The sequence below is a fragment of the Nocardia arizonensis genome (assembly GCF_001310275.1).
GTDB lineage: Bacteria > Actinomycetota > Actinomycetes > Mycobacteriales > Mycobacteriaceae > Nocardia > Nocardia arizonensis.
Map to the genome: position 1 here is coordinate 1 of NZ_LGYZ01000110.1, position 115,343 is coordinate 115,343.

The 115,343-nt window shown below is 68.7% G+C and carries 73 protein-coding genes (1 of these 73 running past the window's edge); 19 read left to right on the top strand and 54 right to left on the bottom strand.

Features of this window, described 5'->3' with window-relative positions; genetic code table 11:
- From APZ21_RS25480 to APZ21_RS34405, 8 genes are all read right to left on the bottom strand, one after another.
- Positions 1-9,842, bottom strand: a 9,842-nt coding sequence (locus APZ21_RS25480) for a WXG100-like domain-containing protein (protein WP_156371328.1), incomplete at its 3' end; no start/stop codon positions are given.
- An 11-nt stretch (positions 9,843-9,853) separates the two neighbouring features.
- Positions 9,854-10,321, bottom strand: a complete 468-nt coding sequence (locus tag APZ21_RS25485; protein WP_054815818.1) for a YbaB/EbfC family nucleoid-associated protein — start codon at positions 10,319-10,321, stop codon at positions 9,854-9,856.
- A 414-nt stretch (positions 10,322-10,735) separates the two neighbouring features.
- Positions 10,736-11,008, bottom strand: a complete 273-nt coding sequence (locus APZ21_RS25490) for a toxin-antitoxin system YwqK family antitoxin (RefSeq protein ID WP_054815819.1) — start codon at positions 11,006-11,008, stop codon at positions 10,736-10,738.
- Between the two features lie 37 nt (positions 11,009-11,045).
- Complete coding sequence (locus tag APZ21_RS25495; protein ID WP_054815820.1) at positions 11,046-11,369, bottom strand: hypothetical protein; 324 nt, start codon at positions 11,367-11,369, stop codon at positions 11,046-11,048.
- Between the two features lie 165 nt (positions 11,370-11,534).
- Entirely contained in the window at positions 11,535-12,482 is a 948-nt protein-coding gene (locus APZ21_RS25500; RefSeq protein ID WP_054815821.1) for a toxin-antitoxin system YwqK family antitoxin, read from the bottom strand.
- A 5-nt stretch (positions 12,483-12,487) separates the two neighbouring features.
- Positions 12,488-13,141: a toxin-antitoxin system YwqK family antitoxin gene (locus APZ21_RS25505; protein ID WP_054815822.1), complete on the bottom strand. Its 654-nt coding sequence runs from the start codon at positions 13,139-13,141 to the stop codon at positions 12,488-12,490.
- Between the two features lie 45 nt (positions 13,142-13,186).
- The gene (locus APZ21_RS25510) at positions 13,187-13,984 is read right to left on the bottom strand and encodes an ESX secretion-associated protein EspG (RefSeq protein WP_054815823.1); all 798 of its coding nucleotides are present in this window, start codon (positions 13,982-13,984) and stop codon (positions 13,187-13,189) included.
- On the bottom strand, positions 13,981-15,876 hold the full coding sequence (locus APZ21_RS34405) for a hypothetical protein (protein WP_156371330.1): 1,896 nt from the start codon (positions 15,874-15,876) through the stop codon (positions 13,981-13,983). The genes APZ21_RS25510 and APZ21_RS34405 overlap by 4 nt, the downstream gene beginning before the upstream one ends.
- Before the next feature lie 314 nt (positions 15,877-16,190).
- Between APZ21_RS34405 and dtd the strand changes: the two genes are divergently transcribed.
- On the top strand, positions 16,191-16,622 hold the full coding sequence (gene dtd, locus APZ21_RS25520; RefSeq protein WP_054815825.1) for a D-aminoacyl-tRNA deacylase: 432 nt from the start codon (positions 16,191-16,193) through the stop codon (positions 16,620-16,622).
- A 141-nt stretch (positions 16,623-16,763) separates the two neighbouring features.
- Positions 16,764-18,269, top strand: a complete 1,506-nt coding sequence (locus APZ21_RS25525) for a hypothetical protein (protein WP_054815826.1) — start codon at positions 16,764-16,766, stop codon at positions 18,267-18,269.
- Between the two features lie 60 nt (positions 18,270-18,329).
- On the opposite strand, the gene map is transcribed toward APZ21_RS25525, so the two are convergent.
- The 10 genes from map to APZ21_RS25575 all read right to left on the bottom strand — a co-directional run bounded on the left by map (position 18,330) and on the right by APZ21_RS25575 (position 25,471).
- Positions 18,330-19,133, bottom strand: coding sequence for a type I methionyl aminopeptidase (gene map, locus APZ21_RS25530; RefSeq protein ID WP_054815827.1), 804 nt, complete (start codon positions 19,131-19,133; stop codon positions 18,330-18,332).
- Between the two features lie 29 nt (positions 19,134-19,162).
- Positions 19,163-19,708, bottom strand: a complete 546-nt coding sequence (locus APZ21_RS25535) for an adenylate kinase (RefSeq protein ID WP_054815828.1) — start codon at positions 19,706-19,708, stop codon at positions 19,163-19,165.
- Positions 19,705-21,027, bottom strand: a complete 1,323-nt coding sequence (gene secY, locus APZ21_RS25540) for a preprotein translocase subunit SecY (RefSeq protein ID WP_054815829.1) — start codon at positions 21,025-21,027, stop codon at positions 19,705-19,707. The genes APZ21_RS25535 and secY overlap by 4 nt, the downstream gene beginning before the upstream one ends.
- 166 nt (positions 21,028-21,193) lie before the next feature.
- Positions 21,194-21,637 (bottom strand): 50S ribosomal protein L15, encoded by a 444-nt coding sequence (gene rplO, locus APZ21_RS25545; RefSeq protein ID WP_054815830.1) that lies wholly within the window; start codon positions 21,635-21,637, stop codon positions 21,194-21,196.
- The gene (gene rpmD, locus APZ21_RS25550) at positions 21,634-21,831 is read right to left on the bottom strand and encodes a 50S ribosomal protein L30 (RefSeq protein ID WP_054815831.1); all 198 of its coding nucleotides are present in this window, start codon (positions 21,829-21,831) and stop codon (positions 21,634-21,636) included. Before rpmD ends, rplO begins: the two co-directional genes overlap by 4 nt.
- Positions 21,831-22,493: a 30S ribosomal protein S5 gene (rpsE, locus tag APZ21_RS25555; RefSeq protein WP_054815832.1), complete on the bottom strand. Its 663-nt coding sequence runs from the start codon at positions 22,491-22,493 to the stop codon at positions 21,831-21,833. Before rpsE ends, rpmD begins: the two co-directional genes overlap by 1 nt.
- Before the next feature lie 70 nt (positions 22,494-22,563).
- Complete coding sequence (gene rplR / locus APZ21_RS25560) at positions 22,564-22,971, bottom strand: 50S ribosomal protein L18 (protein ID WP_054815883.1); 408 nt, start codon at positions 22,969-22,971, stop codon at positions 22,564-22,566.
- A gap of 2 nt (positions 22,972-22,973) precedes the next feature.
- Entirely contained in the window at positions 22,974-23,513 is a 540-nt protein-coding gene (gene rplF / locus APZ21_RS25565; protein ID WP_054815833.1) for a 50S ribosomal protein L6, read from the bottom strand.
- Positions 23,514-23,528: 15 nt separating this feature from the next.
- A complete protein-coding gene (gene rpsH / locus APZ21_RS25570; protein ID WP_054815834.1) occupies positions 23,529-23,927 on the bottom strand; it encodes a 30S ribosomal protein S8 in 399 nt (132 codons plus the stop codon).
- A 281-nt stretch (positions 23,928-24,208) separates the two neighbouring features.
- A complete protein-coding gene (locus APZ21_RS25575; RefSeq protein ID WP_054815884.1) occupies positions 24,209-25,471 on the bottom strand; it encodes a metal-dependent hydrolase family protein in 1,263 nt (420 codons plus the stop codon).
- A gap of 154 nt (positions 25,472-25,625) precedes the next feature.
- Here APZ21_RS25575 and APZ21_RS25580 point away from each other — a divergent pair, with 154 nt between their 5' ends.
- The 3 genes from APZ21_RS25580 to APZ21_RS25590 all read left to right on the top strand — a co-directional run bounded on the left by APZ21_RS25580 (position 25,626) and on the right by APZ21_RS25590 (position 28,965).
- Positions 25,626-26,279, top strand: coding sequence for a Uma2 family endonuclease (locus tag APZ21_RS25580; protein WP_054815835.1), 654 nt, complete (start codon positions 25,626-25,628; stop codon positions 26,277-26,279).
- 158 nt (positions 26,280-26,437) lie between these two features.
- Positions 26,438-26,668: a hypothetical protein gene (locus APZ21_RS25585; protein WP_054815836.1), complete on the top strand. Its 231-nt coding sequence runs from the start codon at positions 26,438-26,440 to the stop codon at positions 26,666-26,668.
- Between the two features lie 167 nt (positions 26,669-26,835).
- On the top strand, positions 26,836-28,965 hold the full coding sequence (locus tag APZ21_RS25590; protein WP_082393449.1) for a GmrSD restriction endonuclease domain-containing protein: 2,130 nt from the start codon (positions 26,836-26,838) through the stop codon (positions 28,963-28,965).
- A gap of 104 nt (positions 28,966-29,069) precedes the next feature.
- Here the strand turns inward: APZ21_RS25590 and APZ21_RS25595 are convergent, their stop codons facing one another.
- The 4 genes from APZ21_RS25595 to rplN are packed head-to-tail and all read right to left on the bottom strand — an operon-like array spanning position 29,070 to position 30,513.
- Positions 29,070-29,255 (bottom strand): type Z 30S ribosomal protein S14, encoded by a 186-nt coding sequence (locus APZ21_RS25595; protein WP_014981705.1) that lies wholly within the window; start codon positions 29,253-29,255, stop codon positions 29,070-29,072.
- A gap of 4 nt (positions 29,256-29,259) precedes the next feature.
- Positions 29,260-29,823, bottom strand: a complete 564-nt coding sequence (gene rplE / locus APZ21_RS25600; RefSeq protein WP_054815837.1) for a 50S ribosomal protein L5 — start codon at positions 29,821-29,823, stop codon at positions 29,260-29,262.
- A gap of 2 nt (positions 29,824-29,825) precedes the next feature.
- The gene (gene rplX / locus APZ21_RS25605; protein ID WP_054815838.1) at positions 29,826-30,143 is read right to left on the bottom strand and encodes a 50S ribosomal protein L24; all 318 of its coding nucleotides are present in this window, start codon (positions 30,141-30,143) and stop codon (positions 29,826-29,828) included.
- Position 30,144: 1 nt separating this feature from the next.
- The gene (gene rplN / locus APZ21_RS25610; protein ID WP_054815839.1) at positions 30,145-30,513 is read right to left on the bottom strand and encodes a 50S ribosomal protein L14; all 369 of its coding nucleotides are present in this window, start codon (positions 30,511-30,513) and stop codon (positions 30,145-30,147) included.
- Positions 30,514-30,785: 272 nt separating this feature from the next.
- Here rplN and APZ21_RS25615 point away from each other — a divergent pair, with 272 nt between their 5' ends.
- Positions 30,786-32,831 (top strand): M13 family metallopeptidase, encoded by a 2,046-nt coding sequence (locus APZ21_RS25615; RefSeq protein WP_307587289.1) that lies wholly within the window; start codon positions 30,786-30,788, stop codon positions 32,829-32,831.
- A gap of 69 nt (positions 32,832-32,900) precedes the next feature.
- Complete coding sequence (locus tag APZ21_RS25620) at positions 32,901-33,833, top strand: ABC transporter substrate-binding protein (RefSeq protein ID WP_054815840.1); 933 nt, start codon at positions 32,901-32,903, stop codon at positions 33,831-33,833.
- Between the two features lie 97 nt (positions 33,834-33,930).
- Here the strand turns inward: APZ21_RS25620 and APZ21_RS25625 are convergent, their stop codons facing one another.
- Positions 33,931-35,721 (bottom strand): MFS transporter, encoded by a 1,791-nt coding sequence (locus tag APZ21_RS25625; RefSeq protein WP_082393450.1) that lies wholly within the window; start codon positions 35,719-35,721, stop codon positions 33,931-33,933.
- Between the two features lie 144 nt (positions 35,722-35,865).
- Here APZ21_RS25625 and APZ21_RS25630 point away from each other — a divergent pair, with 144 nt between their 5' ends.
- On the top strand, positions 35,866-36,849 hold the full coding sequence (locus APZ21_RS25630; RefSeq protein WP_054815842.1) for an ABC transporter substrate-binding protein: 984 nt from the start codon (positions 35,866-35,868) through the stop codon (positions 36,847-36,849).
- 13 nt (positions 36,850-36,862) lie between these two features.
- A complete protein-coding gene (locus APZ21_RS25635; protein WP_082393451.1) occupies positions 36,863-38,239 on the top strand; it encodes a SagB family peptide dehydrogenase in 1,377 nt (458 codons plus the stop codon).
- Here the strand turns inward: APZ21_RS25635 and APZ21_RS25640 are convergent.
- From APZ21_RS25640 to APZ21_RS25675, 8 genes are all read right to left on the bottom strand, one after another.
- Positions 38,217-41,708, bottom strand: coding sequence for a non-ribosomal peptide synthetase (locus APZ21_RS25640; protein ID WP_054815843.1), 3,492 nt, complete (start codon positions 41,706-41,708; stop codon positions 38,217-38,219). The two genes, APZ21_RS25635 and APZ21_RS25640, sit on opposite strands and share 23 nt — an antisense overlap.
- Before the next feature lie 39 nt (positions 41,709-41,747).
- The gene (nbtC, locus tag APZ21_RS25645) at positions 41,748-46,058 is read right to left on the bottom strand and encodes a nocobactin polyketide synthase NbtC (protein ID WP_054815844.1); all 4,311 of its coding nucleotides are present in this window, start codon (positions 46,056-46,058) and stop codon (positions 41,748-41,750) included.
- Entirely contained in the window at positions 46,036-47,379 is a 1,344-nt protein-coding gene (locus APZ21_RS25650; RefSeq protein WP_054815845.1) for a beta-ketoacyl [acyl carrier protein] synthase domain-containing protein, read from the bottom strand. The genes nbtC and APZ21_RS25650 overlap by 23 nt, the downstream gene beginning before the upstream one ends.
- Entirely contained in the window at positions 47,376-48,128 is a 753-nt protein-coding gene (locus APZ21_RS25655; RefSeq protein ID WP_054815846.1) for a thioesterase II family protein, read from the bottom strand. The genes APZ21_RS25650 and APZ21_RS25655 overlap by 4 nt, the downstream gene beginning before the upstream one ends.
- Positions 48,129-48,263: 135 nt before the next feature.
- Positions 48,264-52,838: a non-ribosomal peptide synthetase gene (locus APZ21_RS25660; RefSeq protein WP_054815847.1), complete on the bottom strand. Its 4,575-nt coding sequence runs from the start codon at positions 52,836-52,838 to the stop codon at positions 48,264-48,266.
- 75 nt (positions 52,839-52,913) lie between these two features.
- Complete coding sequence (locus tag APZ21_RS25665; protein ID WP_054815848.1) at positions 52,914-57,974, bottom strand: non-ribosomal peptide synthetase; 5,061 nt, start codon at positions 57,972-57,974, stop codon at positions 52,914-52,916.
- 81 nt (positions 57,975-58,055) lie between these two features.
- Complete coding sequence (locus APZ21_RS25670) at positions 58,056-58,991, bottom strand: methionyl-tRNA formyltransferase (protein ID WP_054815849.1); 936 nt, start codon at positions 58,989-58,991, stop codon at positions 58,056-58,058.
- Between the two features lie 73 nt (positions 58,992-59,064).
- Positions 59,065-60,351, bottom strand: a complete 1,287-nt coding sequence (locus tag APZ21_RS25675) for a SidA/IucD/PvdA family monooxygenase (protein ID WP_054815850.1) — start codon at positions 60,349-60,351, stop codon at positions 59,065-59,067.
- Between the two features lie 153 nt (positions 60,352-60,504).
- Here APZ21_RS25675 and APZ21_RS25680 point away from each other — a divergent pair, with 153 nt between their 5' ends.
- From APZ21_RS25680 to APZ21_RS25690, 3 genes are all read left to right on the top strand, one after another.
- Positions 60,505-60,972 carry an MTB12 C-terminal domain-containing protein gene (locus APZ21_RS25680; protein WP_054815851.1) on the top strand — a complete coding sequence of 156 codons (468 nt, stop codon included), beginning with the start codon at positions 60,505-60,507 and terminating at the stop codon, positions 60,970-60,972.
- Positions 60,973-61,076: 104 nt separating this feature from the next.
- A complete protein-coding gene (locus tag APZ21_RS25685) occupies positions 61,077-61,784 on the top strand; it encodes a siderophore-interacting protein (RefSeq protein WP_054815852.1) in 708 nt (235 codons plus the stop codon).
- 44 nt (positions 61,785-61,828) lie between these two features.
- Entirely contained in the window at positions 61,829-62,758 is a 930-nt protein-coding gene (locus tag APZ21_RS25690) for an RluA family pseudouridine synthase (RefSeq protein WP_054815853.1), read from the top strand.
- 9 nt (positions 62,759-62,767) lie between these two features.
- Here APZ21_RS25690 and APZ21_RS25695 read toward each other — a convergent pair whose 3' ends face one another.
- On the bottom strand, positions 62,768-63,166 hold the full coding sequence (locus APZ21_RS25695; protein WP_054815854.1) for a hypothetical protein: 399 nt from the start codon (positions 63,164-63,166) through the stop codon (positions 62,768-62,770).
- A 179-nt stretch (positions 63,167-63,345) separates the two neighbouring features.
- Between APZ21_RS25695 and APZ21_RS25700 the strand changes: the two genes are divergently transcribed.
- Together APZ21_RS25700 and APZ21_RS25705 are read left to right on the top strand one after the other, a co-directional pair.
- A complete protein-coding gene (locus tag APZ21_RS25700; protein ID WP_239476809.1) occupies positions 63,346-64,089 on the top strand; it encodes a CPBP family intramembrane glutamic endopeptidase in 744 nt (247 codons plus the stop codon).
- A gap of 349 nt (positions 64,090-64,438) precedes the next feature.
- Positions 64,439-66,880, top strand: a complete 2,442-nt coding sequence (locus APZ21_RS25705) for a hypothetical protein (RefSeq protein ID WP_054815855.1) — start codon at positions 64,439-64,441, stop codon at positions 66,878-66,880.
- Between the two features lie 60 nt (positions 66,881-66,940).
- On the opposite strand, the gene APZ21_RS25710 is transcribed toward APZ21_RS25705, so the two are convergent.
- The 12 genes from APZ21_RS25710 to rpsJ all read right to left on the bottom strand — a co-directional run bounded on the left by APZ21_RS25710 (position 66,941) and on the right by rpsJ (position 73,410).
- The gene (locus APZ21_RS25710) at positions 66,941-67,744 is read right to left on the bottom strand and encodes a phosphatase (RefSeq protein ID WP_204249157.1); all 804 of its coding nucleotides are present in this window, start codon (positions 67,742-67,744) and stop codon (positions 66,941-66,943) included.
- Between the two features lie 233 nt (positions 67,745-67,977).
- Positions 67,978-68,370, bottom strand: coding sequence for a 30S ribosomal protein S17 (gene rpsQ, locus APZ21_RS25715; protein WP_371852302.1), 393 nt, complete (start codon positions 68,368-68,370; stop codon positions 67,978-67,980).
- Positions 68,321-68,560: a 50S ribosomal protein L29 gene (gene rpmC / locus APZ21_RS25720; protein ID WP_054815857.1), complete on the bottom strand. Its 240-nt coding sequence runs from the start codon at positions 68,558-68,560 to the stop codon at positions 68,321-68,323. The genes rpsQ and rpmC overlap by 50 nt, the downstream gene beginning before the upstream one ends.
- Positions 68,560-68,976, bottom strand: a complete 417-nt coding sequence (rplP, locus tag APZ21_RS25725; RefSeq protein WP_054815858.1) for a 50S ribosomal protein L16 — start codon at positions 68,974-68,976, stop codon at positions 68,560-68,562. Before rplP ends, rpmC begins: the two co-directional genes overlap by 1 nt.
- 4 nt (positions 68,977-68,980) lie before the next feature.
- Positions 68,981-69,799 (bottom strand): 30S ribosomal protein S3, encoded by an 819-nt coding sequence (rpsC, locus tag APZ21_RS25730; RefSeq protein ID WP_054815859.1) that lies wholly within the window; start codon positions 69,797-69,799, stop codon positions 68,981-68,983.
- A complete protein-coding gene (gene rplV / locus APZ21_RS25735; RefSeq protein WP_054815860.1) occupies positions 69,800-70,225 on the bottom strand; it encodes a 50S ribosomal protein L22 in 426 nt (141 codons plus the stop codon). It lies immediately after the preceding gene.
- Positions 70,222-70,503: a 30S ribosomal protein S19 gene (gene rpsS, locus APZ21_RS25740; RefSeq protein WP_054815861.1), complete on the bottom strand. Its 282-nt coding sequence runs from the start codon at positions 70,501-70,503 to the stop codon at positions 70,222-70,224. Before rpsS ends, rplV begins: the two co-directional genes overlap by 4 nt.
- 15 nt (positions 70,504-70,518) lie before the next feature.
- Complete coding sequence (gene rplB, locus APZ21_RS25745; protein WP_054815862.1) at positions 70,519-71,355, bottom strand: 50S ribosomal protein L2; 837 nt, start codon at positions 71,353-71,355, stop codon at positions 70,519-70,521.
- Positions 71,356-71,388: 33 nt separating this feature from the next.
- A complete protein-coding gene (rplW, locus tag APZ21_RS25750) occupies positions 71,389-71,694 on the bottom strand; it encodes a 50S ribosomal protein L23 (protein ID WP_040686547.1) in 306 nt (101 codons plus the stop codon).
- Positions 71,691-72,413 (bottom strand): 50S ribosomal protein L4, encoded by a 723-nt coding sequence (gene rplD / locus APZ21_RS25755; RefSeq protein WP_156371331.1) that lies wholly within the window; start codon positions 72,411-72,413, stop codon positions 71,691-71,693. Before rplD ends, rplW begins: the two co-directional genes overlap by 4 nt.
- The gene (gene rplC / locus APZ21_RS25760; protein WP_054815863.1) at positions 72,410-73,087 is read right to left on the bottom strand and encodes a 50S ribosomal protein L3; all 678 of its coding nucleotides are present in this window, start codon (positions 73,085-73,087) and stop codon (positions 72,410-72,412) included. The genes rplD and rplC overlap by 4 nt, the downstream gene beginning before the upstream one ends.
- Positions 73,088-73,104: 17 nt before the next feature.
- A complete protein-coding gene (rpsJ, locus tag APZ21_RS25765; RefSeq protein WP_003938093.1) occupies positions 73,105-73,410 on the bottom strand; it encodes a 30S ribosomal protein S10 in 306 nt (101 codons plus the stop codon).
- Positions 73,411-73,849: 439 nt separating this feature from the next.
- Between rpsJ and APZ21_RS25770 the strand changes: the two genes are divergently transcribed.
- Positions 73,850-74,326, top strand: coding sequence for a hotdog fold domain-containing protein (locus APZ21_RS25770; RefSeq protein ID WP_054815864.1), 477 nt, complete (start codon positions 73,850-73,852; stop codon positions 74,324-74,326).
- Positions 74,327-74,409: 83 nt separating this feature from the next.
- Positions 74,410-75,606, top strand: a complete 1,197-nt coding sequence (locus APZ21_RS25775) for a lycopene cyclase family protein (protein ID WP_054815865.1) — start codon at positions 74,410-74,412, stop codon at positions 75,604-75,606.
- 24 nt (positions 75,607-75,630) lie between these two features.
- On the opposite strand, the gene APZ21_RS25780 is transcribed toward APZ21_RS25775, so the two are convergent.
- The 4 genes from APZ21_RS25780 to APZ21_RS25795 all read right to left on the bottom strand — a co-directional run bounded on the left by APZ21_RS25780 (position 75,631) and on the right by APZ21_RS25795 (position 78,990).
- The gene (locus APZ21_RS25780) at positions 75,631-76,221 is read right to left on the bottom strand and encodes a Uma2 family endonuclease (protein ID WP_054815866.1); all 591 of its coding nucleotides are present in this window, start codon (positions 76,219-76,221) and stop codon (positions 75,631-75,633) included.
- A gap of 92 nt (positions 76,222-76,313) precedes the next feature.
- Positions 76,314-77,183, bottom strand: a complete 870-nt coding sequence (locus tag APZ21_RS25785) for an ABC transporter permease (protein ID WP_054815867.1) — start codon at positions 77,181-77,183, stop codon at positions 76,314-76,316.
- Complete coding sequence (locus tag APZ21_RS25790) at positions 77,180-78,010, bottom strand: ABC transporter permease (protein ID WP_054815868.1); 831 nt, start codon at positions 78,008-78,010, stop codon at positions 77,180-77,182. Before APZ21_RS25790 ends, APZ21_RS25785 begins: the two co-directional genes overlap by 4 nt.
- The gene (locus tag APZ21_RS25795; protein WP_054815869.1) at positions 78,007-78,990 is read right to left on the bottom strand and encodes a daunorubicin/doxorubicin resistance ABC transporter ATP-binding protein DrrA; all 984 of its coding nucleotides are present in this window, start codon (positions 78,988-78,990) and stop codon (positions 78,007-78,009) included. Before APZ21_RS25795 ends, APZ21_RS25790 begins: the two co-directional genes overlap by 4 nt.
- Before the next feature lie 371 nt (positions 78,991-79,361).
- Here APZ21_RS25795 and APZ21_RS25800 point away from each other — a divergent pair, with 371 nt between their 5' ends.
- Positions 79,362-80,888: an aldehyde dehydrogenase family protein gene (locus APZ21_RS25800; protein ID WP_082393457.1), complete on the top strand. Its 1,527-nt coding sequence runs from the start codon at positions 79,362-79,364 to the stop codon at positions 80,886-80,888.
- Between the two features lie 19 nt (positions 80,889-80,907).
- On the opposite strand, the gene APZ21_RS25805 is transcribed toward APZ21_RS25800, so the two are convergent.
- On the bottom strand, positions 80,908-82,140 hold the full coding sequence (locus APZ21_RS25805) for a TetR/AcrR family transcriptional regulator (protein WP_054815870.1): 1,233 nt from the start codon (positions 82,138-82,140) through the stop codon (positions 80,908-80,910).
- 184 nt (positions 82,141-82,324) lie between these two features.
- Here APZ21_RS25805 and APZ21_RS25810 point away from each other — a divergent pair, with 184 nt between their 5' ends.
- The gene (locus APZ21_RS25810) at positions 82,325-83,125 is read left to right on the top strand and encodes an enoyl-CoA hydratase-related protein (protein ID WP_054815891.1); all 801 of its coding nucleotides are present in this window, start codon (positions 82,325-82,327) and stop codon (positions 83,123-83,125) included.
- A 52-nt stretch (positions 83,126-83,177) separates the two neighbouring features.
- A complete protein-coding gene (locus APZ21_RS25815; RefSeq protein WP_054815871.1) occupies positions 83,178-84,203 on the top strand; it encodes an SDR family oxidoreductase in 1,026 nt (341 codons plus the stop codon).
- Positions 84,204-84,209: 6 nt separating this feature from the next.
- On the opposite strand, the gene APZ21_RS25820 is transcribed toward APZ21_RS25815, so the two are convergent.
- The 5 genes from APZ21_RS25820 to APZ21_RS25840 form a co-directional block, all read right to left on the bottom strand.
- Positions 84,210-85,445: an Nramp family divalent metal transporter gene (locus APZ21_RS25820; protein ID WP_054815872.1), complete on the bottom strand. Its 1,236-nt coding sequence runs from the start codon at positions 85,443-85,445 to the stop codon at positions 84,210-84,212.
- A 127-nt stretch (positions 85,446-85,572) separates the two neighbouring features.
- A complete protein-coding gene (locus APZ21_RS25825) occupies positions 85,573-86,595 on the bottom strand; it encodes an alpha/beta hydrolase (RefSeq protein ID WP_054815873.1) in 1,023 nt (340 codons plus the stop codon).
- A gap of 235 nt (positions 86,596-86,830) precedes the next feature.
- Positions 86,831-103,558 (bottom strand): amino acid adenylation domain-containing protein, encoded by a 16,728-nt coding sequence (locus APZ21_RS25830; RefSeq protein WP_420845278.1) that lies wholly within the window; start codon positions 103,556-103,558, stop codon positions 86,831-86,833.
- Between the two features lie 311 nt (positions 103,559-103,869).
- Entirely contained in the window at positions 103,870-111,153 is a 7,284-nt protein-coding gene (locus APZ21_RS25835; protein ID WP_054815875.1) for a non-ribosomal peptide synthetase, read from the bottom strand.
- Positions 111,154-111,356: 203 nt separating this feature from the next.
- Positions 111,357-115,343, bottom strand: partial view of a non-ribosomal peptide synthetase gene (locus APZ21_RS25840; RefSeq protein WP_082393453.1) — the 3' portion only. The gene runs 9,108 nt beyond the window's last position; only the last 3,987 of its 13,095 coding nucleotides appear in the window; its start codon lies off the right edge, out of view; it ends in the stop codon at positions 111,357-111,359.

The window sequence follows — 115,343 nt, forward strand, 5'->3', positions numbered from 1 at the left end:
ACAGCCTCGGAATCGACACGATCCGACCTCGTCGCCGACTCCCCAACGCCCCCACCCGCACGATCGAGAAGCTCACCGAACCGCGCATCGACATCCGCACGCGCCGCATCGAACTCCGCTTGTGCACGCAAATACGACTCGTGCGCAGCCGCATCCGCCGCAGCCTCTTCCTCGGACAACAACCCGCGGCGCGCCTCACCCAACTCCGCACGCGCAGCATCGAACTCCGCCTGCGCACGCCGATACGACTCCAACGCAGCAGCATCCGCCGCAGCCTCGGAATCGACACCATCCGGCCGCGTCACACTCGAATCATTATGCGGACGCGATGCGCCAGGATCGCCGTCCGAGGGCAACCGCCGATCACCGCCTGGACCATCGAGATCCGGTGTCGGGCCGTCGGGGTGTTCGCGGGCGGGTGGACCGCTCGGGGGCAGGTCGGCGACCGGGCGGTAGAGCTCCTCGGTGAGGGATCGGAGTTGGCGGATCTGTTCGGCGCGGGTGCGGATCTCCTCGCGCATCCGGGCGACCTCGGCCTCGAGTTCGGCGGGGCTCAGGCCCTCGTGCTTCTCGATCTTGCCGTCGCGATAAGCCTCGTAGATCTTGCGGAAGGTGGCGTCATCGGCGGTGGACAGGTCGACGCCGACCAGGCGTGCCCAGTCGCGGTTGGCGCGGGGGCGGGGTCCGTTCGGCTCGGTGGGTTCGCCTTGGCCGTAGGCGCGTGCGGCGTTATCGGCGACCCGCGAGGCGAATTCGCGCGGGTCGATACCCGGCATGATCTCGCCGATGACCTCGCGCAGTCCGTGTACCGCGTCGAGGTCGTAGACGTGCGGTTCGCCGGTGGTGCGCGGATCGGCCGAGTGATCGCCCTTCGGCACCCCCGAATACGGGTCGATGCCAAGCAGCGTGTCGGCGTAGTCGGTGAGTGCCCGCAGCACCAGATCGTGCTGACCCCGGCGCTGCAATCGCATGATCCGATTGCGCAGTTCGCGCGGGTCGATGCCGTGGTCGGCGTGCGTGTACTCGTGCCGACCGTGGGGGCCCTTCTTCTGGATCTTCGGGCGCAGCGAGTCGGGATTGTCAGGACTGAGCGCGCGGATCAGCGCATCCTGCGCGGCCCTGACCCGCGCCGAGTCGATGAGCTCGAGCTGGCGCGAATATCCTTCGGTCTTCTTCCCGTTGTGCCGCGGACCGTCGAGCAGATCCTCGAACTGCTGCTCGCGCAACGCCCTTCGCTGATTCGGGTCGGCGAGCGCCGCGGCGAGCCTGCGCGGAGTGAGTTCGGCCTCGGTGAGTCCGAGCCGGGCGGCGAGTTGACCGCGCGCGTCGCCGATGAGATGGAACGACTCGATATCGGACATGGTGCGCGCGTAGTCGGCGAGCGCTTCCACCTGCGCGGCCCGCACCGCGTTGTCCAGATGCAGATCGGCGATGGTCCCGGCGATATTGTCCGGGTGAAGTTGGGTGGGGGTGAGCCCCAATTCCTGGACCAGGTCGCGGATCTCGCGCACGATCTCACCGCGATCACGCGGCGGCGGCGGTGTCTCGGGCGGGGCCTGCACAGGATGCCATTGCCCGTCCTCGCCGCGCACCAGCGTCACATCGAGATCGGCGCCGTCGATGGTCGCGCGGACGTGCCGCACCTCGGGCGTGGCGACCGGGTCGAGATGCACCTGACCCGACCCGTCGGTGCGGGTGGTGCGGTAGTCGAGTTGCAGGGTGCGGTCGCGCAGTCCCCTGGCCAGATCCTCGTTGCCGTCCAGCGCGCGCGCCAGCGCCTCGGACCGGTCCAACGGCCCGTCGGTCACGATCAGCCGGTCCGGGCCGCCGTGCGGATCGGGCACGCGGGCAACCTGGTCACCGTAGGTGCGCCCGACCGGCGCGCCCTCGTCGCCGCGCAGGATCGGTTCGGCGGCGGAGATGAAGTCGGCGAGGTTCTGGGCGCGCCTGGCCGCGGCGTCGCGCAGTTCGGCGAGGGTGCGGTCGAGGTGCTCGCCGGTCAGATCCGACAGGTCGCGGCCGAACATCGCCGCCCAGCCGGACAGTTCGTCGCGCAGTTGGTCGCGGCGCAGTGCGTGTTCGAAGAAGGCGCGCGGCCCCTGGTCGCGACCGAGTTCGGCGGAGTCGGCGATATCGCCCCATTCGGGCAGGCGGTCCGCGCCGTTGCCGACGCGTTCGTAGTCGCGCAGCACCGTGTTGCCGTCGAAGGCGACGATGAGGTCGCGCAGGAATCGGCCCATCGGGTTGTCGTCGAGAAAGCTGACCTCGCGCGAGAACGGCACCGGCCGAGGTTCGCTCGTGTCGCCCCAGTGGCCGCGACGGGTGTTCGGCTCGTCACCGTAGTCCTCGAAATCGTCGCCGTAGTCGTCGTTGTCGAGATCGGTGTCGTCGCGGCGTCGAGGCGTGTCCGATCCCAGTTCCCCGCGCGGCGGCGTGTGATCACCGTCCGGCAGGGTCCGCCCGTCCGGTGTCGCCGCGGGCTGATCCGAGTCCTGGACACGTCCGTAGGGCCGGGTCTGCTCCTCGTTCGCGCGCCGCGCCGCGTCCGCCAGACCTTCGATGGCGCCGACCTCGCGCAGCACCCGGTAGCTCTGCTCATCGATGGCCCGGCGCAGCGCCTGGGGACTCTCGTCATCGAGGTCGAAGCCCATCCGGTTCGCCATATCGGTCAGCGATTCGCCCTCCGGCGCCGCTTCGTCCGGCTCCGGCGGCGGCGCGGCCTCCTGCGGCGCGGTGGTCTCCAGGTCGCGCGCGTGATCGAAGTCGACGAGGTTGTGGATCTCGAGATCGTTGATCAGCTCTTGGCGCACGCGCGGATCGGTGGTTCGGTCGAGCGTTTCCAGCAGGATGGACCTGGCCTCGTCCGCGGACATCCGCCCGGCCTCGAGCTCGGTGACAACGTTCTCGCGCAACAGGTTCGGATCGGCCTCGGTGATCCACGGCCGGTATTCCGTCCCGTCCGGGAAATTCACCGGATGGTGCTCGCCCGCCACGCCCTCGACGCGCCCCGTCGCCCCGTTGACGAGCGGCAGATGCTCACGGTTCTGCCACACCGTCGCGCCCTCCTTGCCGATGCGCGCGACGTTCAACGCCGGATCGGCGGGCCCCGGCGGCGGCTCGTGCACCTCGGGTCCGGTCGGATGCGGAGTCGGCGTTGGGTGCGGCGCCGGATGCGGTGTCGGCGCGGGCGGATCCGTGACCAGATGCACGCCGCCGACCAAACCGTCACGGACAGCGGTCTGACCGCGCCCGTCGAGACCCGATCCGGACGGGTACTTCAGCGTCAACCCCTCGTACCCGGCATTGAGCTGGTCGACCAACCGCCGCAACACATTACGGTTGTCGACCGGCCGATCACCGCCCGCCTCCGGCAGATTCCGCGGTGACTCGTCCGCCCGGGCGACCACCCACCGCCCGTCCTCCAACCGCACGTGCAGCGCGACGACCTCACCGTTGTCGCCCAGTTCGATCCGCACCTCGCGTTCGGGCCGCGACGGTTCGTCGAAATCGGTGTGAGGCCGCTGTTCGCCGGCGTCGTCACCCATGAAGTCGACCTCGTCGGGGCGGGTGGTCGCGAGATCTCGCGGCGGTGCGCCTTCGAATGGCAGCGGCACGTCGGCGAGTACGTTCGTCCCGTCGCGCACCAGGCGCAATTCCGTGACGGTGACCGTGCCGTCGGCGGCGGCGTGCACCAGTCGGTAGCCGACCCGCAACGTCCCATCGTCTCGTGCGGCCCGCAGCGCGTCGACCGCCGCGCGCAGATTGCGCCCCTCCCTACTGTCGGGATCGATACCGCGCGCGCGCATCTGCTCGGGCGTCTCGTTCAGAATCCGCGCGAGATTGCGATCCAGCCCCAGGATATGCCGCAGGTATTCGGGCGAACCCTGTTGGGCGCTGATGGTTTTGGACCCGCCGAGCTCAGATCCGACACCCTTGGCCTCCACTACCACCAGCGTGGTCGGATCGACGCCCCTCGCATGCACCATCGACGCGACATCGACGACGCCCGCACCGTCGAACGCGCCCGCGAACGGCGTGAGCAGCACCGCATCCGGGTGCAGGTCCGAATCGAGGGCATATCCCAGACCCGCGAGCTCACCGAGTCGCTTGGAGAAATCGACCATTTCGCGCCCGAGGTCGTTGTACCGCCTGGCGGTATCCTCCAGATCGGCGAGATCGGTGAGCCGGTTCACCACCTCGGCCTCGCTCAACGACGGATCGGACACGATCTCCGCCTCGAGCTGCTGAATCCGGTCCGTCAACCGCTTCGGCGCAAGCTCCTTGTTGTGCTCGACGCCGAACTCCGACTTCAGACGATCCAATTCCACCGCGACGGCGTCGCGTTCGGTCTGAAGCTCGAGCCGCCGCGTGGACGCGTCGTGCAGTTGTTCGGCCAGATGCGGGTCGCGGACCTCGTATGTCCGCGCGTCCCCCCGCTGCGCGTCGTGCGTGTAGCCGTGGTCGGTGAGATGGTCGCCGAGAAACGCCCCGTTGTCTCCACGCAGCCGGAAATTCTCGCCGCGGAACGAATTCGGCGGATCGTCGCGGTGATGCCAGGTGCCGTCGGGGTCCCGATAGGAGTCGGCCCGGTCGCCGGGACGACGCAACAGACCATCGTCCCCCCGTGTCATTCCCGCCGGTACGGTCTGATCCCCGGGCAGGGTCCGATGCGGACCGGTCGTATCGGGATCGTCGTCACCCATGAAATCGACCCGCTCCGGCGGCCCGGATTCGCGTTCGGAGTATGGAATGTGGTCGATGTGACGGTCCCCGCCGGGACCGGCCTCGATCCTGCCGGTAACGCTCTCGGTGCCGCGCAGCGTCAGATCGCAGTTGGAGCAGTACCGCACCTCGCCGCGCTCGGTGCCGTTCATCATCATGGGCACGTTCATGATCGACGCGAGCGGATCCTCGCCCCCTCTCGCCATCTCCGCGGGTGTCCGGTCGAGCAGCGCCGCATTGGTCGACTTGACCTCGGCGTGCCCGAGCGGATTGTCGGGAATGATGAAAACCGCCGGGTCGTGGCCATGGGTGCGGTAGGGAGGCGACGGCTGGGCGCGGTCGAGATTGTCCTGCAACAGATGATGCAAGTCGTCGTAGTGCATGAAATGCTCGGCGGGCCCGTTGGCGGCCTCGTAGACACGGCCTGTTACCCGATCCACCGTGACCGCCATGACGGCACCGCGGTCGTTGCCCGACAACGGCAGGTTCCGTAGGGCCTCGTGCAGGGCCCGATTCGCGGCGGACTGAGCCCGCCGGGCATGCGCCGCGTCCTGCTGCGCTTCTCGCATTTTCGCCGTCGCGTCCGACAGGTTCCGATTCGCGTGATCGAGGTCCGCCTGCCGCTGCTCGACAGTGCTGTCGTCGGCTCGGTCGAGGAGATTCTTCGCCTCTTGGACCTTCGTCTTCGCGTCGCGGAGGTCGCCGACCGCGCGGTCCTTGTTCTGGTTGGCCTCTCGTACCAACTCACTCGCATCCGCGGCCCGCTGCACGATGTCGGGATGCGGCGAAGCCGCCTCATGGAAGGCCCAGTACCGCTCTTCGGCCAAACGTCGAGCGAAGTCGTCGATGTGCTCACCATCGACGTGGGTGATCGGTCCGTCCTCCGGGACCGGCAGGGTTCCGAGCAGGTGCGGTTCCACACCCGCTTCACGGGAAGCGGGCGCGTTGTCGGTCCCCGTGCCGGGATCGAGGTGGGACATGGCCGACGGGCGCACAGGCGGCGGGTCGTCGTCGCCCATGAAGTCGACGTCGTCGTCAGGTCTGATGGGCTCCGCGTCGTCTCGAACGGGAGCCTCGTGGTCGTGCGTGCGGTCCGGGTTCGCCGCTTCCCCGGCAGCCGCATCGGAGTGTCGCGCCGGAGGTGTGTATGTCGAATCGGATGGGGGATAGCCCGAATGGGAACCGGTCGCGGTCTCGGTTCCGTGCAGGGTTCCGGCGCAGTTCGCGCAGTATGCCGCGTCACCTTTAGCACCGCCCCGTGGGAAATGTGGGGCATTGAGAACCGAGTGCAGCGATTCCGGGCCGTTGGGTATGCCGAGTGCGCCACGGTGGTGCAGCAACGCGTTGGTAGTGCGGACCTCCGCATGCCCGAGAGGTTGATCCGGATGCGGGTAGTCGTGAACCTTGGGCCCGTTGTTCTCATGGCTGTAGGGACCGTTGCGACGAACCTCATCCAAGTTGTGACGTAGCGTCTCGTGCAGGTCACTGTCGGCGACAACGCGATCGCTTGGCCCGTTGGCCGCCTCGTAGACATGGCCGGTGACGCGGTCCACGGTCAACGCCGAGACCTCGCCCATCTCGTGCCTGCTGAGGCGGTTGGCGTCATCGACCGCGACGGCCCGTTTGGCGGCTTGGAGTTCGGCCCTGGTCTCGGCGAAGCGGTCCTGAGCCGCACGCATCGCATCCACCGCGGCACGCTTGTCCTCGGGGCCTGCCGCCTCGAGTGCCCTTTTGGCCTCGCCGCGATCGTGTGCCGCCGCGTCGAGTGCTTCCTCGGCTCTCCGCAATCGCTGAGCGAGATCCGGGTCACGTTCACCTGCGCGAACGTATTCGGCTGCTCGCTCGGAACTCAGCCGCCGGGCGAAATCATCGACGAATTCACCGTCCACGTGCGTAATCAGGTTGGATTCCGGGTCGCGCGTCACCCGCGACTCATCGATGGTGCCGAGCAATTGCGCGTCCACCGATGGCCGCGGCAGTGTTTCCGATCCGTCCGGTGGCACCAGATGCGACGAGGCCGGATCGCGGGGCGGATCGTCGTCGCCGGTGTCCATCCAGTCCGTGCGATCCGAACTGTGGTGCGCCGGTTCGGGGTCGCGCGGTTGGCCTTCTCCGTCGTGGCGTCGAGTGCTCGTATCGCCCCGGTCCGAGAGCGGCGCGGTGTGATCGCCGACCGCCGGACCGCTCTGCGGCCGGAAGGTGCGCCATTCGCCGCCGTTGGCGATGCGTGGGTCCGAATCCGGTGACCGCGGGACGCCGACCTTGTCGGTGGGCGCGTGAACCTCGACCCCGAGTCGGTCGGAGATGTACTGGGCCCAGCCGTGGGCATTGCCCGCATGGCAGGACACGAGGCGGACGGCGGTGCCCGGCCGATAGTGCGGGTTGTCGCGGATGGCATCCACGATGTCCTGTGGATGGACCGGGAAGTTGTTGCCGGGCGCGGGGAATCCGTCGCGGCGGCCGTGTACGACCACATCGTGGGCACCGTCGTTGCGGATGTTCTCGCGCACGCGATGGGTGCGGTTGTCCTCGCCGACGGATGTGCCGGTCGGGTGGTGTATGACACCTTCGCCGCTGGGGAGCCTGGCGTCGTAGACCGGCGGATTGCCGTTCGCGTCGCGCCACGGCTGACGGTCGTCGGAGGTGCCGTCGCGATCGCGGTGCGGCGCGTCGTCGTCGTGTGCGGCCGGACCGCGTTCGTCGTGCGGGGTCGTGCGGTCGGGTCCGCCACGCTGTTCGCCGCCACGAACCGGCCTGCTCGCGTCGGCGCCCGGACGGGCGTGCGGCGCCGCGTGATCGGCGACCGGCAACACCGGCGGGACGTCAGCGGCGGGATCGGTTCCGGTGCGGTGGGGCTCCGCGCCCGCGGCGGTCGCACGGACCGGATCGGCGGCGGACTCGGACTCGCCGCCGGTCCGCGGCGCTTCGGTGGGCGTGTGCGCGGCCCGCGCGCCCTCGTGCGGGGTGTCGACGGCTCCCGCGCGCGATTCGGGCGCGCCCGCGCGGACTTCGCCCGCCCGGGTGTCCTGACCGCCGGTGCCCGCGCGACCGTCGACCGGACCGCGTGTCTCGTCATCGGTCGGGGGTCCGTCGGGATCGCGGTCGGGTGCGGAGGCGCGCGGGTCATTGGACGTCGTCCGCGTCGTGTCGGCGGCGTTGGCGCGCGGACCGTCGGCGCGGACCTCGGGTCCGCCGGGTCGGGTCGCGGACGGCGCACCGCGGTCGGCGCCGCCTTGACCGGGGGTGGACTGATTCGCCTGCTGCGTGGGCGTGGCGGACTGGTTCGGGGTGTTGGTCGTGTGTGTCGGTGTGGCGGAGGGCTGGCCGGAGGCCGCAGGCGAATGTCCCTGCGCGGGAGCCTGTCCCGGCGAATGGCCGGTCGCCGAAGGGGGCGCCCCGATGCCGGTGGGCGCACCGGCCGCCGTGATGAGCGGGGCCGCGGCCGACTGGGTTGTCGTGTCGTGCCGGCCGGTCTCGGTATCGGTCGTGCGGGTGACCGGCTCGCCGCTTGAAGTGGTGTCGGCGCGGGACGTGTCCGCGGTGCCGGAGTCGTCGGCAGCGCCCGTGCGCGACTCCTGCTGAGCGGGGCCGGAATCCGTCTGTGCCGCAGGGGCATCCGAGTGCGCCTGCGGCGCTTCCGGCTGTGCGCGCGCTCCGCTGTCGGCGGTGGCCTGCGTATCGGCGCCCTGCGTGTCCGGCCGGGACTCCTGTCGTCCGGCTGAGGTGCCGCTGCCGTCGGCGGCGGACTGCTGGTCCGCCCCGGCCCGCTGTTCGCCCTGCCCCTCGGTATCGGCCGACATCGTGTCGCCCTCGGCGGGCGGTGCGTCGGTGGTGCCCGCGGGGCGCACATTCTGACCATCGGTGCCGTCCCCGGCCCGGGTCTCACCCGAACCGTTACCGGTCGTGTCACCGGTCGCACCCGCGCGCGTGCCCTCGCCCGACGTCCTCCCGGCGCCGTCCCCCTGGGCATCGCCGGCGCGCTGAGTGGAATTGTCACCGGTCCTGTTGGTGGAACCGTCGCCCGTACCATTGTTTCCGGCACCATTGTTTCCGGCACCGTGATTGCCCGCCCCGTCCTGACCGAATCCGCCGAGATTCACGTCGGGGCCGAGAGTTTGGGCGATGCGCGAGCTCAGACTCGGCCGTTCGAACAGACCCGGCTTCATGCCCTGCCAGGCACTGGTCGCCGCCGATTTGTTGAATCCGGACAGACCACCGTTGGTGGCGCCCGCACTCCACATCAGCGGGTCCGTGGCCGCGGTCTTCAGATTGTTCCAAGCGTCACCGAGCCCGACGGTCGCGGCGTCGTAGCCGAACTGCCCGAGCATGCCGCCGCCCGCGCCGACCAGACCCGCCGCGGTGCCGGTGATCGCCCCGCGCAGCCAGGGCTTCATTTCCTTGCTGAGCGTATTGCCCAGCCAGTGACCGAACGGCCCGGCCGCCGCGCCGCCCGCCGCGGAACTGACCGCCGCCGCCTTGACCTGGTTCCAGTCGATTTCCTTGCGGTGGCCGTGATCCTTCTGCCACTGCTGGACACCGAGTTCCTGCAAGGTCCCGATGACCGTGTCGATCACGACGTGCCGGGCGATGAACTTGACCAGCCGTGTCGCCGCCGCCTTCGCCACCGCGCGGATGATCGCCGCGATCACCCGCCCGGTGATGATGCGGGCCGCGATCCGCGTCGCGCCGATGGCCGCTGCCTCCACCGCGGGCGCGGTGGGCGGAAACAGCCATGCCGCCGCGAGTTCCGCCGCCAGCAGCCCCAGCGACGAGTAGAACATGATCTTCGTGTATTCGATCTCGGTGCCGGTCTGGTACACCGATTCGCCGACCTGATCGAAGAAGTCGGCCAGCTTGTTCAGCGACTGGTCCTTGTCGCCGCCGTCGCCACGGGCAAGGGAATCGAACGCCTTGAGCATGTCCTCGGCGCCCTCGCCGTGCGGATATGCCTTGTGCGCGGCGTCTTTGGCCGCGTAGATGTCGTCGACGATCTCGCGCAGATCGGCCGCGGCGGTACGCCAATCGCCCGCCATCGACCACATCTCGTGCTCGTTGCCCTCCGGCCACTCCATACCCGCGAGGACGGAGAGCCAATGCAACCCGGACGGCAGCTCGATCATGAGTGCCTAGCTCACCAGCTCGAATCGGTTGCCGCGCTGCCCTTGTCGCGCGCGACAGCGCCATCGGCGAAGCTGTCCTCCCGCGCGGCCGGCGGGGTCAGCGGGGCTTCGATCGTCTCCGGGATGCGCATATCCGGCATCCCCTCGATCAGATCCGACAAGGAGGGCAGGCGGGCGCGCTGCTCCTCGAACGGCGACATCAACTCGCCGACCTTGCGCGCGACCTCCTCGGACGCGAGTTGCGCGGCTTCGGTTACCGCCTTGGCGATCTCGGCATAGGTGAGATCCTCGATGTCGGGACCGAACTTGGTCTCGATGATCTTGTTATCCGCATTGACGGTGACGGTGACGCGTTTTCGCACGGTGGCACGGCCGGTGATCTCGGCCCGTTCGCGCTGAATCCGCGCGACGTTACGGAACTGCGCCTGCACGCCCTCGATGATCTCGTGCAGATCGGCTTTTTCCCGCTCGTTGGTCATCGCGCTACTCGCTCGAATCAGTACGGACGAGGTGGGCGCCGATCCGAACCGTCCTCACCATCGCCCTCATCCCTCCGCCATGATACTTCCGAGCACACCACAACTCACCTGTCTGTGCAACAGAATCACATCGACCGGCTAATCCCCCATTACGACAACATGAATGGAGGAAGCCGAGTCGGCGGGGTCCACTTACGAAGGCCCTCATTGGAAATAGCTTCCCATCGGATTCGAGGACCGCCCGCGTCGCGGGGATCCATCGGGGAGCCGGTCGAGCCACTGTTCACATACGACCCGCATCGCCTTGTCCTCATTGCTCGTTCGGTCGATGTGTCCGCTCTGTCGACCGACCGTCACTGTCCCAGGTCTCGCGCGCCAGCATCTTGCCGTCCTCACCGAATACGGTGCGGGTCTTCAGGGTGCCCCGTCGGGAAACCACTCCTGCCATTCGTCCACAGGACGGTTATGGAAGAAGATCCCGCTATAGCGTTTGGCGCCATCCGTATACCAGCCGGACCAACCGCCCTCCCGGGAACCGTCCTCGAAGTACCACAGTTCCAGCAAAGCACCGTTGGGCCCGGTCGTCGCGACCGAACCGCTGAAGGGCTGACCTCGGTACGACAGGCGACCGGTCGAGTTGTCTATGACCACATCCGGATCATCGACCTCGATGAAGTCGTCGCTCACCGGCTCGTCTCCTCCGTGGGCTTGTCTGCGCGAGTGCCTAGGTCATGCCGTCGGCATTGCCCTGTTCCATCTTCTCGATCGCAACGGCGCTGTCGATCTGGCCGCTGGCGAAATCGTTCATGGTCGTGGCCATGGTCGCCGCGTTCGTGGTGGTGTTGGTACGGGAAGCGCCATAACCGTCGTCACCGCCCGGACCATTGAAGAAGTTCTTGCCCAGTTTGTCGTTGCCCCAAGGGGCGCCGCGACCGTTGATCGAACTGTTCAGCGTGTCGAGCACGTTGGTGATCTTCTCGCTGACCGTGCGCGACTTGTCCGCCGCGGCCCGGAAGAGATCCGCGTCGTATTCGAACTTGTCTGCCATCGCCCCGTCCCTTCAGCAGTGATCCTTCGAGCACACCACAACTGGTTCGGTCACGCAACAAGGCTCCCGAACCCGGGGAAATCAGCCACTACGACAGCGTGAATGGCATGTCTTGCCACATCGGCCCGCCTTCGGCATTCCGTTCCCGCCCATCGCCCGACGACCTCATTCGACCCGATTTCCCGCGGCATCCCACCGGAGTATCGATACCCGCTGTCCCTCCGAGTCGAAACACTCCTCACACACCACATTTTCTTGGGCATCCCAGTGCAGCCAGGTCCCGATCGGACCCGAAGCAACCACGACACCCGCGGCCTCCAGCGAATTATCCGACCGATACCGCTGCTCCAGGCCGTCGACCACGAGAGCGGGAGGACTGGATATCGCGCCCCCTGGCTCTTCCCAAACTCGCTGTGCCAGTAGCCTTCCATCGGATCCGAACACGGCTTGCTTCGCGGGCGACCCGTCAGAAAACCACTCGAGCCACAGACCCACCGCCCTGTTCCTGGCTACTGCGCCGACACCGCGGGCGCTGCCGGTGAAATACCACCGCCGCGATGGACCGGAGGCAAATCCGTCCACATAGGTATTCAGTGCGACGATGACTCCGTCGGGAGCCCCATCAGCGCGTTCGACCACCTGACCGCTGAACGGTTCGCTATCGAGGAAGTACCGACTGCCGTCAGGATAGGACGACAGTCGCGGATCGTCCATCAGGATGGCATCGTCGTCGACACCTTTGTCCCAGCGTTCCCTATCGGTGTCTTCGAGCACATCGCCCGACTCCGTCCAACGCCACCGCCGTCTCAACCTGCCTGAATCCCAATAGATCTCTCGCTGTTTACGCTGTCCGTTCGCGTACCATTCGTTCCAGGTGTCGACCGGTACACCGTGGTCGTATTGCCGCGTCGCACGATCGGCGCCATCCGGGTACCACAGCGAGCTGAGGCCGTCGAGCGCTCCGTCCGCGTAGGTCGAATACTCCAGCAATGCACCATTGGCATCCGATTCGGTCACATCGCCGGTGAAAGGCTCGCCACGATACCAGGCCCGACTCGCGGATTCGCCGCGCACGAGATCGGGATCGGTAGCGTCGACCGGAAGATCAGTCATTCGCTCTACACCGGCTCTCCGTCGGCGTCCCACTCCTGCCAATCGACCGCGACGCCCCTGTCGGTGAGCGTCCCGACGTAGCGGCGGCCCCCGTCGAGATGCCAACCCCGCTGGAGCCCTCGCGCCCAACCGTCGACGTAGGTGCGGAGCTGGACGATCGGCGAACCTTCGTACGCGCGTTCGTATATCTGACCGGTGAACGGTTCGCCTCGGTACAGGGTCCGATAGTCGACGACGGCCAGGTCGGGATCGCTCGCGTCGACGGCATCGTCCGCGACGCCCTTCTCCGCGCGTTCAGGATCGATGCGTTCGACAAGCTCCCCGTCCTCGTTCCACCGTTCCCGGAACAACAGATGTCCCGAGACGTCGTAGATCTCGTGGGACTCCGGCTGTCCGTCCGGGTACCAGGACCGCCATGTCAAGGCGGGATGCCCGCGGCGGAACTCGCGCTCGTACCGATCGAGGCCATCGGGGTGCCAACCGAGGTCGACGCCGTCGCGGTGACCGTCGATATAGCTGGTACTCGCACGCAGCACACCATCGGGATAGGACTCGACGGTCTGGCCGGTGAACGGTTCGTCACGGTACAGCAGAAGATCGCCATCCCGGCGCAGCGCGGCGTCGGAGATGTCGATGATCGTGTGCGTCGCGTCGGACATGAACCCTCCTTCGTACCCGGTCACGCTCCACGTTACGCAGCGGACCTACGCGCTCGCCTCCCAGTGGGCTTCGACTCGGGCCATCATGCGCTGGATCGAGGCGTTGACCTGTTCGACCAGGGCGGAGCGGTTGAGTGGGACGGCGGAGGGGCTGTCGGAGGGCAGGGCTATGACGTAGCGACCGTCGTCGGGAAGGTCGCGCCAGACGAGGATGTCGCGCTGCATGCCACGGGAGCCGAACATCGACTGGTTCTGGAGGATGTTGATGGTGCCGGTGCGATCGGCGGGGGTTTCGAAGAATTCGGCGCTGCGCTGCGCGATCGAGGTGTCGGCCGCTTCGAAGAACATCGATGTGTGCGACCGGTGTTCGTCGGGCTCGGGGTTGGCGTCGGTGACCAGGGGAAGGATGCCGTTGCGGCCCGCGCCGACATCGGGCATCAGGTCGACTATCGCGTCGGCGAGGCCGTGCGGACCGCAATCGGTGATGACGTAACCGCCGCTGTGCGTGGGTGTTTCGCCGGGCAGCTGATAGATCATGTAGCCGTTGGCGCCCGCCCGCGCCGCTCTCGCCTTGAGCCAGCGCTGCGCGTCATCGCGCTCCCGGTCGTTCCAACCACGCAGGCGCACATAGACATCCGGGCGTTCGAGTACGTCGAAGACCGCGCGGACCGCGGGGTCGACGCTGTGTTGCAGACGCTGCCAGGTGTCGTACTTCTCCCGTTCGTATTCGGTGTGCGGGATTGTGGTGGCCTGATAGGTCAGCGGGCGGGGCAGGGTGTTGCCCACGAAACGCTGCCATAGGACGCGGAATTCGATATCGGAGAACTCCCAGGTGCGAGTCATGCGTCGGCCTCGGGACGGGCGTAGGCGGCCGAGGAGATATCGGCCTCCTCGAGAGTGTGCAGCGGGAGCGGCACGGCTTCGGCCTGCGGTGCGGCGACCATACCGGTGAGTGGGACGGCCTCGTCCAAGCCGGACAGCACATTGGAGAAGTCGGGCAGCGAGGCGCGCGGGAACGCCGATTCGAGGCCGGCCTCGACCGAAGCGGGTTCGCCCGCGTCGGCGGGCTGTCCGTCGGTGACCTCGATGCCCAACATCTCGGCCAGCGGCTGGAGCACCGGGTTGTCGGAGATCAGCGCGTTGATCTCCGGGGACTGCGACAGGATGTCGGCCAGATCCGGGAACTGCTGGAACAGGGTGCCGAGTTGACTCAGGTCCGGCAGGCCGGGCAGTCCCGGCAGGCCGGTGTTCAGGCCGGCCGAGACCTGCTGCAATGCGCTCTGCACCGCGGCTTGCAGGTTCGGCAGCGCCTGCGAGAGTCCCGAGACCGCGGTGTTGACCGCCGACATCAGCGGCGACAGGAGGTCCGACCCCGCGCTCGACGCGGCCGCGCCGATATTCGACAGACCCGGAATGCTCGCGCCGCTGGTCCCGGCGCCGGTCTGTCCGGTACTGCCGGACGCGGCGGACTGAAGCTGGCCGAGTTGCCCGAGGGCCTGCTGCGCGGCCTGACCCGCCGCCGAGATCGGCTGCGTCTGCTGAGTGCTCTGCTGCGCCGCTCCCTGTAGGGCCGGCTGCTGCGTGGTGGGCTGCTGGGTCGCCCCCTGTAGGGCGGGCTGCTGGGTCGTCGGCTGTTGGGAACCGGGCTGCTGGGTGGTCGGCTGCTGGGTCGTCGGCTGCTGGGTCGTCGGCTGCTGCGTCGTCGGCTGCTGCGTCGTCGGCGGCTGCTGCGTGGTCACCGGACCCTTCGGCGCGGCGGGATCGATCACCGCCGGGAAGAGTTTCTCGGTCTGATGGACGCCGTTGACGTAGTGCCGCTCGTACCGCTCCCGGTTCTCACCGAGGTCGTCGTCGCATTTGTCCTCGGTCTCGATCGGCATGCACGCCTTCGTCGCGTACAGCCAGTCGGCGGTGTACTGGAGGTTCGACTGCATCATCTTGAACGAGTCGTGCAGGTCGTACACCGAGTTCGCGAACCCGTTGATCGCCGTGAGCGCGGCATCACCGCCCTGGCTCTCCCAGCTGGTCGAGGTGATCTTGCCCAATTTCTCTTGCAGGTCGTAGGCGGCGAGGTGCACCTGATCGGCCATCACACCCCAGGTGGGCGCGTCCTCGGTCACCTCCGACCACTGGATGCGCTGACCGAGGTCGTACATGTCGCGCCAGGACATGCTGTCGGCGGCCCGAACCGGAATCGGCACACCGACGCTCTCCGGCTTGACCCTGGTGCCATCGATCGGCTTGGGCGATTTCACGGTGTCGATGTCGTAGTCGTGCTGCCGGATGGCCCAGTTGCTGGGCAGGTAGATTCCGGCCTTCTCCACCGCGCCGGACAGATCCCGCGCGCCGGGCGAGGAGCTGACCCGGCCCAGATCACCCTTCATCGTGGTCAATTGGTCGGCGGAGTACTTGTCGGTATTGGTGTAGCTGTCGCCCGCGGCCTTGAACAGGTCGATGAGATCGTGCAGCGAGTCGATGAACCGCCCTACCGATTCCTTGGCCTGGGTGGCCTCATCGATGAATTTCTGACGCAGCGGCGGACCCGCGAGTACCTCCGAACCGCCGAGCTTCTGCGCGTCGAAGGTATTCAGATGCTTGGTGTCGAACAGCGTCTGACAGCCTTTGAAGACTTCGAGAGCCGAACTGCACGCCTTGGCCGCGTCCAGCGCCGCGCCCGTCTCCACCCGGACCTTCGCCCGGCTTGCCAACCCCGACCAGGGAGTTTCGCTACCCACGCCACTCGCTCCTCGATGCACCCCGCCAACGGCCCTCGCCGGCGAGCCGGAACGATGGCAGTTTAGTCACCGCGGCGGAACCTGCCCAGCCCCAGAACTTTCCGGCGCACCCCTCCGTATGGCATTCGTCAAAACACCGTATGCCGAATCGGTTACGAGCGCACGACTTCGAGGCAGAACGAATACGCGCTGCCCCGCGTGAACCCCGCTCGGCGATGATGCGAGAATCGAGGCGTCCGGCACGCCGAACCCGACGGCGTGCCGTCCTGATCCATTGCGGTACAGCCTGATTCGTCCCGGCGAAAGGATCGTTCATGCGGGTGCTCGTCCAGCGGGTCAGCGCCGCGCGGGTCGTCGTCGGCGACGAGGTCGTCGGTCGGATCGAGCCGAATCCACAGGGGCTGGTGGCACTCGTCGGCATCACCCACACCGACACCGATGCGGTGGCGCGCACCCTGGCCGACAAACTCTGGCGACTGCGCGTCCTGGAGGGGGAACGGGCCGCCGCGGATCTGGACGCGCCCATTCTGGTGGTCAGTCAATTCACCCTCTACGCCGACACCGCAAAGGGCCGTCGCCCGTCCTGGTCGTCCGCCGCGCCCGGTGCGGTGGCCGAGCCACTCGTGAACGCCTTCGCCGACGCGCTGCGCGCATTCGGCGCCACCGTCGCCACCGGCCGGTTCGGCGCCCATATGCGGGTCGAACTCGTCAACGACGGACCCGTCACCCTGCTGCTGGAAGCCTGATAGCGACCGGACTCCCCCGGCCCGGGGTGAGACATATCCATCGTGTGGGCGCGTGGCCGCCGGATATGGCAGACTCGGCGCAGCACGTATGCGGCCGATCGACGACCGTATGTGGAAGGTGATGCGGGAGTTGGGTTCGCGATGGAGCTGAGCGCTATCGAGCGTCAGGTGGCCGCGCATCGCAGTGCGGCCAGAAACCGAGCGGTCGAAACCGAACTGGAACTGGCCGCGTCGCTCGTCGAACTCGCCAAGGCCATGGTCGCCACCAAGACCGATCCGACCGCGCGCCGCGACCGGACCATCGAAGCGCTCGCCCCCGCCCAGGAGGCCGTCGGTCTGCGCCTGCACTGGTTCGCCAACGGTCACGTCTCCGCGCGATCGGCGGGGGAATTGCAGGAGGCCCTGCGCGTTTTCGAACAGGTGACCCGGCTCACCAACCGAAGGGAGCTGGCCACCAGCACGATTCGCGGGGCCTGCGCGGTCTACCTGCAAGCCGCGCAGAGCGATCCGGCGGTCGCGGGCATGTGCGCGGACTGCCTGGGCAAATGCGGTGTCTGGCTCGGCCGTCTCGACCAGAACGCCGCCGTCGCCGCCACCGAGGACGCCGCGCGCATCCGCGCCGAACTCGCCGCGGCCAATCCCGAACTGGCGGGAAAATACCTTCAGAGCCTCAACACGCTGCTGCGCACGCTCATGGTGGGCCGTTCCCGCAAACAGGCCATCTCCATGTATCGGGAGCGCTACGCCGCCTTCACCTCGACGAGCATGGCGATCCGGCTGCGCGCGTGCGGTATTCGCGACCTCGAGCTCACCCCGAAGTCCTACAACGCGCTGGTCGAACTGGAGTGCCGCACCCTGGAGCAGGCGGGCAGGCTCACCCAGCAGCAGATCCTGCGCAAGACCTCCGGCGACCTGTCGACCGTCGAGGAGATCAACTGGCGACTCGCACTGGTCGGCCTGCGTCCGCTCGCCCCCGGTGAGGACCCCGACCCGCCGTCGGCGCCGGTCGAGATCGGCACCACCTTCGGCGCACTCGGCGTGCGCTGCCCCGACAAGGACGCGATCAACCTGCTGCGCGCGGCCATCATCGAGGCATACGCCTTGGACGACATCCACTTGGTCGACAGTTCCACCTATCTGACAGCCGACGAGGACGACTGGGTCATCGGCGACGCCGAGACGAACTCGGCGAGCACCCTCGGCGACGACGTGGTGCTGATCGAGTTGTCCTACGGCGGCTGGGTCACCGTGATGAGCATGAACTGGGAGCTGACCCCGGTCGGCCGGAACCCGCTGGCGCAGCGGCTGTCGCGGCGCTGGCCGGTCTTCAGCGTGACCGCGACCGCGAACATGTCCTACGAGCTGTGCCGCTACGAGGACGGGCGCGCGACCGAATACGCCGCGCTCGGCCGCCCGGCGGGCGCCGCCACCCTCGATGAACCGCTGGCCCCGGTGGACTTCGGCATGCTCGCCGCCTACGGCGCGCATTTCGCGACCGAGACGAAGCTGCGCTCGGCGTTCGGCAATACCCAGAGCTTCGCCAATCTGACCTACCTGCCAAGCGGCGGCATTCGCCAGGTGCGCAAGACGATGCCGATCATCGACCACGATCACGTGCTGTTCTTCCGCAAGACCGGCAACGCCTGACCCGGCGCCGACGGAAAGCTCACGGACAGCGATCGCGCGAGGCGAACTTTCCGCGGACGACTACTCGGGGCGCTGGGTGAGAATACGCGGACCGGCCTCGGTGACCGCGACCGTATGTTCCCAGTGGGCGGCGCGGCTGCCGTCGGTGGTGACCACCGTCCAGTCGTCACCGAGAACCTTGGTGTCGGTGGTGCCGAGCGTCAGCATCGGCTCGATGGCCAGCACCGATCCGACCACGAGTTTCGGCCCTTTGCCCGGCGCGCCCTCATTGGGCAGGAACGGGTCCATATGCATCTCGCGTCCGATGGCGTGACCGCCGTAACCGTCCACGATGCCGTAGGGACGTCCGTGCACCTTCTCCGCCGCCCGGGTGCCGAGTTCGATGGCATTCGAGACATCGGTGAGCCGGTTACCCGGCAGCATCGCCGCGATCCCGGCCTCCATCGACAGCTTCGTCGCCTCACTGAGCAGACGATCCGCCTCGGCGAGGCCGCCGACCCCGAAGGTCCACGCCGAATCACCGTGCCAGCCGTCCAGAATGGCGCCGCAGTCGATCGATACCAGATCCCCTTCGGCGAGGATGTCCTCGGCGGTCGGAATCCCGTGCACCACGCGATCGTTCACCGACGCGCAGATCGAGGCGGGGAAGCCGTGATAGCCCTTGAAGGAGGGCACCGCGCCCGCATCGCGGATCACCTGCTCGGCGACCCGGTCCAGGTCCAGGGTGGAAACCCCGGCGACGGCGGCCGCCCGCACCGCGACCAGGGCGCGTCCGACGACCGCACCCGCGGCCGCCATCGCGTCCAGTTCGCCCGCGGTGCGGAACGGAACCACCTTCTTGTTCTTGTTGCGACCGAAAGCCATTGCGGCTCAGCGCTGCCCGGTAGGCGGCATTACCGACCCAGCGCGCGGAGCGCGCGAGCGTTGACCTCGGCGACCTCGCCGACACCGTCCACGGTGACCACGAGCCCGTCGTAGTGCTGCAATAGCGGCTCGGTCTCGTCACGGTACACGCGTAGGCGGTTGCGAATGACGTCCTCGTTGTCGTCGTCGCGACCGCGGGCCAGCATGCGGCCGACCACGGTCTCCTCGGGCACCACGAAGCAGAGCACGGCGTCGAGCTTCTCGTCCATGTCGCCCAGGATCTTCTCGAGCGCGTCGGCCTGGTCGACGGTGCGCGGATAGCCGTCGAGCACGAAACCGTTCGTGGCGTCCGGTTCGGCTACTCGGGCCTCCACCATACGATTGGTCACATCGCTCGGTACCAGATCACCGGCGTCGAGGTACTTCTGCGCCTCGCGGCCGAGCGGGGTCTGCTGACCGATATTGGCGCGGAACAGGTCCCCGGTGGAGATGTGCGGGACACCCAGCTTCTCCGACAGCAAGACGGCCTGGGTGCCTTTGCCAGCACCCGGAGGACCGAGCAATACAACTCTCACTTGAGGAACCCTTCGTAATTTCGATTCATCAGCTGACTCTCGATCTGCTTCACCGTGTCGAGACCGACGCTCACCATGATGAGCACCGCGGTACCGCCGAACGGGAGGTTCTGTGTGCCGCCGGAGGCACCGATATCGAGGAACAGATTCGGCAACACCGCGACGAGGCCGAGATAGATCGAGCCGGGCAGGGTAATGCGGCTCAGGACGAAGTTCAGATAATCAGCCGTCGGCCTACCCGGGCGGTAGCCGGGGATGAAGCCGCCGAACTTCTTCATCTCGTCCGCGCGCTCCTCCGGATTGAAGGTGATCGCGACATAGAAGTAGGTGAAGAACACGATCAGTCCGAAGTAGATCGCGATGTAGACCGGATTACCCGGGTTCACCAAGTATTTCTGGATGATCTCCTGCCACCAGCTCGGATCGGTGCTGTTCTGCGAACCCGTCAGCTGAGCGACCAGGTTGGGCAGGTACAGCAGCGATGAGGCGAAGATCACGGGGATGACGCCGGCCTGGTTGACCTTCAGCGGCAGATAGGTCGAGGAGCCGCCGTACATCTTGCGGCCCACCACCCGCTTGGCGTACTGGACCGGAATACGGCGCTGCCCCTGTTCGACGAAGATCACGGCGACGATGATCGCGAAAGCCGCCACGCAGACCAGGCCGAAGACCAGGCCGCCGCGGCTGTCGAGGATGTTCTTGCCCTCGGTGGGGATGCGGGCCGCGATACCGGCGAAGATCAGCAGCGACATGCCGTTGCCGACGCCGCGCTCGGTGATCTGCTCGCCGAACCACATGACCAGGGACGCGCCCGCGGTCATGACGAGCACGATGATGACCATGCCGAAGATGGAGGTGTCGGCCAGGATGTCCTTCTGGCAGCCCTGCAACAGCTGCCCGCGCGCCGCGAGCGCCACCAGACCGGTGGCTTGCAGAATCGCCAGCGCGACCGCCAGATAGCGCGTGTACTGCGTCATCTTGGTCTGGCCGGACTGGCCTTCCTTGCGCAGTTCCTCGAACCGCGGGATGACGACGGTCAGCAGCTGAATGATGATGCTGGCGGTGATGTAGGGCATGATGCCGATCGCGAAGACCGACAACTGGAGCAGCGCACCACCGGAGAACAGGTTGATGAGCTGGTAGATGCCCTGCGAGTCACCGCCGGAGACGAGGTCGATACATTCCTGCACCGCCTTGTAGTCGACGCCGGGAGACGGCAGCGAGGCACCCATGCGGTACAGCGCGACCAACCCCAGCGTGAAGAGAATCTTCCGCCGTAAGTCCGGAGTCCGGAAGGCCGATACGAAGGCGGAAAGCACAGATCCTCCTGGCGCGAACGACATGGTCATGACATGGATATTTCAGCGATGTCCAACTCTGGAGAACGCCGAAACCATGACGTGGCTTGGCAGACAACAGTTGAACTCTAACAGTGGCACCGGACGGGCCTTCACCCGTCCGGTGCCACTCGAGTCGAGAATACCGTCAGCCAAGTTCGGTGACAGTGCCACCGGCAGCGGTGATCTTCTCCTTCGCGGAGCCGGTCACCTTGTCCACGGTCACCTGGACCGCCACCGCGATGTCGCCGTCGCCGAGAACCTTGACCAGCTGGTTCTTGCGCACCGCACCCGCGGCGACCAGTTCGTCCTTGCCGATCGCGCCGCCATCGGGGAACAGCTCAGCGATACGGCCGACGTTCACGACCTGGTATTCCACGCGGAACCGGTTCGTGAAGCCCTTGAGCTTGGGCAGCCGCATGTGGATCGGCATCTGCCCACCCTCGAAGGCGGCGGGCACGTTCTTGCGCGCCTTGGTGCCCTTGGTACCGCGACCGGCGGTCTTGCCCTTGGAGCCCTCACCGCGACCCACGCGGGTCTTGGCGGTCTTGGAGCCCGGGGCCGGGCGCAGGTGATGCAACTTGATTGTCATCGTGGGCCCTCCTGCCCGACTTCCTCGACCTGTACGAGGTGGCGCACGACGTTGATCAGCCCGCGGTTCTGGGCATTGTCCTCACGGACCACCGACTTGCGAATGCCACGCAGGCCGAGGGTGCGCAGGCTGTCCCGCTGATTCTGCTTGGCGCCGATCGAACTCTTGATCTGGGTCACCTTGAGATCCGCCATTACCTGGCACCTCCCACTGCTTGAGCGCGCGCACGCAGCATGCCTGCCGGAGCGACGTCCTCGAGCGGCAGACCACGACGGGCCGCGACCTCTTCGGGCCGCTGGAGCTGCTTGAGAGCCTCGACCGTCGCGTGCACGACGTTGATCGCGTTGTCGCTGCCGAGCGACTTGGCGAGAATGTCATGAATGCCCGCGCATTCCAGCACGGCACGGGCCGCGCCACCGGCGATCACACCGGTACCGGGCGAGGCCGGACGCAGCATGACCACACCGGCCGCCGCCTCACCCTGGACCGGGTGGGTGATGGTCGAGCCGATCATCGGGACGCGGAAGAAGCCCTTGCGAGCCTCCTCGACACCCTTCTGGATCGCCGCGGGAACTTCCTTGGCCTTGCCGTAGCCGACGCCGACCAGACCGTTGCCGTCACCCACGATCACCAGGGCGGTGAAGCTGAAGCGACGACCACCCTTCACGACCTTGGAGACGCGGTTGATCGCGACGACCCGCTCGAGCTGGTTCTTCTCGGCCGCGTTGTCGCGACGATCGCCGCCGCCACCGCGGCGGTCGCCGCCACCGCGACGATTCTCGCGGCCGCCCTCGGGGGCGTTTCCACTCTGTCCGGCGGGTCCGTTGCCGCCGTCACGCCTCTGACGTCCCGGCATCAGACGTTCCTTCCGTTGATGAATTCGAATCGGGAGCCGTGTCCACTATTCGCTCCGCAAGCTGCGCTCATTAGAATTTCAACCCACCTTCACGAGCGGCATCGGCCAGCGCGGCGATGCGGCCGTGGTAGTCGTGACCGCCACGGTCGAACACCACGCTCTCGATTCCGGCGGCCTTGGCGCGCGCGGCCAGCAGTTCGCCGACCTTCTTGCTCTTGGCCGACTTGTCGCCCTCGAGGGCGCGCACATCGGCCTCGATGGAGGACGCGGCGGCGATGGTCTTGCCCACCGAGTCGTCGACCAGTTGCGCGTGCAGGTGGCGCGAGGAGCGGTTGACGACCAGTCGCGGACGCTCGGTCGTGCCGACGACCTTCTTGCGCAGACGGAAGTGGCGGCGGGTCTTCGACAGACGACGGGTCGTTGACACGTCCTTGCCGCGCGGCTTGCGCTTGGCGATCTGGTTTTCGGTTTGCGCCATGATCACTTACCCGTCTTTCCGACCTTGCGGCGAACGACCTCGCCGGCGTAGCGGATGCCCTTGCCCTTGTACGGGTCGGGCTTACGCAGTCCGTGGATCACAGCGGAGATCTGACCGACCTTCTGCTTGTCGATTCCGGACACGGAGAACTTGGTGGGCGATTCCACCGCGAAGGTGATGCCCTCGGGCGCCTCGATGGGCACCGGGTGGCTGTAGCCGAGGGCGAACTCGAGGTTCGAGCCCTTGGCCTGCACGCGGTAACCGACGCCGAAGATTTCCATCTTCTTCTCGTAGCCCTTGGTGACGCCCTCGACCATGTTGGCGATCAAGGTGCGGGTCAGGCCGTGCAGGGCGCGGTTCTGCCGCTCGTCGTTGGGACGGGCGACCTCGAGCTGGCCGTCCTCGCCCTTGGCGACGACGATCGGCTCGGCGACGGTGTGCGAGAGGGTGCCCTTGGGCCCCTTCACCGACACGGACCGGCCGTCGATGGTCACCTCGACGCCGGACGGAATTGCGATGGGCTTCTTGCCGATACGCGACATGTCTCTAGACCTCCCTTACCAGACGTAGGCGAGGACTTCGCCGCCCACGCCGGCTTTGGCCGCCTGACGGTCGGTGAGCAGGCCGGTCGACGTGGAGATGATCGCCACGCCGAGGCCGCCGAGGACCTTGGGCAGGTTGGTGGACTTCGCGTACACACGCAGACCGGGCTTCGACACCCGGCGCAGGCCCTGAAGGCTGCGCTCCCGGCTCGGGCCGTACTTGAGGTCGATCACGAGGGCCTTGCCCACGGGTGCGTCCTCGGTGCGGTAGTCGGCGATGTAACCCTCGCGCTTGAGGATCTCGGCGATATTCGCCTTGAGCTTCGAGTGCGGAGCCTTCACCTGATCGTGGTACGCCGAGTTGGCGTTGCGCAGACGTGTCAGGAAGTCTGCGATCGGATCAGTCATGGTCATGGTTCGACCTTGACACCTTTCTCGCCGCGGTTCCCATACAACATCCGCGTATCTCCGCGTATCTCAGCGGATCACGGCGCACGCGAGGCACGCCGGCACGCGAATCGTGGGCCTACAGCAATTCGGCGGTCCGGCCGACTCTTGCCGACCGGATGAGTACTCGTCAGAGCCTCGGCGCCCGGACCGCCCGCACACGCCGGAATCCGGGATATGCGGACACAGAGGGCCCAGGCAACCGCTCTAGTGTAGGCAAACCCCTGACCAGGACAAAATCCGGGGCCTCACCGGTCAGCGGCGAAGAATCCGCCGCGGTCTCGGCAGATATCTCCGTCCTTGACGACGAGCAGGATGTTGTCGGGGTCGCCGACGGAATCGATGTCGTGCAGCGGATCGCCGCGGACCACGACGAGATCGGCGAGTTTGCCGGATTCGAGGGTGCCGAGGCGGTCGTCCACACCGCAGAGAACGGCGCTGTCCCGGGTGGCGGCGACGATGGCCTCCATCGGGGTGAGTCCGCCGTATTTCACGAGCAGTCCCAGTTCACGCAGGTTGGTGCCGTGATCGGGAGACAAACCCGCGTCGGTTCCGACGGCGATGCGGACGCCCGCGGCGGCCGAGCGGCCGACGGCCTCGTGGGCGACGCGGTGCCAGGTGAGGCTCTTGGCGTAGGCGGCGGGTGAGGTCTTGGCCGGATCGAGGTCCTCGACGGTCTCGAGCAACGTCGGGACCAGGAACATGTCCTGATCGACCATGCGCTTGCGCAGTTCGTCGTCCAGTTCGTATCCGTGCTCGACACTGCGCACGCCACCGTCGATCGCGGCCGCGATACCCGCGTAGCCGATGGCGTGCGCCGCGACCGGCTTGTTCCCGTAGGCCCGACATTCCTCGACCACCGCGCGCACCAGCTCCGTCCGCATTCCCAGCCAGTCGGGTTGGTCGTTCGGCGAGGCGACACCACCGCTGGAGGCCACCTTCACCAGGTCCGCGCCCAGCGCGATGAGTCGCCGGGTGCGCTTGCGCGCCTCGTCCACGCTGTCCACCAGCGGCGAGGGCGTCTCCGGCCCGTGCAGATAGGACATGGGATCGAATCCGGACAATTGCGTCAGGTCCGCGTGCCCCGCCGTCTGGCTCAGCATGGTGATCGCCACCTGCAACCGCGGCCCCTCCACGAGCCCCTGAGCGACCGCCATCCGCACACCCGCGTCGATACCCATGAGATCGCGCGCGCTGGTGACCCCGTTGTGCAGCGTGACCCGCAACCGCTCCGCCACCGCCAAGGTCCGATACGACGCGGGCTCCGCCACCGACCGGTACGGATTCCCCGCCCCGCCCGGCAAGGCGAAATGCACGTGGCAGTCGAAGAATCCGGGACACACCGTGTTGTCCCGCAGATCGACGGTTCGGGCGTCCCCGATATCCGGCGCCTTCGAGCGCTCCCCCACCCAGGAAATCGAATTATCCGAAATCAATACCGCGCCGTCCCGCAGCGCATTTCCCCCTTTACCGTCCACGATCCGCGCATTGTGTAGAAAGAATCCCGCCATGCACACCCCTCTCCCGTCAGGGTCACGCTTCCGACAAGTAGCGTAGCGATTCCCGCCACCGACGAACGTATCGTTCGGGAACCATGCCGCGAACACGACCGCGAACCGGTCGTCGCCGCCGGTCGAGACACCCGAGGCGTCTACCGTGTCGGTCATGGCGAGCCCGCGAATCAAACGCCCCGACCTTCCCGAGTACATGACATGGGAGCAGCTCGAACAGCTGCCCGAAGAAATCGCGCGACAGATAGAGCTGTGGGACGGGCGAGTCGTGTGGGTGCGCCGAGATCCAGCGGAGCATCAGGCGTTCACCTTCGCAGTCACCAGCGCACTCAAGCGGTGCGCGCGAAACGGTATGGCCGAAAACCCGGAACGATGCTGGCGGGTCGACTTCGAAACCAATATCTTCTTCGGAAAAACGACAAAATCCGATTTCGTGACACCCGATTTCCTCGTCTACCGATGTCTCGACGCACCCTATCAGGATATCCGGGCATCCGATGTCCTACTCGCAGGTGAAGTACTTTCTCCCTCCAACTCTCAGACGGATATGGAGGAGAAGAAGTCCAAGTACGCGAAGGCAGGCATTCCCTACTACTGGGAGATAGCCCTGGAACGCGAAAAGAGTGCGATCGCAATGGTCCACGCCTTCGCTCTGGAAACCTCCCACGGCCCCCTCCCCGAAGGCGTACACCCGCTGTATCCGGCCAACTACCTGTTGACCGGCAAGTGGACTCCGAAGGACTCCGACGCGATCCGCGCCGACTTCCCGTTCCCCATCCACATTCCCTGGATGGAACTCGAATTCTGACGACTTCGCTCCGGCGGGGAGACGCCCTCGCAGCAAAGCGAATCGCGGGCATTGAACGAGGCGGTCGCCGTGGTGACGCAACTGTTCGCGGCGGAGGCGGTCTTGGCCCGCACCGATACACCCACCCGCGTCGAATCGAACTCGGTGGTCTCGCCTGGTTGGCGGAGTTCGACGTCGACGACCGCGCCGAGGCATCGCATGAGATCCGTAATGCGCTCGCTCTGACCGTGACCGCGGAAGATCCGGACCCGTTGCGCGAAGTGCTGCACACGCGGGCGACCACCGCGGCGGTGATGCGCGACCCGGCCCGTCGGGCGGTGCGCACCGAATCCGCGAGCGACAGCGATTTCACCGGGGTCGAACCACCGCACGCGGCGGGCGATGTCTGACAACGACCCACTGCCCGTCGCCTATCGGCCATTCGTCGCCGCACGCAGCCCGGCGGCAAGTCTCGAACTTCCAAAGCTGCTGGTAACCACCCAATTCGAACCGACCTCGGCTAGAGTCGTCGGTCGGAATACATCGCACATGCTCAACCGCTGAGGAGTTCAAAGCCGTGGTCGCCGCGACAGAGACGAGTCTGCAAAAGATTCTCGAAGGCACCTCGCAGTATCTGGTTCCACTGTATCAGCGTCCATATCAATGGGGTCCAGAAAACTTCAGGGAATTGTGGCGAGATATAACCCAATTGGCCGAGGACCGAGTCGATGAGGTCGAGACCACGCATTTCATCGGTTCTGTCGTGCTCGCACCGGTACCGGGTGGTATCGCGGGGGCGATTACCCGGTACCTGGTCGTCGATGGGCAGCAGCGTTTGACCACTCTGACGCTTCTGCTCGCGGCGATTCGCGACCATCTCCGGGAGGTCGATGACAGTACCCGCCGTGATACCGACCGGATCCACAACCAGCTACTGACCAATCAGTACGAGGATCACCCATATCACCACAAACTCGTGCCTACCCAAGCCGATCGCGACGCCTACGCGGCGGTCATCGATCGCTTGCCAACGGCCGGCGGCGGCGACAATATCGGCGCGGCCTATCGCTTCTTTCGGGCGCGCTTGACCGAACCGGTCGATCCCGAGACGACCTACAACGCCGTACAGATCGCCCAAGCGGTGACCACCGGCCTGTCGGTAGTGTCCATCAGCGCCAACGCGGTCGACAACGTGCACCGAATCTTCCAGTCGCTCAACAATACCGGGCTCAAGCTCACCCAGGGCGACCTGCTACGGAACTATCTGTTCATGCGGCTGCCGAAGCGGAGCGAGGAGGTGTACCGCACGTACTGGCTGCCGTTGCAGCAGGCGCTGGACCAGAACGAGCGGATCGAGACCCTGTTCTGGCTCGATCTGCTGCACAAGAAGCCGCAGGTCAAACAAACCCGGACCTTTGCGGGGCAGCAAGCGCGCCTGGAGAAGCTCACGACCGAGGACGAGATCGTCAATGAGATCGCTCGGATCGCTCGCCTCGGCCTGCTCTACCGTCTGATACTCCATCCGGGCGAGGAGACCGACCGAGCGGTGCGCGAACGTCTGACCCGACTGGCCGAATGGGATTCGTCGGTGCCCGCGCCGCTGATCTTGCACCTACTGCTACTCCGTGACCGTGGTGATGCGACTTCGGAACAAATCGCCCGAGCACTGCTCTATATCGAATCGCTCCTCGTACGCCGATTCCTGGTAGGACGCGTCACACAGGGCTTGAATCGAGTATTCGCGGCCGCGGTACAGGAACTCGACTCGGATCTGCCTGTGGACCACGCCCTGCATCGCTACCTTTCGGAGGGCCGTAAACACTATGCCAGCGACGAGAGACTGACCGAGGCAATTCTGACCTCGCCGCTCTACACGACTGGCCGCGCGGCGCAGCGCAAAACCATGATGATCTGGATCGAGCGACTCTACGCCACAAAGGAACCCGTGCTGTCGGAGTCACTGACCATCGAACATGTTATGCCCCAGACGTTGTCGCCGCAGTGGCGCGGGAACTTGGCGGACGACTACGGCGCTGCGAACGTCGATGATCTGCATGACCGCTTGGTGCATACACTCGGCAATCTCACGCTCACCGGATACAACGAGAATCTCGGCAATCGCGAGTTCGATGTCAAACGTGAAATGCTGCGGGCCAGTAGTATTCGCATGAACCAAGAGATCGCCACATACTCCGCGTGGGGTCCGAATCAGATCGAACAGCGCGGCCGTGATCTGGCGCGGCGAATCACCGCCGCGTGGCCCGGCCCCCGATCCACGACCGACAACAGCAAGTACGACAACCCGCTGTGGGAATCGCTGAATCGACTGCTGGCCTTGCTGCCCGCTGGAAGCTGGACGACTTACGGAGATCTAGCTGCGGTACTCGGCACCGCCGCTCAGCCCATAGGCAATCGATTGGCAACCGTGCCTGCCCCGAATGCACACCGAGTCCTGAACGCTCAGGGGGAGATATCCATGAGCTTCCGCTGGCCGGAGATCGACCGCACCGACGATCCGCGTCGAATTCTTGAACAAGAGGGCGTGAGGTTTTCCAGCACCGGTCGGGCAGAACGCTCCAGCCGATTGAAGATCGACGAACTCGAGGGTTTGCGGTCCGCCGCCGACGATGACACCGACCCTCCGGATCCGGCCGAGCCGGGGAATTCACAGAAGGACACCGCTGACACAGGGCATCATCTCGAGTAGCCACACCGGGGGTATAGCGCCTCAACGGGACGCGCGAAAGCACGGACTCGACGAGTCCGTGCTTTCGGCGGTATTCGATTGGTCACGCCCTCACGGGCGCGGGCTCACCAGGAGCTCTTGTGCACGCCGGGGAGTTCGCCGCGATGCGCCATCTCGCGCAGGCAGACGCGGCACAGGCCGAACTTGCGGTAGACCGCGTGGGGACGACCGCACCGCTGGCAGCGGGTGTAGGCGCGGACCGCGAACTTCGGCTTGGCGTTGGCCTTGTTGACCAGTGCTTTCTTAGCCATGTGCTCAGTTCTCCTTGAACGGGAAGCCGAGGTGCTTGAGCAGGGCACGGCCTTCTTCGTTGTTGGTCGCGGTGGTGACAACGGTGATGTCCATACCGCGCGGGCGGTCGATCTTGTCCACGTCGATCTCGTGGAACATCGACTGCTCGCTCAGGCCGAACGTGTAGTTGCCGTTGCCGTCGAATTGCTTCGGCGACAGGCCGCGGAAGTCGCGGATACGGGGCAGCGCGATGGAGACCAGACGATCGAGGAACTCCCACATGCGGTCGCCGCGCAGGGTGACCTTCGCGCCGATGGGCATGCCCTCGCGCAGCTTGAACTGCGCGATGGATTTGGTCGCCTTGCGGATCTCCGGCTTCTGGCCGGTGATCAGCGCCAGGTCGTTGACCGCGCCGTTGATGAGCTTGGCGTCGCGGGCGGCGTCACCGACACCCATGTTCACGACGACCTTCACCACGCCGGGGATCTGCATGACATTGGCGTACTTGAACTCGGCGTTCAGCGCGTCCTTGATCTCCGCGCGGTAACGCTGCTTGAGCCGGGGCTGAATCTTCTCCGTGGTGGTCATAATCAGATGTCCTTCCCGTTCCGCCGGGAGATCCTGACCCGCTTGCCGCTCTCCTCGTCGGTCCGGTAGCCGACGCGGGTCGGCTTGCCGTCGGAGTCGACGACCATCACGTTGGACACGTGAATGGGAGCTTCCTGGGTCACGATGCCGCCCGAGGAGGCGCCGCGCTGATTGGCGGAGTTCGCGACGTGCTTCTTGATCCGGTTCACGCCCTCGACCAGGACCCGGTTCTCCTTCGGGAACGCCTGGATGACCTTGCCCTTGGCGCCCTTGTCCTTGCCCGAGATGACGAGCACGGTGTCACCCTTGTGCACCTTCATGTCAGAGCACCTCCGGAGCCAGCGAGACGATCTTCATGAAGCGCTTGTCGCGCAGCTCGCGGCCGACCGGGCCGAAGATGCGGGTGCCGCGCGGATCGTTGTCCGCCTTGATGAGCACGGCCGCGTTCTCGTCGAACTTGATGTAGGAACCGTCGGGACGGCGGCGCTCCTTGACGGTGCGCACGACGACGGCCTTGACCACGTCACCCCGCTTGACGTTGCCGCCGGGGATGGCGTCCTTCACGGTGGCGACGATGATGTCGCCGATACCGGCATAGCGACGCGACGAGCCACCGAGAACGCGGATGCAAAGGATCTCCTTCGCGCCCGTGTTGTCGGCGACGCGCAGTCGCGACTCCTGCTGAATCACTTCAGCCTCCTTGACCTGGACGTATAAGTACGCCGGATTGCCGACCCGACGTACATGGTCGTGTCACCACCCGAACGCGCGCCTGCCAGCGGATTCCGCTGGGGGTTCGCGGCCGGATCGCGGGCAGAGCTCCCGCAGGCAACCGGTCAAGGATAGATGAACGCCCAGGTCGATCCCAAATCGGGGGTTCCGGCGGTGCGCGCCGGTAGCCTCGGGCTGCTGCTGTCACGACGTTTTACGCGTGGCCCGCGCCGCGCGTGGAGAGGATTCACGTGAATTCATCCGCTCGTCCGTTCCAGCTCGATCGCCGCGGGTTCCTGCTCGCGCTCGGTGTCGCGGCGCCCGCGGCCGCCCTGTTCGCCTCCTGTTCGGCCGATTCCGTCGTCGACGTTCGGGCCGTCGGCGTCGATATGGGCGGCGCGGATCCGGCCGTCCGGCCGCAAGACGATCTGTATCGGCATGTGAACGGCGCCTGGCTGCGCGACTACCGGCTGCCGCCGGACAAGGCATCGGTCGGCGCGTCCAGCGAGGCCGACGACCGGACCCTCGACCAGTTGCGCGCGATCATCGAGAACATCCACGGTCCGCGGCCGGGCTCGCCGGAGCAGCAGATCCGCGACCTGTACGATGCGCGCCTCGACCTCGACGAGATCGAGCGCCTCGGCATGTCGCCGATGGCCGAGTTGTACGCCGCGATCGACGGGGCGGCCACCAAGGCCGAGCTGGCCGGGGTGATGGCCGAATTGCCGATCGACGGCCTGATCGGCATCGGTGTCGGTGTGGACCGGGAGGACTCGCGGGCCTATGTGGCCTCGGTGGGTCAGGCCGGACTCGGACTCGCCGAGCAGTACTACCGCAAACCCGAGTTCGCCACCCAGTTGGCCGGGTACCGGACCTATTTCGAACGTGTGGCGGCCGGCGCGGGGCTGCCGGATCCGGCGGGCACGGCGGCCCGGGTGGTCGATCTGGAGACCCGCATCGCCGCCGCGCACTGGGACAATGTGCGGCTGCGCGATACCGATGCCACCTACAACGCCATGAGCTGGGCCGAATTGACCGCGCTCGGACCGGGATTCGACTGGGATCGGTGGCTGGCGGGCAGCACCGACCGACCGCGGGAGCTGTTCGACCGGATCGTGGTCGGGCAACCGTCCTACGTGAGCGCGGCGGCGGCGCTGTGGAACGAGGTCGATATCGCGGTGTGGCGCGACTATCTGAAGCTGCGCACCACCGACGTCTACGCCCGCTACCTGCCCACGGCCATCGCCGACGCGCGCTTCGACTTCGTCGGCCGGATGCTCGGCGGTCTGACCGAGAAGCCGCAGCTGTGGAAGTCGGCGGTGTCCGTGGTGGATCGCAGTGTCGGCGAACAGCTCGGAAAGCTCTATGTGGCAAAGCATTTCCCGGAGCAGGCGAAGCGCCGAGCCGAGGAGATGGTGGCCGACCTGTTGACGGCCTATCGCGAGGATTTCACCCGATCGGAGTGGATGTCGCCCGCCACCCGCGCGGCCGCCGTCGCCAAACTCGACGAGATCACCGTGAAGATCGGCTATACGGACAAATGGAAGGACTATTCCGAGCTGACCATCGTGCCGGGCAAGTTGATCGAGTCACTGCGCGCGGTCAACCGGTTCGAGGTCCGCAGGGCCTTCGCGCGGCTCGGCACCCCGGTCGACAAGGCCGAATGGGCGATGACCCCGCAGACGGTCAATGCCTACTATTCGGCGACCAATAACGAAATCGTCTTTCCCGCCGCCTATCTCCAGCCGCCGTACTTCGATCCGATGGCCACCGCGGCGGTCAACTACGGCGCGGTCGGCGCGACCATCGGCCACGAGATCGGCCACGGCTTCGACGACCAGGGCTCGAAATACGACGGGGAAGGCAATCGCCGCGACTGGTGGACCCCGGAGGATCTGAGCGCCTTCCAGGCCATGACCGCCCGCGTCGTCGCGCAGTACGACGATCTCACCCCCGAGGGTCTCGATCCCGCCGTCTACCACGTCGACGGCGCCTTGACGGTGGGTGAGAACCTGGCCGACCTGCGCGGATTGCAGATCGCGCTGGCAGCGTACCGGATCGCCGCGCGCCGCGACGGCGTCGAACCGGATTTCCGGGAGATGTTCCTCGCGCACGCCCGCGCCTGGCGGGAGAAACTGACACCGGAGAACGCCGTCGAACGACTCCAGGACACTCATTCCCCCAACGAATTCCGCTGCAATCAGGTGGTGCGCAACACCCCGGAGTTCTACACCGCGTTCGGCGTGGTCGACTCCGACAAGCTGTACCTGCCGCCCGATCAGCGCGTCGAACTCTGACGCGGCATCGGGTACGTGCGGCATAGGCTGGGCGGGCCGCGCGGGCGAACCGGCGGCGGGAAGGCGGCGATGCGGACGGTTGTGGTCGCGATACTCGCGGGCGTGCTCGTGCTGTGCTCGGCGTGCGCCATCCCGACCGGTCGCACGCCTTCGAGGCCCGCGCCGGTCACCGTGACCCACGCCTTCGGCACGACGACGCTCACCGACGTCCCGAAGAACATCGTGGCGCTGGGCGAGCAGTGGGTGGACGGTATGTTCGCGCTCGGCGTCACACCCGTCGCGCGGCTCGGCGGCCTGCCCGACGCACCGCCGCCCTGGGTTCCGCCGGACTACGCCGGGATGCGGCAACTGGACGCGAGCGGCGATCTGGTCGCGCAGATCGCCGCGGTGCGACCGGATCTCATCCTGCTCGACCGCCTGCCCGCCGACCGCGCCACCTATGACCGCCTCGCCGCGGTGGCGCCCACCGTGCCGCTCGATCCGCGCGCGGGGTGGCGCGAGCAGGTCACCGTGCTCGGCACCCTGCTGCGCGCGAGCGACCGGGCCGCGCGGTTCATAGCCGACCACGAGGCGAGACTCACCGATCTGACCCGCGCCGCCCCGGGTCTCGCGGGCCGGACCTACGCCGTGACCTGGCTGGCGAGCGAATCCCAGTTGTTCGCGCTCACCGGCCCGGGTCCGGCCGCGGCCGAGATGTTCACCCGCCTGGGTCTGCGCGTTCCGTACGACCTTGCCGAACTGCCCGCCGTCGACGGGCATATCGTGCTCGCGCCCGAGGAGATCGACCGTATCGACGCCGATCTGCTCGTCGCGGGCTACTCACCCGGATTGGACGAGACGTACCGGCGACTGCCCGGATACGCCGAACTGCCCGCGGCCGTACGGAATTCGGTGGTGTTCCTGACCGCCGAGGAGGTCGCGGCGGTCGAGCGGCCCACCGCGCTCTCGGCGGTCTATCTGCTGGCGAAGCTGAGGCAGGCGCTCGCGGCGGCCGCGCGATAGGACCGGACCGGGAACGGCGCCGTACTCGCGCGGGGCGGCTCCTATGGCGCTCGGCTCGCGGGTGACGCGCCCGCGAGCCGAGCGCGAGGTCCGACGCTCAGCGTACGGCGACCGGGGCCTCCGGCTCGTGGACGAGGGCGTCGGCGCGGGTCAGTTCCTCTTCCTCGTCGGGGATGTGGCCCGCACCGCTGAACCAGGACGCCAGTGCCGCCAGCAGCATCATCAGCGCCGCCGAGACGAAGACCACCACCAGACCGCTGTGGAAGGGGCCGGTGAGCAGGTTCGGGAAGAACTCCTGACCGGTCAGCACGTCGGCGTGCACGCCGGGCCGGTCCAATTCGCCGCTCGGGCCGAGCAATTCCTGAATCGGGTTGAAGCCGAGGAAGGCCGCGAACAGGCTGGCAACCGGCGGCATGGCCGCCATATCCGCCGCCGCGCCCGCCGAGACGCCCTGTGCGCGCAGTCCGGTGTCGAGCGCACTCGGCAGGGTCGCGGCGAGGCCGACGACCATGAGCGAGAAGAAGATTCCCATCGACAGCGCGTTGCCGCCGTTGAACAGGGTGCCGCGCATGCCGGAGGCGGCGCCGCGTTCGGAGGCGGGCACGCTCGACATGATCGCCGCGGTGTTGGGCGAGAAGAACAGTCCGCTGCCGAGTCCGTTGATCAGCATGATCAGCGCGAACACCGGGTAGTCGAAGTCGACCGGGATGAGCAGCAACGCGATGAAGGTGGCCCCGGTGATCAGCGCGCCGCCGGTGGTGAACGGACGCGGACCGTAGCGGTCGGACAGCCAGCCCGACAGCGGTCCGGCGGCGAGGAATCCGACGGTCAGCGGAAGCATGTAGATGCCCGCCCACAGCGGGGTCGATTCGAATTCGTAACCGTGCAGCGGCAGCCAGATGCCCTGCAACCAGATGATGAGCATGAACTGCATGCCGCCGCGGCCGATGGAGGCCATGAGGTTGGCGAAGTTGCCGAACCCGAAGGCGCGGATACGGAACAGCGACAGGTTGAACATCGGTTCGGGCACCCGGGTCTCGACCGCGCAGAACACCGCGAGCAGGGCGAGTCCGCCGATCACCGAGCCGAGCACGAAGGGGCTGGCCCAGCCGGTGGCGTGACCACCGTAAGGCTGGATGCCGTAGGTGATGCCGGTGAGCAGGGCGGTGAGGCCGAGTCCGAAGGTGATGGTGCCCGCCCAGTCCAGCCGTCCCGCGGTGCGCACCCCGACCTCGTGCAGCGAACGGTAGGACCAGATCGCGCCGAGTACGCCGATCGGGACGCTGACCCAGAACACCGCGCGCCAATCCCATTCGGAGAGCACGCCGCCGATGAGCAGGCCGAGGAACGATCCCGCGACCGCGGCGACCATGTTGATACCGAGCGCGGTGCCGCGCTGGTTGGCGGGAAATGCGTCGGTGAGTATGGCCGAGGAGTTCGCGGTGAGCATGGCGCCGCCGACGCCTTGGACCACGCGCCAGACGATGATCCACAGCGCGCCCGCGGTGCCGTGGGCGGGATCGAAGGACAGCGCGACCGCGCAGAGGGCGAAGACGGCGAAGCCGAGGTTGTATATCCGCACGCGCCCGAAGATGTCGCCGAGTCGCCCGAACATGACGACGAGCACCGCGGTGGCGAGCAGGTAGCCCATGAGCATCCACAGCAGGTAACCGACATTGCCCGAATCCAGTGGGTTCAGGCCGACACCGCGGAAGATGGCGGGCAGCGAGATCAGCAGGATGGAGGAGTTGATCGCGGTGAGCAGCACGCCGAGCGTGGTGTTGGTGAGGACGATCCACTTGTACTGCGGATGGTCCCGGTCGTATTTCAGACGGCGCTGGATCGTGCGGACGTCACCCAGGTCGAGATCGGTGGACGGATCGGTCACGGCATCCCCTCGCAATACGGCGCGGAACGAACTTCCCCGGCAAACCATATAGTTAGCCGATCTAATTAACAAGTCAAGCGACTCGCACTCCCCGGCGAAGGTTGGATAGGTTAGCCTTGGCTGACTTTGGAGTAGGAGGGTCACATGGATGCCTTTGTCGGAACCCGACGGAGACTGCTGCGCGCGGCGGTCGCGACGGTGGCGAGCGGGCTCGCGCTCGGTCTCGCGGGCTGCGGATCAGGCTCCGAGGGCGGCGGTTCCGGCGGCGAGTCGATCACCATCACCCACGCCCGGGGCGAGACCGAGGTCAATGGCATTCCGAGGCGCATCGTCACCCTCGGCAACCAGTGGCTCGACACCGCGCTGTCGCTGGACGCCATCCCGGTCGGCTACATCGACAATGTCGCCATCGCGTCCAACGCGACCCCGCCGTGGCAACCGGACAAACTCGGTTCGTCCAAGTCGATCAGCAGTATCGCCGATGTCGCCGAACAGGTCGCCGCGCTGGAACCCGACCTGATCCTGGTCGATCCGTTCATCGCCGACCAGAAAACCTACGACGACCTCTCCCGCGTCGCCCCCACCGTGCCCGGCCTGTCCAAGGACGCCGTCAGCAGATGGCAGGACCAGGTCACCACGCTCGGCAAGATCCTCGGCAAACAGGACGCCGCCGCCAAGGTGATCTCCGGTGTCGAGGACAAGGTCTCGGGCATCGTCGCGGCCAATCCCGGCCTGAAGGGCAAGACCTTCGCCAGTACCTGGCTCGGCAGCCCGTCGCAGCTGATGGTGCTCACCGACCCCGAGGACGGGTCCGCCCGGGTATTCGCCGAACTCGGCATGGGCATTCCGAGGAACCTCGTGGACCAGCCCTCCACCGGCGGCCGCCTGGCGCTGTCCACCGAACGCATCGACGAGGTCACCGCCGACCTGCTGCTGGCGGGATACTCCCCCGGCTTCGACGAGAAGTACCGCAGGCTGCCCGGGTACGCCGAACTGCCCGCGGTGAAGAAGAACGCGGTGGTGTTCCTGACCACACTCGAGATCACGGCGGTCAACCAGCCGACCGCGCTGTCGGTGCCCTACATCCTCGACAAGCTGAACCCGGCGCTGGTCTCGGTCGCCGAGTAGGAGTCGACGCGCCGTGCCCACACTCACCGGTTCCGACCCGACCCGTCTCGCCCTGCGCACCGGGGTGACCTGTGTCACCACGCCCGCCGGCGCGGTCCTGCTCGATCCGCCCGACAATCAGAAGTTGACCGGACTGAGCAAGGGCGGTCTGCTCGCGCTCAAGACCCTCAACCGCGGACCCGCCACCATCGCCGAACTGACCGCCGCGGCGGGCGGCGAGGATGTCACCGCGCTGATGGGGCGGCTCGCCACCGCGGGGTGGCTGGCGGTGACGGTGCGCGCGGACGATCGCGACCTCTACACCGTCGCGCCCTTCGGCCGACCCCGCGCCCGGCCCGACGGCGCGCGGCCCGATTCGGCGACCCTGTCGAAATTCGCGGTGCTGCACCGTGAACGGGACGGATTCGTACTCGAGCATCCGCTGTCCTGGTGCGACATCGACATTCACGACGCGCGGCTGCTCGCACTGCTCGACGGTCCCGATGCCGCCGAGACCGGACTGCCCGAGGCGGTCCGCGCGCACTTCGCCGACGACCTGTTCCGGCTCGGCTTCCTCGTCGCCGATCCGGCCGCCGAGGACAGCGCCTTCACCACGCGCAGTTGGAGCGCACCGGATCTGTGGTTCCACCGGCGCAGCACGCTGGGCGAACGAATTGTCACCTGGGAGCATTTCGGCCCGACCAAATGGGCGAAGGGGCGATTCCCGCAACCGCCCGCGCGCAAACCCGCCTATCCGGGCGAGCCGATCGCGCTGCCGAGGCCCGATCTGGGCGCGCTGCGCACCGGCGACCCGAGTCTGACCGCGGTACTCGAGGATCGGGTGTCCACCCGCGCCTTCGACGACGCCGCGCCCATGACGGTGGCGCAACTCGGCGAACTGCTCTACCGGACGGCCCGCAGCCGCGGCGTCCGCTCCGAGGTCGAGGGCGAGGAACTGGTGTCCAAGCCCTATCCCAGCGGTGGCGGCGTCTACGAGCTCGAGCTGTATCCGGTGATCCGCAACGTCGCCGGAATCGCCGCGGGCATGTACCACTACGACTCGCACGAGCACGTGCTGCGTCCGGTGGCCGCGGCCGACAGTCCCGGGGTCGCCAAGCTGGTGAAGTCGACCACGGCCACCCTGGTGGGCGGGGCCGAACCGCAGGCCCTCGTCGTCGTGAGCGCACGCTCGGGACGGGTGATGTGGACCTATGAACAGGTCTCCTACGCGGTCATCCTCAAACACGTCGGCGTGCTCACGCAGACGATGTACCTGGTCGCGACGGCGATGGGGCTCGGCGTCTGCGCACAGGGTTTCGTCGACACCGCCGCCTTCGTAACCGCCGCCGGCGTCGACGAACTCGAGGAGTGCAGCGTCGGCAGCATCATCATCGGGACGCCTGCGCCATGACCTCCTCGTCGGTCATGGCCGCGACCTCCAGGTAGACCCGCGCGACCGCGGCGAGCCGATCCGGTGTGCCGCGATCGGCCTCGCGCGCGGCGAGCCGCTCGGCCAGCCCAGCCACATTCCGGGCGGCGAAGACGTCGGCGACCAGGGCGTGATCGACCTCGAGCCATTCGCGGACACGGGCGACGAAGGTGGTCGCGAGCACCGAGTCGCCGCCGAGACCGAAGAAGTCGTCGTGCACGCCGACCGCGTCCGCGCCGAGCACGCCCGCGACGATATCGACCAGCGCGGCCTCGAGGTCGTCGCGGGGCGCGCCGTCGTCGATATCGGCCGCGTCGGGTTCGAGCAGCGCCGCCACCGCCCGCCGGTCGAGTTTGCCGTTGGGGGTCAACGGCATCCGCTCCAGGTATTCGATCCGGGTGGGAATCATGTAGCCGGGCAACAGGTCCGCGACGGCGGCGGTGATGTCGCCGATCTCCTCGCGCGTTCCCGCCACCGCGGCGACCAGTTTGAGCGCGCCGGCGCCGACGACCGCCGCGACGGCGTCGCGCACGCCGGGGACGGCGCGCAGGGCGCTCTCCACCTCACCCAATTCGACGCGGTAGCCCCGGATCTGGACCTGGTGGTCGGCACGGCCGAGGAATTCGATGGTGCCGTCGGGCCAGTAGCGGGCCATATCGCCGGTCCGGTACCAGCGGATGCCCTCGAATTCCACGAATCGTTCGGCGGTGCGCTCGGGGTCGTTGCGGTAGCCCGCCGCGACATTCGCACCGCCCACCCACAATTCGCCGGGCACCCAGTCGGGGCAGTCGCGGCCCGCGGGCGAGACCACCCGGCAGCGCACGTTGCGCAGCGGCGCGCCGAACGGCACGGTCGCCCAGTGTGCGGGCGGTTCGCCCACGACCTCGCAGATGGTGTGGTGAATGGAGGTCTCGGTCGCGCCGCCCAATCCGGCGAAACGGCAGCCCGGCACCTGGGCCGCCAGCCGCCGCGCCAGATCCGCGCCGACCCAGTCACCGCCGAGGGTGACCGCGCGCAGCGAATCGCCGAACCTGTCGCCGCCGATCTCCAGGATCATGTCGAGCATGCTCGGCACACAGTTCAGGATCGTCACCCGGTGCCGCCGCAGCAGTTCCACCCAGGTGGTGGCCTCCGCGCGCTGGTCGGGATCGACCGCGACCACCGACCCGCCCACCGAGAACATGCCGAACATGTCGTAGACGGAGGCGTCGAATTCCAGCGCCGACAGCGCGAGCACCCGGTCGGCCGCACCGACCTCGAACCAGTCGTTCACCGCGTCGATGGTGTTCATCGCGCCGCGGTGCGGCACGTCGACGCCCTTGGGCACACCCGTCGAGCCGGAGGTGAAGATCACGTAGGCGATCGCGCCGGTATCCGGGAAGACCGGGGCCGCGAGCGGCTCCGGGTGGGCGCTCGCGGCCTCGATGGACAGGCACGGTATCGGCGCGCCGAGATCCGCCTCCGCCGGCGTCAGCGCGGCCACGATGGCCCCGGTGCGCAGGATTTCGGCGCGCCGCCCGACCGGCTGGTCGAATCCGATGGGCACGTAGGTCGCGCCCGCGGCGAGGACGCCGAGGGTCGCCAGGATCTGATCGGGTCCCTTGGGCAACTGAATGGCGACGGCGTCGCCGGGCCGCACCCCCGCATGGTAAAGCGCGCCCGCGACGGCCAGCGCCGACGCGGCGAGTTCGCCGTAGCTCCATCGACCTTCGTCCGCGCCGAGGCCCCACACCACCGCCGGTGCGTCGGGATCGGCCGCGGCGTGCTCGAACAGGCCCTGGTGTAGGCACCGGCCGCTGACGGGTCCGTCGGTGGCGTTGACGGCGGCGCGCACCTCGGCCTGGGCGATCGGCAGCCGCACCGCCGCCTCGGCGTTCCAGCCCGCCTCCCCCTCGGCCAGGTGATCGACCGCCCGGGTGTAGCGGGCGAACATGGCGTCGACCATGCCCGGCGGGAAGGCGGATTCGCGCACGTCCCAGTTGAGCAGCAGGCCGCCGCGCACCTCGGTGACCTGCGCGTCGAGTAGAACCTGCGGCCCCTGGGAGATGATCCACACCGGATCGCCGAAGGTCTCGGTGACCCGCTCGGCGAACAGCTCGCCGAGATTCAGCGCACTGGTGTACACGACCGGGGCCAGCACCGGCTCGCCCCGGTGCCGTCCGAGGTCACGCAGCACCTCGAGTCCGTAATACGCCGTGTGCGCGCCGCTTTCGTGCATTCCGCGTTGCAGCGCGCGAGCCCGGTCGGCGACCGACACGTTCTCGGTGACATCGACCGCCAGCATGATCGAGGAGGTGAAATCGCCTATCACCCGGTCGATGTCGGGGTGCACCGGCTCGCGGTGGAACAGCGGGACATTGAGCAGGAAGCGGCTCCGCGCCGACCAGCCGCCGACGGTCTCGGCGAAGACCGCCGCCAACGCCATCGCCGGGGTGATACCGCGTTCGTGGGCGGCCGCGAGCAGCCGCCGCTTGGCCCGCGGCGCGAGCCAATGGTCGTAGCGCACGGTGCGATGCGGGGCGCCGCGCTCGCCCGCTGGGACCGTCGGAAGTTCCGGTGCGCCCGGCAGTTCCGGCAGCCGTCGCTGCCACCATTGCCGGTCACGGTCGCGGGCGGCGGTGTCGGCGCGGCGTCCGGTCCGGTAGGCGCGATAGGTGTAGCCGGGGGCGGTCACCGTCGCGCCGTGGTACAGATCGGCGAGTTCGGAGATCAGCACGCGGTAGCTCATGGCGTCGCCCGCCAGCATGTCGATGTCGAGGTGCAGGCGGGTGCGGCCCGCCGCGCGCAGGGTCAGCGTGATGTCGATGACCCGGCCGTGCTCGATGTCGAGACGCTGGTGGGTTTTGGCCTCGCGCAGATCGGCCAGTACGGCGTCGGCGGCCTCCGGCAGATGTCCGCGCAGGTCGACCACGGCGAAGACGGGCGCACCGGGGGCGGGCATCGTCTGCTGGGTGCCATCGGGCAGGAATCGGGTGCGCAGCATGGGATGAGCCGCGACCAGCTCCGCGACGGCGCGTTCCAGACGCGCGGGATCGACGTGGCCGCCGTCGAATTCGACGTAGAGATGGGCCGCGACCCCGCCGAGTTCCTGTTCGTCGGAGCGACCGATCCAGTAGGCGTGCTGCATGGGGGCCAGCGGAAAGGGTTCGGCCGCTTCGGCATCCGCGGCGGCTGGGGCGGGTTCGGCGGACGGCGCGGTCTGCCCGGCGCCGAGCAGACGATGCCACGCCGCCACCGACGGTTCGGCCGCCAGCCGGGCGAAGTCGATGTCGACGCCGCGCTTGCGCCAACCACCCGCCAGTCTCATGGTGCGGATGGAGTCGAGTCCGACCTGGATCAGGTCGTCGTCATCGGCGACCGCGCCCGCCTCGATGCCGAGTTGGGCCGCCACCGCCGCCCTTATCTCGTCCCTGGTGATGTCGCCGTGGTCCGGCCGCCGCGCCGACTGCATCGCGTCCTCTTTCCCTGCCTGCTCAGCCATATCCGTCTACTAGCGGTCGCGCACCGCGAGGAAAACCCGCTGGTCGAGCCCGGCGACCGGATGCTCGGCCGTGGGCAGCACGACCTCGGGGGTCAGCCCGGCCGCGATCAGTTCCCGCCGCCATTCCCGTTCGGTCAGGAAGATCCGGTCGGTACCCGCGCGCACATCGGTCAGTCCGGCGTGCGGCCGATCCGCGCGCGGGGACATCAGGAAGTGCACCGAGGTCAGCTGTTCGCAGTGCGCGTGGCAGGTCTCGATCACCACCACGGCACCGCCCGGATTCAGCAGCTCGCGCAGTCGCCGCAGCGTCACGCCGATGTCGTAGGCGTTGTGCAGCACGTTCGCGGCGATCACGATGTCGAAGGGCAGTTGCTCGCCCAGATCCTCGTTCATGTCGACCAGGCCGTAGCGCATCCACGGGTAGTGCGCGAAACGGCGTCTGGCGGCGTCGAGGAAGAAGGCGGACACGTCGGTGAAGTGGTACTCCACCGCGAGCCCGGCCAGTGCCGCGGTCACGTCGTCGGTGGTGCCGCCGATGCCGGCGCCAAGTTCCAGCACCCGGACCGGCGAGCGGTCCTCGGTGAGGATACGGACCAGGTCGGCGACCGCGCGGCCCGCCGCCAGATTCAGGTAGCGGCTGCTCAGATTGTCGCGGTAGGCGGCCTCGGCGGTGGTCATGTCGCCATCGGGGAACAGCAGTTCCTGCACCCGCACGGTGTCGCGCGCCAACGCGGTCAGGTGGTCGTCGCAGGTTCGCAAGAAGGTCGCGAGCGGAGGCGGATACCCAAGGTCGGCGCATACTTCGAACAGATCGGCGCGGATCGGGTCCGGCACCGGTCGCAGGTAGCGGTACCCGGTGTCGACATCGCCTTCGACACTGCCGACCTCGGCAAGCGCCCGCAACCACTGCCGCAGCAGCCAGCGGTGCCGCGGCGCGAACCCCATCCGCGTCGCGATCTCGTCCACGCCGCGAAACTCGTTGTCGGACAGGTACGGTCGCAGCGCGGCCAGCATGGCGCGCATACCGAACAGATCCAGGTCCGCGCGTGCGGAACGGAACCGGTCGCCGTCGAAATCGGCCGGAACCGCTTGCTGGGCGGCCTCTTTCGCCCGCGCCACCCGATCCTCGACGGTGGCGGTCGCGCCCGGGGGCGGCGTCGTCACCGTTGGCGCGACGCGAATCGGGACCACGGCCGCACCGGTCGTCGGCGCGGCGACGCCGGATTCGGCACCGACGAGCCGGATGACATCGTCGAGGGACGCGCCGCCGATCAGATCAGCCACCGGCACATCGGCGCCGAATGCGCCCTTGACGCGCCTGCGCAGTTCCAGGGCCTGAAGGGAGTCCAGTCCGAGGGCGACCAGCGACCTGGCGCCGTCGATGGTGGACAGGTCGTCGGCGCCGATGATCTCGGCGAGCAGCCGGGTCAGGCGACTCGGCACGTCGAGCGCGCCCGCCGCGTCGGCGGCGATCACCGGCGTGGCGGCGGCCCCCGGGACCGCGACCGGAACCTCCAGTGCCGACAGCACGGGGCCGTAGCCGAACGCGCCGAGTACCGCGCGTCCGCGCTCCCAGTCGAAGGCGGCGACGACGGCATTGCCGCGCAGACCGCCCAGACCGAGCGCGATGGCGTCGGCGGCGGCCATCGGGAGATAGCCGACCTCGGCCAGTGCGGCGATATCGGCATCGCCCGCGCCCTCGAAGACCGACCACTGGCCCCACTGCACGGACACCCACCGCGCGCCCTCGGCGCGGCGGCGGGCCGCGAGGGCGTCGACCATCCGGTTGGCCGCGGCGTAGACGACCGTGCCGCGACCGCCGAGTGTGGCCGCCAGCGACGAGCACAGCACGACATCGCAGTCGGGAGTCGTGATCAGCGCGTCAAGCAGCGCGCAGATGCCGACCACTTTCCCCGACATCGCCCGCTCGACCCGCGCGTGGGTGATCCCGGTGAGTCCGAGTCCGCCGATGTCGGAATTGTCGGCCGCGGCGTGGATCACCAGATCCACCGGCCGTCCGCTCAGCGTCCGGGCCAGCTCGGCGACGGCGGCGCGGTCGGCGATATCACAGGCGGCCACGGCGATCTCGGCGGCGCCGAGACCGCGCAGTGCGCGCAGCCTGGCGGCGGTCGCCGCGGTTTCCCCCGACCGACTCACCAGCGTGACCCGCCGCGCGCCCGACCGCACCGCGTGTTCGGCGAACTCGAGTCCGAGCCTGCCGGTGCCGCCGGTGATCAACACCTCGCGTCCGGTGACCGGCCCGCGCAGCAGCGCCGCGCGATCGGCCTCGACCAGGCGCTTGGCGTACAGATTGCCGTCGCGCAGCGCGAGTTCCGGCTCGTCGGCCGTGTGCAGTGCGGTCACGATCGACGCCGCGGCCCGCGCGGTCGCCTGGTCCGGCGCGAGATCAAGGCGCCGGAACGCGACACTCGGATATTCCGCGCTCGCCGAACGGAATCCGGCGCTCACCGCGGCGGGCACCGGATGCGGCGGCGCGTCGGCGGCGAGCACGGCCTCGCCGCCGACGGTCAGCAGCCAGTATTCGCTCACCCCGGCGGTCGGTTCGGTCCACCAGCGCCTGCCGCCGAGGAATTCCGCGACCTCGGCCACACTGGCGGCGGCGTCCGTATCCGGGAATTCGGGCAGCAGGACCAGCACGGCGTCGATATCGCCGTCGCCGCTGCCCGCTTCGATATCCAGCGCCCGCCAGCCGAGGCCCTGACCCGTCGCGTAGTCGATAAGTGCGGCGGCGAGTTCGACGCCGCGACCGGTGTGGTCGACGATGCCGACCGTGCGCGGAGCGGACAGGGAACGCCGCCCGAGCCGAACCCAGTCCTCTACCAGCAGTTGGGGTTTCGGCAGGTTTTCGGCGGGCGCGACCGGTTCGGTCGGCGCGGTCGCGCGCACCCGCCGCGAGAGGTCGTGCGGCAGCCACAATGTCGTCTCGTTCATCCGCGCGTTCGGGAAGTCCGGCAGCGGCGGCCACACCGGCGCGCCGGTGTCCACCCGCAGGCTTTCCCAGCGGTAGTCCAGATCGTCGACGGCCAGCGCCGCGAGATTGCGGGTGAACTCGGTGAGATCGGTGGCCGTGCGGCTCGAGGTGCCGCGCACCGTGACCGCGCGGTCGGCGGCGTATTCGGCGATGCTCTGCGCCACGGCCAGGTGCAGCGTCGGATGTTCGGCCAGTTCGACGAAGGTGTCGACCTCGCGCGCCAGCGTGGTCGCGATGGCGCGGTCGAAGCGAACCGGATTTCGCAGATTCCAGAACCAGTACTCCTCGACCGGCAGGTCAGGAGTGATGGCGTCACCGAGTGTCGCACCGACGCAGGCGATCCCGGATTCGAGGAAGCGCGGGCTCTCGAGGCGGCCACGCAGCGCGTCGTGGATGAGGTCGCGGAATTCGTTGAGCAGAACGGTGTGCGCCGGATACCCGACCCGAATCACCCGGGCGAAACGGCCGCGCTCGGTCAGCACGTCCACGACGTTCCGCACGGTCGCGCGGTCGCCGGAAATGCCGACCATGCGCGGCGAATTCAGCACCGAGACCTGCGCCCACCCGGACTGGCGAGCCAGCACGTCCTCGCATTCGTCGCGGTCGGCGGCCAGCACGGCCATGGCGTAGCGATCGGAGGAGATCTTGTCGACCGCGCGCGCCCTGGTACCGACCACGACGATGGCGTCGGCCAGGCTCATGGCGCCCGACAGGTAGGCCGCGGCGATCTCGCCCTGACTGTGCCCGACCGTGACGGCGGGTTCGACGCCCACCGCGCGCCACATCGCGCCGAGGCCCGCCATCTGCGTGAACAGCGCGGCTTGGACGGTCGCGGCATTCTCGGGTGCGGCGGCGATATCCTCGGCGTCGAGCAGGTATGGCAATGGCGACTCGCCGAACAGGTCCCGGAATATGTCGTCGCACCGGTCGACCTCGGCGCGGAAGGCGTCGACGCGGTCGTAGAACAGCCTGCCCATTCCGGGCCGCTGTGCCCCCTGACCCGGCAGCACGTAGGCGACCGTGCGCGAACCGGCGGGTTCGGACCCGGTGGCGGTCACCGCGGGGTGATCGAGGCCGTCGCGCACCGCGGCCAGCGCCGCGTCGAGTTCGGCGCGGTCGGTGACCGCGAGCAGGGCGCGGTACCGACGCGCGACCCGGGTGCGGAACAGCATGTCCGCCACCCGTTCCGGGGCCAGCGTCGGGCGATCCCGGACGTAGGAGAGGATGGCCGCCGCCTCTTCGCGCAGCGTGCCCGGATTGTCCGCCGACAGCAGGACCGGAATCGATCCGTCGGGTAGTCGATAGCTAGAAATCGTCGTACTCCTCACGAACGGGCATCGCGATGATCGCGTGCGCGTTGGATCCCCCCGCCCCGAACGAGGAGACCGCGCCGTAGCGCATGCCGTCCTTCGGTTCCCACGGCTGAAGTTTCGTGGCCAGACGCAGATTCGACCGGTCCCAGTCCACCCGGGTGGTCGGGATGTCGGCGAACAGCGTGGCCGGGATCTGTCCGTATCGGCCCGCGAGCAGCAGTTTGACCAGGCCGAGCATGCCCGCGGCGGCCTGCGCGTGACCGGCGTTGGACTTCACCGAACCGAGCAGCGGATTCGATCCGGCGACACCGTAGGTGTTCTGCAAGGCGAGCAGTTCCACCGGATCGCCCGCCCGGGTCGCGGTGCCGTGCCCCTCGATCATGCCGACGTCGGCCGCGTCGATGCCGGATTTGGCGAGGGTCTTGCGGATCAGCCGTTCCTGGGCGTCGGCGCGCGGCACCAGGATCGGTTTGCCCTTGCCGTTGTGGTTGTGCTCGGAGGCAAGCAGCCTGCCGTGGACGCGGTGACCGAGTCGGCGGGCCCGCGATTCGCGTTCGACGATGACGATGCCCGCGCCCTCGCCCCACAGCGTGCCGGTGGCGTCGTCGGAGTAGGAGCGGCAGTGGCCGTCGGTGGACAGCGCGTTGTGCTTGGAGAATTCGTAGAAGGCCGCCGGCGAGCCCATCACGCACACCGCGCCCGCCAGCGCCCATTCGCAGTCGCCGTCGCGCACGGCGGCGGCGGCCAGATGCAGAGCGGTCAGCGAGGAGGCGCAGGCGGCGTCGACGGTCATGGAGGGGCCGGTGAGCCCGAGTGAATGCGAGATCCGGCCCGCGACGCCGAGCAATCCGTAGCCGATGGTCCGAACCCCGGTGTACTCGTTGACTTCCGAGGCAGGCGGCCCGTATTCCATCGGCGAGCATCCGATGAAGCATCCGGCGTCGTCATCGCCGAGCGCACCGGGATTCAGTCCGGCGTTCTCGAGCGCGCGCCACGCGACACGCAGCGCGACCCGCTGTTGCGGATCGGTGGCGAGCGCTTCGCGCCGTCCGATTCCGAAGAACGCCGGATCGAATTCGGCCGCGTCGCCGAGGAATCCGCCCGCGTCGCGCACGGGACTCCAGCCGTCGAGTTCGCCGAGCGACAGCAATTCCTCGATCGACCAGCCGCGGTCGCGAGGAAACGGCCCGATCAATTCGCGTTCCGATTCGAGTGCGGCCCAGAACGACCCCGGACTGTCGACTCCGCCCGGTGCCTCGACGGCCATTCCTGATATGACGATGTGATCGACGTCGCGCGCCGTAGCTGATGTCACCGCTGAGTCCTCGTGTCTCATACCGTCGGATCAGCCTGTTCGGCGAGTAATTCCGCGACGGCGTCGACGTGATTGTTCAGATAGAAATGTCCGCCCTCGAACATGGTGATCTCGACGTCGTCGCCGTGGCGGCGCCAGCCTTGCAGATCGGCCATCGACACGATCGGGTCGCGGTCGCCGCCGATCGCGTGGACGCGGGTGGCGACCCGCACCGTCTCGGGACACCGGTATGCCTCGGACGCCTTGTGGTCGGCCTTGATGGCGGGCAGTGCCAGCCGCATGATCTCCCGGCTGGCCAGCACGTCGGAATCGATTCCCTCGAGCATGACGAGGTGGTCGAGGAGTTCGTCGTCGTCTTCCGGTGTGGGCTCGCGGTATTCCGCGCGCGACGGCGCGACCGCGGCCGACACGGTGAGCTGACGGACGTCGACGCCCGCGGCGAGGGCGAGCCGGACGAATTCGAAGGAGACCAGCGCGCCCATGCTGTGCCCGAACGCGACGATCGGCACGTCGCGGTTGTACCCGGACATACGGAATTCCGCGAACGCGCCCGTCGCGATGTCCTGGAGTGAGGTCAACGCCGGTTCGCCCGCGCGGTCTTGGCGGCCGGGATACTGGAAGACGATGACGTCGTAGTGCGCACTCGACGCTTTCGACAGCGCGCGATACGCGGAGGCGCCCGCACCCGCGTGCGGAAAGATCAACAGCGGCAGCCGCTCGGGCGAATCCGGTTTGTGAAACTTCCTTATCCATCCCGGTTTGTGCTGCATTGTGTTACCCACTTTCGAAACTCCCGCCGAGCACTCCGGCGGAAGCCATTCCGCGAACCGTTCGATACATGTCGCATCGCAACCGATTTCCGTCCGAACGGATATCAAGGTCAAGATTAGGTAAGGCTACCATAACTATCTGGCTGAACTAACTGCGGTAGCCGCCGCCAGCGCCTCGACGGCACCGTCCCAGAGTTCGGCCAGTCGATCGATCTCGTCGGCGGTGAACAACGCGGCGCTCCATCGCCAGGTGATCGCCAAGCGCGGACCGTCCTGCCCCGCGTGCACCGCCGCGATCAGGCCGAGCGCGTACCGCAGCGGCAGATCCGGCTCCGGCGCGACCGGCAGCGCGGCGGCGATCGCCGGATCGGTCACCATCGACCAGGCCCGCTCGCCGCGCCCGCCGAGATCGACCCGGCCGAGGTAGTTGAACTCGACCTGTGGTTCCCGCGCCGCCACCAGTTCGGCGTCGCCGAGCACCGAACGCAGCAGGCCGAAGTCGAGACCCTGTCCCGGCACCGAACCCAGATGGGTGACGACAGAATCCAGCAGTTCGCGCGCCCGCGCCGGATCCGCGCGGGCCGAGTCCACGTCGACGGCGTACGCACCCGCGCCGAGCCGCACCGGATAGGTCGTGGAGAACCAGCCGACCGTGCCGGAGCTATCGGCCCCGACGACGGCGTCGGCCCGGCCGTGGCTCTCCAACCCGATCAGCGCGCCGCCGTCGGCGTCCTGGCCGCGCTCGCGCCGCCACGAGGCCAGCGTCATCGTCAACGCGGCCAATAGGAATTCCCGGACACCCTCGGCCCTGCGCGTCGCGCCGAGAACGCGGGCGGTGGTGGCCGCCGACATCTCGGTCGAGGTAAGCCGCAGCGTGCCCCAGGTATCGGCGACACCCGGTTCGCGAGCGCCCACCGCAGGGTCCCGACCGGCGACCTGGGCGAGCCAGTAGTCACGTCGCGCGCGCACGGCCGGGTCCTCGGCGCGCTGCCACACCAGCCGACACCACTGCCGGTAGGAGGTCGGTTCGGTGATCGTCTTCGGCACCGCACCAGCGACCACCTGCTCCCAGGCCGCGGCCATGTCGGCCATGAGAATGCCCCAGGACACCACGTCGACCGCGAGGTGGTGCACGGCGAGGAAGAGCAGGTCGCCACCGGGTGCGCCGCGCAACCACACCGCGCGCACCATATCGCCCGCGGCCGGGTCGAGTCCGTCGATCGCGGCACGGCTCACCGCGCTCACCATCGCGCCCAATTTCTTTGCCTTACCGGTGAATTCGCGCACGCCGAGCACATCGGCGGCGCGCACGCGGCCCGGTTCCCGGGTGACCAGCCGCGGGCCGTCCACGGTCTCCTCCAGTCGGGAGCGCAGGGTGGCGTGCCCGTCGAGCACGGCTTGCAGGACCGCTTCCAGATCCGCGCCCGAGATGGCGTCGGGCAGGGCCAGCAGCACGTACTGGGCCAGGCGGCGGTAGTTGGGCTGCCGGTACATCCAGGACACGATGGGCAGCGGCGGCACCGGTCCGTAATCCGCGCCGTCGGCCGCCCGCGCGGCGGACTCACGCGCCCGCGCGTCGAGCGCGGCGGCGAGATCGCGAATCGTCGGCGCCGCGACCACCATTCGCGCATCGACGCCGATGCCGCGCCGCCGCGCCTTGTTCACCAGCGATATCGCGACGATGCTGTCCATGCCGAGGGCGAAGAAGTCGTCGGTGACACCCGGTGCGCGGCCGTCGAACACCTCGGTGAGGATCTCGGTGAGCGCGCGTTCGGTCTCGGTCGCGGGTTCGGCCGATCCGTGGCGGGCGTCGCCCGCCGGCGCGCTCTCGGCCAGCGCGGCCAATTCGCGCACGTCGAGTTTGCCGTTGGCGTTCACCGGGAGCGCCGCGAGCACGGTCAGCCGGGCCGGAATCATGTACGCGGGCAGGCGTTCGGCGAGCGCGGCCCGCAGCGCGACCGGATCGGCGGCGCGGCCGGGCGCGCACACCACGAATCCGACCAGGGTCACCGCGTCACCGCGCCGCACCACGGTCGCGGCGGCGGCGGCGATACCGGGCAGGGTCCGCAGCGCGGTCTCGACCTCGCCGATCTCGATACGGTAGCCGCGGATCTTCACCTGGTCGTCGGCCCGGCCGAGGTAGCCGAGGGTGCCGCCGGGTAGTCGGCGCACCAGGTCGCCGGTGCGGTACATGCGCCCGCCGCCGAAGGGGTCGGCGACGAATCGTCCCGCCGTATGCCCGGGACGGCCGACATAGCCGCGCGCCAGCTGCGGACCCGCGAGATACAGTTCGCCGGTCACCCCGACGGTGACCGGACGCAGCCGCGAGTCCAGCACGTAGGCGGAGGTTCCCGCGGTCGGTCCGCCGATGGTCGGCGTCGCAGGCCCTTCCCCCGGCGCGGTCACATCGGCGACCACCGCCTCGACCGTGGTCTCGGTCGGGCCGTAGCAGTTGTGCACCGCGACATCGCGCAACGCGCGCAGCCGCGCCCACAGCTGGGTGTCGATGGCCTCGCCGCCCAGCGCCAGCACCGCAGGCGGCCGGTCGAGCAGTCCCGCGGCGGCCAACTGCCGAAACATCGACGGCGTGGTGTCGATCATGTCGATCGCGTGCCGTCGCAGTCCCTCGACCAGGTGCCGGGCGTCGCGCATGGCCGCCTCGTCGAACAGGTGGACGGCGTGTCCGTCGAGCAGGCCGACCATCGGCTGCCAGGAGGCGTCGAAACTCATCGACCAGGCGTGCGCGATACGCAGCCGACGACCGAGCCGGGCCGTCGCGGGCCGGTACACCCGGGCCCGGTGGTCGGCGAAATAGGACACGACGGCCGCGTGCGAGTTCACCACGCCCTTGGGCTCACCGGTCGAACCCGAGGTGAAGATGATGTAGGCGGCCTGCGCCGGATCGACCGGGGCCGAATCGATTTCGGCGGTGGCATGCCCTACGAGGTCGAAGGTGTCGAGGTCGAGGACGGTCTCGGGATCGAGATCGCCATCGCGCCCGTCACTCACCAGTACGAGCCTCGGATTCGCCTGCCGCAGAATCGATTCGACGCGCGCCGGTGGCAGGGCGAGGTCGAGGGGCACATAGGCCGCGCCCACCGCCAGCACCGCGAGCACCGCGATGACCACCCGCTCGTCACGCGGCAGGCGGAGGGCGACGACATCCTCGGGGCCGATGCCGCGCGCGCCGAGCTCGCGCGCCAAACCCCTGGCCCGCTCGGACACTTCGCGATAGGTGAGGCAATCGGTCTCGGTGCTGATCGCGGTCAGGTCCGGGGTGCGGGCGGCCTGACGCTCGAACAGTTCGATGATCGTCGCGCCGCGTTCGGAATCAGTTGCCTCGGGTGTGGTCTCGAACCGGCGGACCCGCGCGCGCGCCGCCTCGGAGAGCACGTCCAGGTCGTCGATGCGCAGATCCGTGGCGTCGGGCAGCCGCCGCAGGATCGCCGTCACGGCCTCCCCGATATCGTCGGGCAGGTACGGGATCGACGCGGCGATGGCCTCCACGACCACGACCAACTCGTCGCCGTGGGCGTAGGAGACCACGGTGAGCGGGTAGTGCGTGAGGTTCTTGGCCATTCTCGGCCGGAAGGTGACCTCGCCGACGGCGACGGCCGCGATCTCGTCCATTGGCGCGTTCTGGAAGACGAACATGGTGTCGAACAACGAGCTGTACCCGGCGGCGCGCTGCACCGCGGACAGACTCAGATAGCCGAAATCGCGCATGGCCGCCGACTCCCGTTGCAGCCGTGCGCATTCGGCCTGCACCGGAGCCGCCGGATCGACACGGAACACCACCGGGACGGTGTTGAGGAACAGTCCGATCATGCGTTCCACGCCTGCGATCGACTCCGGTCGCCCGGTGACTATCGTGCCGTAGACGACATCGCGGCGATCGGTGAGCCGCGACAGCAGGATCGTCCACGCGAACTGCACGACCGAATTGAGCGTGAGTCCTTGTCCGCGCGCCCAATTACGCAATCGGGCGGTCTCGGATGCGGACAGCGTGAAGCGCGTGACCTCGGCGCTCTCCGTGCCGCCCGCGCCCGACAGTCCCATGCCCGCCCCGCCGTCGGCGACCATGAGCGGACCGGTGAGCCGCGACAGCTGTTCGGCCCACCGGTCGCGCGCCGCCGACATGTCCTTGGCGGCGAGCCAGCCGATGTAGTCGCGATAGGGCCGCACCGGCGTCAGCGCCTCGGCCGCGCCGCCCGCCGCGTACAGCGCCCGCAATTCGCCGAACATGACGCCGAGCGACCAGCCGTCCACGAGGATGTGGTGGATGGTCATGATCAGCCGCGAGCGCGCCGTGCCGTCCGCGGCGGGCGGCAGGGTGACCAGGGTGGCGCGCAGCGACGGTCCCTTGCCGAGATCGAACGGGCGCGACAACTCCTCGGCCTCGACCGCGTCCAACTCCTCCACCCGGGCGGTGCGTTCGGACCACGGCAACTCGACCAGGCGCGGCACGATCTGCACCGGCCGCGGCACGTCGCGATCCCAGAACACCGCGCGCAGATTCGGGTGGCGGCGCAGCAGCGTCTCGACGCACCGGCGCAGTAGATCGGCGTCCACCGGGCCGTCGATGTCGACCACGAACGGGATCGTATAGACGTCGCGCCCGTCACCGGTCAGCCGGGACAGGGAGAACAGACCCTCCTGCAACGGGCTGAGCGCCAGCACATCCTCGATCTCCGCCAACGCCTCACTCATAGGTTCTCCTGCCTCACTGCCCGCCCGCGCGGCGTCACCGCGCGGGCGGTCGAAATCCGGTCCGCGACAGCGCGATCAGCGCTGCGCCGCCCATGAACTCCGAAGCGCGGCCAATGCGTCCGCGTCGAGTCCGGAAGCCGACATCGGGGCGTGCTGCCGCGCTTCGGCGGCGTCGGGCGTCACCTCGGGCGGATTGGCGAGCGCCTCGTCCACCGCGGCCGCCAGCTCCGCGATGGTGAAGTACTCGAACACCATCTGCGGACTCAGCGGCAGACCCGCCTCGCCGGCGCGCGCCGCCCACTTGACGGCGATCACACTGTCACCGCCAAGACCGAAGAACCCGTCCTCGCGTCCGATATCGGTGAGGTCGAGCAGTTCCTCGAGTATGGTCGTTAGCACCCGTTCGGTTTCGGTACGCGGTGCGACATAACCGGTTTCGGTCACCGTCGCCACGCGCCGCACCGTCGAGCGACCGGTATCCCACCCGGGGGGCAGCACCTCGAGTTCGGCGAGCGCCCGGTCCGGCTGTTCGGCGAAGGCCCGCAGCACCCCTTCGAGCACGTCGGCGAATATCTGCCCGGTCGCGGCCTCGTACAGATCGGGATTGACCACGACGCGCGCGACCAGCTCACCGGTGGTGTCCACCGAGTAGTCGAGGTGGAAGTCCATGAAGGAGACGTCGTAGTAGCCCGCGATACCGGTGAGCGTGGTGGCGCCGTCGGCGCTGAACGGCACGGGCTTCGGACGGTGCCGAAAATGCATCATCACCTGGAACAGCGGATTGCGCGAGAGCGACCGCGCCGGATTCATCGACTCCACGAGCCGTTCGAAGGGCACGCCCTGATGGCTGATCGCGTCCAGCGCGGCATCGCGCACCCGCTCGAGCATGACGCGCGGGGTCGGTGCGCCGGACACGTCGTGGCGCAGGACCACGACATTGGCGAACAGGCCGACGAGTTCGTCGGTGGTCTGGCCGATCCGGTTCGCCACCGCCGCGCCGACCGCGACATCCTCGATGCCGCCGAGGATATTGACGACCGCGGCGCTGACCGCCTGGCACAGCATGAATTCGGTGGCGCCGACCTCCTCGGCCCGCGCCCGCAGCGCATTCCATAGGTCCGCGGGCAGTACCCGCGCGGCACCGAGTCCGTTGCGGCCGAGCACCCGCGGACGCGGATGGTCGTGCGCCACCGCGATCTCGTCGGGCAGCCCCGCCAGCGTCGCGCGCCAGTAGTCCAGCTGCGCCTGACCGTACGGACTCACCGCGCGATCGGCGCCGCGGTCGAAGGTCTCGCGCTGCCAGATCGCGAAATCCGCGAACTGGAGCGGCAGTTCGGACCAGTCGGGCGCCGCGCCCGCGGCCCGGGCGCGATAGGCGATGGTCAGGTCGTCCAGGAATATCTCGCACGAGCGCAGGTCGGCGATGATGTGGTGCATCAGGATCGACAGCACGGTGCGCCCCGGACCCATCCGCAGGATGCGGAAGCGGACCATCGGCTCGGCCGCGAGATCGAAGACGTAGTCCCAGTCCTCGCCGAGTTCGCGCCGCAACCGCGCCTCGACGTCGGCGGCCCCGCTGATGTCGACCACCGGCACCGGGACCGGCGCCGCCGGGGCGATGAGCTGATACGGGTTGCCGTCGTGTTCCGGGAAGGTGGTCCGCAGCGATTCGTGCCTGGCCACCACGTCGTCGATGGCCGCGCGCAGCGCGTCCACATCCAGGTCGCCGTCGAAACGCACCGGGTAGCTGACGTTCTCGCCGTCGACGGCGCCCTCGAGCCTGCGCTGGAGCCAGTAGACGCGCTGGGAGTACGACAGCGGAATGTGCTCGGGGCGCGCGCGGCGCACCAGCGGCGGTCTACCCGCCCGCGATTCGTCCAGCGGGACGGGCTCGAACGGCTCCGCGTCGTCGAAGGCATCCATCTCGTCGAGGTCGATATCGAATTCCGCGCGGAAGGCGGCCACCAAGTGGGCGGCCAGCGCGGTCACCGTCGGCTTGTCGAACGGCACGCGCATATCGATCTCGATGCCGAATTCCGCGCGGATCATGGTGATCAGCCGGGCGGCGAGCAGCGAATGGCCGCCGAGTTCGAAGAAGGAATCGTCGGCGCCGACCCGTTCGCGGGCGAACAGCGTCGCGAACAACTCCGCGATACGCGCCTCGGTCGGGGTCTGCGGCTCACGGTAGGCGCGGGCCTCGGCGAAGGCGGGCGCCGGCAGCGCGCGCTTGTCCAATTTGCCGTGCGGGGTAAGCGGCACCCCGTCGATCACGACGAAGGCCGATGGCACCATGTACTCCGGCAGCGTCGCCGCGACGTGCGCGCGGACCTCGGCCGGATCGACCTCGGCGCCGGGCGCCGCCACGAGGTAGGCGGCCAACACCGGGCCGAGCATCTCGTGATCGGCCACGATCACCACGCAGTGCACGACCGAGGGGTGATCGGTGACGGCGGCCTCGACCTCGCCCAATTCGATCCGGTGACCGCGCACCTTGACCTGTTCGTCGGCGCGGCCGATGAATTCGATCTGCCCGCCTCCGGTGCGCCGGGCCAGGTCGCCGGTGCGGTAGAGCCGCCCGCCCGCGCGGAACGGATCGGCGACGAAACGTTCGGCGGTGAGCCCGGCCCGCCCGAGATACCCGCGCGCCAACTGCCTTCCGCCCAGGTAGATCTCGCCGACGACACCCGAGGGCACCAATTGGAGGGCGTCGTCGAGCAGGTAGAGGTGGACATTGCGGTTCGGCAGGCCGATCGGCACAATGCCGTTGCCCTGCGGTCCCTCGACCTCCATGTGCGTCGAACACACCACGGCCTCGGTGGGGCCGTAGTGGTTGCGCAGTTCGGCGTCGAACTGCGCCGCGAACCGGTCGGCGACCTCGCCGGGCAGCGCCTCGCCGCCGACGGGGACGCGGCGCAGGCTGCGCCAGTCGTCGACCTCCGGCAGCACAAGGAAGGTGGCGAGCATGGACGGCACCATGTGCAGCACGGTCACGCCGTGGCGGGTCACCAGATCCGCGACGTACGGGATATCGCGGTAGGCATCGGGTTTGGGGATCACCACGCGCGCACCGGCGGTCAGGGTGACGAAGATGTCGAGCAGGGAGGCGTCGAAACTCACCGAGGTGGACTGCAATACGCGGTCCTGCGGGGTGAGATCCCATTCGGCGTTGAAGCCCGACAGATGTTCGGCGATCGCGTCGTGCGGCACCGGAACGCCTTTGGGCTTACCGGTGGAGCCGGAGGTGTAGATGACGTAGGCGATATTCGACGGGTGCAGCGCCGCGGTGCGATCGGCGTCCACCGGTGCGCGGTCGGGCAGCCGCGCGGCCTCGGCCTCGAGTTCGGCCAGCACCGCGGGGTCGAGGGTCAGCCGCGGTCCGGCGTCGGCGAGCAGGTATTCGGTGCGTTCGGGCGGGTAGGCCGGGTCGATGGGCAGATACGCCGCGCCCGCCTTCTGCACGGCGAGCGCCGCCACCACGAATTCCACCGATGTCGCCATGCGCAGCGCGACCAGATCCTCCGGCCCGACGCCTGCGCCGATCAGCCGGTGCGCCAGTCGATTCGCGCGAGCGTCGAGGCCGCGATAGGTCAGTTCGATCTCGTCGGAGACGATCGCGACATTGTCGGGCGTGGCCGCGACCTGCCGTTCGAACATGGCGATCATGGTGGTCGGCCGCTCGTCGACCAGGGTGCCGCGCGCGAGTTCGAGCAGCCGGTCGAGCTCGGCCGCGCCAACCAGATCGAGATCACGCAGGGCGCGCGCGGGCTCTCGCAGCGCGTTGTCGAGGATCCGCACGAAATGATCGAGCATCCGGGCGACCAGCGGACGTTCGAGCGCGTCGACCCGGTAGGTCGCCTCCACCCGCGCGCCCGCGCCGTCCTGGACGATCATCAGGCCGAGCGGTTCCTGGGCGACCAGACTGCCCAGCGGCAGTTCGGTGACCGAGACACCGGGCAGATCGAATCCGTTCGTCGCCCCGCGCACGGTGAAGCTGATCCGTACCAGCTGTTCCATCGCGTCGCTGCCCGCGACCCGCTCCGGGCTCACCGCCTGGATGACGCGGTCGACGCCGACGTGCCGGTGGGTTAACGCGGCGGCCACGGCGTCGCGGGTCTGTTCCAGCAGCGTGCGGAAACTCCGCGCGCCCGCGGGCAGCGCCCGGACCAGCAGCGTATTGCCGAAGTAGCCGATCAACGCCTCGGCCCGCGCGTCGCGGCGATTGGTCACCGGCACGGAGACGAGGAAGTCGGTCGCGGCGGTGTAGCGGTGCATCAGCGCCTGGAACGCGGTCAGCAGCACCGTGTACGGGGTCGCCGCGTATTCGCGGGCGGCAGCGGTCACCGCGTCCATGAGCGCGGCGGGGAGCTCGCGCACCACGCGATCGGCATTCTTGGTGGTTACGCCGCCGCGCGGGCCGGGTAGTTCCAACGGTTCGGGTAACGGGGTCAGCGCGGCGCGCCAGAATTCCAGTCCCGCCGGATCATCGGACACGTCCGCGTCGAGCACCTCGACGTCCACGTACTGCGCGCCGAGTACGGGCAGCGCCTCGCCGCGGTAGGCCGCGTTGAGTTCGGCGAAGAACACCGGCCACGAATCGTCGTCCCAGCCGATGTGGTGGACCACGAGCACCAGTACGTAGGAGGTGTCGCCGACCCTGATCAGAGTGGGCCGCAGCGGCAGGTCGGCCGACAGGTCGAAGGGGCGGGCGAACTCGCGCCGCGCCAGCACCTCGACCCGGCGCTCGCGGACGGCGTCGGCCAGATCGGTGAGGTCGTGGTTCCGCCAGACGAGTTCGGCCTCGTCGCGGGAGATCTGGTACGGCTCGCCCTGTTCGCCGATTCCGTAGGTGGTGCGCAGGATCTCGTGCCTGGCGACAACGGTGGCGAACGCCGCGCGCAACCGGTCGGCGTCGGCGAGTCCGTCGAGGCGGTAGGCCACGCAGACATTGAGCGTGGTGTCGCTCGGGTCGAGGCGCTGTACGAACCACATCCGCTGCTGTGCCGCCGACAGCGCGGTGGGTTCGCCCGCCCGCCCGCCCGGGCTCCGGGCGGGCGCGCTCGACGGCGCCTGCACGCCCTGTTCGCGCAAACGTGTCCGCAACAGTTGCTTACGGCGCTCGAGAATGTCGTCTGCCATGTCCGTCCTTCGAAATCGTCTGTCGGGCTCGGTATCCGTACACGCCGGACGGGCGGTACCGGAACGCGGTGGGCGCTCGGCTCACTCGTCGGTGAGATATCCTCCGCGCGTGAAGAATTCGGCACCGTCGAATTCGACGCCCGCCGAGTCGCGCACCCGGGTGACCACCAGCGCGTGGTTGCCGCCGCGATGCGCGTCGACGCCCGACACCACCGCGCCGCCGCCTTCCTGCACGATGACCCGGCCCGGGGTACCGCCGTAGCGCGCCGCGGAGACCCGCGCGGACAGGATCGCGATCCGCTCACCGCGGTAGTGGCTGAACGCGCGCGGATACGGCGCCGACAGCGCGCGCACGAACCGCTCCAGATCGGCCGCCGACCAGGTCCAGTCGATGCGGCTGTCGCGTTCGGACCGCTTGTGGAAGTAGGTGCGCTCGGCCTTGTTCTGCGGACGCCACACCGCCGCACCGGAATCGAGGGCGGCCAGCGCCTCGCCGATCGCGCCGGGGATCAGCTCCATACCGCGCAGCACCAGGTCGGTGCCGGTGTCGGTGGGGCCGATGGGGATCGAACGCTGGACGATGATGTCACCGGTGTCGAGACCTTCGTCCATGCGGTGCACGGTGAGGCCGGTTTCGGTGGCGCCGCTGATCAGCGCCCACAGCACCGGGGAGAATCCGGTGAACTTCGGCAGCAGCGAGTCGTGCAGGTTCAGCGTGCCGTGCGGCGGGAGGTCGTAGAGTTCCGCGGGCATCCGGGTGTACCAGCTGTTGACGACGATGACGTCCGGCTCGGCCCGCTTGACGAGGTCGATGGTCTCGGTGTCGGCCCGGTCGGTCAGATGCACCGGAATCCTGTGCTCCCGAGCCAGTTCCTCGACCGAGTCGGAGAAGATCGCCTTATAGGAATGCCCGCTCGCCGGATGGGTGACCGCGAGCACCACCTCGTGTTCCGAGTCGATCAGGGCCTGAAGGGTCTTGCGACCCCAGGTCTGGAAACCGAACGACACGATACGCATGAAACCGAACCTTCCCTAGCAATGACAAAGGTTAGCCTAACCTATTGTGGTCGAGGTGCGAATGCCGACCGGATCACTCCGCCGACAGCGCGGCATCGCGGCGCGCCGCCGCGCCCTCGCGCGCCGCGGCGGTCAGGAGCACCCGATCCGAGAGCGCGCCGAGGCAACTGAGATTCGGGAAACCCGGTCCCTGCGCCAGCGCCGCGAGATTCGGCAGATACAGCTTGCCGTCCAGTCCGGAGACCGCCAGGTCGTAGCCGATGGCCGCCTCGATCCTGGCCTGGGTCAGCTCACCGCCGACGGCGAGTTCCAGCAAATCGGCGGTGTTCGCGTCGAACATCTCGAGGAACCACAGCGGACGCCCGCCGGTCGCGTCGATCACCAAGTCGCAGGTGTGCAGCTGATCCGGTCGCATCTCGTTGCGCAGCGTCAACGCGACGGCCTCGCCGCGGTCGGCCACCCGCACCACGCGGCCCTGCATGTGGTGCACCCGATTGTCGGCGAGCAGACTCTCCTGCACCCGCACCGAGAACACGCCGCGGTCGGTGCGCCGGATGACGTCGCGGCGCTCGTCGACACTGAGCGACCCCCATTTCACCGGATCGCTGAATAGCGAATTCTCGAAATAGCTCTCGCCGCGGGTGTAGATCGTCGCCATCGGCGAGATGACCGAGATGGAGAGCATGCCGTGGCGGATCAGTTCGTCCAGCGCCGATCCCGCGGTCTCGCCGCCGCCGATGACGGCCACCCGGGAGGAGACCGGCAGGCTCCGCCGACCCGCCATATCCCAGAATTCCGCGATGCTCAGCACCTTCGGATGTTTGGCGAGCGCCTTCTCGCTGCGTCCCGGTCCGGTGATCATCAGGCACTCGGCCTCGAGTTCGATAGTCGCGCCGTCGGCATCGACCGCGCCGATCCGCCAACCCTCGGCGGTCGCGGCGATGGACCGCGCGGTGGCGTGGACGACGTCGAGATCGATGGCGCGCGCGACCCATTGGAGATATTTCGCCCAGACGTGATGCTGCGGACTCGGCCTGCCGCGATCGATCCATTCGGCGTAGGTGCCCTGGTCGATCAGGAACGAGGTCCAACTGTAGGCCGTCATGGCCTCGTTGACGGCCCGGTTGCGCCCGCGGACCAGGGTGGAGTGGTAGGGGAAGCCGACATCCTTCTCCGGGCTGGTGCCGAGCCGGTGCCGACCGTCGGTCCATCCGCCGCTCGGCAGCCAATTCCCGCCCACCGCCCGTGCTTCCACGACCACGACGCGCGGCGCGGGCAGACCCAGTTCGCGCAGCACATGCGCCTTGGCGGCCACCGCCAGCGCCTTCGGACCCGCACCGATTACCGCCAGTGTTCCCACTACTTCTCCCACTCTCGACCGGCGCCGCAGCCGTGGGCACGCCCACGTCGACCGAATCCGCGCAGCTATGTTTGCATAGGCTTACCTTACAGTGAATGGGCGTGCGCGACTCGACCACGAGTGAGGGCACGCCCGGATGATTGGAATGAACAGATGATCGGACTCAGCCGAAAGACCCTCGGCGCTCTCGCGATCGCCGCCTCGGTCCTGACCGGCACCGCCGGTGCCGTCGTGGCCGCCTCGGTCGCCCAGGCCGCACCGCTGGTCACCCCGTTGCACGCGAGCGGGCCCGGCCAGGGCGAACTGCGCGCGAAGGTCGGCGTGCTGCTCAATGTCAACGCGCCGCGTTCGGCGCGGGCCGCCGAGGTGGAGACCGGCGAAGCGGGTCTGCCCGCCTTCGACCGCGCCGCGGCCCTGATCGCCATCGCGCCCGCGAGCTGGCGCTGGGATGTCGTCAATGTCAGCGATGGCGGCGACACCATCTACGCCCAATTGCTCACCGCGACCGACGGTTACGACCCGTGGTACTTCGACCTGTCCTGGCGCCGGGTCGGCGGCACCTGGAAGCTGACCCAGGAATCGGTCTGCAATATCGGGAACTTCGTCGGCACCGGCTGCTGATCCGTTCCGAGGACAACCCGAAGCGCCCCGCCCACGCAGGGCGCTTCGGCGCTTTCCCGGGTTACGACGTGACCGCCAAGTATTCTTAGGCTAACCTCAGTTCCATGAGCAGAGGATTCAGCGGCGTCGTTGTGAAGGCGTGGGGCGGGAAAGACTACCGGCTCACCGTGACATCCACCGAAGAGGTCACGGAGAAGTTCGTCCGACTCGGCTTCGAGGCGGGCGGACTGCTGGCCGATCATCCCGTACACCCCACGCAATGGATCCGGGTGTGGATCCCCGAGGCGAACAGCGACAAACTGCACCACCGGGCCTTCACCCTCGTCGATCCCGACCCGGCCAACGACCGGTTCTCGATCGAATTCGCCCTGCACAACGGGCCCGCCGCGAACTGGGCGCGCGACGCCCGCGCGGGTGACCCACTCGAAGCCAGCGTGCTCGGCTCCAAATTCGCACTCCCCGACACCGCGCCCGCCGAATACGTGATCTTCGGCGACACCGCCTCGCTGCCCGCGATCAACTCACTGCTCGACGCCATCGGCGACGCCCCGGCCCGGGTGTGGCTGGAATGGCAGTACGAATCGGATCGGACCATCCCCGTGCGCAACAAGCCGCACCACGAGGTCACCTGGCTCCAGCGCGTCGACGACGGCAGGCTCATGCGCGAGCAGGCACAGGCGATCACCTGCGCGAGCGACGCGTTCGGCTGGGTCGCCTGCTGCGGCGCCACCACCCGCTCGATCGTCAAGACCCTCAAGACCACTCACGGCCTGGCCAAGAGCTCCATCAAGTCCCAGGCGTACTGGAAGTAGGCCGCGGGCGCACCGAGCCGCGGGTTCGATACGCTCGTCCGATCATGAGACGGAGGCAGCGACCGCCGCTGCCCAAGCGGTTCGGTCTGGATCCGGCCCGGCTGCGGCTGCCGGAGGACGGCGAGTGGGCGACCATCCGCGACCACCTGGCGGCGCGACTGCCCCGGGTCGACCCGGCGCGCATCGACGAGATGCTGCGCGCGGGCGAGATCGTCGACCTGGACGGGCCGATCGCTCCCGACGCCCCGTATGTGCCGGGCGGGGCCGTGTGGTTCCACCGTGATCTGCCCGACGAGGTCGACGTTCCCTTCGACATCGAGATCGTGCACCGCGACGACACCCTGCTCGTCGCGGACAAACCCCACTTCCTCGCCACGATTCCGCGCGGCGGCCACATCAGGCAGACCGCGCTGGTTCGGCTGCGCCACCAACTCGACCTGCCGGATCTGATCCCGGCGCATCGACTCGACCGTGCCACCGCCGGACTGCTCCTGTTCGTCATCGATCCGGCGCGGCGCGGGGCGTATCAGACGATGTTCCACCGCCGCGCCGTGCACAAGGAATACGAGGCCATCGCCCCGTACGATCCCGAACTCACCTTGCCGCGGACCGTGCGCAGCCGCATCGTCAAGGAGAAGCACGTGCTGGCCGCCCAGCAGGTCGCGGGCGAGCCCAATGCCGAGACCGAGGTGGAACTGCTCGAACACCGCGACGGACTCGGCCGGTACCGGCTGCGCCCGCACACCGGGCGCACCCACCAGCTGCGGCTGCACATGAACGGCCTCGGCGTCCCCATCCTCGGCGACGACTTCTATCCGACGCTGACCGACAAACCCGTGCACGATTTCACCCGGCCGCTGCAATTGCTGGCGGCGACACTGGAGTTCACCGATCCGGTGACGGGCCTGCCGCGCCGCTTCCGAACGCGGCGTTCGCTCCAGGCGTGGACCGATTACGGGGGCTGGCGCGGGTGACCCGCTAGGTCAGGAACCCATCCACGCCAGCGGTCCGGCGCCGCACGTCGCGCTGCCGGTGAGTGTGGGTTCGGCCACATTCACCTTGATCTCGTAGGCCAGCCCTTGCAGCGCGGACAGCGTGTGAGTGCCCGACTTACCCGGCTTCCACTGAATGGTCGCGACGCCGTTCACGGGCTTGACCGGACTGCCAGGGATGATCAGCGCGTTGTCGTAGAACCAGACCTCGAGCCAGTGGTTCACCCGGGCGGTGACCTGGTACACGCAGCCGGCCTGAAGCACCCGGCCGTCTACGGACAGATCCTCGATGGTCGCCGCCGCCTGCGGTGCGGCCATGACCGCCGCGCAGGTCACGACGGTCGCCGCGGCGAAGCCTGCGGCCAGACGGCGGACGGGTCGGAATCTCATGAGCTCACTCCTCGACGGCGCTTTCGATGCGACTGCGCGAACTGTATCGAGCGTCCAGTACACCCGTGGCGAATTCGGGAAAAAACTGAAACATGTGTCAGTCAGACCGATCGCGACATGTGACGATCACCCCATCGCCGCAGCTCGCGCACCCAGAATCCATACGTACACTGGGCCGGGTGCTACACACCGACCCCGAGGAATCGACACCGACACGCCACGCGTTCCACGCCTATATCGACGTGGCCGTCGTCGTCGTCGTCCTCGCGGGCACCAACCTCATCGCGCATTTCACCACCGCGTGGGCCAGCATCGTCACCGTTCCGATCGCAGCGCTCGCCCTGCTGGTCCTGGTGCGCCGCCGCGGACTCGGCTGGTACGAACTCGGACTCTCACCGCGCCACTGGCGGCGCGGCACGCTCTACGCCCTGGCCGCGGTCGGCGTCGTGCTCGCGGCCGTGGCAATCGGCGCGCTACTGCCTGCCACCCGGCCGTTCTTCCTCGCCGACCGTTACGCCACCATCTCCGGCGCACTGATCGCGTCCATGATCGTGATCCCCTTGCAGACCGTCATTCCCGAGGAGCTCGCCTTCCGCGGCGTCCTGCACGGAACCCTCGACCGCGTGTACGGGGCGCGCGGCGTCTTCGCCGCGGGCTCACTGCTGTTCGGGCTCTGGCACGTCGCCTCGTCACTGGGTCTGACCACGAACAATCGCGGACTCGGCGGATTGCTCGGCGGCGGCGTCACCGGGCAGATCGCCGGTATCGCGCTCGCGGTGGCCGCCACCGCCCTCGCGGGGGTCGTGTTCACTTGGCTGCGGCGGCGCAGCGGCAGCCTGCTCGCCCCGATCGCACTGCACTGGTCGGTCAACGGCGCGGGCGCGCTCGCCGCCGCCGTCGTCTGGCACACGACACTGAGCTGAGCGCCGCGCGCGTCCGGGCAATCCACCGGCGACAACGCGCATTCGGCCATTCGGCACAGCGCGCCGCGCATCGCGCGATTCGTATTCACCTCCCCCGTCCCGCGATTCGGGTCCGATCACGACGAATCTCGTCCACATCACACGGATCACGATGGAAGCCCACCGTCGAGAGCCGGATAAATCACCCGGGAGAACACCGTCGCGAATCGCGCGAATGTTCGAACACGACACGGGTTGGCATTGACCGGGGCGGGCGGCCGGATTACTCTCACTGCGATCAAACATATGTTCGAGAAGAGCTGTCGCCACCGATGAATCGGGACGATACCCGTTTCAGGGAAGGTTCGCGATGTCCGACGAAGAGTCGACCGGGAATTCCGAGATCGCCGCCCTCGCACACCGCGTCGCGACCGCGCGTGGCAAACTGCCGCTCCAGCACGACACCGCATTGGTCGAGGTGCTGTCCGACGACGAGATCCAGGCCGAACGCGAACTCGCGGAATGGATACGCTCGCAGCGACGCGGACAACGGCGCCGCGCCGTCCTCGACGAACTCGCCGCCGAGAAGCGCGACCGCCGCACCGGCGCCGCCATCCGCCGCGCCGACGAGGAGGACGCCCGCTGGCATCGCCGCGCGCTCGCCGCCCGCCGCCGGGTCGCCAACCAGGACGCTCGACTGGCCCAGCTGTACCGCCGCGCCGAATGGTCCTCGCGCGCCCTCATCGGCGTCGTCGTCCTCGGCATGGTCTGGGCGGGTGTCAATGTCCAGCACAATCTGGTACCCAGCGGCGATATGACCGATCCGCTGTACTGGCTCAGCTACGGCATCGAAGCCATGATCTCCATCCCGATCATCACGATCATGGTGGTCGCCACCACCGCCGCCCGCTGGGGCCGTGAACTGCCACGCGGCAAGGTCGTCTTCTTCGAAACCGCCCTGCTCGGCACCACGGTCGCCCTCAACACCGGTCCGCACCTGTCCGCCGGACACTGGGGCAAGGCCGCCGAATTCGCCATCGCCCCCGTCATGGTCGGTGTGGTGATCTGGTTGCACGCCTGGGTTTCCGCGCGATATGCCCAGCTCATCGATAGCGTGCCGATGGCAAAGGAGCCCGAGGCGGCCCCGCACCGAGCGGCCGAATTCCCCGAGCCCCCGTCCCCCGCCGTACCGGATCGCGCCGCTCCCGAGGAACCGCTGCGGTACTCGATCCCGATGAAGTCGCTGACCAATGGCTTCACCCTCACCGCCGCCGGACCCAACGGGACCGATCGCAATGCGGACACGGTCGCGGCGAACGGCGCGGCGCCGCACGGGTTCCCGGACAGCGGTTCGCCGAGTGGCGGTTCGCGCAACGGGCACGCGGTCAACGGTTTCGACGGCTCCACTCTCGGCCCGAATCGCAATGGATCGGACTTCGAGGCCGATCCCAACGGACATGCGCTGTCCGGCGGCGACTCGTGGCAGGTCGACGAATCCGGCGGCGTGGCGTCGCGGAGAGGTCCGCGCACCGGGCCCGCGGCCGACGACTTCGACGGAAGCGCCGCGCGCGAGGGGCTCGGCCACAAGGGTTTTCGACCCGGCGGCGGGCGTTCCGGCGACGGACGCGATATCCGGTCGGCCGACGGCGTCGACGGTGGCGGCCCGCCCCCGGGCAAGAGACGCAACGGGAACGAGCACGGGCACGGTCCCGAGGGGCGGTCGCCCTCGGCGCGCTGGGTCGAGCAGCGTTCCGCCTTCGCTCCCGAACTGGTAGCGGTCTCCGATACCCGCCAGGCCGGATCGCCGCACACGGCGCGGGCGAACGGCCGCACACTGCGCACACCCAATGGCAAGGTCGCCCACAGCCCCGACGATTCGGTTCCTCATCCTGCGGGTGCGGTCGGCACCGCCACGCTCACCGACGGTTCGGTCAGCCATCGCGACCCCGCCGTCCCGGACTCGTCCCGGCGATCCCCATCCATCCACAATCGAACCGCTCTCGACGCAGCGACGGACTCCGCCACCCGCCCGGCCGACGGCGCGACGGACGCTGTGCCTCTCCACCCGATCGGCCGTGCCACCGGCTCGGTGACCTCACTCGCCTACGAACGAGCGGCCCGCGCGCAGGCAAGAAGCGGGCATCCGGCCGGCACCGCACTCGCCACCGCCTCAGTTCCCGCCACCGCCTCCGTTCCCGACACCGACGCGTTATCGGAAACCCCCGCACCGCATCTCGTTCCGGTGACCGGTGAATCCGCCGCCGAAACTCGTCCCCCCGTATCCTCCCGCGAGGACGCGCCCACCGACATCCCGTTGATTCCGCTCGAGGACCTCTCCACTGTCACGCCCGCGCGGACTTCCGAAGTCCAGTCATCCCGGGTGAACGCCGAAGCGCCCGCGGTCGCTCGCACCGAGGATTCGCGACGCGGTGCCGAGACCGCCGCGGCCTCGGGACAGCTCGTCCTCGAAGCCGACCCCGGCCCCGAACCGCGGCATCCGCGCATCACCCTCGACGCCATCGCCGCCGCGCGCGACGCGGTCGCCCGGGAGACCGACGACGACTTCGACGGTACGGACATGATCGAGCCGGATATGGACGGTGAAGGGGATGTGGAAATCTGGTCGGTGGCGCGGGCCATCTGCGAGCGCGGACTTTCACGCATGCCTGCGGCGCAGGTCGCCGAGGTGCTCACCCTCGCCGATCAGTCGTGGACTCCCGCGGGGATCGGCAACGAGGTCGGCGTGCCCACCTCGGCGGTCACCCGAATCCTCGAGGCGGTAGCCAAGGTTCGCCGCCCGCAATTCGGCTGATTTCGGCGCGGCCACCGGAATGCGATGGCTCTCGGAAATCTCCGGATCAGCGAGGATCGCTCATTCGGTGAATCCCGCGTGGCGGAGCAGATATTCGGTGAGCGGCACATAGTGTTCGGCCGGGCGGATGCCGTCGTCCAGCGGGACGGTGGCCACGATCTTGCCCTCGACCTGCCCCGCGAACAGCGCCGGATCGTTGCAGTCGGCGAATCCGACGGTGTCGATGCCCGCCTCACCCGCCGCACCCGCCCAACCGTGGTCGGCGATCACCAGATCCGGCCACGGTCCGTTCGCGAGTTCGCGCAGCATGACGCGCATGGGCCGCGGATCGTGAGTGTGCGCGGGTTCGCCCGCCGCGCCCACCAGCGCCGCGACCCCCGAGGTGTAGCACAGCTCACGGTAGGGCGAGCCGTGGTATTCCTCGGCCGCGTAGGACCATCCGGCCGATGGCGTAAGCACGGTGCAACCCGCCGCGCGCAGCCGATCCTCGATCGCCCGGTACACGCCCATCAAGGTGCCCGGATGTCCGGTGGCGAGCATCACCGTCTGCCGGTCACGCGCCGCCGCGCCGATTCGCTCGCCCATGGACTCCAGCGCGCCGATGGTCAGATACGGATCGATGGTGTCGATTCCGCGCAGATGGCGCGGGTCGGGATGTACCCCGCACAGCCGCGCCATCATGTCGAGGGTTTCCTCGAAGGTCCAATCGCTCAGCGCCAGGCCGAATTGATGGCGCGGATCCTTGGCCGCCATCCTTCGAAAGTGTTCGAGGTTGCCTTCCCGGGGAGTGGCGACCTCCCCCGCGATCCCGGTCCGCACCAACTGCGCGCACAGCGCGTCTCGATCAATCCGTTCGAATCCCACTCCCGAACCTCCGCGTCGACGTGCACCGATCACCCATAGCCAGCAAACCAGAAGGTCCGGTCCGCCGCGTGTCGAGCGGCATCACTATCCCCGCCCCAGAACCGTTCCACCACATCGGCAGTCGTATCGGGACACCTGATTCGCGCTTCGTTCCCGATCATCCCGGGAACGGCGAAGGCCCGCCTCCCGGGAGGGACGCGGGCCTTCGGATTCGACCTCTGCCGAGAGAGGGGCTACTTGGCCCTCTCCAGGACCTCGACCAGCCGCCAGCGCTTGGTGGCGGACAGGGGGCGGGTCTCCATGAGCTGAACGCGGTCGCCGATGCCTGCGATCTCGTTCTCGTCGTGGGCCTTCACCTTCGAGGTGGTGCGGATGATCTTGCCGTAGAGCGGATGCCGGTGACGGTCCTCCAGCTCGACGACGATCGTCTTGTTCATCTTGTCGGAGACGACGTAACCGCTACGAACCTTGCGGCTGCCGCGCTCCCCTTTCAGCTTGTCGCTCATGCTGCTTCCTTTCGGCCTGCTCGGGCGCTCTTCGTGGCCACGCAAGTTACCTCCTGCGAGCGCTGACCGTTCACGCCGCGTCTCCCTCACCAGCGGGTCCGGTGGCCAGGCCGAGCTCACGCTCACGCATGACCGTGTAGATGCGCGCGATCTCGTGACGGACCACACGCAGCCGACGGTTGTTGTCCAACTGACCCGTGGCCATCTGGAAGCGCAGGTTGAACAGCTCTTCCTTCGACTCACGCAGGCGGGAGACGAGTTCGTCCTCGGTGAGCTCGCGGAGCTCTGCGGCCGGTGTTCCGGTAGCCATCAGAACTGCTCCTCCCTGGTCACGATCCTGCACTTCATCGGGAGCTTGTGCATCGCGCGGCGCAGGGCCTCACGAGCGATCTCCTCGTTCGGGTACGACATCTCGAACATCACGCGACCGGGCTTGACGTTCGCGATCCACCACTCCGGCGAACCCTTACCGGAACCCATGCGGGTCTCGGCGGGCTTCTTGGTGAGCGGACGATCCGGGTAGATGTTGATCCAGATCTTGCCGCCACGCTTGATGTGGCGGGTCATCGCGATACGCGCCGACTCGATCTGCCGGTTGGTCACGTACGCCGGTTCCAGCGCCTGGATTCCGTACTCGCCGAACGCCACCGAGGTGCCGCCCTTGGCCATGCCGGACCGGCCGGGGTGATGCTGCTTGCGGTGCTTGACCTTGCGAGGCATCAGCATTGCGTCAGCCCTCCTGTGTCTCTGCTGCCGGAGCCTCCGCCACAGCGGTGGCGGCGCGCCCGGCCTCGGTGCTGGTCGCCGTGGTGCCGGCGGAACCGGACCGACGCGGACGGCTCGGACGCTCGCGGCGCGGGCGCTCACGATCACGATCGCGATCGCCCGACGGAGCGGCCACGGCGGTCAGCTCGCGCTTGCCGCCGACGATGTCGCCCTTGTAGATCCAGACCTTCACGCCGATGCGACCGAAGGTGGTCTTGGCCTCGTAGAGGCCGTAGTCGATGTCGGCACGCAGCGTGTGCAGCGGAACCCGACCCTCGCGGTAGAACTCCGAGCGCGACATTTCGGCGCCGCCGAGGCGGCCCGAGCACTGCACGCGGATGCCCTTGACGTTCGGCGAACGCATGGCCGACTGGATGGCCTTGCGCATCGCGCGACGGAACGCCACACGGTTGGACAGCTGTTCGGCCACACCCTGGGCGACGAGCTGGGCATCCGATTCGGGGTTCTTGACCTCGAGGATGTTCAGCTGCACCTGCTTGCCGGTGAGCTTCTCCAGCTCGGCGCGGATGCGGTCGGCCTCGGCGCCGCGACGGCCGATCACGATGCCAGGACGCGCGGTGTGGATGTCCACCCGCACGCGGTCACGGGTGCGCTCGATCTCGACCTTCGAGATGCCCGCGCGCTCCATGCCGGTGGCGAGGAGCTTGCGGATGGCAACGTCTTCCTTCACGTAGTCCGCGTACTGCTTGTCCGCGTACCAACGCGACTTCCAATCGGTGGTGATACCGAGGCGGAAGCCGTGGGGATTGATCTTCTGTCCCATTTACTTTGCCCCTCCCTTCCGGCGGCTGCGAGCAGCATGGGAGGTTCCCGGCACGCTCTCGACCTCGATGGTGATGTGGCTGGTGCGCTTGCGAATACGGAACGCGCGGCCCTGCGCCCGCGGCTGGAACCGCTTCATGGTGGCGCCCTCGTCGACGTAGGCCGACGAGATGACCAGCGTGGACGGGTTCAGGCCGAGGTTGTTCTCGGCGTTGGCCGCCGCGCTGGCCACGACCTTGGCGACCGGCTCGCTCGCGGCCTGCGGCGCGAACCTGAGAATCGCCAGGGCGTCGTCGACCCGCTTGCCGCGAACCATGTCCACGACACGACGAGCCTTCATCGGGGTCACACGAACGTGCTTGGCGGTCGCGCGCGCGGTCGGGTTGGGCGCCGTCAGCAGTGCTTGATTGCTCTTCGCTTCGCTCATCGCCGCTTGCTCTTCCGATCTTCCTTGACGTGGCTCTTGAACGTGCGGGTGGGCGCGAACTCACCCAGCTTGTGCCCGACCATGGATTCCGAGACGAACACCGGCACGTGCTTGCGGCCGTCGTGGACGGCGAAGGTGTGACCGATGAAATCGGGGATGATGGTCGAACGGCGGGACCAGGTCTTGATGACCTGCTTGGTGCCCTTCTCGTTCTGCACGTCCACCTTCGCGAGGAGGTGGTTGTCGACGAACGGGCCCTTCTTGAGGCTGCGTGGCATTTCTTACCTCCTCCTTCAGCGCTTCTTGCCGGTCTTGCGACGGCGGACGATGAGCTTGTCGCTCGGACGGTTGGGTTTACGGGTGCGGCCCTCCGGCTGACCCCACGGCGAGACCGGGTGGCGACCACCGGAGGTCTTGCCCTCACCACCACCGTGCGGGTGGTCGACGGGGTTCATGACGACACCGCGGACCGTGGGACGACGGCCCTTCCAGCGCATACGACCGGCCTTGCCCCAGTTGATGTTCGACTGTTCGGCATTGCCGACCTCGCCGACGGTGGCGCGGCAGCGCACGTCGACGCGGCGGATCTCACCGGAGGGCATACGCAGCGTGGCGTAGGGGCCTTCCTTGCCGAGCAACTGGATGCTCATACCGGCCGAGCGGGCCAGCTTGGCGCCGCCGCCGGGACGCAACTCCACCGCGTGGATGGTGGTACCGGTGGGGATGTTGCGCAGCGGCAGGTTGTTACCCGGCTTGATGTCGGCGGTGGGGCCGGACTCGATCGGGGTGCCCTGCGTCACGCCCTTGGGGGCGATGATGTAGCGCTTCTCGCCGTCCACGTAGTGCAGCAGCGCGATGTTGGCGGTGCGGTTGGGGTCGTACTCGATGTGCGCGACCTTGGCCGGGATGCCGTCCTTGTCCAGCCGACGGAAGTCGATCAGACGGTAGGCGCGCTTGTGGCCGCCGCCGCGGTGGCGGGTGGTGATCCGGCCGTGCGCGTTACGGCCACCGCTCTTGGTCAGCGGACGCAGCAGCGACTTCTCCGGGGTGGACCGGGTGATCTCGGCGAAGTCCGAGACGGACGACCCGCGCCTACCAGGGGTTGTCGGCTTGTACTTACGAATTGCCATGAGTTCTTCTCTACTTTCTGGAATCCCGTCCGCTTACGCGACCGGGCCTCCGAAGATCTCGATGGGCTTGCTGTCGGCCGAGATGGTCACGAGCGCGCGCTTGGTGTCCTTGCGCTTGCCGTAACCGAAGCGGGTCCGCTTGCGCTTGCCCTGACGGTTGGCGGTGTTGACGCTGGTCACCTTCACACCGAAAACCTTCTCGACGGCGATCTTGATCTGCGTCTTGTTGGAGTCCGGGTGCACGATGAAGGTGTAGGTGCCTTCCTCGATCAGTCCGTAGGACTTCTCCGAGATGACCGGCGCCAGCAGGATGTCGCGGGGGTCGGCGATGGTGGTCACTTGCTCTCCTCCTGAACAGCGGTGCCGGGCTGCTCATCCTGGGCCGACTCCGTCGGACCGTGCACGAAGGCATTGAGAGCCTCGACGCTGAACACCACTTCGTCGCTGTAGAGCACGTCGTAGGTGTTGAGCTGATCCGGTGCGATCGGCAGCACGTTCTGCAGGTTCGCCACGCTCTTCCAGGCGGCGACGTCCTCGCGGCCGACGACGACCAGGAACTTCTTGCGATCCGAGAGCTCGGACAGGAAGGTCTTGGCGGTCTTGGTCGACGGGGTCTGCCCGGCCACCAGTTCGGTGATCACGTGGATGCGTTCGTTGCGGGCCCGGTCCGACAGTGCGCTACGCAGGGCGGCGGCCTTCATCTTCTTGGGGGTGCGCTGGCTGTAGTCGCGCGGCTGCGGGCCGTGCACGGTGCCACCGCCGGTGAACTGCGGCGCGCGGGTCGAGCCCTGACGGGCGCGGCCGGTGCCCTTCTGCCGGTACGGCTTCTTGCCGCCGCCGGAGACCGCGCCGCGGGTCTTGGTCGCGTGGGTGCCCTGGCGGGCCGCGGCCAGCTGGGCGACGACGACCTGGTGCATCAGCGCGATATTGGCCTCGACATCGAAGATCTCCGCGGGGAGGTCGACGGTGCCGTTGGTCTTGCCGCCGATCTCCTTGACCGGGAGGCTCAGATTGGCGGACTTCTTCGCGGCATCCACTTTTTCGGTATTCACGCTCATGCGTGCGCACCACCCTTCACGGCGCTCTTGACGATCACGACGCCGCCCTTGCGACCCGGGATCGCTCCCTTGATCAGCAGCAGGCCGTTCTCGGCGTCCACCTTGTGAACCGACAGGTTCTGGGTGGTGACGCGGTCGTTGCCCATGCGGCCCGACATGCGCATGCCCTTGAACACGCGGCCGGGGGTGGCGCAGCCACCGATGGAACCCGGGCGGCGGTGCACGGCCTGCGCACCGTGCGAGGCGCCCTGGCCACGGAAGCCGTGGCGCTTCATGGTGCCCGCGAAGCCCTTGCCCTTGCTGGTGCCGGTGACGTCGACGTAGGAACCTTCTTCGAAGACGTCGGCGGAGATCTCCTGGCCGACCTCGAAGGTGGAGGCGTCCGCGACGCGGATCTCGGCGACATGGCGGCGCGGGGTGACATCGGCCTTGGCGAAGTGGCCGGAGACCGGCTTGTTCACCTTGCGCGGGTCGATGGCGCCGAAGGCGACCTGGACGGCGCTGTAGCCGTCGCGCTCCACGGTGCGGATCTGAGTGACGACGTTCGGACCCGCCTTGATGACGGTGACCGGAACGACGCGGTTCTTCTCGTCGAAGACCTGGGTCATGCCGAGCTTGGTGCCCAGAATGCCCGCCGCGGGCCTGCTCTTTCGGTCGAGGTTGCTCTCAGTCATTCGATTTCCTACCGCCGTCACTGAATGTTGACGTCGACGCTGGCCGGCAGGTCGATGCGCATGAGCGCGTCGACCGTCTTCGGCGTCGGGTCGAGGATGTCGATCAGCCGCTTGTGCGTGCGCATCTCGAAGTGTTCGCGCGAGTCCTTGTACTTGTGCGGCGAACGGATGACGCAGTACACGTTCTTCTCGGTGGGCAACGGCACCGGGCCGACGACACGGGCCCCGGTCCGGGTCACCGTCTCGACGATCTTGCGCGCGGACGCGTCGATCGCCTCGTGGTCGTAGGCCTTCAGCCTGATGCGGATCTTTTGTCCCGCCACGCTTAGTGTCCTTTTCTCCGCTTACGTTCGTGGCCCGGTAGCCGAGGCTCCCGTACCACCCTCATTTGCACAGCCCGAACACACGTTGAGACTCTCAGTGAGACCTCGACCGGGACGCGCCCGATCCTCGCCGCTGTTCATCTGTCATGGTTCTCCGGTACACGCGGTCGGGCGTGTCGCTCGGCCGCTCATTCCTGTGCCCGGATCGAAAACTTCATCTCGGACCTGGAACGTGTGTCCCGGACGTACCCGCGCCGTCGAGCGGCGGGGTACACGATGGTGTACTGCCTGCCTCGCCGGTTCGACATCCTGTTCACGGGGAACGGACATGACCCGGTGCAAGGCAACCCGAACAGTATGCCCGATGGCCACCGGACACTTCAAATCCACCCCCCGCCCGCGCCGGGACAGGAACTTACTTTCGAGTAAGATATCCCCCATGTCGAAAGAGACCGCGACCTACCGTGGCTGGAAGAAGCTGCCGAACAATCGGCTGGGGCACACCCTGTTCTCCTTGGGCATGGTGGCCCGGGTGCCGTACTTCGGCACGGTGCTGCCCACCGTCGTCCGCCTCGAACCCGGGATGTGCGAGGTCACCGCGCCCAAGTGGTTCGGTATCCACAATCATCTCGGCACCTACCACGCGATCGCGGCCTGCAATCTGGCCGAGATCGCGATGGGGATGCTCAGCGAGGCGACGGTGCCCGGGACGCACCGCTGGATTCCCAAGGCCATGAACGTGCGGTACCTGGCGAAGGCCGAGACCGGGCTGCGTGCGGTCGCCGAACTCGCGCCGCTGCCGGATTTCGCGGCGATCACCGAGGGCGCCGAGGTGGTGGTCCCGGTGTCGGTCTACGACAAGCACGGTGTCGAGGTCGTACACGCCGACATCACCACCTGGGTCACGCCCAAGTAGCACGGGCCGACGGCGACGCGCCGCGGCAGTGTGGTTCGCCACCGGTGGTTGCACACGCCGAATCCCGTCGATTGAATGCCCCTATGAGTGACAGCGCTGTCCGCGAATTCGACCTCGCCGTGGTCGGTCTCGGCCCCACCGGCCGGGCGCTGGCCCACCGGGCGATGCGCGCCGGATTCCGTGTCGCCGCCGTCGACCCGCGTCCCGAACGCCTGTGGCCGCCCACCTTCTCCTGCTGGGTCGACGAACTGCCGGGTTGGTTGCCCGACACCGTGATCGCCACTCGGATACCCGCCCCCACGGTGTGGACACGCACCGAACACCGCATCGAACGCCCCTACTGCGTGCTGTCCAAGTCCGGTCTGCACGCCGCGCTCCCGCTGGACGACGCGACGGTCTTCGCCGCGCGGGCCACCCGGATCGAGGCCACCGAGGTCACCCTGTCCGATGGCGTAACCCTGCGCGCGGCAACGGTTTTCGATACCCGCGGACTGCCCGCCCTCGGCCGCCGCCGCGCCGCGAGCGCGCACGGCATCTTCGTCGACGAGCGGGTCGCCGCACCGATGGTGGCCGAGAACGAGGGTCTGCTACTGGACTGGCGGCCGGAGAACGGCGCGGGCCCCGACGAACCGCCCTCGTTCCTCTACGCGGTACCCCTCGGCGACGGCACGGTGATCTTCGAGGAGACCAGCCTCGGCCTGCGCGGCGGCATGCCCCAGCGCGAACTGCGCAAGCGCACCCTCGCGCGGCTGGCCGCCCACGGTATCCGCCTCACCGGCGACGAACCGAGCGAGGCCGCGCACTATCCGCTCGACCAGGCCCCGCCACCGCGCGGAACCGGACGGCCCATCCCCTTCGGCTCGCGCGGCGGCATGATGCACCCGTGCACCGGCTACAGCGTGGCCGACTCGCTGGCGCTGGTCGACACCGCCGTGGCCGCGCTACTCGACGGCCGCCACCCCGTGGCCGCGCTCTGGCCGTGGCGGGCGCGGCTGGTCTACTGGATGCGCATGCGCGGCCTATACGGCCTCGGTCGCCTCACCACCGACCAGTCCATCGCCATGTTCGAGGCGTTCTTCACCGAATCCGAACGCGGTCGGCACGCCCTGCTGTCGGCCCACGACGACTACACCGCGCTGGGCGCGGTCCTGTTCAACACCGTGGCCCACACCTGGCCGTTCCGCTGGCGCTACGACCTGGTCGGCTGGACCAACCGCGACCGCTGGCTCGACCACGACTTCACCGACAGTTCCGAGCGGAATCCCCGAATCACCCCGTGACGGCTCCGACAAGACGCAGGACAATTATTCGAACTCGCCGGTGTCCAACGTCAGCGCGAAGGGCGCGGGCAGCTCGAGCGGCTTGCCGAAGGGAACGCGGATCTCTTGTCGATAGTCGATGAGATCGCCCGCGCCTCCGGGTTCCCCGAACAGCGTGACCGATTCGATGTGACGATCGACGAGCAGGTACAGCGGTACCCCGCCCCGCGCGTAGCAGTACCTCTTGCCTGTTCGATCACGATCCGGGTTGCTGCTGGTCACCTCGACAACCATCAGTACCTTGTCGACCGGCATCCACGCATCTTCGCCCTTGAAGGCACGCACCGGCGCGAAGACGCCATCCGGGATGAGATGGTTCTTGACGCACAATCCGCCCCTGTCGAGCAGGAGGCCTTTGTTTCCGGAGAAGTCCACGTCGAGGACCGAATGTTTCGTGACCTGCCGATTGACGGACGCGATGATGTCTTCGTGGTCGCCCCGCGGCGGCGGTGTCACGAGTATCTCCCCCTCGATCAGTTCGGCTCGGAATCCTTCAGGAGTCTCCAGCGCATGAAAGCCCTCCAGTAGTACTTCTGCCGGATCCCTCTCGGGTTCATGCACGGTAGCTGCGGTCACTGCTCACACCTCCCTCTGTCTTGTGTCCCCAGCATACGGATACCGCTGGTCATCGCGATATATACCGACCGACCAGCTGGATCGGTTCCGGTTCAGGCACCGGTCTCCGCGGCGCGGCGGTAGCCACGGATGGCCGGGTAGGCGAAGACGGCGACGAGGCCGATCGTCCAGGCGACGGTCTTCCACAGTGGTTCGGCCACCGGGCCGCCGTAGGACAGGCCGCGCATGGCGTCGATGGCACAGCTCATGGGCTGGTTCTCGACCACGTCCTGCAACCAGACCGGGTAGGCCCCGACGGGGACGAAGCCGGTGTTGAAGAACATGAGCAGGGTGTTGACGATGCCGACGACACTGACCAGCATCACCCCCTCGGTGATCGTGGCGAGCGCGGTGACCAGGACCGCGAAGCCGACGCCGAACAGCACGGGTATGCCGATCATGGCCAGCGCCGCGAGCGGACCCTGGTCGAAGCGGAAGCCGATGACGAAGCCGACCGCGATCACGAACAGCGTCGTGACCAGCACGCGCACGGCCTCGGCCAGCAGCCGCCCGGTAAGCCCGGCGGCGCGGTGCACGGGCATGGTCCAGAACCGGCCGAGCAGTCCGGTGGCCTTCTCGACCTTGAAGCCCAAGGCGCTCACCACCGCACCCGCCATCGCCGCGACCAGCGTGATCATCGGCACCTGACCGTAGACGGCCGGTTTGCCGGTGGCGTCGCTGATGGCGTTGCCGAGTACGACGTGGAACATGAGCAGGGTCACGGCCGGGTAGACCACCGTCTGGATGGTGGTCGCCGGGTCGCGCGCCCACCCGTACAGCAGTCGCTTGCACTGGATGAGGCTGTGCGTGACCCAGGTGGCGAATCCGCCCTCCGAGGGCGGGTCGGCGACGACGGGCAGCGGTTCGTGCGCCCGCGCGGATTCCACCATTTCCTCCGTTTTCACGATCTCCGCCGTACTCATGACCGCCTCACACTCGCCCAGACCGCGAACGGGATGAACACGATCGCCAAACCGCCCAGCCACACCAGCGGAACCCACAGCACATGCATGCTGACCCCGTCGGCGGCCATATCCCGCATGGCGAAGGAGAACTGGGAGATCGGCTGATTGCGCACGAACGGCCTGATCCACTCGGGGAAACTCTTCTCCGGCACGAATCCGCAGGACAGCATGCCGAAGATGATGGTCGGCAGGGTCAGCGCCTGACTCAGCGATTCGGGACTCTTGGTCAGGCTGCCGAGTCCGTCCGCGCCGATGGCGAGCACCGTGCCGACCGCGATCGAGAAGGCGCAGAACAGCACGGCCTGCCCGATGCCCGCGTGGAAGCGGAAGCCGATCATGTAGCCGAACAGCAGCGCGCCGACCAGCGACGTGCACGACCGCACCAGGCCTGCGCTGATACGGGACGACAGTGGCACGAGGGTGCCGATGGGCATGGTCTGCAATCGGGTGCTGAGTCCGGTCAACGCCTCGAAGGCGGACAGTTGCGCATTCGACATCATGGTGAATGCCATCGTCTGGAGCACGATGACCGGCATGACGAACTGGGCGTAGTCGATGCCCTGGAACTTCATGACGAAACGCAGGGGCAGGTAGAAGCCGAGGGTGAACACCAAAGGGGTGACGAAGGCGACGATGAGTTCGCCCTTGGTCGCCATCGTCCACACCACCCGGCCCGTCAGCGCCCGCCACTGCGCGAACGAGTTGGGGTGCGCGACGGGCAGCGCCGCGAACAGCGCGTCCGGTTCGGGATGGTGTTCGGGGCGTTCGGCGGTCGCGGCCGTCATGCGTGCGATCCCGAATGTCCGGTGATGGACAGGAAGACATCGTCGAGCGACGGCCTGCGCAGACCGATATCGGCCAGGTCGACGCCCACGTAGTCCAGTCGGCGCAGCGCCTCGGCGAGGGTGACCGCGCCGTCGGGGGCCGGAATGGACAACCGGTCGGCGCCGTCGAGTTCGGCTGCCACCGCGGGCGGGACCAGGTCACCGAGGGCGTCGGCGGCGCGCTGCAACTGGGTGGGGTCGAGCGGGACGACCTCGCAGTAGCTGCCGCCGGTCTTCTCCTTGAGCTCGTCGGCGGTGCCCTCGGCGATGACGGTGCCCTTGTCGATGACGATGACGCGGTCGCTGAGGATATCGGCTTCCTCGAGGTACTGGGTGGTCAGCAGAACCGTGATGCCCTGTTCCTTGAGGATCCGCACCAGATCCCACACACCCTGGCGGCTGCGCGGGTCGAGGCCGGTGGTGGGTTCGTCGAGGAAGACCACCTCGGGCCGCACGACGAGTCCGCAGGCGATGTCGACGCGCCTGCGCATACCGCCGGAGTAGTTGCGCACCGCGCGGCGGCCCGCGCTCACCAGGTCGAACTGTTCGAGCAGGTCGTCGGCGCGGCGACGGGCGGCGGACCGGCCGAGGCCCATGAGTCGGCCGAACAGCTCCAGGTTCTCGCGGCCGGACAGATTCTCGTCGAGCGCCGCGTACTGGCCGGTCATCATGATCGAGCGGCGAACGCCTGCCGGGTCCGCGAGCACATCGTGGCCCGCGACGGTCGCGGTGCCCGAATCCGGGCGCAGCAGTGTCGACAGGATCTTGACGGTCGTGGTCTTGCCCGCGCCGTTGGGCCCGAGGATGCCGAGCACGGTGGCCTTGGCCGCGGTGAAACTGATGCCGCGCAACGCTTCGACCTCGCCGAAGGATTTCCGTACGTCTTGCACGACGACCGCCGGATCACTCCCGTGCGAATCTGCTTGGTTCTGGCTCGGCATCAACTCTCCACTATCGGCCGGGTACGGCGATCTCACGCGGGCGCGCACGGCAGCGTGCACACCCTCCGGTGAAGATCGGACCGCTCGGCGTGATGTTACCGGCCCGCTCCCGCGCCACGGGGCGAGCAGCGGTATCCCACCGGAACCACGACTAACTGTGTTGTTCGTCACATTTTGATCCCCGACTCGGTCCGTGGCAGGATCACCGCTGGTCCGGCTGTCATGGGGCAGTGCTATGGCGGCGCGGACGTCTTGTCGGCGTCGGCGTGCCGCCCATAATCTGCAAGAAGGGGTATCGACGTACTCACCTGTCGGCGGGGTCGCTGCACACCGGGTGAGTGCCAGGGCGGGATGACTGCGAAGAGGTGACCATGTCCGAGTCCACGCAGCCGCGAGTGGCGCTGTTCCCGGGAGGATCAGGCCGATCGTCCGTGCTGACTTCCTACGATCCGCGCACCGGCGAGGTCGTCGGAAGCTATGCCGTCATGGGAACAAACGAACTGAGCCGCACCGTGCGTGCCGCGCGTTCGGCCGAAAAGTGGTGGGCGGAATTGAGTTTCGCCGCCCGAAAGCGATGGCTACTGGATTGGAAGCGCGACATCGCGAGCCGGGCAGGGGAATTGGTCGAGATCATCTGCGAGGAGACCGGAAAGCCGGAGGCGGACGCGGTGATCGAGGTGATGCTCGCCGTGGAGAACCTCGACTGGGCGGCCCGCAATGCCGGACGCGCGCTCGGCAGGCGCGCACTCGGCTCTAGCTGGCTGACCCGCAATCAGCGGGCATCGGTCGGATACCTGCCACTCGGCGTCGTCGGCGTGCTAGGTCCTTGGAACAACCCGGTTTTCACGCCGATGGGATCGATCGCCTACGCCATGGCGGCGGGCAACACGGTGGTGTTCAAACCGCACGAGCTGACCACCGGGGTCGGGGTGTGGCTGGCCGAGAGCTGGCAGCGGCTCTCCTCCGACCAGCCGGTATTGCAGGTGGTGACCGGCGACAAGGTGACCGGTGCGGCGCTGTGCCTGGCCGACATCGACAAGATCGCCTATGCCGGGTCGGAAACCGGTGCGCGCGAGGTTATCTCGGCGTGCGCCCAGTCCATGACCCCGGTCGTGGTCGAACGCGGCGGCAAGGGCTCGATGGTGGTGCACGTCGACGCCAAACTCGACGACGCCGCCGAGGCCGCGGTCTTCGGCGCGATGGCCAACGCCGGGCAGAATCCCACCGGCATCCAGCGCGTGTACGTGGCGGATTCGGTCTACGACAGGTTCCTCGAACTCGCCGCCCAATACGCCCGGCGGCTTCGGCCCGGGGCCGACCGGCGCGCCTCCTACGGCCCGATGGTGCTGGAGGAGCAGGTCGACGTGGTGCGCAAACAGGTTCGCGACGCGCTTGCGCGCGGCGGCAGGGCCGTCGTCGGCGGACTCGACTCGATTCGGGAACCGTATATCGAACCGATCGTGCTGGCCGAAGTGCCCGAGGAGAGCACGGCGATCACCGGCGAGGCGATCGGGCCGGTGCTGATCGTGAACCGGATCTCGACCATGGACGAGGCCGCCGAACGGATCAACGCCACCGGCAACGGCATCGCGGTCTCGGTGTTCACCCGCGACGTGCGCAGCGTGGACGCCTTCGCCGAACGACTACGCGTCGGCGTGGTGACCATAAACTCCTCCACCGCCTACGCCAGTATTCCGGCGCTGCCCTACGGCGGAGTGGGTGAATACGGTCAGGGACACAGCCACGGCGACCTCGGACTGCGGGAATTCAGCCGGACCATGGCGGTGGCCCGCAAGCGGTACCGCGCGCCGGTCGACCTGTCCACCTTCGACCGTCATCCCCGGCATCTGCGACTGGCCAAAAGCATATTCCGCCTGCGGCACGCGCACCGGGCCTGACCGGCCCCGCGGTCCGCGCTCAGCCGAGGAGCACGGCCTCCATGAGCGCGGTCATGCGAGCCAATTGCTCTGGGCGGGAATCGAATCGGACGAATCTGCCCACGTCGATGATCTGACCGATGGCGGCGTGGACGCGAAACCGCGCCTCGGTCGGGTCGCCGTCGAGCAGATTGGCCCACTCCTGCACGTTCTGGCGTTGCAGGGCGCGCAGTTTGTGCTGTTCGGCAGGCGGCAGATTGCTGAACTCCGCGTAGTAGACCGGCATGATCTCCGGCATGGCGAAGGTCAGTTTGGCCTGGCGTTCGGCGATGCCGCGTACCGCGTCGGGCGGGCTGGTGGCCTCGGCGAGCGCCTCCGTGATGGCCATCGCGACCCGGTCTCCGGTGCGGTAGAAGGCCGCGGCGAGCAGATCGGATTTGCTGGTGAAGTAGCGGTAGACGCTGGAGGCGTTGATGCCGACCGCGGCGCCGATCTCCTCGATGCTGGCCTCGTGATAGCCCTGCCTGCCGAAGATGCGGATGGCCTCGGTGAGCAACTGTTCGCGTTTGGAGGTGACCGGGAGGCCCTTGTTGACCGGCCCCGGTTCGGGCGGCGGCGGGGCGGGCGGCAGGTCGGTGCGCACGAGTGCCCAGCACATCTGGTTCAGCAGCGGCAGCAGCCGCGCCCCGGACAGCGCGGTGCGGTGCGCGGAGATGCTGGCGAGCGCGCTGAGCACCGCGGCGGCGAGCATGGCGATGTCCTGCGGCGAGGCGTCGGGGCGCAGTTCGGCGATGGGCCCGCCGACCGTCGCGTTGAGGTCGTCGTAGATCCGGCGGATGCGCACGCGGTCCTCGCGCTCGAGGTAGCGACGCTCCCACCGGTAGAGGCCGGCCTCGCGACGAATCTCGATGGTGTGTTCGCCGATGGCCTTCACGACCGCGTCGAAGCGGGAGGCGGGTTCGAGTTCGGTATCGTCGGCGGCCTGGGCGACGGCGAGCAGATGCCGGGCCCCCTCCTCGGCGGCGGCCACAAGCAGCGCGTACTTGTTCGCGAAATGCCGGTACAGCGCGGGGCCGGAAATTCCCACCTCGGCGGCGATCTCGTCGACGCCGACCGGGTAATATCCACGCTCGCTGAACGCGCGGGCGGCCGCGCGCACGATCTGCACCTTGCGATCCTTGGGGCGTCGTCGCACCGGCTTGGCCGCGTCGGCGCCCGCCCCCTCGGCACGGCGCGCGGGAGCGAGATCGACCTCGCTGCGTTCCGCGACCATGCATCACTCCGTTCTCCGACTGCGTCGCGTTCCGTGAGGCGCTGCTCTACGGGACGACACCCCTTTTCGGGTTCACACTGTGTGTTGACAGCGCCCGACAAGTCAACCTAAGTTAACCACAATTCGCAATGTTAACCATCATTCGTATTGTGATGCCGGTCGAATGGCAGACCAGGAGCAGAAGATGAGCAATACCGATTCCGCAACCGCGGCCCGCTTCTCCGCGGTCAAGGACGGGAAGATCCTGCGTGTCACCATCACCAACCCCAAGCGTAAGAACGCCGTGGACTACGACACGATGGTCGCCCTGGGCGACACGTTCCTCGAGGCCGCGCAGGACCGCTCGGTGCGGGTGATCGTGCTCGCCGGCGAGGGCGGCGACTTCTGCACCGGCGCGGACCTGTCCTCCTCGGCGGCCGAGGCCCAGCGCGGCATCACCTCCGAGATGGTCATGGACGCCGCCAACCGGCTCGTCAAATCCATTGTGGACAGCCCGGTCCCGGTCATCGCGCGAATCAAGGGCGCGGCGGCGGGCGTCGGCGTCGGCATCGCACTCGCGGCCGACCTCGTCTACGCCGAGACCGATTCCTACCTGCTGCTCGCCTTCATCAATATCGGTCTCATGCCCGACGGCGGCGCGGCCGCGATGGTCGCCGCCGCGGCCGGGCGCCCGCTGGCCGCGGAGATGGCGCTGCTCGGTGAGCGCCTGCCCGCGACGCAGGCCAAACAGGCCGGACTGTTCACCGCCGTGCTCACCGGCGCGGAATTGGACGCCAAGGTGGAGGCCGCCGCGCAGAAACTGGCCGCGGGTCCGCGCCGGGCGCTGGAGCTGACCAAGCAGGCCCTCAACGCGGTCACCCTGTCGGGCCTGGACGGCGCGCTGGCCGCCGAGAAGGCCGGACAGTCCGAGCTGCTGGTCTCACCGGACTTCATCGAGGGCGCGACCGCGATGCTCACCAAGCGCAAGGCGGTCTTCGCCGACTAAGTGTGGTCCCCGCCACACTCGACCCAGCGATCGGCGACTATGTTGATCGGCTATGACATACCTGGTTACCGGAGCAACTGGGTTCATCGGTCGATTCCTCGTCCCGCAGTTGCTGCGTCGCGACGGCGATATCCACGTCCTGGTTCGCCCCGGCCTCGACTCGGCGGATCGGTTCACCTGCTGCGCCCGGGAATGGGGCGGCGGTGACCGCATCCGCCCGGTGCGCGGCGACCTCGGCGCCCCCGGACTCGGCATCGACCCCGCCTGGATCGCCGAACACCGCGGCCGCATCGACCACATCGTCCACCTCGCCGCGAGCTACGACCTGATCGAGGGCGGCGGGGGCACCCGACATGTGGTCGACGTCGCCCGCGACCTGGAAGCCGTTCTGCTACACCACGTCTCGACCGTCGAGGTGGCGGGGATGTTCGAGGGACTGTTCACCGAGGACATGTTCGACGTCGGCCAGACCCTGACGACCCCCTTGCAGCGCGCCAAATACGAGGCCGAGCGCATCGTGCGCGAGTCGGAGTCGGCGTGGCGCGTCTACCGGCCCTCGATCGTCATCGGCCACTCACGCACCGGCGAGATCGACCGGATCGACGGGCCGTACTACTTCTTCCGCCTGCTGCGCATGGCCGCCCAATTACCGCGCCTGCTGCCGATCCTGGTCCCCGAACTGGGCGAAACCAATATGGTCCCGGTGGATTTCGTGGCTCGCGCCCTCGACCACCTTGTGCACCAGCCGCTGCCGCCCTCGACCACGTACCACCTGGTCGACCCGCGCAGACAGAGCGCGGCCGACGCGCTGAACCTGTTCGCGGACGAGGCGGGGGCGCCGCATCTGCTCGAGGTGATGCCCAAGCGCAGTCTGGCCGTGCTGCTGCGGGTGCCCGGCGCGAAGTGGCTGCTCCCACGTGTCGGCGTACCGCAGGATGTGTTGGCGCACAGCGAGTTCACCTGCTGGTTCGACTGCCGCCGCACCACCGCGGCGCTGGCAGGCTCCGATATCAAGGTGCCGCCGCTGGCCGGTTACGCGCCGCTGATCTGGAAGTACTGGGCCGAGAACTGGGTCTAGCCGGATTCACCCGGTGACGGTGAGGTAGATCAGGACCACGTTGAGCATCGAGATGATCGCCGCGACCAGCCAGGCCAGCGCCGTCGTCACCCGGTGGTTGACATCGGCCCCCATGAGCGCGCGGTCACCGGTCAGGCGCACCAGTGGGATGAGCGCGAACGGAATGCCGAACGACAGCACCACCTGGGAGACGATCAGCGCACGGGTCGGGTCGATACCGACGGCCAGCACCGCGATGGCCGGGATCAGGGTGATCAGCCTGCGCACGAGCAGCGCGATATTGCGGCGCAGCAAGCCCTGCATGATCATCGCGCCCGCGTAGGCGCCCACCGAGGTCGAGGCCAATCCCGAGGCGAGCAGACCGATGGCGAGCAGCAGGCCCGCGGCCGGGCCGAGGGCGTCGACCACCGCCGCGTGCGCGCCTTCCAGGGTGTCCACGTTGTCGCGGCCGCGCAGCGTATTCGCCGCCATCAACAGCATGGACAGGTTGACCGCGCCCGCGAGCACCATCGCGAGGCCGACATCGAGGCGGGTGACCTCGAGCAGCCGCACCCGCGCCGGTCCCGGTTCGGGCCGTCCATGCCGGTCCCGGGCGAGCCCGGAGTGCAGGTAGACCGCGTGCGGCATGACCGTTGCCCCGATCATGGCCGCGGCGAGCAGCACGCTCTCGGCCCCGTCGAAGCGCGGCACCAGACCGGCGACCGCCTGCCCCGCCGAAGGCGGCGAGATCACCACACTGGCCAGGAAGCCCACCGCGATCACCGCGAGCAGACCGATGATGACCCACTCGAAGGGCCGCTGGCCGCGCCGGTCCTGGACGAGCAGCAACGCCATCGACACCACGCCGGTCACCAGTCCGCCCGCGACCAGCGGCAGATCGAACAGCAGGTGCAGCGCGATCGCGCCGCCGACGACCTCGGCCAGATCGGTAGCCATCGCCACGGTCTCGGCCTGCCCCCAGTACGCGAGCCGCATCGGCGTACTCGAGCGCTCGCGCACCGCCTCCGGCAGCGACATCCCGGTCACCAGACCGAGCTTGGCCGACAGGTACTGCACCAGCCCCGCCATGGCGTTGGCCATGACGATGACCCACACCAGCAGATACCCGAACTGCGCCCCCGCGCTGATATTGGAGGCCACATTGCCGGGGTCCACATACGCGATGGCCGCCACGAACGCGGGGCCGAGCAGTGACACCGCCGTCCTCACCCGACGGGGCGTCTCCCGCGATGTCGTACTCACGGACGGGATCTTACGGCCCCTTCACCCGCCTCCCGCGGCCGAATTCCACCCTTCACCGGTCCTTTCGATACGGCCGAAGGGCCTCCCCGTTCGGGAAGGCCCTTCGTAGGGTGTCGTGCGATACCGGTCAGATGCCGAGGCCGCGGGCCAGGGTCGGCCAGGACTGGTGCAGGTCGTCCTGCCAATAGCCCCAGGAGTGGGTGCCGTTGGGGCGGAAGTTGAACGTGGCGGGAATGCCGAGATCGTTCAGCTTGGTCTGGAGGTTGTGGGTGCAGTAGTTGGTGCCCGCCTCGATCACGCCGCCGATGAGCACCTGATTGGCCAGACCGTAGGCGCCCGGGAGCGCGTACTTGCCGTCGAGGGTGTCGTACTGGCCGGGCAGGCCGGTGCCGGTGGAGATGTAGAGGTCCAGACCGCGCAGGCCCTCGGCATTGACGTACGGGTCGTTGGCGATCCACTCGGGCGAACCCTCGGGACCCCACATGTTGAGTGTGTCGCCGCCGCCCCAGGTCTCCACGGTCAGCTTCACGAACTCCGAGCCGACGGGATCACTGGTCTGCGCGCAACCGCTGTAGGCGGCCACGGCCTTGTAGAGGCCGGGCTTGGCGATCGGCAGGGCGAGCACGGTGGTGCCGGAGGTGGACAGACCCGCGACGGCGTTCACGCCGTTGGTGCCGAGCGCGCCGTCGACCAGCGGGGGCAACTCCTCGGTGAAGAAGGTCTTCCACTTGTTGCGGCCCAGGGTCGGATCGTCCTTGATCCAGTCGGTGTAGTAGCTCCACTTGCCGCCGATCGGCTGGACGACGTTGACGTTCTTGTCCTTCAGGAACTCCAGGGCGTCGGTCTTGGCGTTCCAGGAGGCGGTGTCCTCGCCGCCGCCCGCGCCGTTGAGCAGGTAGAGCGTGGGCCGGGGCACCGAGGCGTCGGCCGGGCGCTGCACGTCGACCGGGAAGGTCTCGTCCATCGCGGCCGAGTACACGTAGAGGCGGATGCTGCGCGAATCCTTGATCTCCGCCTTGGTGATCTTGGAACCGTCTGGCGCGACGGGATTGGCGAGCAGTGCCTTGGAATCGATGACCGGATCAGCTGTCGCCGAGGATGCGCCGAGGCCGGACATGACTCCCGCGAGTACAGCGGTCGCCGCGATCATCGCCGCGGCACGCGGGCCGCGGCGCCGGGTCAGTCGACGTATCAATTTCGCACCTTCACTTCGTATCGGGACGGATCGGCTTCCCTCGGCCGGGCTGCCCGGCGGCACGCCCGACCATACGGCCTATGTAGTCGTCATAACAGAGGTCGTCGTTACCGGAACGTTTCCACATCATGCCTGACCAGCGTCGACATTTCACAACCCGGGGCCGTCGCGGCGGCGGTGTCGCCTGCGATCACCGCGCGCCCCGCCGGTAGGTCGAATCCGTCCGCAGGAGTTTGTCCAGCACCGGGCCGATCTCGGACAGCGCCTCGGGCTGTGTCATCAGCTCGTGGGTCGTCGGCACCGGATGGTCGACCACGGCCGCGGCGTACGGACGCCACGCCGCGATCACGTCGTGGCTCCGGCGCTCGTCGTTCGCCGCGCGGAAGTACTCGATGGTGCCGTCGTAGACGCCCGGTACGTAGTCCTGGGTCAGGCCCACCGAGCGCATGGCGCTGGTGTAGATGCGCCGCAGTCGGTCGGGGGTCATGCCGACCATCTCCGTCGGGATCAGCTCGTAGAGCTTGACGAAATCGGCCTCCGACAGTTCGTCGAGCTGGTCGATGTCAAGTCCGGTGACGCCGAGTTCGGCCAGCATCTCGACCATGGTGGTCCGCCAGACGGTCAGGTCGAAGCTGTGGTCGCTGTCCAGCATGGCCAGCAGCGCCACCTCCCGGCCCGATTCGCGCAGGATCACCGCGATCTCGTGGGCGAGCACACCGCCGAGCGACCAGCCGAGCAGGCGGTAGGGCCCGTCCGGCTGCGCGGCCGCGATCTCCGCCGCGTAGCGCTGCGCCATCGTCCGCAGCGAGCGCGGCGGCGGGCCGTCCTCCGACAGCGCCGCGGACTGGATGCCGTAGATGGGCCGCTGCTCGTCGACGTATTGGACGAATCCGGTGTAGCACCAAGCCAATCCGTACATCGGGTGGATGCAGAACAGCGGCTGTTCGGTGCCTGCGGTACGGATGGGCAGTACCAGCCCCATCGCGGCGTCGGATTCGGCGTCGTAGTCAAGCGCGCCCGCGGCGGCCGCCGTGAGTCGCTCGGCCAGCGCCTGCACCGTCGGGGCCAGGAAGAACCACTGCACCCGCACCTCGACCCCGGTGCGCCCGCGCAATTGGGCCACGACCTTGCTCGCCACCAGACTGGTCCCGCCGAGGGCGAAGAAATCGTCGTCGAGGCCGACCCGGTCGAGGCCGAGCACCTCCTCGAAGACCTCGGCGACCGTCTTCTGCATGGCGGTGACCGGTGCGCGGAAGGCGCGGGCGGTGAACTCGGGCACCGGCAGCGCCCGGCGGTCCAATTTGCCGCTGGCATTGAGCGGCAGTTCGGGCAGCACGACGACCACCGCGGGCACCATGTAGGAGGGCAGACCCGCGCGGGCGTGTCGGAGCAGTTCCCGCTCGTCGATCTCCCGCTCGGGCGCGGCGACCACGTAGGCGACCAGCCGATCCGGCTCCGGCACCACCGCGACCGCCGCGTGCGCGACCGAATCGTGTCGCAGCAGCACCGCTTCGATCTCCCCCAGTTCGATGCGCTGACCGCGGATCTTGACCTGGAAGTCGGCGCGGCCCAGGTATTCGAGACCGCCGCGCGAGAGCCGGACGATATCGCCGGTGCGGTAGAGCCGGGCGCCGCGCTGATACGGGTTGGCCACGAAACGTTCCGCGGTCGGTCCCGGCGCGCCGATGTAACCCCGAGCCAACTGCACACCGGCGATGTAGAGCTCACCGGGCGCCCCGAGCGGCACCGGGCGCAACTGCCGGTCGAGCACGTAGACGCGGGTATTGGCGACCGGCGACCCGATCGACACCGCCGCGTTCGGCTCCGCGCCGTTCACCCGACCCGCGGTGACCACCGTCGCCTCGGCCGGGCCGTACCAGTTGTACAGCGCGCCGGGCAGTGCCGCGTCGAACCTGCCGACGGTGGCCGCCGACAGCGCCTCGCCCGCGGCGAAGACCCGGCGCGGCGCCGCCGTCGGCAGGTCGGGCGCCAGGTCGAGGAAGGCGTCGAGCATGGACGGCACGAAGTGCACGCTGCTGATCGATTCCCGCTCGATGAGATCGGCGAGGTAGCGCGGGTCACGGTGGCCGTCGGGTTCGGCGATGACAACTCGCGCGCCGGTCTGCAAGGGCCAGAACAACTCCCACGTGGAGATGTCGAAGGTGATCGGCGTCTTGTGCAGGACCGAATCGGAGCGGTTGTGCGGATAGGACGACTGCGCCCAGCGGAACTGGTTCACCATCTGCCGGTGGGTGATCATGACGCCCTTGGGGCGTCCGGTCGAACCCGAGGTGTAGATGACGTAGGCCAGATTGTCCGGGCGCGCCGGTCGCACGGTCGCCGCGCCCGCACCGACCGCCACCGCGGCCAGGTCGACCACCTCGACCTCGGTGTCGGTCTCGAAGGCGTCGGCGGCCGTGGTGAGCACGAACAGCGGCCGCGCGCTGGTGAGCACGTGGTCGTTGCGCTCGACCGGATGGTCGGGGTCGATCGGCACGTAGCCAGCGCCTGCCCCGAGCACCGCGTAGATCGCCACCACCAGATCGATGGAGCGCCGCATGGCGACCCCGACCAGCGTGTCCGGCCCCGCGCCGCGCCGCACGAGGGCGCCCGCGACGGTGTCGGCGCGGTCGCGCAGTTCGGCGTAGGTGATGCTCGCCTTGCCGAAGGTCACCGCGAGCGCGTCGGGCGTGCGCTCGCACTGCGCGTGGAACAGCGACACCAGCGTGGCATCGTCGGCGGGCCACGCGACATCGGTGCGGTTCATCGAGTCGAGAACGAAACGCTCCGTGCTGAGCAGCAGATTCGTCGTCGCGAGGGTGCGCTGCGGTGCGGTGACGAATTCGCTGATGAGCATGCGCATTCGGTCGGTCACCGACTGCGCCACCGCGCTGTCCACGGTCTGCTGCTGGTAGAGCACCTTGACCCACAGCTGGGAATCCAGGTTCACCAGCAGTGTGATCGGGTAGTGGGTGAAGTTGACCGCTTGCAGGTCGGCCACCGACATGCCGTCGATACTGCTGGCCTTCTCCAGTCCTTCGGTGTCGACCGGATAGGACTCGAAGGCGATCATGGTGTCGAACAGCCCGTCCACCCCGATGCCGCGCTGGATGTCGGCCAGGCCGATGTAGTGGTGGTCGAGCAGTGCCGCCTGTTCGGACTGCAACCGGCTGAGCAGATCGCGCACGGTCCAGTTGGGATCGAAGCGGACCCGCACCGGAATCGTGTTCACGAACAGGCCGATCATCGAGTCGACGCCGTCGAGTTGCGGCGGGCGACCCGAGACGGCCGCGCCGAAGACGGCCTCGTCGCGATCGGTGCTGCCCGCGATCACCATCGCCCAGGCCGCCTGCACCACCGTGTTGATGGTGACGCCGGTGTCGGTGGCGAGTGCGGCCAGCGCCGCGGTCTCCTCCGGCGGCAGCGTGAACGAGGTGGTGCCGACGCCCGAACCCGGCGAGACCGGTTCGGGCAGCGCGGCAGCGAGCGGGGTCGGTTCGACGCCCGCCAGCGCCTCGGTCCAGGCGCGCAGGGCCGCGTCCTGATCCTGGGTGTGCAGCCACGCCAGGTATTCCCGGTACGGCCGGACCCTCGGCAGCATGGACGGATCGCCGCGCAGCGCGTACAGCGCAAGCAGATCCTTCATCAGCAGCGGCATCGACCACCCGTCGAGCAGGATGTGGTGGGTGGTCAGGGTCAGGAAGCTGCGTCCCGACAGCGTGCGGTGCATGGCGAAACGCACCAGCGGCGCGACCGCCGGATCGAAGCGGCGGCGCTGATCGGCGGCGAGCACGTTCTCGAGTTCGTCGTCTGGCACGCCGTCCACGGCCTGCCACGGCACCTTCACCGAATCCACGACCAATGCGACCGGTGTGCCGTCGCGCGTGGTGACGAAGGCGGTGCGCAGGTTCGCGTGCCGGTCCAGCACGGCCTGCGCCGCGCGCTGCATGCGGTCGATGTAGATGCGGCCGGTCAGTTCCAGGGTGAACTGCATGACGTAGTCGTCCACGGCGTCGGAACCGTTCAGGCCGGGTTCGCCCGCCGACGCGCTGAGTTCGGTGAGGAACAACAGACCCGCCTGCAACGGCGACAGCGGCAGAATGTCGGTCAGGTCGGGACGTTCGCGCCGCCAGCGGTCGATCTCCGGCTGGGTGACCTCGACCAGCGGCACGTCCGAGGGGGTGAGCCCGCCCGCCGACGGGTCCTCGGTATGCCGGGCCAGCGCGGTGAGCGCGGCCACCCAGTCGTCGGCCAGTTCCCGCACCTGCGCCTCGTCGATGACCTCGGCGGCGTAGAGGAAGGTCACGTCCATGCGCGGACCGGTCTCGCCGTCGTTGACGATGGCGTTGACGTCCACCACCGCGGCGGCGGGCATGCCGTGGTCCTGATCCGGATTGTGCTGTCCGACTTCACCGGTCGGCATCCAGCCCATCGCGGTCAGGCCCTCGGGCACGCCGCCCGCGGAGACCCGGCCGAGATAGTTGAAGCTGATCTGGCCGAGCGGACCGGCGACCTCCTCGGCGCTGTCCTCGTTGAGATAGCGCAGCAGGCCGTAGCCCATGCCCTTGTCGGGCACCGCGAGCAACTGCTCCTTGATCGCCTTGACGGCGTCGCCGGTGGCCTCGCCGCCGTCGAAGACCGTCGCGGCGTCGACCGTGCTCAGATCGAGCGCCACCGGGTAGATGCTGGTGAACCAGCCGACGGTGCGGGTCAGGTCGGCGCCGGGCACGACCTCTTCCTCACGGCCGTGGCCCTCGAGTTTGACCAGGGTGCGCGGGGCGTCGATGCCGCGGCGGGCGCGGAACGCGCGCACGGCCATGGCCAGCGCGGCCAGCAGTCCGTCGTTGACGCCGCCGCGGTAGAGCGCGGGCACCTTGGTCAGCACGGCCTCGGCGACCTGCGTCGCGACGGTGACCTCCACGCGCCGCACGGTGGCCTGGGTGTCGAAGGCCGGATCGAGGGACCGATCGCCCAGCAGCGGGTCCGGGGTGGCCACCACCGATTTCCAGAAGTCGATCTCGGCGCGACGCTGCCGCGACGCCGCGATCTCGACCAGTCCGTGCGCCCAGCGCCGGAAGGAGGTGCCCGTCGGCGGCAGCGCGATGGGCTGACCGGCCGAGCGCTGGGCCCACGCCATCGCCAGGTCCGGGATCACGATGCGCCAGGAGACACCGTCGATGGCGTAGTGGTGCGCCGCCACGGCCAGCACGTCGCGCCCGTCGGGACGGTGCAGCCAGGTGAAGGCCAGCATCTTGGCGTCGCCCGGGTCGAGGGCGTCGACGGTCTCCTCCATGGCCGATGCCGCGATGCGCTGGAGTTCCTCCTCGCTCACCCCCGCCGGAACATCGATGCGCCCGACCAGTTCCGCCGGTTCCACCGCACCCGGGGGCAGGGTCTCGAAACGCCAGCGCCCGTCGACCCGGTAGACCCGCGACCGCAGCACGTCGTGGTGATCGAGCACCGCGCCGATGGTCTCGACCAGACCCGCCGCGTCGATCTCCTCCGGCAGGCCGAGCACCATGGCCTGGAAGAAACGACCGAAGGACCCGTTGGCCAGATACGCGGCCAGCACCGGGGTCAGCTCCACATCGCCGACACCGCCGCCGCGCAATTCCTCCAGCACCACCGGCGCGTGGTCGGCGGCGCTGACGGCGACCTTGGCCAGCCCCGCCACCGTGCGCTGTTCGAAGACATCGCGCGGGGTGAAGACGATGCCCGCCGCCTTTGCCCGCGACACCAACTGGATCGACAGAATGCTGTCGCCGCCGACGGAGAAGAACGAATCGTCGACGCCGACCGAGTCCAGACCCAGTACCTGGGTGAACAATTCGGCGATCCTGGCCTCCACGTCGCCGATCGGCTCGCGCGTCTCGGTGGTGGTGAAGATCGGGGCGGGCAGCGCGCGCCGATCCAGTTTCCCGTTGGCGGTCAGCGGAATCGCGTCGAGGACGACGAAGGCCGACGGCACCATATAGGTTGGCAGCACCTCGCCGACCCCGACGCGCACGGCGTCGATATCGATGGCCACGCCGGGATCGCCGACGAGGTAGGCGACGATGCGCTGATCACCGGGCTTGTCCTCGCGCACCACGACCGCGCTCTGGCGCACCCGGTCCTGTGCCAGCACCGCGGCCTCGATCTCGCCGAGTTCGATGCGGAAACCGCGCACCTTGACCTGGTCGTCGGCGCGGCCGAGGTATTCCAGGTCGCCGTCGCGATTCCAGCGCGCGAGATCGCCTGAGCGGTAGAGCAGTTCGCCGGGACCGTCGAACGGATTCGCCACGAAACGACCCGCGGTCAGCGCGGGCCTGCCGAGGTAGCCGCGCGCGAGTTGGGTTCCCGCCACGTAGATCTCGCCGGGCACGCCAGAGGGCACCGGGCGCAGCCGGGTGTCGAGCAGGTAGGTCCGCAGACCCGGGATGGCGCGGCCGACCAGACTGCCGTTGGCCGCCGCGACCGCGGCGGCGTCGAGCGCGCGATAGGTGACGTGCACCGTGGTCTCGGTGATGCCGTACATGTTCACCAGGCGCGGCGCGTTGTCGCCGTGACGGGCGTACCAGTCGGAGAGCCTGCGCAATTCGAGCGCCTCACCGCCGAAGACGATGTAACGCAACGACAGCGGGGCCGTGCCGGGCTCCGCCGAGCGATCGGCCTCGGCCAGCTGGTAGAAGGCCGACGGTGTCTGGTTCAGCACCGTGACCCGCTCGCGGCGCAGCAGTTGCAGGAACTGCTCGGGCGAGCGCGAGACGTAGTAGTCGACCACGACCAGGGTGCCGCCGTAGAGCAGCGGACCCCACAGTTCCCACACCGAGAAGTCGAAGGCGTAGGAGTGGAACATCGTCCACACGTCGTCGGAACCGAATCCGAAGTTCGCCCTGGTGTTGGCGAACAGTTTGACCACGCTCCGGTGCGGTACCCGCACGCCCTTGGGGCGGCCGGTGGAACCGGAGGTGTAGATCACGTAGGCGATGGTGTCCGGGGTCAGCGGATGACGGCGGTCGGCGTCGGTGAGCGGCGCGTCGTCGTAGGCCGACAGGTCGAGGGCGTCGATATCGAGTGTCGCCAGTTCCTCGGGCAATTCGATATCGCGCTCGGTGTTGGTCAGCACGCACACCGGTCGCGCGTCATCGAGCATGTAGGCGATGCGATCGGCCGGATAGGTCGGGTCGACAGGCAGATAGCCCGCCCCCGCCTCGACCGTCGCCAACAGGGCCACGACCAGGTCAAGTGAACGCGGCAGCGCGACGGCGACAAGTGTCTCCGTACCCGCGCCCGCCTCGATCAGCCTGCGCGCCAAACGGTGCACGCGGCGCGCGAGCTCGCCGTAGTCGACCCGTTCGCCGTCGAAGACGACCGCGGTGCGCTCGGCGCAGGCCCGCGCCGCGGTCTCGAACAGTTCGACCAGGGTGGCGTCGGTGCCGGTGTCGGGTCCGTACGTGCTCCACGAGCGCAGCACGATGTCGCGTTCGGCCGCGGTCAGCAGTTCCACATCGCCCACCGCCACGCGCGGATCGGCGGCGACGGCGCCGAGCAGACGCTGGAAACGCTGGGCGAAGCTCGCGGCGGTAGCGCGGTCGTACAGATCGGTGGCGTAGGACAGATGGCACGACAGCGTCTGCGCGCCGTCGGCGTCGGCGGTCTCGTAGATCGTCAGCGACAGGTCGAACTTCTCCACCGCGGCGTCGAATTCGACCGTGCCGACACGCAATCCGGGCAGTTCGAAGGAGCCGCCCGGCAGGTTCTGGAAGGCCAGGATCACCTGGAACAGCGGCGAACGGGTGGTCGAGCGCTCGGGTTCCAACACGTCGACCAGTCGCTCGAACGGGATGTCGGCATGCGCGAAGGCGGCCAGGTCGCTGTCGCGCTGGCGGGTCAGCAGATCGGCGAACGCCTCGCCCGCGCGGATATCGCTGCGCAGCACGACCGTATTGACGAACATGCCGATCAGATCGTCGACGGCGGCGTCACCGCGGCCCGCGACCGGTGCGCCGATGGCGATATCCGTTGCCCCGGAAAGCCTACCGAGCAGGACCGCGAGCGCGGAGTGCACGACCATGAACAGCGTCGCGTTACGGGCGCGGGCCAGTTCGGCGAGGCCGTCGCGCACCGCGGCCTCGACCACGAACTCCACGGCCGCGCCGCGTTGGCTCGGCGCGGCGGGGCGCGGGCGGTCACCGGCGAGCGTGGATTCCTCGGGCAGCCCGGACAATTCACGCTGCCAGAAGGCGATCTGCGCGGCGGCGAGCGATTCCGGGTCGGCCTCGTCGCCGAGCACCGACCGCTGCCACAGGCTGAAATCGGCGTACTGCACGGGCAGCGGCGCCCACCCCGGCTCCACTCCGCCGGCGCGCGCGGCGTAGGCGGCCATGACGTCGCGGGTCAGCGGGCCCATCGACCAGCCGTCACCGGCGATGTGGTGAACCACGAAGACCACCACGTGATCGTCGAGCGCGGCTTCCACGCGGAACAGGGCCACCCGCAGCGGGATCTCGGCCGCCACGTCGAAGCCCGCGCCGATGGTCTCGGCGATGCGGGCGGGCAGATCGGCGTCGCGCACCACGATCGGGTGCACCCGCGGCACGGCCTGTGCGGCGGGCACGATCACCTGCACCGGGCCGTCGTCGGTCTGCGGATAGGTGGTGCGCAGGATCTCGTGGCGGGCGACCACGTCGGCCACCGCCTGTTGCAGTGCATCGACATCGAGCACACCGGTCAGCCGCACGGCGACCGGGATGTTGTAGGTCGGCGCGGCGGTGTCGAACTGGTTGAGGAACCACATGCGCTGCTGGGCCAGCGACAGCGGCACCTGTTCGGGCCGCGGCCGGGCCACCAGCGCGGGCCTGGCCTCGCCCGCCGGGATCTCCACCCGCGCGGCCAGCGCCTCGACGGTGGGCGCCTCGAACAGCAGGCGCACCGGCACCCGGGTGTCGAGCGCCGCGCCGAGCCGAGCGCTGACCCGGGTGGCGCTGAGCGAGTTGCCGCCGAGTGCGAAGAAATCGTCGTCCACGCCGACGCGCTCGAGTCCGAGCACCTCGGCGTACACCTCGGCCACCGCCTGTTCCAGCGCGGTCGCGGGGGCGCGGAACATCGCGGTCTCGAAGACCGGTTCCGGCAGCGCCTTGCGGTCGAGTTTGCCGACCGGGTTCAGCGGGATGGTGTCGAGCACCATGATCGAGGTCGGCACCATGTGCGCGGGCATGCGCTGCTGGACGTAGACGGTGAGCGCGCCGACGTCCACCGACCGTCCCGGCGCCGGGTGCACATAGGACACCAGCACGGTCGCGCCGGTCGCGGTCTTGCGGCCGACGGTCACCGCGAAGTCCACGCTGTCGTGATCGGCCAGCACGGCGTCGATCTCGCCGAGTTCGATGCGGAAACCGCGCACCTTGACCTGGAAGTCGTTGCGGCCGACGAATTCGACCTCCCCGCGCGGGGTCCAGCGCACCACGTCGCCGGTGCGGTACATGCGCGCACCCGGCTGCCACGGGCAGGCCACGAACCGCGCCGCGGTCAGGCTCGGGCGACGGTGATAGCCCGCCGCGACCTGGTCGCCCGCGATGTACAGCTCGCCGGAGACGCCGACGGGCACCGGATGGAGGCGCTCGTCGAGCACCCATTCGGTGACGCCGCGGATCGGGCCGCCGATGGTGATGTGATCGCCGGGGGCCAGCGGTTCGCTGAAGTTGACGATGATGGTGGTTTCGGTGGGGCCGTAGGCGTTGTGGAAGTGCCTGCCGTCGACCGCCCAGCGGCGCACCAGGTCCGGCGACCAGGTCTCACCGCCGGTGAACACCGCGCGCAGGTCGGTGAGTCCGGTCGGATCGAGCGAGGCCAGCGCCGCCGCGGTGATGAACATGTGGGTGACCCGGCGCACGCGCAGCAGTTCGCTCAGGTCCGCGCCGCCGTAGACATCGGTCGGTACGACGACCATGGTCGCCGCCGCACCCGTCGCGAGCAGCAGCTCCAGTACCGCGCCGTCGAAGCTCGGCGTCGCGAAATGCAGTGTGCGCGAATCCGAGTCGACGGTGAACCGCTCGCGCTGTTCGGCGCTGTAGCCCGCGAGTCCGGCGTGGGTCACCGCGACGCCCTTCGGCACGCCGGTGGAGCCGGAGGTGTAGACCATGTAGGCGACGTTGGCCGCGCGCACCGGGCGTAGACGTTCGGCGTCGGTGACCGGGTCCGCGGCGCGCGCGCCGACCGCCGCCTCGAAGCGGGGATCGTCGAGCGAGAGCCAGTCGATGCCGTCGCCGAGGCCGGGGCGCACCGCGTGCACGGTCAGGCCGAGGACCGCACCGGAGTCGGCGAGCATATGCGCCACCCGCTCCGGCGGATAGTTCGGGTCAACCGGCACGAATCCCGCGCCCGACTTGGCGACCGCCCAGAACGACAGCACCGATTCCAGCGACCGCGGAACGCCGATGGCGACCAGGTCACCTGGACCGACGCCGCGGTCGATCAGCTCGCGTGCCAGTCGCGAGGAACAAGCGTCGAGTTCGCGGTAGTCGAGGCGGCGCTCGCCGTCCTCGAGGGCGATGCCGTCGGGATTGCCCGCCGCCGCGGCGGCCAGAATGTCGGGCAGGGTGCCCGCGGCCGAGACGGCCGGACCGCGCATGCGGGTGAGCCGGTCGGCCTCGGTGTCGGAGAGCAGACGCAGATCGCCCACCGGGGTGGCGGGCGCGCGCACGATCTGGCGCAGCACCCGCACGAACCGTTCGGCGAAGGCGCGCACCGTCGAGGCGTCGAAGATGTCACGGGCGTAGGTCAATTCGCCCGCCATGCCGTCCGCGCCTCCCGCGGTGCCCTCCACGACGGTCAACTGCATGTCGAAGCGTTCGATGTCGACCGGGGCGTCGAGACCGCGAATGCTCAGACCCGGCAGTTCGAAATCGCCGGAAGGCAGGTTCACGAACGACAGCGCGACCTGGAACAGCGGCGTGCGCCCGGTGGAGCGCACCGGCGCGAGCACCTCCACCAGCTGCTCGAACGGGATGTCGGCGTGCGCGAAGGCCGCCAGATCGTCCTCGCGCTGCCGGGCGAGCAGTTCGGTGAAGGATTCGCCCGGATCCAGCAGCGTGCGCAGCACCACGGTATTGACGAACATGCCGATGACGTCGTCGAGTTCGGCCGCGCCGCGACCCGCGATCGGGGTGCCGATGGCCACGTCGTTGGTGCCCGCCATGCGGGCGAGCAGTACCGCCAGCGCCGAGTGCACCACCATGAACACGGTCGCGTTGGCCGCGCGCGCCAGTTCCCGCAGACCGCGGTGGGTCTGCGCGTCCACCCGGAAACTCACCGCGCCGCCCTGATAGGACTGCACGGCCGGGCGCGGCCGGTCCAGCGGCAGGGTGGACTCCTCCGGCAGTCCGGCCAGTGTCGCGGTCCAGTACGCGATCTGCTTGGCGGCCAGCGACCCGGCATCGGCGCTGTCGCCGAGCAGTGCACGCTGCCACAGCGCGTAGTCGGCGTACTGCACCGGCAGCGGAGCCCAATTGGGTTGCGCCCCTTGTGAACGCGCGGCGTAGGCGGCCATAACGTCGCGGGTCAGCGCGCCGAGTGACCAGCCGTCGGCGGCGATGTGGTGCACCACGAGCAGCAGTACGAATTCGTCCGGCCTGCCCCCGACCCGGAACAGCGCCATGCGCAGCGGCACCTCGGTGGCGACGTCGAAACCGGCGCCGGCGATCTCGGCGATCCGCTCGAACAACTCGTCCTCGCCGACCACGATCGGCTCGACGACCGGAGCCGCCTGCGCCGGGGGCAGGATGATCTGCTCCGGGCCGTCGTCGGTCTGCGGGTAGCGGGTGCGCAGTGTCTCGTGCCTGGCCACGATGTCGGCGGCGGCGGCGCGCAGCGCGGCGATATCGAGCGCGCCGGTCAACTGCACCGCGACCGGCAGGTTGTATGCCGCGGAGGCGGTGTCGAACTGGTTGAGGAACCACATGCGCTGCTGGGCCAGCGACAGCGGAATGCGCTGCGGGCGCGGTCCGGCCACCAGCGCCGGACGTCCGCCCTCGGACAGTTCCACCCGCGCGGCCAGACCGGCGACCGTTGAGACCTCGAAGATCAAGCGGACGGGCACACGGGTGTCGAGCGCGTCACCGAGGCGGGCGGCGACCCGGGTCGCGCTGAGCGAATTGCCGCCGAGGTCGAAGAAGTCGTCGTCGCGGCCGATGCGCTCGACGCCGAGCACCTCGCCGAACACCTGTGCCACGGCCTCCTCGAGCGCGGTGGCGGGTTCGGCGAAGGCCCTTGCCTCGAAGACCGGGGCGGGCAGCGCCTTTCGGTCGAGTTTGCCGGAGGTGTTGAGCGGCAACGCGTCAAGCACGAGCACCGTGGCGGGCACCATATAGGCGGGCAGCACCTCGGCGACCTCGTCGCGCAGAGCGACCGGGTCGAGGGTGCGTCCGGGACCGGGCACCACATAGCCGACCAGCTGATCGCCGGTCGGGCCGGTGGCGACCACCGCGACGGCCTGACTCACGCCGGGCCGGGCCAGCAGCGCGGTCTCGATCTCGCCGAGTTCGATGCGCTGGCCACGGAACTTCACCTGGAAGTCGGTGCGGCCCAGGTAGTCCAGTACGTGGCGGCCGTCGGCCGCGCGCCGCCAGAGCACCAGGTCGCCGGTGCGGTACATGCGGTCGCCGAAGCCGAAGGGGTTGGCCACGAACCGGTCCGCGGTCAGATCCGCTCGCCCCGCGTAGCCGCGCGCCAACTGGTCACCGGCGAGATACAGTTCGCCCACCACACCCGCGGGCACCGCGCGCAGGCGCGAATCCAGCACGTAGACCTGGGTGTTCCACTGCGGGAGACCGATCGGCACCGAATTCGCCGCGCCGGTGCCCGCCCGCCAGTAGGTGACCGAGACGGCGGCCTCGGTGGGACCGTACAGATTGTGCACGGCGGCGTCGCTCACCGCCGCGAAGGCCGCCACCGTCTCCGGTGGCAGCGCCTCGCCGATCACGAAGACGTGGCGCAGGGTCCGCAGCGCGGTCGCGCGGGCGTGCGCGGCGAAGACCGTCAGCATCGATGGCACGAAGTCGGTGACCGTGACCCGTCGCGCGGCGATGGTGTGCGCGACGTACTCCGGGTCGCGGTGGCCGTCGGGGGTCGCCACGACCAGGGCCGCGCCGACGCGCAGCGGCATGAAGAAACCCCACAGCGACACGTCGAAGGTGGTCGCGGTCTTCTGGAGGTAGACGTCGTCGGGGCCGAGCGGGTATTCCGCCAGCATCCAGGTGATCTGGTTGTGGATGGCCGCGTGCGAGATCACCACGCCCTTTGGCCTGCCGGTCGAGCCGGAGGTGAAGATCACATAGGCCGGATGCGCGGGCGAGAGCGGACGCACGAGTTCCGCAGGCCGCACCGGCGCCGCGTCGAAGCCGCCGAGGTCGACCCGGTCGACCAGCACGGTCTCCACGCCGCCGGGCAGCGCCGCCGCGTCGGCGGCGGTGCTCAGCACGCACACCGGGCGCGCGGTGTCGAGGATGTGCCCGATGCGTTCGGCGGGATGGTCCGGGTCGAGCGGCACGTACGCGCCACCGGCGGTCACGATGGCGTACATGCCGACGACCAGGTCGAGCGAGCGCCGAATCGCCAATCCCACCAGCGCTTCCGCGCCGACGCCGCGCGAGATCAGCAGCCGCGCGAGACGGTTGACACGCGCGTCGAACTCCCGGTAGGTCAGTTCGACGCCCTCGTGCGCCAGCGCCACCGCGTCCGGCCGCGCGGCCACCGCGCGCCGATAGCCGTCGAGCAGCGATTCGGAATCGACCGGATGACGAGTGTCGTTCCAGTCCAACAGGATACGGTCGCGCTCCACCGGCGCGAGCAGATCGATCGCGCCGACCGGGCGCGAGGGATCGACCACGATCGCGGACAGGATGCGGAGGAACCGCTCCGCGAATTCGGCGACGGTGGCTTCGTCGAACAGATCGGTGGCGTAGGTGAACAGCGCGGGCATGCCGGCAGGCGTGCCGTCGGCCGGCCGCGGCTGCACGGTCAACTGGAGATCGAATTTGGCGACCGCGCCGTCGAATTCGACGACCTCCACCGACAGATCCGGCAGTTCCAGGGTCGCGCTGTCCATGTTCTGGAAGAACAGCGCCACCTGGAACAGCGGGTGATGCGACTGCGAGCGCACCGGGTCGAGCACCTCGACCAGCCGCTCGAAGGGCAGTTCGGCGTGGGAGAACGCGCCGAGATCGGTCTCCTTGACCGCGTGCAGCAACTCGAGGAACGAGGCGTCGCGGTCGACCCGAGTGCGCAGCACCAGGGTATTGACGAACATGCCGATGAGATCGTCGAGTTCGGCCTCGCCGCGACCCTCCACCGGCGTGCCGACGGCGATGTCGTCGGAATTCGACATCCGCGCGAGGAATACCGACAGCGCGGTGTGCAGCACCATGAACAGCGACGCGCCGCATTCGTGGGCGATCTCATTGAGCGAGGCGGTGACCGCGCCCGGGATCTCGAAGGAGTGGACCGCGCCGCGACCCGACGGCGTCGCCGGACGCGGACGGTCGGCGGGCAGGTCGATGCGATCGGGCAGCCCCGCCAGATTCTCGCGCCAGTAGGCGAGCTGGGCCGCGGCCACCGATTCCGTATCGTGTTCGTCGCCGAGGACCGTGCGCTGCCACAGCGTGTAGTCGACGTACTGCACCCGAAGCGGCGTCCAGCGCGGACCGACACCGGCGGCGCGGGCCGTATAGGCGCTCATGAGGTCGCGCACCATCGGCGCCACCGAGGCGCCATCGGCGGCGATGTGATGCACCACCACCGACAGGACGTAATCCCGCGTGCCCAGCCGGGCCAGGCCCATGCGCAGCGGCACCTCGGCGGTGACGTCGAATCCCGACAGCACCGAATCCAGCAGCCAGTCGCGCAGTTCGGATTCGTTGATCGGCTGCGGTGCCAGATCGGGCAGCGCGCGCTCGGCGGGCAGCACCTCCTGATAACCCGTGCCGTCCACGTCCGGGTACACCGTGCGCAGCGTCTCGTGGCGTTCGACGAGATCGGCGACCGCGGCCTGCAAGGCGTCCACGTCGAGCGCGCCCGACAGGCGCACCGCGAACGGGATGTTGTTGGCTGCCGAATTCGGGTCGAAGCGGCTCAGGAACCACATGCGCTGCTGTGCCGGTGACAGCGGAATCGGATCGGGACGGGGTACCGCCCGTTCCAGCGCGGGCTTGCGTCCCGAACCCGCGGATTCGGACAGCCGCTGCGCCAGCGCGGCCACCGTCGGCGCCTCGAAGATCAGCCGGGCGGGCGCCTGGGTGTCCAGCTCCGCGCCGAGGCGGGCGATGACCCTGGTGGCGATGAGCGAGTTGCCGCCGAGCGCGAAGAAGTCGTCGTCGGCGCCGATCACGGCGTCGGTGTCGAGCAACTCGGCGAAGACCTCGGCGACCAGCGTCTCGGCTCGGCCGCGCGGCGCGCGGAACTCCTTGGTCCGCAACCGCGGTTCGGGCAGCGCGGCGCGGTCGAGCTTGCCGACCGGGGTGAGCGGAATCTCGTCGAGCACCATGACCGTGGTCGGCACCATGTGCGCGGGCAGACTGCGCCCGGCGAATTCGGTGAGCGCGTCGACATCGACGCTCGCGCCGGGCGCGGCGTGGACATAGGCGACCAGAATCGTCGCGCCGGTATCGAGAACATGGCCCACCGTGACCGCGAAGTCGACGGTGTCGTGTCCGGCGAGCACCGCGTCGATCTCACCGAGCTCGATGCGGAATCCGCGAATCTTGACCTGGAAATCGTTGCGCCCCAGGTATTCCACCTCACCGGACGGTGTGAAGCGCACGAGGTCGCCGGTGCGGTACAGCCGGGAACCGCTTGGGTCGAAGGGATTCGCCACGAAACGCGCGGCGGTCAGCGATGGCCGCTCGTGGTAGCCGCGCGCCAGCTGCGCACCGGTGATGTACAGCTCGCCGACGACACCGGCGGGCACCCGGATCAGCCGGTCGTCCAGCACGTATTCGGTGATGGCTCGGATGGGGCCCCCGATGGTGACGATCTCGTCCGGTACCAGCGGTGCGCTGATATTGGTCATGATCGTGGTCTCGGTCGGACCGTAGCCGTTGTAGAACTCCCTGCTCGTCCCGTCGGCGAGGGGCAGCACCCAGCGGCGCACGAGCTCGGGCGGGCATGCCTCGCCGCCCGCGACCACAACGCGCAGCTCGTCGAGCCCGCTCGGATCGATCGAGGCGAGCGCGGCGGGGGTGATGAAGGCATGGGTGACCCGCTCGCGCCGCAGCAGCGCCGCGAGTTCGTCGCCGCCGTACACGGTGGGGGCGACCACGACCATGGTGGCCGCGCCACCGAGGGCGAGCAGCAGCTCCAGCACCGAGGCGTCGAAGGACGGCGACGCGAAGTGCAGGGTCAGGGACTCGCTGGTTACCCGGTAGCGATCACGCTGTTCGTCGCAGAAACTCGACAGCCCGGCCTGGGTGACCACCACGCCCTTGGGCAGACCGGTCGAGCCGGAGGTGTAGATGACGTAGGCGGGATGTTCGGCGCGCAGGGGACGCACCCGGTCGGCGTAGGTCACCGGCTCGCCCGAGTGACCGGCGAGTTCGGCGACGAGTTCGGCGGAATCCAGTACCGACCAGGCCACCCGCGCGGGCAGGCTGTCGACCACAGCGCCGACCGTCAACCCGAGTCGCACACCGGAATCGGTGACCATGTGCTCGATGCGGTCGGCCGGGTACTTCGGGTCGACGGGCAGGAAGCCCGCGCCGGTCTTGATGACCGCCCAGGTCGCCACGACCGATTCCACCGAGCGCGGCACCCCCACCGCAACCAGATCCTCGGGGCCGACGCCGAGATCGATCAGCAGGCGCGCCAGCCGGGTCGAGCGCTCGTCGAGTTCGGCGTAGGTCAGTTCGGCGAGGGTGGCCTCGGCGTCGGCGAAGCGCACCGCGATACCGGCCGGGTTGGCCTCGACCGCGCCGAGCAGCAACTGGGGCAGCGTTTTGACGCGCGACCGAGGAGTGCGGGTCGGTCGCGTCCGGGTGGGGCGGCTCATGCCTGCACCCGGCCCCATGTCGCGGCTCGGCGACCCAAGTCCACCCGGTTCATGCAGCACTCACCCTATCCATCTCCGCAGTTCGATCGTGTGCTCCCCTCGCACGCCCACCTCGTGTGCATCGTAGAGACAAGCCTCGATCGTTACCAGACGCGCAGCTCAGCCCCCGGGCCCGCGTGAACGGACGTTCGACGCCGGTCGGGGGCCGGTCAGCGGCCGAACAGATCCGACAGTGTCACCACCTCGACCGCGCCGTCGAGGCCCGGCGCCGCGGCCGGATCGCCGTCGAACACCACGACCTTCAGGTCCTCCAACTCCGCGACCCGCACCCCGGCAGCCGAATACGCGTCGGTGACGAAGTGGGTGACCCACTCGTCGGCGAGGAATCCGGTCGGGTCCGCCCCCGCGGAGCCAACCACGATGGACGCGCCGTTCACGCCCGCCACGACGGTCTCCAGCAGCGCCGCGACCGAATCGGTCCGTTCGACGCCGAAGGTGCGCGACTCGAAGCTCACCTCGTGCCGGGCCAAGCGTTCGGCGGCGGTCGCCAGCTCGTCGTAGGTCACCGTCCCGCCGGGGCCGATCAGGACCGGGTCGCCGCCGCGCAGCGTCCGCACGCGGTTGGCGTAGGTCACCGGCCGCGGCGACTGCGCGTCCAGCCGCGCCGCGACGGTCGGATCGTCCAGCGACAGCCTGCCGGTTTCCGGGGCGCCGCCGCGGGTGATGGTGAGCGCCGCGCGGGCCGGGGGCACCGCGATCGCCGCGCCCGCCTTGAGCACCGCCCAGTGCGCGACCACGGCGTCCACCCCGCGGTCGAGCCGCACCGCGATGCCGTCGCCCGGTCCGCGACCGTCCTCGATGAGCACCCGCGCCAGCCGCGAGGACCGAGCGTCGAGGTCACGGTAGGACACCGCTTCCTCGCCCCACACCACGGCGGGCCCCTGCGGATCGTCCTCGACGGCGGCGGTGAGCGCCTGTCCGAGGGCCGCGCCCGCGCCGCCGGTCTCACCCGAGTCCGGCGCGCCCGATCCGGTGAGCGCCCGGTCGCGCTCCTCGGCGTCGAGGATGTCGATATCGCCGACGATCACCGCGGGGTCGCCGACGACCGCGGTCACGATGCGCTCGAAACGACGGGCGAACGACCGCGCGGTGGACTCGTCGAAGATGTCGGTGGCGTAGCTGAAGACCACGCTCAGCTCACCGGCGGTGCCATCGGCGTCGCGGCGCGGGTCGACCAGCACCTGGAGATCGAATTTCGCCGCGACCGTGCCCGCGTCCAGTCCGTGGATGGTCAGTCCGGGCAGTTCGAGCGAGGGCTGCTCGGTGCTCTCGAACGACAGCACCACCTGGAACAGCGGATTGTGGCCGCCGCGCCCGGCCGCGACCTCCTCGACCACCCGCTCGAACGGCACGTCGGCATTGCCGAAGGCGGACAGATCCGTTTCCCGTGCCAGTTCGACCAGTTCGGCGAAGCTCGCCCCGGAATCCACCCGGGTACGCAGGGTCAGTGTGTTGACGAACATGCCGACCAGATCGTCGAGCGCCCGCTCACCGCGCCCGGCGACCGCGGTGCCGATGGCGATGTCGGCGCTGCCGGACATGCGCGCGAGCAGTACCGCGAGCGCGGCGTGCACCACCATGAACAGGGTGGAGTTGTGCGCCCGCGCGAGGGCGGCGAGTTGGTCGTGCGTCGCGGCGGGCAGGATGATCGCGGTGGTCGCGCCGCGCATGGACGGCACCGCGGGCCGCGGGCGGTCCAGCGGCAGCGCCAGTTCACCGGACAGTCCGGCGAGCTCATCGCGCCAGAACGCCAATTGCCTTGCCGCCACCGAGTTCTCGTCGGTGTCCTCGCCGATCTCGGCGCGCTGCCACAGCGCGAAGTCGGCGTACTGCACGTCCAGCGGGGCCCACGCGGGCGAGCGGCCCTCGACCCGCGCGACGTATGCGGTGGCCAGATCCCGTGCCAGCGGCGCCATCGAGACACCGTCGGCGGCGATGTGGTGCACCACCACGACCAGCAGATGGTCTTCGGCGTGATGGACGGCATCGGCGCCGGCCGCCAGCAGCGCGGCGCGCAGCGGCACCTTGGCCGTGACGTCGAACCCGCCCGACAGCAGCTCGGTGACCCGCGCGATCGGGTCGTCGGTCACCTCGACCTCGAGTCCGCCCGGCAGCGCCTCGGCGACCGAAACCACGTCCTGGTAAGGAACGCCGTCCGCGGCGGGATAGCGGGTGCGCAATGCCTCGTGCCGTTCCAGCACGTCGGCGACTGCGTAGCGCAGCGCGGAGACGTCGAGTGCGCCGGTGAGCCGGATGGCAAGCGGGATGTTGTAGGCGGGCGAGGCCGGGTCGAGCCGGTTGAGCACCCACATGCGCTGCTGCGCGAGTGACAGCGGCACCCGTTCGGGCCGCTGGACACGGGTCAGCGGCACGCGCACCCGGCCACGGCCCGCACCGGCCTGCACGCGCGCGGCCAACTCCGCCACCGTCGGCGCCTCGAACAGTTCGCGTACCGCGACGCCCGCGTCGAGCGCGGCGTTGACCCTGGCGACCGCGCGGGTCGCGAGCAGCGAATTGCCGCCGAGGGCGAAGAAGTCGTCGTCCAGACCCACCTCGGCGACACCGAGCAGTTCGGCGTACACCTCGGCGACGGCTTGTTCGATCGGCGAGGACGGTGCGCGGAAGGCCGCGGCGCTGACGAATTCGGCCGCGGGCAAAGCCTTGCGATCCAATTTGCCATTGGGGGTGAGCGGCAGCGCGTCGATGACGACGACGGCGTCCGGCACCATGTAGCCGGTCAGGAATCGCGCGACCTCGGTGCGCAGTTCGACCGGATCGAGGCCGCCCGCGCCGCGGTCGGGCACCGCGTAGCCGATGAGCCGGTCGCCCGCCTGCTCGTCGGTGTCGACCACGACCACCGCCTGGCTGACGCCGGGGCAGTTCAGCAGCGCGGCCTCGATCTCGCCGAGTTCGATGCGGAAGCCGCGCACCTGCACCTGCTGGTCGCTGCGGCCCGCGTATTCCAGATTCGCCGTGCCGCCGAGTCCGACCCAGCGCCCGACATCGCCGGTGCGGTACATGCGCGATCCGGGCGCGCCGAAGGGGTTGGCGACGAAACGGGTCGCCGTGAGCCCCGGTCTGCCCAGGTAGCCGCGCGAGAGCTGCCGACCCGCGACGGTGATCTCCCCCGCGACCCCGACCGGCGCGGGATGCAGTCGCGGGTCGACGACGTAGGCGTCGAGTCCGGGCAGCGCGCGGCCGATGACACTGGCCGGGATGTCGACCATCTGCTCGTCCAACGACAGGAACGACACGTGCACGGTGGTCTCGGTGATGCCGTACATGTTCACCAGCCACGGCGCGTCCACCGGATGCCGTTCGTACCAGCGGCGCAGCCTGCGCGGGTCGAGCGCCTCGCCGCCGAAGACGATGTAGCGCAGCGCGAATTTGCCCGGCCCGGTGGCGTGCGCGGCGCGATCGGCCTCGGCCAGCTGGTAGAACGCCGAGGGCGTCTGGTTCAGCACCGTGACCTGTTCGCGGATCAGCAGGTCGCGGAACAGTTCCGGCGAACGCGAGGTCAGATAATCGACCACGACCACGGCGCCGCCGTTGGCCAGCGCGCACCACAGCTCCCACACCGAGAAGTCGAAGGCGAAGGAGTGGAACAGCGTCCACACGTCGGTCTCGTCGAATTCGAACAGCAGTTGCGTATTCGCGAACAGTTCGACCACGTTGCGGTGCGCGACGCCGACGCCCTTGGGCACACCGGTCGAGCCGGAGGTGTAGATCACGTAGGCGAGATTGTCCGGGCGCAGCGGCGCGACGCGGTCCGCGTCGGTGATCGGCGCGCTGGCGAAGGCGGGCGTCTCCTCCAACAGCACCACGGGCGCACCGGTATTGGGGATCGCGTCGCGTTCGGCGTCGGTGGTGAGCACGCACGCGGGCGCGGCGTCGGTGAGCATGAATTCGAGCCGCTGCACCGGATACGCGGTGTCGATCGGCAGATAACCCGCGCCGCTGAGCAGCACGCCGAGCAGGGCGACCGGCAGTTCCTCGGTGCGGCCAACGGCGACCGCGACCAGCCGCTCGGGACCGGCGCCGCGCGCGATGAGAGCCCGCGCCACGCTGTTGGCCTTGCGCTGCAATTCGGCGAAGGTCAGTGTGGTGTCGCCGAATCGGATCGCCACCGCGTCGGGACGCCGCCGCGCCTGCACCGCGATCAGGTCGACCAGGGTGACCTCGGGAATCACCGCGCCCCGGGTATTCCATTCGCGTAGAACGAGTTCGCGTTCCCCGGCGGCGAGCAGGTCGATATCGCCCACCACGGCCGCGGGGTCGGCGGCGGCGGCCGACAGCACCAAGGCGAATCGGTCGGCGAGATCGCGGATCGTCGCCTCGTCGAACAGATCCGTGGCGTAGGTGTAGGCCAGCGACAGGCCATGCGCCGATCCGTCCGCCGCGATCTGCTCGACCACCTCGAGTTGCAGGTCGAATTTCGCCAGCGGCACCGACATCTCGACGGGCGCGACGGTCAGTTCGGGCAGTTCCAGTGTGGTCGGCGTGAGGTTCTGGAGGACCAACAGCACCTGGAACAGCGGGTGGCGCGCGGTGGAGCGCACCGGGTCGAGCAGTTCCACCAGCCTTTCGAAGGGCACGTCGGCGTGGCCGAAGGCATCCACGTCGCTCGCGCGGACCCGGCCGAGCAGTTCGGCGAAACCGATGCCGGGATCGACCTCGGTACGCAGCACGAGGGTGTTGACGAACATGCCGATCAGATCGTCGAGCGCCGCTTCGCCGCGTCCGGCGATCGGGGTGCCGATGGCGATGTCGCGGGTGCCCGACAGTCGCGACAGCAGTACCGCCAGCGCGGCGTGCACGACCATGAACAGGGTCGAATTGTGCCGTGCGGCAACGTTTCGCAGTGCCTCGTGCAGTTGCGGCGATACCGTCGCGCGGAAGGTGTCGCCGCGGTAGCTGGCCACCGTGGGACGGGGGCGCTCCGCGGGCAGGTTCAATTGTTCTGGCAGCCCGGCCAATTCGCGCTGCCAGTACGATATCTGCCTGCCGAGCAGCGAATCCGGGTCGTCCTCGGAACCGAGAGTCGTGCGCTGCCAGATCGCGTAGTCGGCGTACTGCACCTCGAGCGCGGCCCAGTCGGGCGCCGACCCCGCCGCGCGCCCGACATAGGCGGTCATGAGGTCGCGGGTGAGCGGACCGGTGGAGAATCCGTCGCCCGCGATGTGGTGCACCACACAGACCAGCACGTGTTCCGTCGCGCCGAGGCGGAGCAGCCGCAACCTGATCGGCGGCGCTGCGGTCACGTCGAATCCGGTGAGCACGGCCGCGCCGATCAGTTCGGGAACGCGCTCCTCGACTGCGTCGACGACCGGCAGGTCGGGCGTGGCGCCGGGCTCGCCGACCGCGAGTATCCGCTGCACACCCTGGCCGTCGACCTCGGGATACCGCGTCCGCAGCACCTCGTGCCGCTCGACCAGGTCGGCGACCGCCGCACGCAGGGCCGCGACATCGAGGCGGCCCGTCAGGCGCACCGCCATCGGGATGTTGTTGACCGCGCTGTCGGGATCGAAGCGGTTCAGGAACCACATGCGCTGTTGGGCATAGGACAGCGGAATCCGCGCAGGCCGCTCGACCGCGTGCAGCGCCCGTCCGGCGGGGGTGCCCGCCTGCTGTTCGACCCGTTCGGCCAGAGCCGCGACCGTCGACGCCTCGAACAGCAGTTGCACCGGAACCCGCACGTCCAGCGCGGAGCCGATGCGCGCCGCGGCCTGGGCGGCCAGCAGCGAGTTGCCGCCGAGTTCGAAGAAGTCGTCGTCCGCGCCGACCGGGGTGGCGTCGCCGAGCAGCACCGCGGCGAACACGTCGGCGACGGTGCGTTCGGTGGCCGTGGCGGGCTCGCGGAATTCGCGGGCGGCGAAGACCGGTTCGGGCAGCGCGGCGCGGTCGAGTTTGCCGACCGCGTTCAGCGGGATCTCGTCCAGGACCACGATCGCGGCCGGAATCATGTACGCCGGTAAGGATTGCGCGAGGTACGCGGTGAGTTCGGCGGTGTCGACGGTGGCGTGACCGTGCGGCAGGACATAGGAGACCAGCGCGGTCTGCCCCGAGGGCAGTGTCCTACCGAGGGTCGCGGCGTAGTCGATGGCGGGATGGGCGGTCAGGGCATTGTCGATCTCGCCGAGTTCGATGCGGAATCCGCGCACCTTCACCTGGAAGTCGACGCGGCCCAGGTACTCGATCGCGCCGCCCTCCTCGGCGCGGCGCACCAGATCGCCCGTGCGGTAGAGCCGGGCGCCGGGATTACCCGTGTCCGCGCCGAACGGGCTGGCCACGAAGCGTTCCGCGCTCAGGCCCGGACGACCGAGATAGCCCTGTGCCAGCGCCGGACCCGACAGATACAGTTCGCCGATGACGCCCGCGGGCACCGGCCGCAGCCGCGGGTCGAGGACGAAGGCCCCGACGCCGGGAATGGCGGTGCCGATGGTGACCGGCTCGTCACCGCGCATGGGCGCGGAGCTGGTGGCGAGAATGGTGGCCTCGGTGGGGCCGTAGCCGTTGTAGAACTCGCGAACGCCGTCGGCCCAGCGGCCGACCAGTTCGGGGCCGAATTTGTCGCCCGCGACCACGACCACCCGCAGGTCGGGCAGATCGGCGGAATCCACCGACTCCAGCGCGCCCGGGGTGATCAACATGTGCGTCACGCGCTCGCGCCGCAGCAGATCGGCCAATTCGTATCCACCGAAGACGCCGGGCGGGGCGACCACGAGCGTCGCGCCCGCGGTGAAGGCCAGCAGCAGTTCCAGCACCGACACGTCGAAGTTGGGCGAACAGACGTGCAGCACCCTTGACCGCTCGTCCACGCCGTAGTGCTCGCGTTCGGCCGCGACCAGACCGGCGAGCCCGGTGTGGGTGACCACCACACCCTTCGGCTTACCGGTGGAACCGGAGGTGTAGATCACATAGGCCGGGTGGCGTTCGTCGAGCGGCCGGACCCGGTCGGTGTAGGAGATCGGGTGTTCCGGGCGGTCGGCGATGCGGTTGGCGACGACCGGATCGCTCAGCTCGATCCAGTAGACGGCGGTGCCGAGCACGGCCCGATACGGCGCGATGGTGAGGCCGATGACCGCGCCGGAGTCGGTGAGGATGTGGGCGATGCGGTCGGCCGGATAGGCCGGGTCGACCGGCACGAAGGCCGCGCCGGTCTTGGCCACCCCCCACACCGCGATCACCGATTCGACGCTGCGGGCGATGCCGATGGCGACCACGTCGCCGGGGCCGACGCCGCGTTCGATCAGTTCGCGGGCCAGCCGGGAGGAATCCGCGTCGAGCTGGCGATAGGTGAGGGCGGCGTCGACGCCGCGCACGGCGATCGAGTCGGCCGCCGATTCGACGGCGGCGGTCAGCAGTTGGCCGAAGGTGGGGCTGCCCGCCCTGCGGCGACGACTAGAACGGCCAGAACGACGGGCAGTTTCCATTCGGGTGTGATCACCTCTCGCGTCTAACTCGGCCGCACGGCCGTCCTCTATCTCGGCCTCACCCCCGGTGGAACTCGGTCCTGGGCCAGCGCGGTCCGAGCAATCATATCGGTCCGCACGGAGTCGGAAACCCCGTGGACTTTCCCGTCTCACTCACACCACCGATGCATCGGTGCGCGGCGGCAAGGTGTTGCACGGACCGGTCAAAGCCGGTACCGCAGGACTTCGGCGATGCGGCGCAGCGCGGTGTCGCCCGTCATGCGCCAGTGGGTGGCGGCCACCGGGTGATCGTGCACACATCCGGTGACCGCGCCCGCCCAGCTCCGCGCGTTGTCCGCGGGCTCGTCCTCGGCGGCGCTGAAGAACACGATGTCACCGTCGAACCGCCGCGCCCGGTAGGCGGCGTCCAGGGCGATCGAGCCGATGGCGGCGTCGACCACCCGCTCGATGCGCCGCGCGCCGAAGGAGGCGAACGGTTCGGGCAGTGCGCCGAGCCGCCTGGCGAGCTCACCCACCTCGACCGATCCGTCGAGGTCGAATTCGGCGAGCCGGTCGCCGAGCAGTCCGCCGAGCAGTTCGGTCACGGTCGCCGCGGACAGTTCCCAGACGGGTTCGGGCGCGGCCGACGCCCCGTCCCCCGGGCCGAGCAGGCGGCTGTCCAACATGCCGAGCAGCGCGACCCGCTCACCCTCGTCCTGGAGTTGCACGGCCATGGCGTGCGCCAGGACGCCGCCGAGCGACCAGCCGAGCAGGTGGTACGGCCCGCGCGGTTGCACGCCGCGGATGTGTTTGACGTAGTGCCGCGCCCAGTCCTCGATGGAATCGGGCAGCGGATCGCCCGAGCCGAGCGCGGGCGACTGGAGTCCGTACAGGGGGCGGTCGGGGTCGAGATGGGCCGCGAGTCCGGCGAAGGACCAGGCGATTCCGCCGAGGGGATGGACGCAGAACAGCGGTTCGGCCGTGCCGGAGGTCCGCAGGGGCAGCAGCACGTCGTAGGCCGCGTCCGAACCCGCGCCCTCGACCCCGCGCGAGCGCAGTTCGGCGACCAGCGCGGCCGGTGTCGGGGCGACGAGCAGGGCGCGCACCGGAACCTTGGCGTCGAGTTCCGCGGCGAGTCGGGCGCTGACCCGGGTCGCCAGCAGCGAATTGCCGCCGCGTTCGAAGAAGTTGTCGTCCGCGCCGACCCGTTCGACGCCGAGGACCTCGGCGAAGATGTCGGCGACCAGCCGTTCGGAGCCGGAGGCGGGTTCGCGGTAGCCGCGCGCGGCGGTCTTCGGTGCGGGCAGTGCGGCCCGGTCGAGCTTGCCGACCGGGGTCAACGGCATCTCCTCGAGCGCGACCACCGCCGCGGGCACCATGTGCGCGGGCAGTCTGGCCGCGGCCCACCGAAGGGCCTCCCGCGCGTCGACCGTGTGCGGTGTCACGTACGACACCAATACAACTGTCCCGCAGGGATTCTCGCGTCCGACGGTCACCGCGTTCGCGATCTCGGCATGGGCGGCGAGGACCGCGTCGATCTCCCCGAGTTCGATGCGGAATCCGCGGATCTTGACCTGGAAATCGCCGCGGCCGAGGTACTCCAGTTCCCAGCCGCCGCCGGGCACCCGCACCCAACGCACCAGATCACCGGTCCGGTACATCCGTTCCCCGGGCGCGCCCCACGGATAGGCCACGAACCGGTCCGCGCTCAGTCCCGGACGCCGGTGGTAGCCGCGGGCGAGAGCCGCGCCCGCGAGGTACAGCTCGCCGGTGACGCCGACCGGCACCGGCCGCAGACGATCGTCGAGCACGACGCCGAGCAGGCCGGGCAGCGGCGCGCCGATGGTGACACGCTGACCGGCCCGCAGCGTCGCGTAGGTCGCGCTGATGGTCACCTCGGTCGGACCGTAGCTGTTGACGAATCGGCGACCGGGCGCCCATGCGGCCAGCAGTTCCGGCGTGGTCGCCTCGCCGCCCGCGGACACGACCGCGAGGTCGGGCAGGTCCGACGGATCGACGGTGCCGAGCATGGACGGGGTGATGATGGTGTGGGTGACCCGTTCGGCGCGCAGCAGATCGTGCAGTTCCGCGCCGCCGACGATATCGGGCGGCGCGATCACGACGGTCGCGCCGGCGTGGAAGGCGCTGGACAGTTCCTCCAGCGACTGATCGAAACTCGGTGAGCACACGTGCAACATGCGGTGTTCCGGTCCGAGCCGCATGGTCTCGATGACCTGTCCGACGAGTCCGCCGAGACCCGCGTGGGTCACCACGACGCCCTTGGGCATCCCGGTGGAACCGGAGGTGTAGATCACGTAGGCCGCGTGCGTCGGACGCAGCGGCGCAAGGCGATCCGCGTCGGTGATCGGTTCGTCCGAACCGATTGCGCGCAACGCGAGCACGTCGGGATCGTCCAATACCAGCCACCGCGCACCGCCCACCGGGCGCGGCTGGTCCCGCACGGTGATACACAGTGCCGCATCGGAATCGGCGAGCATGTAGCCGATACGGGCCTCGGGCAGATTCGGGTCGACCGGCAGGTACGCGCCGCCCGCCTTCGCCACCGCCCACACGGCGAGGACCATTGCGTAGGAACGCCGCATCACCAGCGCCACAACCGATTCCGGGCCGACGCCGCACTCGGTCAGCATCCGGGCCAGCCGGGTCGATTCGCTGTCGAGTTCCCCGTAGGTGTAGGAACGTCCGGCGTCCCGCACGGCGACACGATCCCGGCCGAGTTCGACGCCGCGCGCGAGCAGGTCCGCGAGTGTTCCCACCGCGAGCGGATCGCCCCCACCCATGCGGGTCAGCCGCCGATGTTCCTCGCCGTCCAGCAGCGGCAAGGCGTAGGCGGGGGTCGCCGGGTCGGCGACGGCCACGGTGAGTACCCGGATCAGGCGGTCGACCAGGGCACGGGCCGTAGCATCGTCGAAAAGACCTCGGGCGAACCACATCTCGCCGTCGGTCGACCCCGGATCGAGCGGCATGGCGAGGGTCAGGTCACCGACCGGCGCCGCCCTCGTTCCGGCGTACAGCGCCACCTGGAACAGCGGGTGCCGCGCCGCCGACACCGGCACCCCGAGCAGCCGCACGAGATCGCCGAAGGGCACGTGTCCGTGCGCGAGCGCACACGTTTCGACCCGGTGGGCTTCCTCGACCAGGTCGAGGAAGCGCGCGTCCCGGTCGATGCGCGTTCGCAGGACCAGATCGGCCCGGTCCGCACCGGGTCGCGGAATGCCGATGGCGATATCGTCCACGCCGGACAGTCGCGCCAGCACGATCGCCAGTGCGGTCCGCAGCGCCGTCGCGGGCGACACCGCCGCCGACTCGGCCAGCGAACGGACACCGCGCACCAGCTCCGCGGGAACCGAGAACCTTACGTGCCCAGACGATTTCGCGCCTTCGACCATCACGCCGGCCGGCAACGCGATTCGATCGGGCAGATCCGCCAACTCGGTGCGCCAATAGCGAGATGTCGCGATCACGTCGTCGGATTCCGCCGCGGCACGGACGATATCGCGCACCGCTCGGTCCGGTGCGGCGATCACGCCGTCGAGAACCCGGTGCAACCGGTCGGCCAGCGCCCGCGCCGTCGCGTCGGCGACGCGATCGCGCGGATACTCCAGTCGCACGCGCAGCCGATCATCGAGGATGACCAGCACGGTGATCGGGTAGTGGGTGAAATCGGCGCCGTCGAACTCCTCGACCCGGAGCCCGCCGAGGGCCGCACTCGCCGAACGCAACCCCTCGGCGTCGACCGGGTACGACTCGAACACCACCATCGTGTCGAAGAGATCGCCCCGCCCGACCAGCCGTTGGATCTCACCGAGCCCGAGATGATGATGGTCGAGCAGCGCCACCTGGTCCGCCCGCATCCGCCGCAGCAGGCCGTGTCCGGTCATCGCGCGGTCGAGCCGGACGCGCACCGGAACCGCGTCGATGAACAACCCGATCATCTCGCCGACACCGTCGAGGCCCGCGGGCCGACCGGATACCGTCGCCCCGAACAGCACGTCGTCGCGGCCGGTGAGAGCGGCGACGACCAACCCCCAAGCCGCCTGGAACACGATATTGGGCGTGACCTCGATCGCCGCCGCGCCCGCGTAGAACGCGGCGGTGGATGCCGCCGAAAGCTCGAATTCACGGGCGCCGAAGCCGGTTCCGGTCGCGTAGGGCCAGGTCAGCTCGGATTCGAGCAAGGTCGGTGCGGC

What these genes read in the sequence shown, in the direction of transcription:
- APZ21_RS25485 (WP_054815818.1), bottom strand. Translation starts at nt 10,321, where the DNA reads ATGACCAACGAGCGGGAAAAAGCCGATCTGCACGAGATCATCGAGGGC.
- APZ21_RS25495 (WP_054815820.1), bottom strand. Translation starts at nt 11,369, where the DNA reads ATGGCAGACAAGTTCGAATACGACGCGGATCTCTTCCGGGCCGCGGCG.
- APZ21_RS25500 (WP_054815821.1), bottom strand. Translation starts at nt 12,482, where the DNA reads ATGACTGATCTTCCGGTCGACGCTACCGATCCCGATCTCGTGCGCGGC.
- APZ21_RS25505 (WP_054815822.1), bottom strand. Translation starts at nt 13,141, where the DNA reads ATGTCCGACGCGACGCACACGATCATCGACATCTCCGACGCCGCGCTG.
- APZ21_RS25510 (WP_054815823.1), bottom strand. Translation starts at nt 13,984, where the DNA reads ATGACTCGCACCTGGGAGTTCTCCGATATCGAATTCCGCGTCCTATGG.
- dtd (WP_054815825.1), top strand. Translation starts at nt 16,191, where the DNA reads ATGCGGGTGCTCGTCCAGCGGGTCAGCGCCGCGCGGGTCGTCGTCGGC.
- APZ21_RS25525 (WP_054815826.1), top strand. Translation starts at nt 16,764, where the DNA reads ATGGAGCTGAGCGCTATCGAGCGTCAGGTGGCCGCGCATCGCAGTGCG.
- map (WP_054815827.1), bottom strand. Translation starts at nt 19,133, where the DNA reads ATGGCTTTCGGTCGCAACAAGAACAAGAAGGTGGTTCCGTTCCGCACC.
- rplO (WP_054815830.1), bottom strand. Translation starts at nt 21,637, where the DNA reads ATGACAATCAAGTTGCATCACCTGCGCCCGGCCCCGGGCTCCAAGACC.
- rpmD (WP_054815831.1), bottom strand. Translation starts at nt 21,831, where the DNA reads ATGGCGGATCTCAAGGTGACCCAGATCAAGAGTTCGATCGGCGCCAAG.
- rpsE (WP_054815832.1), bottom strand. Translation starts at nt 22,493, where the DNA reads ATGCCGGGACGTCAGAGGCGTGACGGCGGCAACGGACCCGCCGGACAG.
- rplR (WP_054815883.1), bottom strand. Translation starts at nt 22,971, where the DNA reads ATGGCGCAAACCGAAAACCAGATCGCCAAGCGCAAGCCGCGCGGCAAG.
- rplF (WP_054815833.1), bottom strand. Translation starts at nt 23,513, where the DNA reads ATGTCGCGTATCGGCAAGAAGCCCATCGCAATTCCGTCCGGCGTCGAG.
- rpsH (WP_054815834.1), bottom strand. Translation starts at nt 23,927, where the DNA reads ATGACCATGACTGATCCGATCGCAGACTTCCTGACACGTCTGCGCAAC.
- APZ21_RS25575 (WP_054815884.1), bottom strand. Translation starts at nt 25,471, where the DNA reads ATGGCGGGATTCTTTCTACACAATGCGCGGATCGTGGACGGTAAAGGG.
- APZ21_RS25580 (WP_054815835.1), top strand. Translation starts at nt 25,626, where the DNA reads ATGGCGAGCCCGCGAATCAAACGCCCCGACCTTCCCGAGTACATGACA.
- APZ21_RS25595 (WP_014981705.1), bottom strand. Translation starts at nt 29,255, where the DNA reads ATGGCTAAGAAAGCACTGGTCAACAAGGCCAACGCCAAGCCGAAGTTC.
- rplE (WP_054815837.1), bottom strand. Translation starts at nt 29,823, where the DNA reads ATGACCACCACGGAGAAGATTCAGCCCCGGCTCAAGCAGCGTTACCGC.
- rplX (WP_054815838.1), bottom strand. Translation starts at nt 30,143, where the DNA reads ATGAAGGTGCACAAGGGTGACACCGTGCTCGTCATCTCGGGCAAGGAC.
- APZ21_RS25620 (WP_054815840.1), top strand. Translation starts at nt 32,901, where the DNA reads ATGCGGACGGTTGTGGTCGCGATACTCGCGGGCGTGCTCGTGCTGTGC.
- APZ21_RS25630 (WP_054815842.1), top strand. Translation starts at nt 35,866, where the DNA reads ATGGATGCCTTTGTCGGAACCCGACGGAGACTGCTGCGCGCGGCGGTC.
- APZ21_RS25640 (WP_054815843.1), bottom strand. Translation starts at nt 41,708, where the DNA reads ATGCAGTCGGCGCGGCGGCCGGACCACGGCGACATCACCAGGGACGAG.
- APZ21_RS25650 (WP_054815845.1), bottom strand. Translation starts at nt 47,379, where the DNA reads ATGAGACACGAGGACTCAGCGGTGACATCAGCTACGGCGCGCGACGTC.
- APZ21_RS25655 (WP_054815846.1), bottom strand. Translation starts at nt 48,128, where the DNA reads ATGCAGCACAAACCGGGATGGATAAGGAAGTTTCACAAACCGGATTCG.
- APZ21_RS25660 (WP_054815847.1), bottom strand. Translation starts at nt 52,838, where the DNA reads ATGAGTGAGGCGTTGGCGGAGATCGAGGATGTGCTGGCGCTCAGCCCG.
- APZ21_RS25665 (WP_054815848.1), bottom strand. Translation starts at nt 57,974, where the DNA reads ATGGCAGACGACATTCTCGAGCGCCGTAAGCAACTGTTGCGGACACGT.
- APZ21_RS25670 (WP_054815849.1), bottom strand. Translation starts at nt 58,991, where the DNA reads ATGCGTATCGTGTCGTTCGGTTTCCAGACCTGGGGTCGCAAGACCCTT.
- APZ21_RS25680 (WP_054815851.1), top strand. Translation starts at nt 60,505, where the DNA reads ATGATCGGACTCAGCCGAAAGACCCTCGGCGCTCTCGCGATCGCCGCC.
- APZ21_RS25685 (WP_054815852.1), top strand. Translation starts at nt 61,077, where the DNA reads ATGAGCAGAGGATTCAGCGGCGTCGTTGTGAAGGCGTGGGGCGGGAAA.
- APZ21_RS25690 (WP_054815853.1), top strand. Translation starts at nt 61,829, where the DNA reads ATGAGACGGAGGCAGCGACCGCCGCTGCCCAAGCGGTTCGGTCTGGAT.
- APZ21_RS25695 (WP_054815854.1), bottom strand. Translation starts at nt 63,166, where the DNA reads ATGAGATTCCGACCCGTCCGCCGTCTGGCCGCAGGCTTCGCCGCGGCG.
- APZ21_RS25705 (WP_054815855.1), top strand. Translation starts at nt 64,439, where the DNA reads ATGTCCGACGAAGAGTCGACCGGGAATTCCGAGATCGCCGCCCTCGCA.
- rpmC (WP_054815857.1), bottom strand. Translation starts at nt 68,560, where the DNA reads ATGGCTACCGGAACACCGGCCGCAGAGCTCCGCGAGCTCACCGAGGAC.
- rplP (WP_054815858.1), bottom strand. Translation starts at nt 68,976, where the DNA reads ATGCTGATGCCTCGCAAGGTCAAGCACCGCAAGCAGCATCACCCCGGC.
- rpsC (WP_054815859.1), bottom strand. Translation starts at nt 69,799, where the DNA reads ATGGGACAGAAGATCAATCCCCACGGCTTCCGCCTCGGTATCACCACC.
- rplV (WP_054815860.1), bottom strand. Translation starts at nt 70,225, where the DNA reads ATGAGCGAAGCGAAGAGCAATCAAGCACTGCTGACGGCGCCCAACCCG.
- rpsS (WP_054815861.1), bottom strand. Translation starts at nt 70,503, where the DNA reads ATGCCACGCAGCCTCAAGAAGGGCCCGTTCGTCGACAACCACCTCCTC.
- rplB (WP_054815862.1), bottom strand. Translation starts at nt 71,355, where the DNA reads ATGGCAATTCGTAAGTACAAGCCGACAACCCCTGGTAGGCGCGGGTCG.
- rplD (WP_156371331.1), bottom strand. Translation starts at nt 72,413, where the DNA reads ATGAGCGTGAATACCGAAAAAGTGGATGCCGCGAAGAAGTCCGCCAAT.
- rplC (WP_054815863.1), bottom strand. Translation starts at nt 73,087, where the DNA reads ATGACTGAGAGCAACCTCGACCGAAAGAGCAGGCCCGCGGCGGGCATT.
- APZ21_RS25770 (WP_054815864.1), top strand. Translation starts at nt 73,850, where the DNA reads ATGTCGAAAGAGACCGCGACCTACCGTGGCTGGAAGAAGCTGCCGAAC.
- APZ21_RS25775 (WP_054815865.1), top strand. Translation starts at nt 74,410, where the DNA reads ATGAGTGACAGCGCTGTCCGCGAATTCGACCTCGCCGTGGTCGGTCTC.
- APZ21_RS25785 (WP_054815867.1), bottom strand. Translation starts at nt 77,183, where the DNA reads ATGAGTACGGCGGAGATCGTGAAAACGGAGGAAATGGTGGAATCCGCG.
- APZ21_RS25790 (WP_054815868.1), bottom strand. Translation starts at nt 78,010, where the DNA reads ATGACGGCCGCGACCGCCGAACGCCCCGAACACCATCCCGAACCGGAC.
- APZ21_RS25795 (WP_054815869.1), bottom strand. Translation starts at nt 78,990, where the DNA reads ATGCCGAGCCAGAACCAAGCAGATTCGCACGGGAGTGATCCGGCGGTC.
- APZ21_RS25800 (WP_082393457.1), top strand. Translation starts at nt 79,362, where the DNA reads ATGTCCGAGTCCACGCAGCCGCGAGTGGCGCTGTTCCCGGGAGGATCA.
- APZ21_RS25805 (WP_054815870.1), bottom strand. Translation starts at nt 82,140, where the DNA reads ATGGTCGCGGAACGCAGCGAGGTCGATCTCGCTCCCGCGCGCCGTGCC.
- APZ21_RS25810 (WP_054815891.1), top strand. Translation starts at nt 82,325, where the DNA reads ATGAGCAATACCGATTCCGCAACCGCGGCCCGCTTCTCCGCGGTCAAG.
- APZ21_RS25815 (WP_054815871.1), top strand. Translation starts at nt 83,178, where the DNA reads ATGACATACCTGGTTACCGGAGCAACTGGGTTCATCGGTCGATTCCTC.
- APZ21_RS25825 (WP_054815873.1), bottom strand. Translation starts at nt 86,595, where the DNA reads ATGATCGCGGCGACCGCTGTACTCGCGGGAGTCATGTCCGGCCTCGGC.
- APZ21_RS25835 (WP_054815875.1), bottom strand. Translation starts at nt 111,153, where the DNA reads ATGGAAACTGCCCGTCGTTCTGGCCGTTCTAGTCGTCGCCGCAGGGCG.